Origin of the sequence: Acinetobacter sp. 12966 (genome assembly GCF_031196995.1) — a bacterium.
Lineage (GTDB): Bacteria > Pseudomonadota > Gammaproteobacteria > Pseudomonadales > Moraxellaceae > Acinetobacter > Acinetobacter geminorum.
Map to the genome: position 1 here is coordinate 1 of NZ_JAVIMC010000094.1, position 115,343 is coordinate 115,343.

Sequence of the window (115,343 nt, forward strand, 5' to 3'; positions counted from 1 at the left end):
TGGCTTATTACGTTCAAACTTGGCTTTAGCCATGATGATCTTCCTTTATAAACTACTCATGGAGGGTCACCCCATGAGCACTTGGTTTTTAACTAAGAAATTAGTTTGGGCTTATAGTAATCGAAAGATTACTCGTCGTCACCTTTTTTACCGCCAGCTTGGAATTTAGCGATGATGCCTTCAGCCACGTTACGTGGAGTTTCAGCATATTTAGCAAATTCCATAGAGTAAGTCGCACGACCTTGAGACATAGAACGCATTTGAGTCGCGTAACCAAACATCTCAGCAAGAGGAACTTCTGCACGAATTGCTTTTGTTCCACCAGGAAGATCGTCCATACCTTGAACCATACCACGACGACGGTTTAAGTCACCCATGATATCGCCCATGTAGTCTTCTGGAGTTTCTACTTCAACTTTCATGATAGGTTCAAGAAGGATAGGATCCGCTTTCATGAAACCATCACGGAAGGCATAAGAACCTGCCATTTTGAACGATAATTCGTCAGAGTCGACGTCATGGTAAGAACCGTCGAATAATGTCGCTTTAATACCAACAACAGGGTAACCAGCCAATACACCATTCTTCATACGTTCTTGAATACCTTTGTCAACCGCGCCAAAGAATTCTTTAGGTACTACACCACCAACAACTTCTTCAACGAATTGGTATTCTTTACCAGCTTCTTCAACATCAAGCGGTTCAAGACGTACATATACGTGACCAAACTTACCTTTACCACCAGTTTGACGTACGAACTTACCTTCTTGTTCAACAGACTTTTTGATCGTTTCACGGTAAGCAACCATTGGTTTACCAATGTTAGCTTCAACACCGAATTCACGCTTCATACGGTCAACAATGATGTCAAGGTGAAGTTCACCCATACCAGCAATAATTGTTTGACCAGATTCTTCGTCTGTACGAACACGGAACGATGGATCTTCTTTAGCCAAACGACCTAAAGCGATAGACATTTTTTCTTGGTCTGCTTTAGTTTTTGGTTCAACAGCCAATGAAATTACTGGCTCTGGGAATTCCATACGCTCAAGAGTAATGATGTTTTTCTCATCACATAATGTATCACCAGTTGTAACGTCTTTAAGACCTACACACGCTGCGATATCACCTGCACGGATTTCATCAAGATCTTGACGTTCGTTCGCATGCATTTGCACGATACGACCGATACGTTCACGCTTAGCTTTAACTGGGTTATAAACCGGATCACCTTGTTTAAGAACACCAGAGTAAACACGTACGAATGTTAAGTTACCTACGAATTTGTCGTTCATGATTTTGAACGCAAGCGCAGAGAACGGAGCTTCGTCAGATGCTTCACGAGACGCTTTAGTTTCGTCTTTGTCGTCAAGGATACCTTCGATCGCTTTAACTTCTGTAGGTGATGGTAAGAATTCAATTACAGCATCCAACATACGTTGAACACCTTTGTTCTTGAATGCAGAACCACAAAGCATTACTTGAATTTCAGAAGCTAATGTACGAGCACGTAAACCAGCGATGATGTCTTCTTTAGAAAGATCACCTTCTTCTAGGTACTTGTCCATTAATTCTTCAGAAGCTTCAGCCGCAGCTTCAACCATTTTTGTACGCCATTCGTTAGACGTATCAACTAGGTCAGCTGGGATATCAGCATATTCAAACTTCATACCTTGAGATGCTTCATCCCAGATAATCGCTTTCATTTCGATAAGGTCAACAACACCCTGGAATGTATCTTCAGCACCAATTGGCACAACGATAGGAACAGGATTACCACCTAAACGAGTTTTAACTTGCTCAACAGCACGGAAGAAGTTTGCACCAGTACGGTCCATCTTGTTCACGAATGCTAAACGAGGCACTTTATATTTGTTCGCTTGACGCCATACAGTTTCAGACTGAGGTTGTACACCACCTACAGCACAGTAAACCATGCACGCACCGTCAAGAACACGCATAGAACGTTCAACTTCGATTGTGAAGTCTACGTGTCCCGGGGTGTCAATTACGTTGATACGGTGTTGTTCGAATTGGTTACCCATACCAGACCAGAAACAAGTTGTAGCAGCAGAGGTAATTGTAATACCACGCTCTTGCTCTTGTTCCATCCAGTCCATTGTTGCTGCACCGTCGTGTACTTCACCAATTTTGTGAGATACACCTGTGTAGAACAAAATACGTTCAGTTGTAGTTGTTTTACCTGCGTCAATGTGCGCAGAAATACCGATGTTACGGTAACGAGTAATTGGGGTTTGGCGAGCCATGATGTCTACATTCCTAAATGTTATATTTAAAACAGGACGCACCAATTAAATTGATGCGCGCGAATATCCAAACAGGCAACTTAAATACCTGCAAAGCCCCCACTTTGATAGAGAGCGATGTTGAATCGAGCTGCTGTACGCATGAATATTCTCCTGAATAAGGCCTGTTTTATCCGCTTAGAAACGGTAGTGAGAGAAGGCTTTGTTAGCTTCAGCCATACGGTGCACATCTTCACGTTTTTTGATTGCTGCACCTTTACCTTCAGCTGCATCAAGCAACTCACCAGCAAGACGTAAAGCCATCGTTTTTTCAGAACGCTTAGCAGCAGCATCTACTAACCAACGCATAGCTAAGGCAGTACGACGGGATGGGCGTACTTCCATAGGTACTTGATAAGTAGCACCACCAACACGGCGTGCTTTTACTTCAACCATAGGACGAACTTTTTCAAGAGTAGTCTCGAAAAATTCAACTGGGTCTACTTTATTTTTTTCTTGAACGCGTTCTAAAGCACCGTAAACGATACTTTCTGCAATAGATTTTTTACCATCTTGCATTACGTGGTTCATGAATTTAGCGATTGTTTGGCTGCTAAATTTTGGATCTGGAAGGATCTCACGAGCAGCGACTACGCGACGTCTTGGCATTTTAATACACCTAATAATATGACACTTCAGGATGATCCAGCAGTTTGTACAAGTGTCATGTACACGACGCTGGCCTTACTATACGTCGCTTGAATTACAAATCTATGAAGAATTCAAACAAGCGAAACGCTAAAGGGCTTATTCGACTAGTTTCCTAGAATTACTTCTTAGGACGCTTAGTACCGTATTTAGAACGTGATTGATTACGATCTTTAACACCAGCACAGTCTAATGAACCACGAACGGTATGGTAACGTACACCCGGTAAGTCTTTAACACGACCACCACGGATAAGAACAACACTGTGCTCTTGTAAGTTATGGCCTTCACCACCGATGTAGCTAGATACTTCAAAACCTGAAGTTAAGCGAACACGGCAAACCTTACGCATAGCTGAGTTAGGTTTTTTAGGTGTAGTTGTATAAACACGTGTACAAACACCACGACGTTGTGGACAAGCCTTCAACGCAGGAACTTTGGATTTTTCAACCAAAGTCGTACGACCCTTACGGATCAACTGATTCGTTGTTGCCATATGGCAATTCTCCCGTTATTAAAAAACCTTAAAAAGAAAATACCTCTTTTTAAGGGCACATAATTGTAAGCCAAGATGCAAAAATGGTCAACACGGCAATACTTACCAAATGTTGACCATATCAATGTTTGATAGGACGATTTACAAATTTAAATAGAGTCTATTTTCAATTTTTAAACTTCTACTTTGTAAGTGTATTGTTAAGAGTATTTTTTATCTTCCAATATCTCGTCATCATCCTCTGGTGTTAAAGCAGGTTTTTGCTCAGTATGCTCATGTTCTGTCACATGTTTGTCAGCAAGTTGTTCTAAACCTTGATGAACATTTTCCTGAATTTTTTCTTCACTCTTTTCGCGTTCCGTAGGCTTTAACACAATAGAAACTTTTGAAATCACCTCATGATTTTCTACTTTATGATGATGAGCAGAATGAATATTACCATCTTCACCTATATTTAAAAGTCTTGGACTTGCTTTTTGAATGAGTGTAACCGCAGCATAATAGGCTTGCAGCGGAGATAAATGCTCGCTAGGGTGTTCATTTAAATAATGTCTTGCCGCTCCAAAAATTGCTTGAGCTTTATGCCCCACATCTTCTTGCAGCTTCCAACTATACACTGCGCTTAAAACCGCACCTGCAATTGGGGTAAATTTCCCAAAAGCTGAGAGTTTCGGAATACGATTCAACCATTCCCATTTGAACTCCCCATCTTCATCTACCAACCAGTTCTTTAGAGTCTCTATATCTGTGGTTGAACCTAGCACTTGCTGAAATTGATGAATATCTTGTGTTTCCAACATATTTCTTAATGTTTTTAAAGCCAACAACAGGGTTTGCTTCTCAGCAATCAGGCTAATATCAACTTCTTTAAAAATAAACTCGACAACATCTTGATCAGTAGCTTCCAATAAATCAAAGCCATGTGATCTTCCTGTCTGATAAATAGTTCTTAAAACCAAAACTAATGAAACTGGGATATCTACAGCCGCACCAACGACACCTGATACACCTGTAATTGCACCTTGTACAGTCGCAATGAGCTTGTTTTGTTCAATAAGTGCCTGACTTAAACGTTGAGAGCGTCCTGTGTCTTTAGTTAATTCAAATAAATCTTTAGCACCCGCTTCTTCTAGGATTTTTTCAGTTAAGGTACTTTTTGAACTAAAGTCATTTAACCAGTTAAATAAATGGCCTGAGATTTTTTCGTCCCAATCAGGTGAAAGAAATGTAGCAACGCCGTTTACTTTTTTGAAATGGCGCCCAAACACCTGACGTGTGACTTTTGGTAAATGCTCTCGTAGCATTTGTTGAGGACTTTCATATTGCTCAACTTCAAATGGGCTTTTTGTTCGTGATTTACCTTCAACAGTTTTACCAGTTGGGATTGGTTCAACAACCTTACTTACATCACCTGATTGGTTCTGTTGTAAAATACTCAATCCTGTAGAACTGAGCTTTTTAGCCACTCCGAAGACCTGAGAAAACAAATTGTCAGATTGATTATTATTAAATTTTGTCATCAAGTACCTCGATTTTTTAATTTATCTAATTAGAGATAAATACTAGGTGGAATGTGGATTTATCTCAACTTGAAAGTGTGTATTTTAGTTAACCCTACATGCAACATACTATGTATTTGGTTATTTTTTTTAAATGTAAAATTGTCATAAAGATTTGCCATAAGAAATAAAAATCCTTTCTGCTATCATGTTCACAACGAAAAACATTGGTCTCGTTTTCTTACAGCTATATTCTCCTATTCATTTTCATAGCTGTTGAACACGATAGACTCTTATATATCACCATAAAGGGACCTGTAGATGAAACGTGTTGTAATCACTGGTATGGGTATTAACTCATGTATCGGTAACTCTTTAGAAGCAGTTACTCACTCACTTCAAAATGGAATCTCCGGGACACGTTTTAACCCAACTTATGCTGAACTTAATTTCAAAAGTCATGTCAGCGCTGCTGCAGAACAAGACTTTGATAATATCGACCGTAAATTAAAACGCTTCATGGGCGTATGTGCGATGTATGCATACAACGCTGCTGTAGCTGCAGTTGAACATGCAGGACTTACTCCTGAACAACTTGCTGGTAATCCACGTTATGGTATTGCAGGTGGATCAGGTGGTGGCTCAACTGCTTCTGTTGTTGAAATGACAGAATTATTAGAGACTAAAGGCGCACGTAAAGTGGGTCCATTCTTTGTACCGCGTAATATGTCAAACACCATTACTGCTAACGTAGGTGTTGCATTTAAACTACAAGGTATTTCACATACTATTACAAGTGCTTGCGCAACTTCTGCAGATGCAATTGGTTATGCATACAACTTAATTCAACTTGGCAAGCAAGACCTTATGCTTGCTGGTGGCGGTGAAGAAGATCACTGGTCTCAAAGTTTATTGTTTGATGCAATGGGCGCACTTTGCTCGAAATATAACGACTCTCCAGAAACAGCATCTCGCCCATATTCAGCAGACCGTGACGGCTTCGTTATTGCTGGCGGTGGCGGTTTCGTAGTACTTGAATCACTTGAACACGCACAAGCTCGTGGTGCAAATATTTTAGCTGAAGTCGTTGGTTATGCTGCGAACAGTGATGGCGCAGACATGGTTGCTCCAAGCGGTGAAGGTGCTACACGTTGTGTATTAATGGCACTTGAAGAAGCTAAGCAACATGGCGTAGAAAAAATTGACTATGTAAATACACATGGTACTTCTACTCCAGCTGGTGACATTACAGAACTTAAAGCAATGGAGCGTGCATTTGGTGAAGGTAATGTACCTCCTCTTAGCTCGACCAAATCTATGACTGGCCATAGCTTGGGCGCCGCTGGTGTACAAGAAGCTATTTACTCTGTGCTAATGATGCAGAATGACTTTATTGCACCAAACATCAACGTAACTGAGCTTGATGAAGGCGCAAAACCTTTTGATATCGTACTTGAAAAACGTGATGCAAAATTGAATACTGTAATGAGTAACAGTTTTGGCTTTGGCGGTGTTAACGCTTGCCTTATTTTCAAGAAGTGGGATGCATAATCCCACCTAGGATTATCGATGGATGCACCTTCTGATGCTTTTTTGTGGGTAAAAGCATTACATATTATTGCCGTGGTTTGTTGGTTCGCAGCTTTGTTCTACTTACCACGTCTATATGTTTATCATGCTATGAGTGAAGATGCTGCAAGTCATCAACGCTTTGAGGTAATGGAACGCAAGTTGTATCGAGGAATTATGTGGCCTTCGATGATTGCTACATTAATTACCGCCCATTTCCTTGTAGAATGGGGTGATGCAACTCGACATTATCATCAAGCCACATGGTTTTACCTCAAAGTTGGATTAGTGGCTTTATTGGTGATTTATCATTTGGTATGTGGCTATTATCGTAAAAAGCTCATCGGAAATGCTCACTATAAATCACATAAGTTCTGGCGTTTTTTTAATGAAATGCCAACCTTAATTTTATTTGCTGTTGTGATTCTAGTTGTTGTAAAGCCTCAGTTCTAACTGGGGCTTTTGCTTTTCTTCTCTAAGAAGTCTTGTATTCACAATAATAAAAATATGAAATTCATTTAAAGTTTTATGAAAACAGAACTATAAAATTAATGAATAGCCATGGCTCTTTATTTAGCAACACATGATCTATACTATGCTAAACAAATAGATGAACTCATCTAATGGCAAAGCTATGCTAACTTTTAATGTGCTTAAACGCTTAATCCATACACCATTTATTCTTCTTACACTTTTTATTTTCCGTCACTTAAAAAACTACCCGATTAGGTATTTGACTCCTCAAGAAAAACTATTAGCTCAAATGGTCTTCGGCGATCTGCTCGATTGTGAACAACCTAAAATTATTGCTACTCGCTATCTCCCTTGGCAGTCTTGCGGTATTTTTATGGCCCCAAATGGTAATATTTATGTCAATCCTTCTGATTACAGCGAAAATTATGCTCTAGAGTCTAAGTTTATGCAGGGTATTTTTATCCATGAACTCACACACGTCATGCAATATCAAAAAGGTATTCATGTCCTACTTAAAGGTGCCTTACTACAATCAGCCTATTACCTCAGCCTTAAAAGTTACAACCCCTACAAATATACCTATCACCCTGACAAGGCATTTAGTACTTATAATATTGAACAGCAAGGCGAAATTGCTCGTGACATTTGCACAGGAAAAATCCCGAATATTATCTGTTCACCTCAGCTTCATTTGTAACTAAATAATCCATGTTGCTTTAAACGTAACATTTTTTGCCTGATGTAAATGAGAATTCTTATAAATCAGAAATACTTATCTAAACTATAAAATTACGCTTATTCAATTCAAATTATTGAAAAAAATAGAACAGCCTTATTCCAAATTAGCTTGTGATAAGGCAGTATACAAACAATAAAAATAATGAAGCGTGTTTCTATTCTACACAGAAAATCTCGTTATTTTTACGCAGAAAATATGGGATTGGTATATATTATTGATCTTGACATTTTTGTTTACTATTTTAATTGTTTACTATCGTACCATACACATCGTTGAAAAATTATATCCATAAAAATCAACGCTATGTGTATCTATATTCGTTATGATCTAGGATTAGGTTTGAATGAAAAGTTTTAAAGTTGCCCTTGCTCAGTTTTCTCCGCATATTGGCAATATTGACTCAAACACCCAAAAGATGATTGAGCAAGTAAATCAGGCGAAAAAACAAGACGCTGACCTGATTATTTTTCCCGAACTTTCTGTTATTGGTTATCCAGCTGAAGACTTATTGTTACGTCCAAATTTAAATAAACGTATGCAAAAGGCTTTTGCGCAACTTGCCGAAGTTAAAGATATTGTTATGGTTTTCGGATTTGTAAACCAGGCAGAAGATGGTCAACGTTATAATTCTGCTGCTGTCATGAAAGACGGTCAGGTTTTGGGTGTTTTTAACAAACACAATTTACCAAACTATGGCGTCTTTGATGAAAAACGCTATTTCCAAAAAGGCCATCAGCACTTAGTTTTTGAATATCTTGGGCATAAGTTTGGTGTATTAATTTGTGAAGATATCTGGTCAATTAATACTGTAAAACAGTTAAGCCAATTAAATGTTGATACTGCTCTTGTACTCAACTCATCACCATATGAAGTCGGCAAACCACAACACCGTATACAGACCTTAAGTGAACTTGCAAAACAACTTCATCTAAATATTGTTTATGTTAACCAAGTAGGTGGACAAGATGATTTAATTTTTGATGGCACAAGTTTTGTTAGCAATCAAAATGGTGAAATTGCCTTACAAGCACCGAGCTTTAAAGAAGACATTTATATTGCTGAATTTGATCGTGATACAAAGTTATATAAAGTCACTGAGTCTGCTCCTGCTTTAGAAACCTTTGCAGAAATCTATCAAGGTTTAGTCATGGCAACTCGTGACTATGTAGAGCGCTCAGGCTTTCCTGGTGTGATTTTGGGTCTTTCTGGTGGTATCGACTCTGCCCTTACACTTGCGATTGCTGTTGATGCAATCGGTGCAGAAAAAGTGCAAGCTGTAATGATGCCTTACACTTATACTTCTCAAATTAGTGTAGAAGATGCGGCTGAACAAGCTCGCCGTATGGGTGTGACTTTCGGTATTGCTGAAATTCACTCAATCGTAAATAGCTTCATGCAAACCTTGTATCCTTTCTTTGGTAATTCACCAGCTGACGCAACTGAAGAAAATTTACAAGCGCGTGCTCGTGGCACATTGCTTATGGGCTTATCAAACAAATTTGGTAATTTAGTCCTTGCTACAGGGAATAAATCTGAACTTTCAGTTGGCTACTGTACGCTTTATGGCGATATGGTTGGTGGCTTTGCTGTTCTAAAAGATGTTTATAAAACTATCGTATTTGAATTAGCAAAATACCGTAACAGCTTAAGCGAAACCCCTGTGATTCCTGAGCGTGTGATTACCCGCCCACCTTCTGCAGAACTTCGCCCAGATCAAAAAGACCAAGACTCTTTACCAGCTTATGATGTATTGGATGCCATCCTTTACGCATACATTGAAGAAGATTTAAGTCAGGCCGATATTATTGCCAAAGGTTTTGATAAAGAAGTTGTTGAAAAAGTCATCCGTTTAGTTGATCGTAATGAATACAAACGTCGTCAAGGTGCGATTGGCCCGAGAATTACCTCTCGTGCATTTAGTCGCGAACGACGTTATCCGATTGTCAACGGTTGGACAGCGAATGACTGAGCAGAAAAACTCATCAAAAACTACAGCACTTGCTCAAGCACTTTTGCTTGAGCAGGTGGAATTTTTCAAAAAACAATTATCTATAGAAAACTCACCTATTTATTTCCAGCAATTCATTCAGTTGTTTATGCAACATGCTGACGAAATCAAGCTTCATGAAGTTGTTGATTTAGAGCAACTACAAGCCGTTGTGAAACGCTATGCTTTTGAAATGCAGCTAGGTGCTGGTTTACTTGAGTTTATTGGGGAAATCGCGCAGCGTATTTATTTATCTGCGATGAAATCGCCAATTCAGTTACAAGATTTGGTCTCTGACCACCAATTTGAAATGTGGCTCTCCAAATTTTTGGAAATGGAACATATTCCTCATTATCTCAACCAGTTTTTAAGAACTAGCCCTTCTGTACAACAGCTTTGCCAATATATTGCAACCTCGACTCTAGAACAAAAATTACCAAAACTTCTAACTGCCTCTAGAGTGGATGACTATCATTTTGAATGGCAACATAAACTCAAAAAATTTTCCTTTTTGCAGCAGCAACGTCTTGAGCATAAACTTGAAACCTGGATTGCCAGTTTTATTCACGAGCAACTTACAGAATTAAGTCTTTTATCGAGTGAAGATTTAGAAAGTCTAGTGCGTCATGTTTGGGAAGATATCAGACATAAAAAAATGTATGAGTTTATGAAACAACTCACTCCTCTCGATGTTGAAGAGTTCTTTGTTTTAATATACGAATACTGGAAAGAATTACGTCAATCAGAATTTATGCAAGATCTTATTTTGTATGGCGTTGAAGTTTTTTATGATTTTTATAAAGACCAAAGTTTATTTGAAGTATTAAGTGAAATTGGTTTAACCGAAAGCGACTTACAAACAGAAGCTTTACGTTTTTATCCGAAGGTTATGGATGCCTTCAATGAGCACGGTATTTTAGAACCGTTACTTCAAGCACTACTAGCTCCTTTTTATCAAAGCTCAAAAACACTCGATATAATTGAAAAACATTTCAATGAGTAAGAAGTAGATAAAAAGAAACCACGCAGGAGCGTGGTTTTTAAAATGGTGGCTATGACGAGACTTGAACTTGTGACCCCCGCATTATGAGTGCGGTGCTCTAACCAACTGAGCTACATAGCCGTAAACTGTGTGCGCATTATCTATAGTTATATATAGCAGGTCAATAGGTAAAAACCCTTAATGTCCATCAATTGAACAAATAAGATTCAGATCATCATTATTTGTTCGTTTTTTAGCAAACTTATACTTTAAGCAATTGATCGTCCACAGAAATATATTAAAGATCTAATACCAGTTTCTTACCTTTAGCTCTTGATACACAAATCATCATGCTCTTTTGTGAAGCCTTTTCGGCATCACTTAAGTATTGATCGAAATGCTCTGCTTCGCCTTCTAAAATAGCAGTTTCACATGTACCACAAACCCCTTCTCGGCATAGACATTCCACATCAATATTTAATGTTTCGATGGCTTGTAAAATCGTCTGGTTACTTTGTACTTCAATTTCTTGATTAGACTTAGCAAGTACCACCGTAAATGCTTCACCATCTTCAGGAACTGTTGAGGCAAATTGTTCCCAGTGAATGTATTCATCGCGGTAACGATGCTTGTTACAACAATCAATCACAGCATCAATCATGGGTTTCGGCCCACAAACATAGACATGTGTGCCTTTAGGTTGTGATGAAAGCAGTTCATCCAGATTTAATGAGCAACCTTCTGAGTCAACATAACTAAACACATGTTCTGCATGTTTCTGCTTTAACTCATCTAACAAGGCCGCATGTTCAGGTGAGCGATAAGCATAATGTAGTTCATACTCAGCACCACGCGCTGCAAGCTCATCCATTTGAGGTAAGAATGGTGTAATGCCAATTCCACCTGCAATTAGAATATGTTTATTCCCTGTTTCAGCTAATGGAAATAAATTTTTTGGTTCTGAAATCTGGATTTCACAGCCTTCATTGCATTGATCATGCATAAAAACTGAACCGCCCTTACCTTCTACATCCTTACGAACACAGACTTGATAAGTCGATAAATCTTGCGTACAGCTCATTAGTGAATACGCATTTGAAAGTTGTTCATTCATTTTGACAATAATATGGCTTCCCCCACTAAATCGAGGAAAGTTCTGCCCATCTTGACGTTTGAACGTAAACCGTTTGATTAAAGGGGTTAGCTGTTCCACTTGAGTAACAACCGCTGGGAACATTTCATAATGATTAGCCATATTAGAATCCTTCTTTTACCGCATATTCTTGTTGTTAGGGCTTATCCTTAAAGCCCTAAACACATGTATTTAATGGTCATGAATTCTTCAAGACCATACTTTGAGCCTTCACGCCCAACACCTGATTGTTTCACACCGCCAAATGGTACAACTTCATTTGAAATTGCTGTAGCATTCATACCGACCATTCCATATTCAAGCTGTTCTGATACTCGCCATAAACGTGAGATATTTTCACTATAAACATAAGCAGCCAAACCAAAGATGGTGTCATTTGCTTGAGCAACAACATCAGCCTCATCAGTAAAGCGAATGAGGGGTGCAACTGGACCAAAAATTTCCTCTTGGACAATTTCCATCGTACGATCAACGTTAGTTAAAACAGATGGTTCATAAAAGGTTTGCCCTAAAGCATGCTGTTTGCCACCACAAGCGACTTTAGCGCCTTTACTAACTGCATCATCAATCAACTGCTGTGCTTTCAAAACAGCCTTTTCATTAATTAATGGGCCAATTTGCACGCCATCTTCAAGTCCATTACCGACTTTAAACTTTTGTACTTCTTGTACAAACTTCTCGGCAAAAGCTTGATAAATATTGTCGTGGACATAAATGCGGTTAGCACAAACACAGGTCTGGCCCGCATTACGGAACTTTGCAAAAATCGCACCTTGTACAGCTTTATCTAAATCGGCATCATCAAAGACAATCAGAGGAGCATTACCGCCTAACTCAAGCGCTAATTTTTTAATGGTGCTTGAACACTGCTGCATCAGTAGGCGACCTACTGGAGTTGAGCCAGTAAAGGTTAATTTTTTCACTTTTTCATGTGAAGTAAATACCGAACCAATTTCTTGAGATTTACCAGTAACAATATTAATCACACCAGCTGGAATACCTGCTTTTTCGGCAAGTTTCGCAATCGCTAAAGCACAGTAAGGCGTTTCATTCGCTGGCTTAATCACTATCGTACAACCCGCTGCTAAAGCTGGTGCTGCTTTACGCGTAATCATAGCAATTGGAAAATTCCACGGCGTAATTGCAGCCACCACACCAACAGGTTCTTTACTAATAATAAAACGCTGCTGGTTATTTACGGTTGGAATTACATCACCATAAATACGTTTGCCTTCTTCGGCAAACCATTGAATAAATGATGCAGCATAACGCACCTCACCTTTCGCTTCTGCCAAAGGTTTACCTTGTTCAATGGTCATGATTAAAGCAAGTTCATCGGTATGATCGAGAACCAGTTTGTACCAAGCTAATAAAATATCTGCACGGTTTTGGGCAGTTAAAGCTTTCCAACTTTGTAAAGCCGTATAAGCAGCCTCAACTGCTTGAGTCGCCTCAACCGCTCCCATATTTGGAATTGTGCCAATTTCTTCGCCTGTTGCAGGGTTACTCACCGGAACCGTTGCATTTGACTGTGCAGCTAGCCATTGCCCGTTAATATAGGCTTGTTGCTGAAATAATTCAGTACTTTGTAAACTCGACATATCATCTTCCTAACTGAAGAATCAGGTGTAAGTCATCTTTACACCTGAATAAATCCATTTGTTTTATTTGTGATGCTGCGCCACTAAATGCTGGAAGTAAGCAATACCATGCTCACTAATTCCAGAGCGTTGTTTATCCGTCATGATACGGCCCTGACCACGATAACCACGTGATTTCAAACCACGTTGTACGCTTTCGACCAAGTTCAAATCTTCAGGACGGAATACATTGCGATACCACTCAATCAAATCTTTTTGATCTTGAGTAAGTTCTTCGTTGGTGAAGTAAATATCGTAATGCTGCAAAGTCGTTTCTGCATCAACTGGGAACTCATAGATCACAGTCATGAAATTGCTGCCCGGTGGTACGTTGAACATGGTACAAGGCCAAGTCCAGAAACCATGAAATTCAGGATCTGTTACTGATGGATCAAGCTTGAATGATTTCTCTGATGAACGAGCAAAGCCATATTGCAATGTCCAGTTTTGATGTGTGGTATGCCAATATTTATCAACTTGTACCGAATCAGCAAAACCAGGATGTGCAGGCCCACAGTGGTAACATTCTAGATAGTTATCAACAATCACTTTCCAGTTTGCTGGAGTTTCTGTCACAAAACGTGCTGCCAGTTTTAAATCTTTAATTACACTACATGCTTGATTTAAACGTTCAGCAAATTCCGGAAGTTGGTCTTCTACGCATGTCGCATTTTCATCCATATTAATGAAAACAAAGCCTGCATATTCCTCGACTTTTAAAGGCACCATGCTTGAGTTTTCTTTATCGAAAGATTCAACATGATCACAATTACGTGCCAAAGCTAAGCTACCATCTAGCTTAAAAGTCCAAGCATGATATGGACAAGTAATTACATTTTTTGCTTTACCACTGCCACTTAAAAGTTCATGACCACGGTGCGGACATACATTATAAAACGCACGTAAAACGCTATCTTTACCACGAATGATGACAATATTTTCACCAATTACTTTACGGGTAATATAATCATTCGGTTGTGCCAATTCACTGCCATGTGCAACACAAATCCAGCTTTTAGCAAAGATTGCTTCTTTCTCATGCTCAAAAACTTGCGATGAAGTATAGAAAACTTTAGGAAAAGTCCATGCAACATCTGGGTTTGCACAAAAATCTTCAGGTAATTTTTCAACTGCACTCATGTTTTTACTCCATTAAATTCTTTTCGTCCAAATGACTCGATATTAAATTGATGTCTTTTCGACACTGCCAAACATGCGACGTATCGCACCAAGCATGTTTTGATATAACTGTTGAACTTCTGGGCAGTCACGCATGAGACGTAAACTGCCATGTAATAAACCTTTGCCTAAATGGAACTCGCTCGGGATACCTGCTTGTTGCAATTTTTGGGTAAGGAAATAACCGTCATCACTTAAAGGGTCATACTCTGCAACGGCTACAAAACTGGCAGGCATATCTGAAAAATCAGTTGCCAATAAAGGTGCTAGACGTAAATCCTGCCAATCTTGTGAATTCGGTGCATATTCCTTTAAATAAAAATGCATATCTTCAGCCGTTAACAACGGCGCATGGGCGTGCTTTTGCACGGCTGGGGTATCAAATGCTGTCGTTAAACATGGATAAACCAATGCCAGCCCTTGAGCTTGCAAACCACTATGCTGTAGATGCACTGCAAGGGCTGCTGCTAAATTACCCCCAGCGCTATCGCCTGCTAGAACGATATTTTCACTATCTATTTGCCAATCAAAACCATGCTGTTTAAGCCATTGATAGACTGCTAAACAATCTTCAAAAGCTACTGGAAAGCGGTGCTCTGGTGCCATGCGGTAATCCACACCAATGACAACTGCATTTAAGTCCTGACATAAATAACTGGTAATAAACTCATGTGAATCGAGCCCACCCACCATCCAACCACCACCATGTAAATACAACACACATGGCCAACCAGCTTCAGGTCCTTTAGTTTTTGGTGAATAGATGCGAATAGGTACTGAATGCTCTGCATTTGCAACAACTCGATCTTCGACTTCGATCTTGCCATCACGAGGCAAAGTATAGTGTCGACACATTGCGTCATATGCTGCACGAACTGAGTCAATACCTGCATCTGCTGGTGAATAAATGCTGCTCCAGTACACTAGACTTTGCATTTCTTCACTTAAGGCATAAGTAGTCTGTTCACGTGTCGTCATTACCGTTCCCTCTAGCTGGTTTTTCTGTCCAGTTTGATTGAGCTTGCAAGCTCAAGCTGCATCCGTTTTGCATGTTCATCTTGAGACTGGTTTAAACCAATTTCCGCATCATCATAACCTTGTTGCTCAATTAAATGCGATGGAACTTTGGCATAATCCTGAATCAGCCATTTCACTAAGCCATAGGTTTGAATCAGAATAATCACGATGAATGGTAAAGCTGTAACAATGGTTGCAGTTTTCATGGTGTCTAACGGTGCTTTACTAAAGATCATGGCAATTGGAACCAAAGTCAGCATGACACACCAGAACAAACGGGCATTTGGTGATGGATCTTGCCCTTCACTTAAACCTCGTGTACATGTTGCTGAAACCGCATATCCGACCGCATCCATATGTGCTGCCAAGAATACCACCATGATGCCTAGGAAAATCCACATCATGAGTTTTCCAGCAGGTAACAGGCTGAGCAATTGACCAATCGCAACCTCACCACCTTGTTGGCTTAAGATTTGTGGCACATTTACAGCCCCATGAATAAAGCTATAAACGCTGTAGTTTTCAAACACACCAAAGATGAACCAAAGACCAACACTACCGCCAATTACCATGGCAAAGATCACTTCTTTAATAGTACGGCCTTTAGAAACACGCGTTACGAACAGTGCCACACCGGGTGCATATGAAATCCACCACAACCAATAAAATACAGTCCATTCACGAGTAAACTTGCCATCGCCCATTGGGTCGGTAAACAAGCTCATGTCAACAAAGTTGGTTGCCATTAACCCAAAACTCATTAATGAATTATTCAAAATGAATTGAGTCGGACCAAAGCAAAGTACATAAATTGCAAACAGCACTACACCCAAGCACACCATGTGGCTTAAACGCTGCATGCCTTTATCCATACCTACATACGAACTAAGTGCAAACAGAACCGAAACACCCAAAATAATGATGACTTTGGTCATAAAGGTATTTGGAATACCCGTGAGCTGAGACAAAATATTGGTAAATGTCACGGCAGTGAGTACAAGCGAAATCGTTAATGCACCAAACATGCAAAGCAAGAACATTAAGTCGACTAAACGCCCAACCACACCGGTTGATTTAAAGCCTGTTACAGCCTCAATTACAGAAGCTAAACTTAAGCCTTTGTTTTTTCTCACATGGTAGCTGTAGCACAAAGAAATTGATGCCAAAGCATAAATTGCCCATGCACTTAAACCTGAGTGAAAAAATGAATAAGCCACGCTATATTTCAATGCTTCTGCTGACTCAGGCGGTAAGCTCAAACCCGGAGTTTGATAATAGTAGGCCCAGTCCAAAAAGCCCCAGTACAATGTAGAAGACCCAATACCAGACAAGATGAACATAAAAATCCATGACATCGTGGTGTATTGAGGTTTCCCTTCACCTAGTTTGATTTTGCCGTATTTACTAAAAGCTAGACCAAAAGTAAAAATAATGGCTAAAAAAGCAAACAGTAATACTGGAGTTGTAAATACCGATGTCGTCCACTGCATCCATGTTGCAGCAATCTTTATCGACTCTTGCGAATAAATCGCCAAACCAGCAACTGAAATAAATACAAACAGTAAACTGGTTACGGCAAGAACTTTATCCGTATAAATTTTTGTGTTTTGATTATCCATATCCATACATCCATTTTTGGATGGCGTTATTCCATAGCGAACACGTCCATTTTAATTTGGGCTACACACGATGCAATTGCATCTCCTACCTCATAAGTTTTTGCCTGACCACCAATATCGGCTGTCTTTGGCCCATTAATTAATACATGCTCAATCGCCTGCATAATGTCCTGACCTGCTTGGATGCAACGCTCGTCTTCTTCACCAAAGAACTCGAACATCATGGCACCCGACCAAATCGCAGCGATTGGGTTGGCAATTTGTTTACCGTAAATATCTGGTGCTGAACCATGGACCGGTTCAAACAATGATGGGAATTTCCTTTCTGGGTTTAAATTTGCCGAAGCCGCTAAACCTATAGTTCCCGTACATGCAGGTCCTAAATCGGAAAGAATGTCGCCGAATAAATTCGATGCTACAACCACATCAAAGCGTTCAGGTTGTAAAACAAAACGAGCTGCTAAAATATCAACGTGCTGTTTATCGGCCTGAATTTGTGGATATTGTTTTGCCATCGCATCAACACGCTCATCCCAGTACGGCATGCTAACGGCAATACCATTTGACTTGGTCGCTGCGGTAAGTTTTTTCGCATCACGCTGATTTGCAAACTCAAATGCATAACGCAAAATGCGATCTACGCCATGACGTGTAAATACAGCTTCTTGTAAAACAAACTCTCGATCTGTTCCTTCAAAAGCCTTACCACCAATAGCTGAATATTCACCTTCACTGTTTTCACGGACCACGTAAAAGTCGATGTCGCCCGGTTTTTTACCTACTAAGGGACATTTAACACCCGACATTAAGCGCACTGGACGTAAATTCACATATTGGTCAAAACCACGACGGAACTGGAGTAGCGACTCCCAAAGTGAAATATGGTCAGGTACTTTATCTGGCCAGCCTACAGCACCAAAATAAATTGCATCGTAGCCCTGCAAAGTTTCAAACCAGTCATCTGGCATCATTTTGCCGTGCTCAAGGTAGTAATCGCAGCTTGCCCATTCAAATGCATCTAACTGAAGCTCAATGCCGTACTTCTCTGCTGCTGCCTTTACAACCTTAATGCCTTCTGGTAGAACTTCTAAACCAATGCCATCGCCTGCAATCGTGGCAACTTTATATCTTTTTGCCATAAGCTTCCTTCACACCTTCGACTAATATCCTTGTATGGCTTAAACATGATGTTTTAAGCAAAAATGATCAACAACAGAACTATCACTCCAATGGACACGGATCGTGAATAATCTACCTAACCTATCGGATTTAAAGGTTTTTTGCACAGTCGCCAAACTAAAAAGTTTTGTCGAATCTGCTGAGGAACTCGGGACTTCGCCAGCTTTTATTAGCAAGCGAATTAATATTTTAGAAAACACGTTGAGCTGCAAACTTTTTCATCGCAGTACGCGTCACGTTAGTCTGACAGAAGATGGCAAACTCATCCTTGAAAGAGTTTCAAATATTCTTGAAGAATTTGATGAAGTATGCGAACTGGTGAATAACCCACTGAGTACACCTACGGGTCGTATGGATATTATTAGTAGCTTTGGTTTTGGCAGAAAACATATCGCACCGATTCTGTCTAAATTAATGATGCTCTATCCAAAGCTTCAAATTCATTTTGACACCATCGACAATACCAAAGACCTGATTCAACACAGTATTGATTTGGACATTAGAATTGGTAATGAAATCGCACCGAATATGATTGCGAAGAAGCTGGCGTCTAATTTTAGAATTTTGTGTGCGGCGCCAAGTTATTTACTTAAACACGGAGTACCGGACTGTATTGAAGACTTGCAGTCACATGATTGCTTAACGATTAGTGAACGCGATCAATCTTCAGTTTTATGGAAATTTAGGCATGCCTCTGAAGATGTCGCAGTACATATCAAACCACGCTTTGTTTCTAACAACGGCGAAATTATTCATCAGCTTGTTATAGAAGGTCATGGCATTATTTTCCGTTCAATTTGGGATGTAGCAGATGAATTAATTACAGGTCAACTCCAGCATATTTTGCCTGAATATTGGCAAGATGCAGATATATGGGCGGTTTATCCATCACGACTCAAAAGCTCATCTAAATTACAAACCTGTATTTTGTTTATTCAAAACGAATTGCTCAATCGTTTACAGCACATTCAAAACCTAACCCGAGGACAACTCATTTCTCCGGCAGTTAAACGAGAACCACCGCCAGAAAAAGTCCTCCTATAAAAAAAGCCCTAAGCGATGCCTGTTCACTTAGGGCAATAAATTGCTTTTAAATTTTAAAAATAGTACCCAATTGAAAGATAAAATAATTTATCCCAATCATTACTACTACCTTGTGCAAGGCCATCAGCCCCACCACCAACCATTGGATCGTTTTTACTCATAATATATTCCCCCTGAATACCAATGGCTTTGTAATTAAAATAAACCCCTGCTATTAAGCGTTCAGAATCTTTATAGCCATTCTCGTCTTTAAAAAAGCGGCTATGAGAAATATAAGGCTTAATATTTTCAAGTTTGTGGAATGGCTTAGCAAAGGTATAGTTAATTTCATTAACCAAATATTTACCTTTATTGGCAACTTGATATGGATAATCAAATGCTCCAATGGTTGAGCTATTTGGCAATAAATCATCCCCATTCGTCACATCTTGCTTACCAGCTAAAAACATCCATTGCCATGCCTGATATTGCGTTTGAGCAAAAATGTTCCATGATTTGCGATGACCGTCTTCATCAGTTCTTTTATTTTCTAAATCAGAGTACCAAACTGAACCACCTAACTCGGTCGAAAATTTTTGAGCTTTATCAAGTTCAAATTTTCTAGATCCTCGAGCAATCCACATATTCTTTTCTTCGATATTAGTACCTGTGGTTAAATCATCAGCTTCCACAAAGTTACCACTGTATCTGCTTGAGTCCTTTGAAGTTCCCTTATAATTTCCTCCATCAGCTGGATAGAAACCTAAGGTCAAATTATATTTATCATCTGCAAATTTATATTTAATCCCCAGATTATCGATATCTTCTAAACCAACGGTATTTAAAAGCGTTTCGTAATAGCTACTTCCCCAAAATTCGCCAAAGCCAAAATCAACGGGTTGCAAACCTGCCGTGATTCTCTGCTGATCAGATAATTTATAACCTACCCAAGCTTTTTTTAGAAAAATCACATCACACAAGCGATCATATTGATAACAACGGGCATCCGCACCTGCAATCCAATCTGGATTTTCATAACCTAATACTAATTTAATATCAGTTAACCGCCAATCATCATTTTGGGACCCTTCATTTGCATCAACCACATAATCTTTATGCAAATAACGAGAACGTACTGCGCCAGACACTTTAAATTGACCCGAATCTAAAGTTGGATCTCCCCAACTCAAATCAGCCGCTGAAGCCTCTACTCCCGCAGTTAAACTTAAAATTCCTAAAAATAATAATGACCTTTTCATGTCTTCAACATCCTTGTTAAGTGTTATAAGAACATGAAGAAATTGGTCTAGACAAACAATGCCACAACTATAAAGTCGGTCTTTACAAACTGTGTTTAATCAAAAAATGAGCATAAAAAAAGACCACGCAGGAGCGTGGTCTATAAAATGGTGGCTATGACGAGACTTGAACTTGTGACCCCCGCATTATGAGTGCGGTGCTCTAACCAACTGAGCTACATAGCCGAAAACTGTGCGCGCATTATCTTAACTTCTTTAACGCACGTCAAGAAAAATTTTAAATAAAATGAGGTGAAGTGAGCCTATAAGCCGGGTTCTGTCGAGGATGGTCATTCCTCTAGGCGTACAATCACTCATACGCTCAAGCGACCTACCCGAATCCAGTACGGGCCGTACCTCAGGATTCCTATTTGGTCTTGCTTCTGGTGGGGTTTACCATGCCGTGAACTGTTACCAGACACGCGGTGCGCTCTTACCGCACCCTTTCACCCTTACCTCACGAATGAGGCGGTCTACTCTCTGCTGCACTTTCCGTCGGCTTTCACCGCCCAGGCGTTACCTGGCACCCTGCCCTATGAAGCCCGGACTTTCCTCCCCTGCTTCAGTCACGAAGACCTCCACAGCAGCGACCATCCAGCTCACCTCAGGGGCGCATATTAACAAATTTATTTACTAATTGCTTGTGCTTTTTTGAGCAATTAATCTTTTATATTTGTCTAATAGCTGTTCTTCCGTTTCCACATGCTGCGGATCTTTAGGAATACAGTCTACTGGACAAAATAACTGACATTGCGGCTGGTCATGATGACCAACGCATTCAGTGCATAAATCTGGATGAATTTCGTAAATCACTTCACCCATGAAAATAGCTTCATTTGGGCAAACTGGTTCACAAACATCACAGTTTATGCATTCATCGGTGATATATAACGACACTTTACCAACCTTGTTGATGTTTACGTTCAAAGGCCTCAACCACAGCTTGCGGAACAAACTTGGTTACATCCCCTTTTAAACGAGCAATTTCCCGAATCAATGTCGAAGAAATAAATGAATACTGCTCAGATGGCGTTAAAAATACTGCTTCAAAATGTGGGTCAAGTTGACGGTTCATATTGGCAAGTTGAAATTCATATTCAAAATCAGAAACTGCTCTTAAACCACGAAGTACTGCTGTTGCCTTCTGCTCTTTGAAAAAATTAACTAGCAGCCCATCAAAGCCGACAAATTCAACATTTGATAAATGGCTTAATGAAGTTTGGGCCAGTTCAACTCTCTCTTCTAGACTAAACAAAGGGTTTTTATGATGTCCAATTGCAATTGCTACTACAACCTCATCAAACATTCTTGATGCTCTAGTAACTAAATCAACGTGTCCATTCGTGATGGGGTCAAATGTTCCAGGATAAATTACACGCGTTTTAGACATCCGCTAGTACTCTAATTGTATTGTGAACCTATTTTAGCAAAAGTTATACATCAGGCGAAATATTGATGTGCAGGAAAAACTTCACCTTAGCATCAGTTTACGGCACAATAGGCATAATTGTGGAAGTTTGAATTATGGCGAAAGCGACAGTAGTGAAAAAACATAATGGCGGAACCATCGCACAAAACAAACGTGCCCGCCATGATTATTTTATCGAAGAAAAATTTGAAGCTGGTATGTCTTTACTAGGTTGGGAAGTAAAGTCTTTACGTGCTGGTCGCATGAGTTTGACAGAAAGTTATGTCATTTTTAAGAATGGTGAAGCGTTTTTATTTGGTGCACAAATTCAACCGCTCCTTTCAGCATCTACTCATGTAGTACCTGAAGCTACACGTACACGTAAATTATTATTATCGCGCCGAGAACTAGAAAAGCTAACAGGTTCAGTTAACCAAAAAGGTTACTCATGTGTTCCTTTGGCATGTTACTGGAAAGGTCACTTGGTTAAACTTGAAATCGCGCTTGTGAAAGGTAAACAGCTTCACGACAAACGTGCGACTGAAAAAGATCGCGATTGGCAGCGTGATAAAGCTCGTATATTTCATAAGTAATTAAATAAAAAGCCTCTTGTTTTAGAGGCTTTTTTTACATTTTGAATTTTATTAATTTAATCTATATAAGAGTCCAGCAAGATATTCGCCAAACCATTTAGCCGTATCTAAATCGCCTTGTGGAGGAGTAATTTCAACAGGTGCATTATCTGACTGCGTCATTAAACCCAAACAACTCGATAATCGATTTAAATCTTTTTCACTATGACCTGTAGTCATCAAAGGTAACCCAGACCAAAGCATGCCATGTTGCATCGCAAAAATATTTAATTGTTGTAAAACCGCTAGTTTATCGCCACTCAACCCACCTGAATTTGCAAAGCCAGCTGCAAGCTTGCCTTGCCATAAACGATTTTTCCAACGTTTAGATGTACTGTCCATAAACTTTTTAAAGTCGGCCGTCATACTTCCCATATAGGTAGGTGAACCAAAAATAATACCATGCGATGCATCAAGTGCATCCCAATCAATATGTTCAATATTCATTAAATGTACTTTTACACCCATCACCTCTGCCCCAGCAGCAATAGCGGAAGCTACTTTCGCGGTATGACCATATGGACTGTGGTAGACAATAGAGAGATGTTTTTCAGGCAAAGACATAAGTTTAAAATTTTGAGCGATTTTTTCTATTTTATCATTTTATTAACGCTTGCTAAACCTTCATCTATAAATATGAAATATAAGGCTTTCACTACCGCATACTATAGAAATATTTTGGAGTTAAATAAAAAACTCTCTTATTTTTTAATGAATATAAAATAAGAGAGTCATTTAAGGCGGTGATCAAAACTTACATAAAAACAAACGTAGCCATACGCCCTGTCTTCGCATCACGACGATAAGAAAAATACTCTTCATCCTGTTGATAAGAGCATCGATCTCCGCCCAAAACTTGTTGCACACCTAGACTTTGCAAAATAAAGCGTGCAATAGCATATAAGTCTGCATGAAATTTATTTGGAGCCACGCCTTCAACAAAAGCTGTTTCCAACTCTGGATATTTATCACAAAAGGCAGCTTTTACTTCAGCCCCAATTTCAAAACAAGGTTGACTAATTGCAGCTCCTAACCATGCCCAAGTTGGAGGATTTTGCATAGCCGTCACTGTATTTTCAATAATGCCACCTGCTAAACCACGCCAACCGGCATGCAAATTAGCGACTTCGGTTCCTTCGGCATTTCCCAACACGACAGGTAAACAATCAGCCGTCATCATCATTAAAGCATGATCTTTTGTTTGGGTGACCAAACCATCGCCGATTAAAGCTTTAAAAGGAATTTGTTCATTTACAGTATGGCAAATCGTACTATGCGTTTGGGTCATCCATGTCATTTTTTTAACACCAAATTTCGCAAACTCATCCAACAATATCATTCGATGCTGTTGAACACGCTGTGGCTCATCTTTGACATGTAAAGCCAGATTAAAGCCAGATAACTCAACCTGACCTGTTGGTAATGCCAAAGGATGTTGAACACGTGTCTGCCCTACAAATACGCCTTGAGGTAAACCTTGAACAAATTCCATATGCACGTCCTTAATATGCAGCGTTTTCTGAACGTAACACATTCACTAAATGTGTGAAATCTTCAGGCCACGGCGCTTCAAATAGCATTTCTTCACCAGTACGAGGGTGTTTTAAGCCCAATTTAGCTGCATGCAATGCCTGACGTTTAAAACCACGTAAAGTTTCAATGAGCAGCTCAGATGCACCAGCTGGCACACGCACACGGTTCATATAAACCTGATCACCAATTAAGCCATAACCAATGTAACTAAAATGCACACGGATCTGATGTGTTCGTCCTGTTTCAAGGCGAGCTTGTACACGGGTAAAATCTTTAAAACGTTCTTTTACATTGTAGTGAGTTACCGCATCTCGCCCACCCGGTAAAATTGCCATTTTTACACGGTCTACTGGGTGACGTTTGATTGGTTCATCAATCGTACCGCCAGCAATAATATTTCCGTAAACAACCAAATCATATACACGGTAAACCGTTTTATTCGCCAACTGTTTACTTAAAGAAAATTGGGCCTCTAGAGTTTTAGCGACAACCAGTAAACCGCTGGTATCTTTATCAATACGGTGTACTAAACCAGCACGCGAAAGTTCTGCCAATTTTGGGAAGTGGTAAAGCAAAGCATTCACTAAAGTTCCAGAACTATTGCCGGCTCCTGGATGTACCACCATGCCTACCGGCTTATTAATAACTAAAATATCATCGTCTTCATAGACAATATTAAGTGGAATATTTTCAGGTTGACTCGTCGTCTGGGCTTCGAGCTCTACTTCGAGCGTAAGCAGCTCAGTTCCTTCACAACGGTGTTTAGGCTTGACAATGTTACCATTCACCAACAGATGGCCATCTTTCAACCATTGCTTGAGCTTTTCACGTGAAAACTCGCTCCATACCAAGGCTGCTACCTGATCGATACGTTGTCCCAGATAGGTTTCATCTAGCTGAACTTGCAACGATAAACGTGTTGCAGTTGTATCAGAAGTATGGTTATCTGCATCCTCAGAATCTTCAAGTAAATTGAAGTCGGTTTCAGAGAAGTTTGTGTTTGAAGATTGTGCTGAAGTCATTTGATCATTGAGATAAAAGTGGTTTAATAGCGCAATTGTAGCTCATTGCCCAACATAACAGAGGAGTTTTTATGTCGCTACCACGTTATAAAATTACGATGCTTGCCTTATCTTTAGGCGTAGCGTCTGCATTTGTGGGCTGTAGCAGCAATCCAAGTAAAAAAGAAGTGGTCGATACTGGCCCTCAATCTAGTGAACAAGCTTACTTCGAAAAGGCCCAAAAGTCGCTTGACCGTGGTCAATATCTTGATGCGACCAAGTCTTTAGAGGCAATCGATACTTATTATCCGACTGGACAATACGCTCAACAAGCACAACTTGAACTTCTATATTCGAAATTTAAACAAAAAGATTATGAAGGCACCATTGCCTTAGCAGAACGTTTTATTCGTTTAAATCCTCAACATCCAAATGTGGATTATGCTTATTATGTTCGTGCTGTTGCCAATATGGAGCAAAACTACGACAGCTTGCTGCGCTATACGTCTTTGCAACAGTCACATCGTGATGTGAGTTATTTAAAAGTTGCGTATCAAAACTTTGTTGATTTAATTCGTCGTTTCCCAAGTAGCCAATATTCTGTTGATGCTGCTCAGCGTATGAAATTCATTGGGCAAGAACTTGCCGAAAATGAAATGACTGCTGCCCGCTTCAACGTTAAACGTAAAGCTTGGATCGCCGCTGCAGAACGTTCGCAATGGGTGATTGAACACTATCCACAAACACCTCAAATTCCAGAAGCTTTAGCCACTTTGGCATATAGCTATGACAAGTTAGGTGATAAAGCTACGTCGCAACAATATATTGAAGTTTTAAAGCTTAATTACCCAAGCCTTGTGAAAAAAGACGGCACAGTTAACATGCGTGCTGCTCGTAAAGAAGGCAACTGGATCAACCGTGCAACTTTAGGTATTTTTGGTCGTGAATCGACTGCTGCAACGCCAGAGAGCACAACTGAAGCAGAAGCTCCAAAACGTGGTTTCCTCAACCGTGTTAGCTTTGGTTTAATTGGTAATTCAGATAAAGAAGAAACTGAAGCACCAGAACAAGCACCTGTTGAAGCTCCTAAGTCTGAACGTAGTTGGACAAACCGTTTAAGCTTCGGTTTATTAGACAAACCTGAACCACAAGCAGCAGAAAATACAACTGTTGCGCCAGCTGTCACCTCTACTGAAGCTTCAACCGATGTTCAATCAGATGAGGCAACACAAGGTGCGGATAACGCTGCTCAATAAGTTTAAGCTTTAAAAAAACATCAACAAACAGGCAAGTGATATCACTTGCCTGTTTGTTTTTATAAAATATTAAAATATTTATTGGGCATATCTCGATTCATCATGTCAGAATATTCTGACTCGCTGTCTCATCAAGTTTTAATACGGTTATCTGAATTATGGCAATTCCACAACATACGATTGATCAAATTCTAGATCGCACAGATATTGTCGATCTGATTGGTCAGCGTGTGAAATTGAAAAAAACCGGACGTACATATTCCGGCTGTTGCCCTTTTCATCAAGAAAAAACGCCATCATTCCATGTTTATCGCGACAAGCAGTATTATCACTGCTTTGGTTGTCAGGCTAACGGAAATGCAATCCGTTTTCTTATGGATATTGATAACCGAAACTTTATTGAGGTAATGAAAGAGTTATCGAGCAGTACCGGAATTGAATTACCTAAAGATAATACTGAAAATAAAAAACTATCTTATACCCGTCAGGTTACAAAGCCACCCGTTACTAAAACAAATGCGGCAGAGCCTGTAACTCCACAACAACCAAGTGATGAGAGCTACAACACGCTTGAACCAGTATTTTTTGATGACCCTTTTGCTCAGTTCGAACAGCCGTTTAGCTTTGATGAGCCAGTTCAAGAAGGTAATTTATATGACTTACTGGAAAATGTTGCGCAGTTCTATGAACAACAATTACCTCATAGTCAAAAAGCCAAAAATTACTTTAAACAGCGTGGACTAACCAATCAGACGATTCAGTTTTGGCGCTTAGGCTATGCTCCAGAAGACTGGCAACATCTAGAAAAAGCCTTTCCTTATGACATTGACGGCTTAAAACAACTTGGACTTATCCGCTCAAGCGATAATGGTCGTGATTTTGATTTATTACGTGATCGTGTCATTTTCCCAATTCGCGACCCTAAAGGCCGAGTAGTTGGTTTTGGTGGGCGCGCCTTAAATGACGAAATTAAACCTAAGTACATTAACTCGCCAGACTCAGAAGTCTTTCATAAAAATCAGCTACTTTATGGACTTTATGAAGGTAGAAAGCTTAAATCTAGCGATTGGTTAATGGTTGAAGGCTATATGGATGTCATTGCGCTTCAGCAATATGGCATTACTGGAGCTGTAGCAACGTTAGGGACTGCAAGTAATACTGAACACCTTAATATTTTATTTAAACAAAATAGTCGTATTACGATTGCTTTTGATGGCGATGCAGCAGGTCAAAAAGCTGCGCGCAGAACTTTAGAAATTGCTTTACCCCTTCTCAATGATGGTCGTGAACTCAAATTTTTTGTTCTACCGAATGATCACGATCCCGACTCTCTCATCCGTCGAGAAGGACTCGAAAATTTCCAAAAACTATTACAACAAGCCCCTCTTCTGTCCGATTTCGTGTTTGCTCACTTAACAGGTCAACACGATATCAGTACGCCTGAAGGGAAAAGTTTAGTCATGGGAGAACTCAGAGAACTAACTGAACTCTTACCTAAACAAGGTTCTTTCCGCTACTTGCTTACTCAATCTTTCCGTGAAAAACTCGGTTTAGGTAAGCGTTTTACCCCACAAATTAGTCACGATGCATCTTTATCTTTTAACATTCAAACCAAAGACGAAGATTTTGCGATTGCAATTTTAATGCATCATCCTTTTCTTTATATTCATTTCGAAGGATTACGGGCTTATATTCAGCAAGATGAATTATTGGCTAAAGTACTGGCAATCTTAAACCGTATTTTTGATGATTTACCGGATGATCAAGAGTTGGCAACTTATTATGTGCTTGGTGCTTGTAGTAGTTACTGTCATGAAATCGCCGATATTATGCAAAGAACAAATATTCAAGCATTAACACAGGCTCCTGAAGTAGCTGACAAGTTAGCTAAAGAATATTCATTAAGTCTGCAAGAAAGATATTTGCGTCAGAAGCTGAAATCACCGATTTCTTTAATTGAATCAAGAAATCTAAGACAACAACTGAATGAATTAACAAAACAAATTAGTTTAAAACTCTTGTCTTAATGTTTTGGCTTACGTTCATGATCAAATACATCCTGTAAATGCTGCTGTAACCATTCAAAATAATCAGGATTTTCTGCTTTAGCGGCTTCACGTAGTAATATTGATGTAGGATGTATAAGCTTTTGCGTCAAACGGTGTGCAAATTGCTGTAATACCTGTTCAGCATTCTCACCATGATGCAAAGCTTCTAGTGCATGTGTAAGCTCTTGTTGACTAATTTCTTCACTGTGCTGGCGGTAAGCATGAATTGTGCTACCCGCCTCTTTAACTTTTTGATGCGTAATAAGCTGAGTAGCTAATTGATTAACCATTACCTCTGCTTCAACAGCCGCCTGACGACGTTGGGCAAGGTTCTCATCAATCACACTCTGTAAATCATCAACACCATATAAATAGACCCCATCAAGTGCTTCAACTTTAGGATCTATATCACGTGGTACCGCTAAATCAACCATTAACATTTGTTGGTAGCGACGTTTCTTCAATGCGGCCTTAACATCAGAATAAGCAATAACTTGATATAAACTACCAGTACAGCTCGACACGACATCAGCACGATATAAATTTTCTGCTAATGCTGAAAACTCAATAATTTCAACTTCAACCTGATGTGCAATCTCCTGAGCCAGCTGGTCAGCACGCTCACGGCTACGATTACAAATAATAATCTTCGCGACACCCATTTCAGCCAAATGCTTAGCAACCAAGCTATTCATTTCACCTGCAGCAACAACCATTACGGTAAGCTTTTCAGGCTTACTAAAAACTTGTAAAGCAAGTTGTGCAACAGCATACCCCATCGAAACAGCATGACTACCGACCGCTGTTTCGGAACGTACACGTTTAGCTGCATAGAAAGCGTATTCAAAAACACTATTTAATTCAGGAGAGACCGTTTGAGCTTCTTTAGACAATGCTAAAGCACTTTTAACCTGCCCTAAAATTTGCGGCTCACCAAGCATGAGAGAATCTAGACCACTCGCCACTCGCATTAAATGTGTAATCGCCTGCGTATTCTCGTAACGATAAACATGATGAATTAACTGCTTTACATCAATATTATTGGCATCGGCTAACCACTTTAGAAGGCTTTCGGCGTTTTCTGCCATGGCATAAACTTCTGTACGGTTACAGGTCGAGACGACCACCAAATCCTTTAAGTTTTGGTGATGGCGTTGTTCGGCAAGCAAACGACTTAATCGCTCTGCATTGAAAGCAATTTGTTCGCGGAGTTCTACAGAAGCTGTTTGATGGTTGACACCCAATGCAAAGAAAGACATATCAGATCATCATTTCGCTAAATTTATGCTATTGTGCAACATCGGTGTCATAAAAAGCATTACTTTGGATCAATAAAAATTGCGTCAAATGAATAGCCGTATTAATTTTAACGGTGCTTCGATAAGACAGTATTCTACCACATTCTTGTTGTTAGGTAGCATGTCCTCGTATGTCTATGCACGTCCTGTGCAAGAGACCTATGCCGTGCATTCATTTGATCAGGCATTAGAGCAAACGATGGTCGCTGAATTTGCTCTAGCTTATGACGATATTCCAAACGCTTTGCATAATTACACAGTGCTCGCAATTAAAAGCAACTCTACATCAATTAAGCAGAGAGCTTTAGACGTTGCACTTGAATATAATGATTTACAAGCTGCTTTAAATATTGCTACTCATTGGGTAGCTCAAGAGCCTAAAGATGTACCAGCTTTATTTTATTTGTCACACATTGCTTTAAAAACGCACGAATATCAGCTTGCTGCTGAGACATTAGATAAAATTTTAAAGATAGATCCCACTGCCGATTTAGAACAAATTTTGGCTAGCATTGCTCCAGAAAATGCGCAGGATCGAGAAGTACTATTAACAGCTTTACGTTCTAGCGCAGAAAAAGACAATCCTTCTATTTTAGCACTCATCGCCAATTTAGAAGCTCAAAATGGTCAATTACAAACTGCACTAACCAACATTAACAAAGCATTACGTCGACGTCCTAAAGTAACGAGCTTTATTTTAATGAAAGCAAACTTACTTATTGCTCTCAGCGATCAAGAAGGTGCGCTTAAATGGTATGCAAAGTCGAGTCGTAAGAATAAGAAAAATTTAGATATTCGATTAGCGGAAATCCGCTATCTCATACAAATTAACCAATCTCAGCTTGCGTTAGAAAAACTTGAAAAAATTATAGAAACTAACCCTAAAGCTGAAGAAGCCTTATTCATTGCAGGCTTAACAAGTATTGATTTAAAGCAATATGACAAAGCAGAACAATATCTTGTTGACCTAAGAAACTCGGCTAAATACCAAAATGAAGCATATTACTACTTAGCCATTAACGCAGAGCGTAAACAGCATTATGAAACTGCAAAAGCTTACTATCGTTTAGTTGATGGCAGTTTATATGTGGTATCTAGACGAAACTTGATCGCAATATATGATAAACAAGAAAATTTACACGATGCTTTACGGTTCCTTACTCAAGAACGAGTAAATTATCCTCAACATGCAAGTTTCTTATATCAAGCCCAAGCTGAAATCTTAAAGAAAATGGGCAATAAAAAAGCTGCACTAAATCTATTAGATGAAGCAATTAAAAACTTACCCGACGATCCGGAACTGATTTATGCGGAAGTTTTATTACTTGATCCATATACGGACCGCGACAAACTCGACAAAACATTAAAACAATTATTACAACTTGAGCCTAACAGCCCAACGTATCTAAATGCATATGCTTATACACTAGCCCTGCAAAATCGTCGTTTAAAAGAAGCACGTCAGTATGCAGAGCAAGCATTAGAATATGCACCTGAACAAGCTTCAATCCTTGATACGCTAGGTTATATTGCATTTTTACAGAACGATTATGAAGCTGCGGCGGAAGCCTTAGGCAAAGCATATGAACTTAGCCATAATATAAATATTGGCGTTCGTTATGCTAAAGCTTTGTATATGCAAGGGTCACTCACGCAATTTAGCGCAGTGTTACAACAACTGAAACAAAAACATGCCAATGATCCACAATTACAACAGCTTGATGCGTTAATTTTACCTACATCTGCAAAAAAGAGTTAAATATATGAGCAAATTTGCCCAACTGTGCACAGCGATTTGTGGATCAAGTGCATTATTTCTAACCGGTTGTCAGCATTTTACTCAACCCAAGCCAGCGGTTACCCAACAAGTTCAAGATGAAAAGCACTTTAATTTGCAAGGTAAGATTGGAGTTCGTACACCACAACAAACCGGTAGTGCTTTTTTTACTTGGCTTCAACAGCAAGATAATTTTGATATCGAGTTAAGCGGCATTTTAGGCGTTGGAAAAACCCAAATTCAGGGTAAACCAGGCGAAGTAACTTTAAACAGTTCTAAAACAGGACTTATTAGCGCTGCCTCTCCAGAAGAACTTTTAGAACGTGCAACGGGTTGGCAAGCCCCTATTACACACTTAACGAGCTGGATTTTAGCAAAACCAGCAACGCTAAATGCTCAAATTACGAAAGACGCTGCAAATCGAGTGAGCCAACTCATTGAAGATGGCTGGACGGTTAATTTCAGTTACGATGGTGAACAAACTTTGCCAAACAAACTGGTTTTAAAGCAAGCTCTTGCTGAAGATAAAGAAAACCGTATTACAATGGTCATCCAAAACCGCTAAGTCTAATTATATAAATCTATGATTCGAGTTCCTTCCCCTGCTAAGCTCAACCTGTTTTTACATATTACAGGCCGACGCGAAAATGGTTACCATGAGCTACAAACCATTTTCCAACTTATTGATTTATATGACTGGATGACATTTACCCTGACTTCAAATGAAGAAATCAAAATTGATGGGTTAAGTGAAATTCGTCCTGAAGAAAATTTGATTTATCGGGCAGCGCAAATACTAAAGCCACATGCAAAAAAGTTTTGTGGTGTACACATCAAAATTGAAAAAAATATTCCAATGGGCGCAGGTCTAGGCGGTGGTTCTTCCAATGCCGCCACCACGCTTATTGTGTTAAATCAATTATGGGAATGTGGTCTGGAGCAAGAACAACTTGCGGACTACGGTGTTAAGCTCGGTGCTGATGTTCCTATTTTTATTTATGGTAAAAACGCATGGGCCGAAGGCATCGGTGAACATTTATCATTCATAGACTTAGATCAAAAACAGTTCATTATTTTAAAACCTGATTGTTTTATCAGCACTCAATTGCTTTTTTCACAAAAAACATTGACAAGAGACTCTAAGACCACTAAATTTTGCGCCTATCAGTTAGAGCCTTCTAATTTTGGAAATAACTTTGAGCCACTGGCTCGACAGTTATACCCTAAAGTAGAAGAAGCAATGCAATATTTAGATCAGTTTGGTCAAGCAAAGCTTACAGGTACAGGTGCTTGTGTTTTTACTGAAGTAACAAATGAAATGAATATTGACGAAATTCTTAACCATTCACCATGTAAATCTTACTTGGTAAATAGTTTAAAAGAATCTCCTCTTAATCATTTTAAAGTTACACGTTAGGGGCGTCGCCAAGTGGTAAGGCACCGGGTTTTGATCTCGGCATCCGTTGGTTCGAATCCAGCCGCCCCTGCCAACCTCACCTGTAATGATGATTATATTAGGGGCGTCGCCAAGTGGTAAGGCACCGGGTTTTGATCTCGGCATCCGTTGGTTCGAATCCAGCCGCCCCTGCCATCATATATATCATCGAATTTAGGGGCGTCGCCAAGTGGTAAGGCACCGGGTTTTGATCTCGGCATCCGTTGGTTCGAATCCAGCCGCCCCTGCCATTCTCTTATTTTAAAGACAGACTTAATTGCTATGCTTTTTGTTGATTAATCTTGACATTGCATTGCAAAAATATTAAAGTTCTGCCGCATTAGGGGCGTCGCCAAGTGGTAAGGCACCGGGTTTTGATCTCGGCATCCGTTGGTTCGAATCCAGCCGCCCCTGCCATCTATTTCATTACATACCAACCGCCAAGGGTGCTTCATGCCCAATCTTGTCGTTTTTAGTGGAAATGCTCATCCACAGTTCGCTCAAAAAGTCGTAAGTCACTTACATATCCCTCTAGGTGCTGCATCAGTCGGTCACTTTTCTGATGGAGAAATTTCAGTAGAAATTACTGAAAATGTTCGTGGTAAAGACGTATTTATCGTTCAGCCTACTTGTGCCCCTACCAATGATAACCTTATGGAAATCTTGGTTATGGCAGATGCTTTGCGTCGTGCAAGTGCTGGTCGTATTACCGCTGTTATCCCTTATTTTGGTTATGCTCGCCAAGACCGTCGTCCACGTTCTGCACGTGTGCCGATTACAGCTAAAGTTGTTGCAGACATGCTTACCACTGTTGGTATTGACCGTGTCGTGATGATCGACTTACATGCTGACCAAATTCAAGGTTTCTTCGATATTCCAGTCGATAACATCTACGGTACTCCTGCTTTGCTTGCTGACTTACGTCAACAACAACATGACAACCTTATGGTGGTTTCTCCTGACGTTGGTGGTGTAGTACGTGCTCGTGCTGTTGCCAAACAGATGGGTGACATCGATTTAGCAATTATTGATAAACGTCGTCAAAAAGCCAATGAGTCGCAAGTTATGCACTTAATTGGTGACGTAAAAGATCGTGATTGCGTTATCGTAGACGATATGGTTGATACTGCTGGTACATTGTGTAAAGCAGCTGATGCGCTTAAGCAATTTGGTGCACGTCGTGTAGTTGCATACGCAACTCACCCTGTACTATCAGGTAAGGCTATTGAAAACTTACGTAATTCAGTTATTGATGAACTGGTTGTGACTGATACCATTCCTCTTTCTGAAGAAGCATTGACCTTAGGCAAGATCCGTCAGGTTTCTGTTGCTAGCATGGTTGCTGAAACGATTCGTCGTATTAATAACGAAGAGTCTATCAGTGCAATGTTCGATAGTTTATAATATTGCAGCTTTTTATAAACCCTAGCCTTGGCTGGGGTTTTCTATCACTAAACTGGTCGCAAGTTTAGTCTTTTAAACTTTAATGAGGATTTACTCATGGCAAACTTCGTATTAAACGCTCAAGCGCGTGCTGAAGACAAACAAGGGAAAGGTGCGAGCCGCCGCCTTCGTCGCGAAGCTTTAATTCCAGCTATCATTTATGGTGGCAACGCTGAGCCTGTAACTGTTACTTTAGAACTTCGTGAGCTTGTAAAAGCTTTAGAAAGCAATGCTTTCTTTGAAGAAGTTGTAGAAATCAAAGTGGGTGACAAAGTTGAAAACGTTAAAATCCAAGCGTTACAACGTCACCCATCTAAAAACACTCCTATGCACGCTGACTTCAAACGCGCATAAGTGTTTAAAGGCGTAGATTAGTGTCAAATATTTCGCTAATTGTTGGTTTGGGCAATCCTGGTTCAGAATATGCCCAAACCCGCCATAATGCAGGTTTTTGGTTCATTGAACAGCTTGCTGATAAATATGGCATTACATTAAAAAATGATCCGAAATTTCACGGAATCAGTGGACGTGGTAATATAGAAGGACACGATGTCCGTCTACTTCTACCCACTACATTTATGAACCGTTCTGGACAAAGTGTAGTTCCATTTGCAAAATTTTATCAAATTGCTCCCGAAGCAATTTTGATTGCTCATGATGAACTTGATATGAACCCAGGTGTAATTCGTCTTAAAACAGGCGGTGGACACGGTGGTCATAACGGTTTACGTGACATTGTCCCTCATATTGGTCCAAATTTTCACCGTTTACGTATTGGTATCGGACATCCTGGCTCGAAAGAGAAAGTTTCAGGTCACGTACTTGGAAAGGCACCAAGTAGTGAACAAAGTCTGATGGATGCAGCAATTGATCATGCCCTTTCTAAAGTGAAGCTACTTGTTCAAGGACAAGTTCCACAGGCCATGAATCAAATTAATGCATATAAACCCACTTAAATTGTTGAACAATCATGCTTGCTATCTTGCTTTTTTAGGAGCAAAATGCGCATCAGCCACTTTGCCAACCGCAAAAGCTAAAGATTTCACCATAAGATCTACATCTTAGGTCTACTCAGGAGACGCTAGCCATGCTATCTCGTTTATTAAAATGCAAAATTCACCGTGCAGTTGTAACCCATGCTGAACTTCACTATGAAGGTTCTTGTGCAATTGATGGCGTATTGATGGACTTAGCTGGTATTCGTGAATATGAAGAAATTCATGTTTGGAATGTAACCAATGGCAAACGCTTCACAACTTATGCGATTCGTGGTGAAGATAACTCTGGAATTATTTCAGTAAACGGCGGTGCTGCACATCAAGCAGACGTTGGCGATTTAGTAATTATTGCTACATTTGGTGATTTTACTGAAGCTGAAGCAAATATTCATAAACCACGTTTGGTATATGCTAACCCAAATAATACAGTCAACCACACAGCGAATTGCATTCCTGTTCAAGTTGCCTAAATTATTCCAAGAATAAAAAAGCCCGCATTGACGGGCTTTTATCATTTTATAAATCCTAAATCGCTCCTTCCCACCAGTTCTTTTGTTTTTCACAATTTAATGGTTGAAGCTGTTCTCCTCGTAATTCGAACAGTATCGCCTCTCCTTTAGGATTTACCTTAAATTCAGCATATTTGGCTTTTTCATAACATTGAGCCAAGCCTTCTGCAAACAAGAAACTGCGAGAGGCAGGATATAAAGCCTGCAAACGATTTTCAGGATTTTTTAAAATTAACCTCTGTCCAGCCAATGAATTATTGATATCTAAAATGGTACGAACTACGCGATTTTGTGAATCCAAAATAACTTTTGCGGGAACGGAAGGACGATTAAAAATCACCTGTTCCAGAGCCTCACCTTCACTTCCAACAAGAGCTTTAAGAGATTGTAAATTTAATTCATAAGCCAATGCCATATAATCACCTTGTAAAATTGAACGAGGATCAACTGGCTTAAGCTCAATGAAAATACTTTTACTATGGTGCAAATGCCATTCATTTTTCGCCACTAAACCTGCAAAAAATAATAACGTGATCAAGGCAAGAATAAGAGAAAAATACTTTTTCATTCTTTCTCCCCCTTAACAATCTCATTTTTATTTTCATGTTGAAGTAACCATGACAGAACCAATAGAAGAACGCCAGTAATAAAAATTGATGCACTCTTAGCGAGGAAAGTTATTTGTAGGTTGTAATAGAGCTGCCAGAACACAAAAACGAATACAGTTAAGCTCACTCCATACACAATATAATCTTTCTTTTTTAATGCCCACGTTAAAATAATAAGCAGGATGAAAATTTCAAAATATCCCAACACAATAAGTAACACACCAAATATTAAAAAGGCGAAAAAAGTGAGTGCTTTAAGTTGTCGATATAAATGAAGAACACTAAAGCAAAGTAACCAGACAACAGGTAGCAAATATAAAACCCATAACTGCTGATCTATCGAATTTTCTGGTACCAACCCCATAAAAGTATTGAAAAAATAAGCTACAAGAATTACGACCAGCACGCATAAAAAAATACTACGCTCGTATAGGGCTATTGATTCTCTCTTAGGTAAGAGCACCAAACTAAAAACCAAGTAACTGAGCAAAGTTAAATTTAAATAAGTCTGAGTAGAATGTATTGACCACAATGAATGGTCCAGTTGTAGCAAATAGATAAAAGCTATGCCATACGTAGCAAGCATTTGAATTAAAATGAAGAACCAATGTGGTTTAAGAAAATAACTAATACATAGAATAATAATCTGTGCAATTAAAACCCATAGAATTTGATCTGTTTCTGAACCAAGATGAAACAAGAAAGCGGTCTGCCCACTGATAAACAAACAATAGGCAAATTGCCGAAAGAAATAGCTTTGTGATTTCTTTAAAAGAATAAACGCCAATCCAACAAAAACAACTCCAATAACTAAAGAAATAGCTTCCCAAAACACCAGCGTAAAAGCTGCAAGTGACAAGCCAGCAAGCCAAGCACCAATTGCCAATGGAATGACATAAAAGCGGCTTTGACGAAAAATTTTTATTAAAAGATAGCTGATCAGCGCAAACCAAATAAAAATAATGCCTGCAATCAATAAAAATATGAACTCATTAGAGTCTTTAAATAGGTTATTAATCCCATCTACAAGCCATATCGTTGCAGTCACACCAAGAACAGCTGCCATCAAACTAGCACATAGCTGATCATCTTTTTTGAAGAAATAATAAAAAACGACTATTCCGGAAAAGAAGGCAGAAATTAGATAAGGAATATTCTCATTCGATAAATATTGAATCATTCCAATAATCGAAATAACGGCGAACCAAGCGATAAAGACAAATCGTAAAGCACGATATTTCTTTATACACACCCAAAATTCAATAAGGCTTAATAAGTTCAGAGCAAATAGATATACATAAGGAAATTTTTCTGACCAAAAAGTCTGTTTAAAAAATAAAAAAAGTGTGAGTTGGCTGCTAATACAAATTAAAGCAAAGATTCCAATATTTGGTCGATATAACCACGGCAGTAAAAGCAATGTCCAAATTAAAAAAAGCAAATAACTGTCTGCACCAGTTTGATAAACTTGTCCAATTACAGCCAAGCTTAAACCTATCATCAAACCACAAACGCTATGTAAGGTCTGCCTAACCCCATCGCTTAAAGTATCTTTTGTGCTGAACCATGCTGTTACAACTAATATAACGGGCGGGATCGCGAGTTGAATACTGTCTGGAAGCATCAACCAGTTGGCAGCAATTAAATAAAGGATACTTACTGCCATAAATACATAACTGAAAATATGGAGATGCTGAATAAACGAGCTATTGGTCAGAGGATAATAGTCTCTTATCTGCATGAAACACCTATTTTATTTATAATTTTCTATAAAAAACATAGCATTCCATTTTCATATCAACAAGTAAGCTCTTGTTAAAAAGCCTATTTCGATTTATGAAAATGCTTATTCATAAAGAAACTTAGCATTCTATAAAAGCATCTAGCCAATTTTATCAAGCGCGCTATAATAAAACTCATCGCTTCAGGGCGGGGTGTAATTCCCCACCGGTGGTAAAGTTAATTTTTATAAATAGATTAACAAGCCCACGAGCTTAAATTGTGTAATTTGAGCAGATTTGGTGAAACTCCAAAGCCGACGGTATAGTCCGGATGAAAGAAGACGACGAACTGGGATAAATCCGTTTTATTTCAGTGCCAGCCTGTTTTTACATCAGTCCTGAAATGTTCAACCGTATTTTTACGAGAGCGTTTCATTATGTCTAGCTTAATTCAACCAGAACTTTTTTTCTCAGCCCTCTCTCCTGCTGAGCAACGCATTCAACAAGCATTAGAAGATATCCGTCAAGGCAAGCCTGTCTTGGTTATGGACGACTTTGATCGCGAAAATGAAGCAGATCTCATCGTTGCAGCCGAAACTTTAACGGTAGAAACAATGGCACGTATGATTCGTGATGGTTCAGGGATTGTATGTTTATGCCTTACAGAAGAGCTAGCAGACCATCTAGAACTCCCTCCAATGGTTTCTCAAAACTCAAGCCAGTTTCATACCGCTTTTACAGTGACCATTGAGGCAGCTCAAGGCGTTACCACTGGTGTTTCTGCTAAAGACCGTGTAACAACTATTCAAACTGCTATTAAAGATGGCGCTGTGGCAAGTGACTTAAATCGCCCGGGTCACGTTTTCCCATTACGTGCACGTAATGGTGGAGTCCTTACTCGTCGTGGTCATACTGAGGGAACAATTGATCTAGCAAGACTAGCTGGACTTAAACCAGCTGGCGTATTATGTGAATTAACCAATCCAGATGGCACGATGGCTTCAGGCATTCAGGTTTTAGCATATGCTCAAACTCATCACTTAACGGTGATTACGATTGAAGAACTTGTTCAATATCGCCAACAACACGGCATTTAAATAAAAAAGGTTTGGCTTTAGATCAAAGCCAAACCTTCAAATTAAAATTTAATAATATTTAAGAAACTTTCTTTTGTGCTGCCAGTTCTTCAACATAGTCCAAAAGCTCAGAAAATTGCGTAATCATTGCTTTTGGCTGTGCTTGAGCAAGTTCCTCTGCTGTTCCGTAACCATAAGTCACCGCTACCGCCTCAATACCATTATGACGAGCACCTAAAACGTCATATTGGCGATCACCGACCATTAAACACTCTTCTGGGTTTAATTGCTCATGCTCAAGAATATAATGAATGAGTTCAGCTTTATTAGTGCGCTCCCCCGTTAACTCACTCCCATAGATATGTACAAAATATTGGCTTAATTCAAAATGGTCCAAGATACGTTTGGCATAAATCGTTGGTTTAGCAGTTGCAACAAATAGCCGATATCCTTCTTTTTTTAATGCGCTAAGTGTTTTTGCAACAGATGGATATACTTCATTTTCAAACAGGCCAACCACCGAAAAACGCTCGCGATAAGCAAGTAAAGCTTGTTCAGCTAAAGTATCATCTTGAGTAGCCAATAATTTTGCTAGTGATGGCTTTAATGGTGGGCCAATTGTCCAGTCAATATTTAAATCGGCAGCCAATGGATAGCCTAATTTCTCCATTGCATAGCGAATTGAAGTATGGATTCCAACTTTTGGGTCTGTTAAGGTTCCGTCTAAATCAATCAAAATATGTTTTATAGCCATTCAATCACTAACCCAGTAAAGTATTTAATTCAATTGGTCGAGAGTTTAATCAAACTCTCTTATACTAACGTAAATTTAAATTGAAAAGGAAATAACCGTGCGTCCAACCGTACTTTGTTTCTCGGGTTTAGACCCTTCAGGTGGTGCAGGTTTACAAGCCGATATCGAAGCAATTGGACAAAGTGGAGCCCATGCAGCAATTGCATGTACTGCCCTCACCATTCAGAACTCACAACAAGTATTTGGCTTTGAAGCAACCTCAAAAGAACTTTTATTAGCACAAGCAAATGCAGTTGTAGGTGACTTACCCATTAAATGTGTTAAGTCTGGCATGCTAGGTACGACAGATAATATTGCTGCACTAGCTGAATTTTTACGTGCTCACCCTGACTATCAATATGTACTTGATCCTGTTTTAGTCGCAAACAGTGGCGGCTCTTTAGGTGATCAGGCAACTCTCGTTAAAGCTTTTGTTGAGCTTATTCCTCTAGCCACAATTATTACTCCAAATACCGTTGAATTAAGGGCTTTAACAGGTATTACTAATTTAGATCAAGCCACTCAAAAGCTCTTTGAAATGGGTGCTAAAGCTGTTCTAGTTAAAGGTGGACACGAAGATACTCCAGATCATATTAAAAATAGTTTGTATATTAATGGTGAGCTTGCAGCGAGTAGTAGCTGTCCTCGCCTTGAAGGTGAATATCATGGCTCAGGTTGTTCTTTAGCGAGCTTTATCGCAGGGCGCTTAGCTTTAGGTGATTCTTTAAAAATTGCTGTACAACATGCTGAAACATGGTTATTCGGTGTTTTAAAAAATGCAGAAGCCCCTGTACAAAATGGACAAAAGATTCCAAAGCGTTTTTAAAAACACAAAAAAGGCGCTTTAAGCGCCTTTTTTATTAACCGCAATTATTGAGGAATACGTAAAACTTGTCCTGGGAAAATCTCATCTGGATCTTTTAGCATTGGTTTATTTGCTTCAAAGATTTTTGGATACTGATTTGCATCACCGTAAAATTCTTTAGCAATTTTTGAAAGATTATCACCAGATTTCACAGTATAAAATTTGCTTTCTGGTTCAGGAGTTGCCACTGTCATCTGATCATCTACTTGCGCAACATGATCAATATTTCCAACAATAAGAATAATTTTCTCTTTATCTGCTTGGCTTTTTACCTGTCCTTTGATAATTGCGGTATCAGTAGTACCGTTATAGGTTACAGATAAGCCGTCTACCCCTAAGCCTAAACTCTTAATTAAACCTAATAATTTATTTGCAACTTCTTGTGCAGAAGGTTCTGCTGGTGTTGCCGGAGCTGGTTGTGGTTCTGCTGGTGCGGTATTTTTCTTGCCAATACCTTTTACAAAATCAAAAAGACCCATCTTTTAGTCCTCATATTATTGTTTATAGTAAAGTCATTAAACTGACCCTTATTGTTATACTTCAAAAAAGTTATGCCTCTGCTATCAATTGAGGTTGATCTTGTAAAATTATGTATCTCTTAAATTTTTTCTAAAATAAAAAAAGCCACCTTACGGTGGCCTTCTTTTTATTCAGCAATATGCGAATTAACCAAGTTTTTTAGTTACATAGTCAATTGCAGATTGAACTGTAGTGATTTCGTTAGAATCTTCATCAGGGATAGTGATGTCGAAGTCGTTTTCGAAAGACATAACAAGTTCAACTAAATCTAAAGAGTCAGCACCTAAGTCATCCATAAAAGATGCTTCGTTTTTAATCTCTTCAGCTTTAAGACCAAGTTGTTCTGCAACCGCTTGTTTAACGCGTTGTTCGATATCGCTCACAGGAATTCTCCTCATTGCTTGTGGCGTTTAATTTGCCACTAGTTTAATTGAATATAAAAATTTTTAAAAGTTTATACATCGGCGTTAGGCCATGTATAAACCACCATTTACATGTAATACCGTACCGGTAATGTAACCTGCTTTATCACTTGCAAGGAAACTCACCGCATTTGCGATATCTTGTGGCTCACCTAAACGATTTAAAGCCACTTGATCACTCATTTTTTTGCGAATGTCTTCACTAAGTGCATCTGTCATTTCTGTTGCAATAAAACCTGGCGCCACACTATTTACAGTAATTTGGCGGCTACCCATCTCTTTTGCAAGGCTACGGCTGAATGCTTCAATACCTGCTTTAGCAGCAGAATAGTTCGCTTGGCCTGGGTTTGCAAAATGAGCTACAACAGAACTGATATTAATAATTCGACCAAAACGTGCCTTCGTCATACCCTTAAGCACACGTTTAGATAAACGATAAACTGCTTTAAGGTGAATGTTGAGAATGTCATCCCAATCATCTTCAGACATACGAAGCAACAAATTGTCTTTCGTAATACCTGCATTGTTCACTAGAACAAGTACAGGACCATAGTTCTGTTCAATATGAGAAACGACTGCTTCAATCTCGTCGAGATTACGCACGTCGAGCGCCAAACCTGCACCTTGTTCACCAAAGCTATCACTTAACTTTTGTGCACCAGATTCAGAAGTCGCAGTACCTACAACAAAATAACCGTCTTGAATAAGTTGCTGGGCAATGGCAGCGCCAATACCCCGACTCGCGCCCGTTACTAATGCAACTTTGCGTTCTTGTGTCATGCAATTTTTCCTTCTGCCACTAAAACAGCATTTAGGGCATCTTCCATTTTGCTCTTACTATCAATAGAAAAAGCTTTTTCAATATTTGGTAAACGCTTTGCGAGGTTACTCAATACTGTACCTGGACCACATTCAACAATGTATTGAATACCTTGGTCTTGTAGAGACTGCATGGTACGTGTCCATTGTACTGATTGGTACAATTGTGCAGTTAATGCCTGACGCAATTGAGCAACATCGGTAGCTATTCCCGCGTTGACATTTTGTATTACAGGAATGGTAGGTAGCTCAATGGCAGTTTGTTCCAAAGCTTCTGCAAATTTCTCAGCGGCAGGTTTCATCAACGAACAATGAGAAGGAACTGACACTGGTAAAGCAATTGCTTTAGCTGACTGCTCTTTTGCCAAAGCCATGACTTCTTGTACAGAAGCTGTACTTCCTGCAATCACAACTTGACCTTGTGAATTATAGTTTGCAGCTTCTACAGAACCTTCACCTGACGCACTCACGGTTTGACAAAGTTCAACCACTTTTTCATCAGCCAAACCAAGGATTGCAGCCATAGCCCCTTGACCTTGAGGTACAGCACTTTGCATGAGTTTGCCACGCAAGTTAACCAATTTAACTGCATCCGCCAAGCTCATAGAGCCTGCAGCTACCAATGCACTGTATTCACCTAGTGAATGTCCTGCAAGGAATTTAGGTGCCAGACCACCTAAATCAAGCCATACACGCCATAAAGCGATACTGGCAGTTAATAACACAGGTTGGGTATTTTCTGTTTGGTCAAGACCTTCGCCACTTTGCGCAATATGCCAAAGATCAAATCCAAGAGCATCTGAAGCTTCTGCAAAAGTTTGCCCGACCCCACTAAACTGTTCTGCTAGTTCAGCAAGCATACCGACTTTTTGTGAACCTTGACCAGGAAACACAAACGCAGTTTTTGTGGCTAAAGCTACTTGTTCAAGACGTTTAGCAGACATAAGAAATCCTTTTTTGGGTTTTCACTCATTTCTGGAGCGGAAATTTAACATGTTATTTATATATTTATAATTGCGAAAAACAACAAAAAAAGGGAGCTTTCGCTCCCATTTTTTCTATACTTAAGCATCACGCTTAATGCATATCATGCAATTATTCAGCATCAGCTGCTTTAGCGAATAATTGACGACCACGGTAGAAACCGTCTTTAGTCACGTGGTGACGACGATGAGTTTCACCAGTTGCTTGGTCTACTGTTAATGCATTCTCGGTTAAAGCGTCATGTGAACGGCGCATGTCACGGCGAGAGCGACTTTTACGGTTTTGCTGAACGGCCATGATGGCTCCTTACAAAGATCGAAAAAATGGATCAGAACAAATTCAGTTGTCTTATCTCACAATTATAACACAAATTATGAGTTAAGTTTACCCTTCAAACCTGCCAAAACATCAAACGGATTATCCCGTTTTTCTTCGACAACATTCTGAATGGTAGGTTGATGTTTATGTTCACAAGCATCATGCTTGGGAGATAAAGGCATCAACAATAACAGTTCATCTTCTAGTAATGCGAGTAAGTTAATCGAGGCAGGCGTATCATAATCGCCTTTCGTCGAAGACTCACTTTCACCTAAAACGATGAAATCAGCATCCTCATCCAAGCGCTCTATCAGTGACTCATCATCCACTAATGCAATATGGAAGTCTAAGACAAGAGGCATTTCAACAGGTTCCAAACAACGTTGGCACTCCATTGGAACTTTCGTGTCCATGTGACCGTCCATCCACACAATGCGATGATATGCATCCATTGATAGCTTACAGTCTATGTTGATCAATTGGTTATCAATTGATCCAACAGCTTCACGAGCGATACGAGCAAAGCGAGACAAGGGCAGTTGACCTGACCATGTAAAGCCTTGTTCAGCCCATTTAAACGGCTCAATCTGTGCCGGAAAGGTATTTGCTGACATAATTAAGGCGGCAATTCTACAAATTCATCGGTACTCTGTCAAAGATTAAGATACAATTTTGCACTTCTTTAGACAGAACTCGGGGTAAATTAAGCAATGCACCTGTTGCAGCCGCAACCTGAAGTTAACACTTCATTACTCGTTTGCACCCATTCAACTCATCAGAACACTCTTGTACCTGACCTAGTGCAACTCTCACCATGGTCAAGCTCAAAATCGGAGTCTGAGCAAGTTGATTGGCTTATTTTACACTTTAATCACTGGTTTTCCCACCATAATGTGACATTAGTTCGTGGTGATTTTGAACCTGAATATTTCCCAGCGACAAATAAAGAACCAGCCAAGATCCAATTTGCTCACGGTTTCTTTAATAGTGCTTTGCATGAAATTAGTCATTGGTCTATTGCAGGCGAAAAAAGACGTCTATTACCAGATTTAGGTTATTGGTATGCACCTGATGGTCGCACCCAAGAACAGCAAATTTTATTTGAACAAGTAGAAATTAAGCCTCAAGCAATTGAATGGTTATTTGCACAATCTTTTGGTCGAAAATTTAGAGTTTCACTCGATAACCTTACAGGTGATAGCGGTGATGGCAAACTATTTAAAGATAACGTTTATGCTCAAGTGCAACGTTACTTTTCGGGTGAAGCCAAGTTGCCACGTGATGCATCAGCATTTATTGGTTTTATTTGCCAATGTACACGTTCGGGAACATCTTTACAATTAAATGAATTTAAACGTGAACTCCTTGATTAATTGACAAAAAAGCTACGTTAATTACTTGCCTAGGCCATTTAAAAAGCCTAATAATTATTTTTAACACTGGCGTGATGGAGTCTCTAAAATATGATGCATTTACATGTACATCCTGAAAATCCACAGCAACGCCTCATTGCCCAAGCGGTTGAACGTATCCGAGCAGGAGATGTTGTGGTCTACCCTACCGATGCTGCCTATGCGATTGGGTGTCAAATCGGTAATAAAAATGCCATGGAACGTATTGCACAGATTCGTGGTTTAGGGCCTAAACATCAATACGCCATTATGTGCTGTGACTTATCTGATATTGCAACTTATGCAAAAGTTGATAATGCGACATATCGTTTATTGAAAGCGAATACACCGGCTATTACTACGTTCATTTTACCTGCAACAAGTGAAGTTCCTCGTAGATTGATGCACCCTAAAAAGAAAACAATTGGCTTACGTATTCCGAGTAACCCAATTTGTCAGGCTTTATTAAAAGAACTTGGTGAACCTCTACTTACCAGTACATTAATTTTACCAGGTCAAGAAGATCCTCTAGATGACCCTTACGATATTGAAAATCAGTTAGATAAACGAATTGATGTATTTATTGATGGAGGTTTCGGAACTCTAACAAGTACAAGTATTGTTGATTTATCGGGTGAACATCCTGAAATTATCCGTCGTGGTGTTGGCAACGTAAGTGCTTTTGAATAAGCACTTACATTTTTTACCAATAGTTTTAAAAAAAGTATTATCACTCAAAAAAATACTCTTTATTTATTTTGGATTTTTTTTACACTTTAGTCGTTAAGTAATTTATTAAAAGACACAATTCATTTAGAATGATTTTCACTATCTGCTGTTCTTCTACTTACAGCTGTCTAGGACTTGAATAACAAGTCTCATGCTTTTGAAAATTCGCGTGGCTTATAATCGTAATGAATCAATCACTTCATCAATCCATGGAAGACGCTCCACACATCCGTGTTTTAGATGAGTGGCATGACAAAATTCCAGAAGATCTCTATATACCTCCAGCTGCATTTGAGATTTTACTCGAGCGGTTTGAAGGTCCATTAGATTTTTTAATTTATCTGATTCAGAAAAACGGTTTCGATTTAATTCAACTCGATATTGCTCCTATAGCGACTCAATATTTGGCCTATATGGATAGCATGAAATCTTTAAATATCGAGTTGACAGCAGATTATATGGTGATGGCTGCTTTATTGGCTGACTTGAAGTCTCGCCTACTTTTACCAAAACCTACAATTATAAGCATTGAAAAAGACCCTAAGCAGGAGCTTATTGATCGTCTTGAAACCTATCTACGCATTAAGCAAGCAGCTGAGCGTTTAGGGCAAATGCCAATTCTTGAGCGCGATACATTTAGTGCCAATGTAAGCTTAGGACATATCTCTCCTGTTTATGAAGGTTACGATATCTCAGCGCTACATGATGCGTTGTTCTGTGTATTTAATCGCCCTGAACCTATTACCCATGTTGTCGCTCAAGAACCTGTTTTGCTCGAAGAACGTATTGCATATATTGAAGAGAAATTAGAGTCTGGTGATGTGTTAAGTTTTAAAGAATTACTCAATCCCCAGCAAGGTCGTATGGGAATGGTTGTTACATTTATGGCAGTTTTAGAATTGACTCGCCAACAGAAAATTAAAATTATTGCCACTGGTATTGAAGCCCCGTTAGCAATTCAAGGATCTTCAATATGAGTAGTTTTGAACAAAATAATAATGATTTGTCATTAGCTGACATTCATCATGAAGTCTTATTACAACTTGAAGCAATTATCTTTGCCAGTGAAGCACCTGTTTCAATTGCCCGCTTAAAAGAAGCATTTAACAATCAATATAATAAACAACAGCTTCGTCAGCTTTTGCAGCAGCTCGCGCTATTACAACATGGTCGGTCTATTGAGCTGATTGAAACAGCACAAGGGTTTCGCTTTCAGGTAAGATCTAAATATCGTAGTATTATTGCGCAAATTTGGCCAGAGCGACCAACAAAACTGTCGCCTTCATTACTAGAAACCCTGGCTGTCATTGCTTATCATCAACCGGTTACCCGAGCTGATATTGAACAAATTCGTGGTGTATCTAATAATAGTCAGATTCTTAGAACACTATTTGACTGGAACTGGATTAAAGAAGCCGGTTTTAGAGATTTACCCGGAAGACCTGCGTTGCTAATTACAACGCCTCAGTTTCTGAATGCTTTTGGTCTAGCCTCTCTAGGCCAATTGCCTCCCCTACAGAACGCCAAGGAAGCCTTTATGGCTCTCGATGCAAATGCACCGAAATCATAAAGAGGTGGACTGTTGATCATTATGTCTAAGGTTGTGCTGTCATGAGTGAAAAATTGCAAAAAGTATTAGCGAGAATCGGATTAGGTTCCCGCCGATATATGGAAGAGGTTATTGCCGCAGGACGCGTGAGTGTAAACGGTCGTGTTGCCCAAGTGGGTGAGCGCATTGAACCAGGCGATGAGTTACGCATTGATGGCCGTAAAGTTCAGTTTCAGATTGAAGACGAAATTCGTCGTCGCGTACTGATTTATTATAAGCCTGAGGGTGAAATCTGTTCACGTAATGATCCTGAAAAACGCCCAACCGTATTTGATCATTTACCACAAATTGCCAATGACCGCTGGGTAATGGTAGGTCGTCTGGATATTAACAGTACTGGTTTATTACTATTCACAAATGATGGCGAACTTGCTAACCGCTTAATGCACCCATCTAATGAAATCGAACGTGAATACGCTGTTCGAGTAATGGGTGAGGTAACGCCAAAACTACGCCAAAACATGGTTAACGGAGTAGAGCTCGAAGATGGTCCTGCCAAATTCGAATCATTCTCTGAAATTGGTGGTGAAGGTATTAACCGCTGGTACCAAGTTGTAGTAAAAGAAGGTCGTAACCGCGAAGTACGTCGTATTTTCGAATCGCAAGATCTTAAAGTAAGCCGTTTATTACGTACACGCTACGGTACAGTTATTTTACCGCGCGAATTACGTACTGGTCGTTGGATGGAACTCGACAAAACTGACATCGATAACTTAGCCAAATCGGTTGAGTTAAAGCCACGCCAAGGTACAGGTCTATTTGGTATGGCAAAACGCCGTACTGATCGTATGACTGAAAAACCAATGGCAGCACGTCGTGGCGGTTACTTACGTCAACAACGTCGTGATGATGAAAAAGAAGCTCCTGTTAACACAGGGAACCAACGTAAAGCGACTGGTTTTAACCGCGGTTCGAAGAAATTCTAAAATATTCATAAGATGTAAAAAAACCGCTCAAATTTGAGCGGTTTTTTATAGCCGTTTGACTTAATTCATTTTTGCCAGCTCAATCCATTCAGCTTCGGGGAAATGAATTGTTAAATAGTCTTTCAAGTAATTTGAAGTATCTTGAGAAATTAATGGATCTTTTGATTCATCTTTTAGGTTATATACCAAGGCTTGTAATTTCAACCCACGAGACTTAAGTGCTTCAAGACTAAGCAAAGTATGGTTAATACTTCCCAAACGACCCGATGTTACTAAAATAACGGGAAACTGGTGCTGAGCAACATAATCAATGGTCAGCAGACTGGTGGTTAATGGCACCATTAAGCCTCCCGCACCTTCCAACAATACAATTTCAAAACGCTCCGCCAATGTTTGGGTCGCATCTTCAATTTTTTGAAAATCAATTTCTCGGTTATCAAGACGTGTTGCAAGATGAGGTGAAGCAGGATAACTGAAGATTTCAGGCATGGTTAGCTTGTCATGATCTTCTTGAAACCAGCCCTGCCCCATAATTTCACGATGCTTTTCAATATCCTCAGAAATATCAGCGTTACCTGTTTGAATGAGTTTTTGGGTAATCACTTTTTTACCCTGCTCAGTCCATAATTTTGCTAAGAAACCTGTCGCGTAGGTTTTACCAATTTCGGTATCAATCCCACTCACAAAATAGATCTGGCCACTCATTTACTTCATTCTCCGGGCAATACAATAAATCGGATGATATGTTAGGGAATATCCCTCGACACACTTAAACCGATCATAATCTTGATAAAACTGTTGTAAAGTTTGCTTAGTCCAACGATGCTGCGCCGTTGCTGTTACACCTGTTGCTTTTAAATGTTGCAATACGGCTTTAGGTGAATCGAAATAGAGTTGAGTTTCTGATTCTGACAAATGCAAAATCTCAAAACCAGCCTGAATTAAGACACTATTCCAATTTTCAACTGACCAATAACTTAAACCTTGTCCTGTTAATTCTTTAATCTCTAATAAATTTTTAGATCCAAAGGTTGAAAAGCACAACCAACCTCGCTCAGTTAAAGCCTCATTACAACGTTTGAGTAAGTGCGGTAAATCTTGCATCCACTGTAAAGCTGAACCTGAAACAATCATATCGAGCTGCTGGGGAAAGTCTAAAGTTTCAACATCCCCAATCAACCATTTTAAATTTTCTTGATGACTAAAGTGCTGCTGCACATCTGCATATAGATCATTCAAAATTAACTCTTCAAACTGAAAAGATGTAGCAAGAAGACGAGTTAAATTGCCAGAACCACAACCAATTTCAAAAACACGCGACATCATACGCGGGCAGAACTGCTGAACTAAACCTGTTAAATTTTGGCAAATCTGCTTTTGAACAATTGCATGCTCTGAATAGGTTTGTCCTGCTTTGGCAAAACGCTGGGCAACTAAGTTTTTATTCAAACTCACAGAAAACCCACCAATGCTTCAAGTTCATGTTGCTCAACCATTGATGTTAAGGAAATACGCAAACGCGAACTATTTTTAGGTACTGTTGGTGGACGTACAGGCATGGCATAAAAACCGCTTTCCTGAACCTGTTTCGCCTTATCGATAGCAGCCTGACTTTCTCCCACAATCACTGGAATAATATGGCTGGTCGATGGACTCACATACCCCTTTTGCACCACTGCTTGTTGAAGATATTGGCTAATATTTTTTAAATGTTCACGTTGAGATTGAGCGTTTAATACTTTTTGAAAAATAAAATTTGCCCAAGCCATAACAATCGGAGGTTGAGCAGTACTAAAAATAAGCGGGCGCATTTTATTAATGAGATAATCTTTAATAATTGGATGGCAAATAATATAACCACCGACTGCTGCTAGCGCTTTACCCAAGGTACCAACTAGAAAATCAATTTCCTGAATTACATTATATTGTTCGGCACACCCTAAACCTTGCTGTCCACGTACGCCAATTGAATGCGCTTCATCGACATATAACATGGTTTTAGAAAAGCGTTTTTTAAGCTGGACTAAAGCGGTTAAATCTGTTTCATCGCCATCCATACTAAAAATACTTTCCGTGACCACAATGATTCGTTCAATCTGGTCATCATCATGATACTTTTGTAGAAGTTGCTCTAAATGCTGCAAATCATTATGTCGATAGCGCACATACTGGGCACCAGACAAACGGATCCCATCAATCATACTGGCATGAACTAACTTATCCGCCAATATTAAAGTTTTACTATCAGCAATAGCTGGCAAAATACCAATATTCATATGGTAGCCACTATTAAATAATAGTGCCGCTCGACCGCTAAATGCTTGGCTTAGGCTATTTTCTAATTGTTCATATTCGTCAAAATTTCCCGTTAATAGACGTGAAGATGAAGAACTAAAATAGCTACGCTCAATTGGAAAGCTATCTAAAAACTCGTGACGAAGATTGATATCAGCAGCCAACCCAAGATAGTCATTTGAAGCTAAGTTGAGCATCGTTTTATTTTGAATTGTAATAAAACGTCCGTGCTGCACATTTGGGGTAAATTGTCTAAAGTTACCTTGTTGCTTTAACTCATCTAATTCGGCAGAAAAATGATCAAGCAATGACATCTTAATTCGCTCCCTGCATCGTTTGAACAACTTCAACCAACTGTTCGAGCAAATAGCTTAACTCTTGATGCGTGATGACATACGGTGGCATCACATAAACCAATTTTCCAAAAGGACGGATCCAGATTCCGCGGTCTACAAATTGTTGCTGTAAGGTTTTCATATCAACATTAAAGGTGAGTTCTACTACACCAATTGCACCCAGCACTCGCACATCGGCAACATAATCAAGCTGACTTAAAGGCGTTAAATATTGGCTAAGCTGTTGTTCAATTCGCTCAATATTAGCCTGCCAATCTTGCTCAATTAACAATTGCGTACTTTTCAAGGCAACGGCACAGGCAAGTGGATTGGCCATAAAGGTTGGGCCATGCATAAACACCCCAGCCTCACCGCGACTAATGGTTTCTGCAACCTGCTTTGTCGTTAAGGTAGCAGATAACGTCATGTAGCCGCCTGTTAGCCCTTTACCTATGCACATAATGTCTGGCTCAACTTGTGCATGTTCCCAAGCAAAAAGCTTACCCGTGCGACCAAAACCAGTCGCAATTTCATCGAAAATTAATAACAGATTATATTGTTCACAAAGTGCTTTCGCCTGACGTAAATATTCAGGATGATAAAAACGCATACCCCCTGCACCTTGTACAATCGGCTCAATAATCAGTGCAGCAAGGTTTTCATGATTTTGCTGAATAGCTTGTTCTAGGTCAGCAATATCTTCTTGATTCCACTCTTCATGAAATTTGGTTTGCGGTGCTGCTACAAAAAGACGGTTCGGTAAACTTGTACCAAAAATCTGATGCATGCCTGTCACTGGATCACAAACAGACATCGCATTCCATGTATCACCGTGGTAACCAGAACGCGTAGTAATAAAATTTGTTTTTTGTGGTTGGCCTTGTGCTGTCCAGAATTGCACAGCCATTTTCAAAGCAACTTCAACGGCAACCGAACCTGAATCTGCATAGAAAATTTTATCGAGATTCGGTGGAGTAATTTTTAAAAGAATTTTTCCAAGTTCAATGGCAGGATCATGAGTTAAACCACCAAACATGATATGCGACATGTTCTGTAATTGATCCGTCACTGCCTGATTGAGTTCAGGGTGGTTATAGCCGTGAATTGCACACCACCATGACGACATACCATCAATTAAAGTTGTACCATCATCTAGTTCAATCGTTGCCCCATAGGCACGTTTAACTTTAAATGTTGGTAAAGGTTGGGTCATTGAGGTATATGGATGCCAAATATGTTCCAAATCAAAATTATCGGTCATCCTCTATACCCTTTTACAGCAATTAAATCTTTCATTTAGCACATGTTAAACCTGTTAAGAATGAAAGAAAATTGCGAGATCCACCAAAGCTTATTAACTTTGCTGATGAATTGTTAAAAATTGGCAGATTTCTTCAATTGTTCGGTCCATTTCTAGATATGGAAAAGCATGAGTAGCGCCTTCTAGCACTTTATAATTCATGTTTTCTGTTGTGATATTCTTGAAATTTTCAATAATTTTGCAAGGAACAACATTATCTTGCTCGGCAAACACATGAAGCTGCGGACCTGGGTAGCTTTTTATGTTATCTACCAAATTTAGTTGTTCAAGCATTTTCAAACCCACTGATAGCAATTCACTTGAAGGAGGATTTGCTATGTTTTGTATGCTTACCCAATCTTGTTTGGCCTGAGATGAACCGAGTGTAATTAAATAATAAAAACGCTTTAAAGTGACTTGCGGGTTTTGAAAAAAAGAAGCTTTAAATTGACTAAACACATCAGTAGGCATTGCAGTTTGCCAATCAGGGTGTGCAACAAAACAAGGATTTGAAGCAAGTGTAATTAACGTTTTAGTTTGCCCTGTTCGTTGATAAAAGTTGTCAACCAGTTGAGTTGCTAACTGTCCACCTAAAGACCAACCTATTACTACATCAACCTCAGACACTAAATCAAGCTGTGCTTGAAAGTTACTATCTAAAATATTAAAAATATTAATAAGTTGTGTCTCAAAACCCATTTTTTCCAAATGCAATTTAAGGGATTGCAAAGGTTCGACACCTACTCCCCAACCTGTAATTAATAAAATTTTATTTTGTAACTTCATATGCCTGCTCAAAGCCGATTTTATAAGGATTATATAATAATATCGATTTAAAATATCTTTTAAAATCAACATAAAAATTAGATTTCAAAAAGTAAAATCAACTATTTATGAGTATTTAATATTCTGAAATATATTGATAAACAAGACCTGCATTATTCATAGTAAACATACAAAAATTTAATTATCTAAACATTGAAGCCAATCAAAAAACAACATACTCCACACTTCACCTATAAATCCATTATGCAATGTAATTAATGTTAATACTTATGTTTTTTTATTAAAAGAAATGACTCATCAATTCATTTTAATGCTAGAAGATTAATTATTGATCAAAAAGTATTAGGAAGGCTAATATGAACAGTCAAAACACAATATTTGATGGGAGAGAAAAAAATACATCTTTTGTTACACCCAACGATATTATAAATAACTTATCTTTCGATAAAAATTACTGCTTATTTTTGGATATTGATGGCACATTAGCACCCTTTCAAATTAATCCTGAGCATAGTTTTATTCCACAGACTACATTAGAAGTTATAAAAAAAATTACTAAATTAAATATACCTGTTATTGCTGTAACAGGTCGTGATGTAGATACTGCAAGAAAACTACTACATCCTATTGAAGTTCCAATTGCTGGTTTACATGGTTTAGATATTTATTTTGATTCAGGAAATTATATTCGACCAGATTTAAGCAGTATTAATTTCAAAAAATTAAAACAAGATATTCTCAAAAATTGTGATAAACACCCCGAATTATTAATCGAAGACAAAGGATATTCTATTGCCTTACATTATCGTAAAAATCCTAATTTAGAAAATAATGCTATTAATATTATGCAGCAAATTAATCTCAATTATCCCCACTTAAAAATAAATAGAGGAAAATTTGTTATTGAATTAATTCCAAACCAAGCTGATAAAGGTAGAGCAATTGAGACTATATTAAATCACCTTAATTTACCCTGTGTATTACCTATTTTTATAGGTGATGATTTAACAGATGAATCTGGTTTCACTTACATTAATCAGCAAGCTGGCCTTAGTATTAAAGTAGGTCCAGGCGAAACACAAGCTAAATATAGATTAAAAGATATCGATAGTGTCGCGGATTTTCTTCTTTTATTTCAAAACAAAATAAAAAGCTTATATGTCAAAAATAGCCAAAATCAGAATGGAGAAAAATTATGTCTAAATTAATCGTATTATCGAACAGAATAAGTATGCCATCGGGTAAAGCTTCGGCAGGTGGTCTTGCTGTAGCTGTACAAGATGCACTAAATGATAGTAACGGCATCTGGTTAGGCTGGAATGGGCAGCAAATTACCGATAGCGAAGCGCCAGAATTTGAGCAGGCTTATTCTCAAGGAATTGACTACATTACCTGTCCCCTCACTCATCAGCAATATGCCCAATATTATTGTGGTTTTGCTAACAAAGTTTTGTGGCCAGCAATGCATCATAGAGATGATCTAATTGAATATGATGCAGAAGAATATAAGACGTATCAAAAGGTTAATCGCTTATTTGCTCAAAAGCTAAAAGAGCTTGCTCAGCCTGAAGATCTTATTTGGGTGCACGATTACCACTTTTTTAGTGTGGCTCGCTATTGCCGTGAATTAGGCATGCAAAACAAAATTGGTTTCTTCTTACATATTCCTTTTGCCAGTCTAAATATTTGGCACAAAATTCCGGTAGCCCGTGAGTTAATTCAAGACTTGAGTCAATATGATGTTATTGGCTTACAAACTCAGATTGACCAAAATGCCTGCATGCAGACTTGTCTGAATTTACTCGAAGCTCAAAAAATTCAAAGCAACAGTATTAGCTACAAAAAACGTCAAATATTAATTAAATCGTACCCAATTGGTGTTCAGCCTGAACTTATACAAAACCAAGCCCAACAAGATTTGGCAACCTCTTCGGTGTTTAATTTTGAAGAAATACCACGTCAAAAGACAATTATTGGAGTTGATCGCATTGATTATTCAAAAGGTTTACTTGAAAGATTTAATACCTTTGCAACCTTTTTGGAAACCAGCCCCGAATATCATGGCTTAGTTCGACATCTTCAAGTGGCAATTCCTTCTCGTACCGATATTCCAGCTTATCAACGCTTATACCAACGTTTTAAAACCAAGCTAGAGTTAATTAACGAAGAGTTTGCACATGAAGACTGGAGACCTGTAGATTGCTGCTATGATACGGTACAACACCATAATCTCATGCACATTTATCGTCATTCAGATATTTGCTGGATCAGTTCACTACGTGATGGTATGAATCTAGTCGCTAAAGAGTATATTGCGGCACAAGACCCAGAAAATCCAGGTGTGCTCATTTTATCTAAATATGCTGGTGCTGCTGAACAGATGTCTCAAGCATTGATTGTTGATCCGCAAGATAGAGCCGCAATGATGGATACTTTAAAAATGGCTTTAGAAATGTCTAAAACTGAGCGTATTAATCGTTATCAACAATTGATAGAGGGATTAACATCATCTGATCTTACCAATTGGCGAAACAATTTCTTGGATGATTTAGAAAAGACACCAACTTTACTAATGAAGCCTCAGCGCTTATTACAAGATAATTATCAATCTATTTATCAGGTTCTATAAATCTAAATAAAAGAACCTCGAGAAATTAAATTTCTCGAGGTTCGCTATTTGGTGATTATTATTTATAAATTAATTTGTCTTTACTAATGTAAAACGGTTAAGTAAAGCAATAATAAATAGTAATACAGCTACTCCTGTTAAAACCGTACTTAAACCAGTCCATTCTCCAATTAAACCGATTAAAGCTGGCCCACTTAATGAACCTGTATAGGCAATTGTTGATACTAAAGAAAGTGCTGCTGCTTTAGGCATATTGTTTTGTCGACCAACACGAGAAAACATCACGGGTACAATATTAGAACAGCCTAGTCCTAATAATGCATAGCCCAATACAACCACTTGCCATACGGGTGCCGTTACAATAACAGCCATACCAATAGCGGCTCCAATTGCACTATAAGTCACAATATTTTTTTCACCCCATTGCTTAAGCAAGATATGACCTGCAAAACGACCAGTCGTCATACTAAGCGCAAAGAAAGTGTAAGCTAGACCAGCAAAAGCAGGATTAAGCTGATATTTACTTGTTAAATAAATACCCCCCCAGTCCATTGCTGCACCTTCTGATAAAAAGGCAATAAAGCACATCATACCAATAAGCAGAATAATGCCATCAGGACGATAAAATTTTTTCGGTGCTTGAGTTGTATCTTCATGTGGCTTTTCATCCTGTTCAAAAGACGTTAAACAAGAAGGAATAGCAACGCCACCAATAACAAGCAAAATCATAACAACTGATAAAGTGCTCATTAGAGGAGAAAGGCCTACGGCTAATAGTGCTGTCACAAGCATAGCGCCTGTTAAGCCACCAAGACTGCACATTCCATGGAAGCTCGACATGAGAGCTCGCACACTATGTTTTTCAACAACTACTGCTTGTAAGTTGATAGCTACTCCAAGACATCCTGCTGCCGATCCAAAGATAAACAACGCTACAGCCATGGTCACAATGCTGCTCCATATCGTAAGGCTAGGCAATAAGACCATTAACAACATCAATGCCAAAGCAATTAACGGACGACATCCCCAGCGCTTTACTAAAGCACCAGTCGCAGGCATAGCAATCATTGAGCCAATACCCATACACAGCAAAAGTAAACCAAAATCGGCATGATTTAGGTTTAAACGCTGCTGTGCAAAAGGAATAAGAGGTGCCCAAGCTGCAGTCGCAAAACCTAAGCTAAAAAAGCTTAGTCGTGTTGCAAGACGCTGTGTGCTTAGGAGAGTAGCTGTATCTAAAACAGCAGGTTTGGTAAATAACATATTTCGCGAACTCACCATAAAATCATTGGCGATCCATACCAACCGATTTTCCATAGAAAAACCCTTGCCTCATTAAATTTCTAGGCAAGGGTTTTATTGGCGAAATTATATACAATTTCATAAAAAAAACAGGGGGTATGATACAATTTTTCTGACTTTTTTGTAACTGCTAAAGCCTTATATAGTAAGGCTTTGAATATGTTCAATTTGACAAAATTAACATCCAAGTTAAGACTTCATTTTATTAAAATGAGTCAATAAAAAACCCAGCCTTAGCTGGGTCTTTTTATTAAATTTGAGATTGAATATAGTTTTGTAAGCCAATCAACTCAATTAAACGTAATTGCTTTTCTAACCAGTATGTATGGTCTTCTTCAGTATCTGATAATTGTTGACGCAACATATCACGACTAATGTAATCGCCCTTCTCCTCACAAAGTTTGATACCTGTCGCTAACTTTTCGCGAACATGATATTCAAGCGCCAAATCAGCTTTTAAACAAGATACAACGTCTGTACCAACATTAATATCTTCACGATGCATATTTGGTTTAGCACCTAAAAACAATACACGGCGAATGATCGCATCAGCATGAGAAGCTTCTTCTTGCATCTCATGATCAATACGTTCATAAATTTTATTTAAACCCCAATCTTCATACATACGAGAATGGATCAAATATTGATCACGGGCAGCCAATTCTCCGCCAATGAGCATATTTAAATAGTCTATGACTTCTGGATTGCCACGCATAATAAATCTCCTATCGTATAAAGACTATTATGGGCAATCTTAAAAGTGATTGCAAAATAAAAAATAGTTAAGTTTATGATTTTTATCAAATTAAAATGAGAAACATACGCATTTACAGTTTAAGTTATTTAAATTTCCTCTGCAAAAAGAAACGCTTGTCCAATTTATAAGTTCAGACAAGCGTTAAAATATGGCTCAAACCATCAATTTATAAATTTGTAACTAAAATCAATGGTTCTTATTTCGGTAGGTCTATTCGCTTAAAGTCTGCCCATAGCTTGCCATAAGTGATAAGAAATCAGTCTCATTCATAACAGCAATACCTAGTTTTGCTGCTTTTTCTAATTTCGAACCAGCCTTCTCGCCCGCAACAACACATTTGGTTTTACTCGATACACTACCGCTTACACGCGCACCTAATGCTTGTAGCATTTGAGTAGCCTGATCACGCGTCATTTGCTCTAATGTGCCCGTTAACACCCAGCTTTCGCCATTTAATGGCTGGCGTGTTGGAGCAGTCGGTGCATCCCAATGAATACCTGCTGCAATTAAGCGATCAAGCACTTCAATGTTGTGCGGTGCCAAGAAAAAGTCAGCAATCCACTCTGCAGTAATATCACCAACATCTGGTGTTTTCTTTAAAGCTTCAACATCAGCAGATTTAAGCGCTTCTAAAGTTTGGAAAGTATTGGCTAACATCCTAGCTGTTGTTTCACCTACACCACGAATTCCTAAAGCATAAATAAAACGTGCTAGAGTCGTCTTCTTACTAGCTTCAATAGCATCAATCAGATTTTGTACCGATTTCTCGCCCATTTTTTCAATCCCGAGTAAAGTTTCTCGGTGTTCGTGCAAATGGTAAATATCGGCAACATCTTTGAGCAAATCGAGGTGTAATAAAGACTCTACCCAACGATCACCTAAACCTTCAATATCCAGAGCTTTACGTGATACGAAGTGACGAATCGCTTCAATACGCTGTGCAGCACAGTACAGTCCACCAGAACAACGTGCTAAAGCTTCCCCTTCAGGCATTACAACTGGTGAAGCACAAACAGGGCAGCTTTCAGGTAAATGTACAACTTCTGCATCAACAGGACGAAACTCTGGCCAGACTTTTTCTACTTTAGGAATAACATCGCCTGTACGATAAACACTCACCGTGTCACCAACACGTACATCAAGACGATGGATTTCACCAATATTGTGTAAAGTTACATTGGAAACCGTAACCCCCCCCACAAATACAGGGTTTAAACGCGCTACTGGAGTCAAAGTACCGGTACGCCCTACTTGCCAATCAATCTGATCAACCGTAGTTAATGCAGCTTGTGCAGGGAATTTATAAGCAGTTGCCCAACGTGGTTCACGACTTAAAAAACCAAGTTGTTGCTGTTGCTTTAAGTCATCAACCTTTACAACCATCCCGTCAATTTCAACTTGTAGATCTGAACGTTCTTGCTGAATTTGCTCATAACGTTGCTGTACTTCTTGAATCGAATTACACAGATATTGACGTTCAGCAATTTCAAATCCAAGTTTTGTGAGCCATTGCAAACTGTCATGCATGGTAGTTAAGCCATGATTAGGTTCACATTGAGCGATGCCGTAAGCATAAAATGCTAAAGGTCGAGCCGCAGCAATATTAGGATCAAGTTGTCTTAAACTACCGGCTGCTGCATTACGCGGATTCGCAAATGTTTTATCGCCTTTGGCTTCCTGTTCGGCATTGAGTTTTTCAAAACCGGACTTTGGCATAAGTACTTCACCACGAACTTCCAGCAAACGTGGAATTTCAAAGTGATCTGAATGTAACACTTTAGGCAAATTACGAATCGTTTTAACGTTCTGGGTAATGTCTTCCCCAGTTTCTCCGTCACCACGTGTAACGCCACGTATTAACACACCATTTTCATACCAGAGAGAAATCGCAAGACCATCAAGTTTTAGTTCGACTTCGTATTGTACTTTTTGATTAGGCAAACGCTCTTCAACACGACGTGCAAATGCAAACAAGTCTTCCTGATTAAAAACGTTCCCCAAAGAAAGCATCGGAACTACATGAGTCACACTTTGAAATTTAGAGAGTGCTTGTCCACCTACTTTTGTAGTTGGTGAATCTGATTGAACAAGATCAGGATATTGCTCTTCTAAAGCTTTTAACTGGTGAAATAAATGATCATATTCACTGTCCGAGATTGTCGGCTGATCCATGACATAGTAGGCATGGTTATGCTTTGCAATCAGTTGAATAAGCTGACGCATCTGTTCGATCACGGAAGTTGTTGCCATTATGTTATTCACCATAAAAAAGGGTGGAAATTTCTCCACCCTGAGCTGCGACTAGATATGTTGCAATTATCGCAACGAACGTAAAAAATTAAAACTAGGCAGTCGCCTGTGCCGGACGATAATCAATCACATGATGACGCCAGTGCTCTTTTAACTGTGGCGTAAATTCAAGATTATTCTCATCGTAAACTTTGCCATCAATTTCGCGAGCAATTAAACCTGCAATACTCGCCATCATGTCAAAACCAGTCACGGCTTTACTGTTTGGAAGGGCAAGGAAAAATGCTAACCCTTGAACTTGTTCAGTAGATAGCGTTTCAAGATCAAACCCAGCTGGTCCATTGTCTGTCATACGCAATACAGAGAACATGAGTACACTCGGCTCATCGGTATTTTCATAACGATGGAAGCACGACATTTCACCGTAGCGTAAACCATATTTTAACAGCACTTTAAGCGCTTTATCACCAGACAATGCACGACGAGGGTTTGGATAAACATTTAGCGCAATAATCTGTTCAGCCATCGCTAATGCACTTTCATCATCATAACGTTGCTGTTCATGTAAATGCACATCCAGAATATTACTCTCGCCTTCAAACTCAGCAATTTCGGCAGTTTCAATATTCGGGTTTAAACTCAACTCAGGCTCAGTTTTTTCGCTTTCAGCTTCCAGATTTTCTTTTGCTAAAGCTTCAGCTTCCGGTTTAACAGAAACTGTATCAACCAACTCAACTGAACCATCTTTATGAATGGTAGAACTTGGTACTGTTTCTTGAGATTTAATTTCTTCTACAGAAGCGTTTTCAACAACTGCTTGAGTTTGTTCAGTTTGAATTGCTTTAGCGGGTTCTACGGTCTCAATTTCTGTCTGTTTTGTTTCAGGTACTTGTAACGGCGCAGCTTCGCTTAAAGTTGGTTCTACTCGCTCTGCACTAGTCACCGCTACAGATTCAGTTTTCTCAAGCTGATCTCTCACGTGCCTAGGTATAACCGGTTGATTACTATCAGGATTAATATGCAAATCACTGTCTAATGAGGGTTCAGCATGGTTTGGCTTTTTTAAAATCATTTTTAAGCCAATTAGCATAATTATAATGGCAACAACGATGCCAATAATCGTATTGATTTCCATTCTATGACTCCGAAACTAACCCGTATTCTTTTGCCTGTTCTAGATCGACAGTGACTAATTTTGATGTACCCGGTTCAGGCATGGTCACACCCAACAAATCAGTTGCCATGGTCATCGCCAGCTTATTATGTGTAATGTAAATGAATTGTACATGTTCAGAAAGCTCTTTTACCAAATTACAATATCTCTGAACATTCGCATCATCAAGTGGTGCGTCCACTTCATCTAATACGCAAAACGGTGCCGGATTTAATCTAAAAATCGCAAATACTAATGCTAACGCTGTTAAAGCCTTTTCTCCACCGGAAAGTAATGCTAGAGAACTATTTTTCTTACCCGGCGGCCTTGCCATCAGTTTAACACCAGATTGCCAGTCATCTTCAAGACTTAAACTCGCCTCACCACCATTAAAAACCTTTGGAAACAGATTTTGCAACTCCTGATTGATCTGATCAAAAGTTGTCATAAACAGCTTACGAGTTTCTTGGTCAATGCTTTTCATCGCATCTTTTAATTGAGTTACCGTATTTTCCAAATCTTGAATCTGGTGACTCAGCTCATCAAAACGTTGAGAAACTTCTTCAAACTCTTGCGAAGCGGCAAGATTAACCGCACCGATTTTTTCAAACTGTTTCTGTACTTTTTCCAGTTTTTGCTGGTGCTCGGCTAAATCTATTTGTAAGCCTTTTTGGAGTTCGGCATTTAGCTCTTTAAGCTGCTCTTGATAATGCTCACGATCTGATTTGGCTGCTTGCCATGCCAACCGTTTCGCTTCAAGTTGTTCTCTGAGCTGCTCATCTTTTTGTTGATATTGATGACGCTGATCGGTCAAAGTCTGCTGTTTTTCCTGCACACTATTGAGTTCAAGCTGCCATTCATTCCAGTTCTTTTGCAACTTTTCAGTTTGAGCAAATTGTTGCTGAAACTCTGACTCAAGATTCGGTAGCTCTAATTGAATAGGGTCAACAAACTTTTTCGCTTGCTCCATTTGAGCTGCAATTTGCTGATATTGACTTTGCAAGAACGAGATATCTTTTTCAAGCAACTCAACCTGTTGAGTAGTCTGAGTACTATTACGGCGTAAAACTTCACGTTCTTGTTGTTGATGTTGCAAGGCTTGTTGCTGTTCTTCTAGCTGCTCTGTTAATTCTTCTACCCGAAATTGCAAAGTTTTATAGTCAGGTAAAATGGTTTCGAGCTTGATTGCTAATGCATGCAAATCAATTTCAAGATCATCTTTTTGCATTGCATCTTCTTCAAGCTGCATATCCAACTGACCAAGTTGATCTTTTAATTGCTGTTTTTGCAGTAAAAATGCTTGTGCCGCGGTTTGTTGCTTAGCAATTTGTACATCAAGCTGTTGTAAGTCTTTTTGCTTTTGTTTCACAACTTGCTGTTTGTGCTGCACACTTGACTGTAAGTGCGCTAACTCATCTTTTTGCTGAACTACGATTTGATCTAATGTTTGTAATTCAGGTTGTTGCTTTTCAAGAGCTTGTTCAATTTCGTCTAGACGAATACGGTGGCTCAGCATACCTTGTGCACTTTGACTTTCGTCATCATACATAAGGGCAATCACCCAATCCTGCCCGACATGATAGCCATCTAAAGTCAAAACAGACTGACCATGTTGCAATTGCTTTTGCTCATTTAAAGCTTGAGTCAAATCTTGTGCAATCGCTACATTTGAAAAGATTGATAGTTGTGGCGATGCAATCCACTCATTTAAACAAGCCAAGTTCCCTTTAAATTTACTTGTTTGCTCTGAAGGTTTTAACTGGCGGGCAACTCCTTCTTGAAAGACTTGTTCGGTCTCAAGAATATGAGCTTGTAACCATTTTGCTAAAAACTTCTCAACAATCTGCGCATGCGGTTTGCCCTGCTCTGTTAACTCTAGAGCTTGCATTAAACGTAACGTATCTTGGTTTTGCTTTGGACTTTGTTTAGCAACAAGCTGGCTTAAGTTTTTCTGCTCTGATAATAAAACTTGGATTTCTGTTTTCAGTGTTTGCTGCTGGTTTTTATTTACCTGATGCGCTTGTTGAGCTTGTTCAATATGCTGCACATATTGCTCAATTTCAGTTTCAAGCGTCGAAATTTCACTACGCAACTGTTGTTGCAGTTGCTCAAGCTCACCCTGCTCACCTTCATGAACATGCGATTGAATTTGGTTTGCTTGATGTTGCAAAGTTTCTTTTTGCTGCTCAATGCGCTGAACATTTTTACCTAACTGTTCAATTTGAGCTGACATCTGCATTTTTTGCTGCTGTTGTTTTTCAACCTGAGCTTTTATTTGTTCAAACTGTTGTTGTGCTTGTTTTTGCTGAGATTGTAAATCAGCAAAGTTTTGTTCAGCCTCCGTCGCTGTATGCTCGACTCCAGTTAAAGCTTCTGTTTGTTCTTCTAGCTGATTATTCAGTGTTTCAAGTTGCAATTCAGAAAGCTGTAAACGTTCTTTAGTTTGGGCTTTTTGCTGCTCTAATTGAACGAGAGTCGTACTATTTTGCTGGTATAGACTCTGTTTTTGTTCGAGAGTCATTTTCAGCTCAGATAGTTTCTTTTCAGCTTGTTGCCATTCTTGTTGTAGCGGTGAAGATTGCTGAATAAGTCGCTGAAACAAAGCACTGGTTGCTTCTAAATCATGTTCAATCGTGCTTAATTCCGAGCGAACCAATTTAAAGGTTTCACCCAATTCATTCATTTGAACGGTATATTCTTCTTGTAGGCGTACACTTTTCTCTGCCTGAAAAGACAAAATTTCAATTTTGAGCGTACGAATCTGGCTTTCTAAATTTTTATATTGAACCGCTGCTTCTGACTGACGCTTAAGTGTTTTAAGCTGCGATTTTAACTCTAGTACAATATCGTCTAAGCGCGAAAGATTTTGCTCTGTTTGCTCAAGATGCTGTAAAGTTTCACGGCGACGGGCCTGATAACGAGAAACACCCGCGGCTTCCTCAATGAACACACGCATTTCTTCAGGCTTGGCATCAACCAAACGATTAATCATGCCTTGCTCAATGACTGCATAAGAGCGTGGGCCTAAGCCTGTCCCCAAGAAAATATCGGTAATATCACGGCGGCGACAACGTGTACCATTTAAGAAATATTCTGACTTACCTTCACGCGTGACCTGACGGCGAACGGCTAACTCATTATAAGCATTATACGATCCACCCAACTTTCCATAAGTATTATCAAAGCGTAGCTCAACACTGGCCACACCAACGGGCTTACGTTTGGAAGTCCCCGTAAAAATAACATCTTGCATGCTACCACCACGGAGCTGACGAGCATTTGACTCCCCCATCACCCAGCGGATTGCATCGATTACATTGGATTTGCCACAACCATTTGGACCAACCACTGCTGTGCGGTTAGCCTTAAAATTTAAGGTTGTACTATCTGCAAAAGATTTAAAGCCGGAAAGTTTTAAACTGCTTAAACGCATAATGCCCTAACTAGCGGCGTGAGCGTCTTGCCCAAGCCAATTCAATCTGTTTCATTCGTGTCAGCGATTCCAACACAAGGTTACGTAAGTGTCGACAAAAATCTTCCATAAATAAAGCGGCTTGTTGTGATTTTCGGATTAAAATTGCATCAGTCACGAGTTTAAATAATGCAAATGCTTCTTGTAGTTCCCGCTTAGAGGTATTTAAGGTCAAAAAATAACTACGACGTAATGAAGGTAATAACTCTTTATAAAATTTCATTAGATAAGGATTACCCACCATATCTTGCTGTTCAGCTAAATATTGGAAGACCCCATCATAAAATTTTTCGATATCACCTGCTTTGACATGCTCAAGAAGTTGCTCTAATAGCAACTGTAATTGATCTGCTTCATGCGCACGCCATGTTTCGCTCATTCGTTGTACAATATGCCCCAATAACATCATATTTGTATCAAACAACGCTTTAACTTGTTGTGCAGACATTTCTGAGACAATTGCCCCACGGCGTGGAAATATCTCAATTAAATGAGTACGCTCTAATAATAACAATGCTTCACGAACTGATCCTCGACTAACGTCAAGTTCTTTGGCAATACGTAGCTCTTGAATACGTTCGCCTTCTACCAGCTCGCCACTAATGATCTGTTCGCTAATATATTTGACAATTTGCTCAGAAAGACTTTCTGTCTCTTCGAGATTCATAAATCACCCGCTACTTTTTATATGCATTAATCCATGCTTTTCTTTCGCATCCTTGTTTTTAACTGATCCCATCGATTAAAAACTATGTCATTGTCTGACAATTTCATTGCATTTTAAGCCAACTCATTTAAAAACAACACCAAAATCAGATGAATAAAAGCTTAGAACACTCTTATATTTTATGAATAAAAAAAGCTCGAATTTCTAAAAATTCAAGCTTTTACATCACAGTCTTATAAATTTAAGATTTTAGTCTCTAGTGCATAATGCCTTTATAAATAAAATAACTGCCTACCACCACTAACAGGCAAGCAAAGCATTTTTTTAACATCTGCGGCGATAACGCATGAGCAACCTTTGCTCCAAACTTCGCCGTGACAAAACTCATGACACTAATGCCAATAAAAGCATAGATATGCACATAACCAATCGTGTTAGGCACTGAAATTTGTTCTTTCGCACCAAACCACATAAATCCAATCGCTCCAGCAACTGCAATTGGTAAACCACAAGCGGCAGAAGTCGCGACTGCTTTTTGCATGACCACGCCATGACGGTTTAAATATGGAACGGTTAAACTTCCTCCCCCAATTCCAAAAATTGCAGAGGCAATACCAATGCCTCCACCCGCCATGAATTGCATAGGGGTTGAAGGAATCTGACGCGTTGGATCAACAACTACATGTGCTCCTTTAAACATCCGATAGGCCATCACAACTGCAAAAATACCAATAAGAAGTTGCAAATGCTGACCAGACATCAGGTCGGCAATACCCGCCCCTAAAAATGAACCTAATACTAACCCTGGTGCTAAATTACGAAAAACCGGCCAAAGTACAGCACCCTTTTTATGATGAGCTGAAACAGAACTAAAAGACGTCACAATAATGGTTGCAAGCGATGTTCCGACTGCAATATGCATGATTACTGCGGGGTCGTAGTGCAATTGGGTAAAAACCACATAGAGGATTGGTACAATAATTAGTCCACCACCAACTCCAAACAATCCGGCAGTAAAACCAGCAATTGCGCCAATGAGTAAATATATGATTAACTCCATAAATGTTTTACCACTCTGCTCATATTCAATGGATTTAGAGACTCGCCAACTACAACAACTTTTAAGCGCAAAAAACCAGCTTCCAGAAGTGGTTTTATTAAAAGCAACCACAACTTCGACCAATGATGATATTCGTGAAATTGCCCAAAAAGGCATTACAACGGGCTTGGTTTGCAGTGCTCAACAAACTCAAGGGCGAGGTCAACATCAACGGCAATGGATTTCACCTGAAGGAAACATTTATTTAAGCACATTGGTGCAAACTCGAACACCCTTAGATGGTCGCTTAGCACTTGAAGTTGCTCTGAATATTTTGCAAATCCCCCAGTTACAAGCTCTGAATTTGCAAGTGAAATGGCCAAACGATTTATATAGCGCTCAGGGTAAATGGGGTGGAATTTTAGTCGAACCACTGTCTCAGCATCAGGCTATTGTGGGTGTAGGTATTAATTTAAAAACACCACCAGTGACTGATAGTGATCAACCAATTACCTCTTTAGAAGATTTGGGCCTAGAGCAAATGGGTCGTCTTGAGTTAATTTCAGAACTTTATATTGCGATTCAAAATGCTGCTCGCTGGTTTGATCATGGCTGCTACAATTTAGCGGGACGTTTTAACCACCATGCAGCATGGTTAAATCAATTAGTTCAGTTTGAACATAGCCAAGGACTGGTACATGGCCGTTTCGTTGGAATCTCTAATGAAGGTGCAGTAATTCTTGAAACACCAGAACCACAGCAGTTTTATCAAGGTCGTTTAAGACCACAGACAACTCAGTAAATAGGTGTTTTCCCAATGAAAAGTTTATGGCTTGATATCGGAAACACCCGCTTAAAATACTGGATTACTGAAAATCAGCAAACTATTGAGCATGCAGCCGAGCTACATTTACAGTCTCCTGCCGATTTATTACTTGGGTTAATTCAACACTTTAAGCATCAAGGTCTGCATCGAATCGGGATTTCTTCGGTACTCGATACTGAGAATAATCAACGCATTCAGCAGATTTTAAAATGGCTTGAAATTCCAGTAGTTTTTGCGAAAGTTCACTCTGAATATGCAGGCTTACAGTGTGGTTATGAAGTTCCGAGTCAGCTCGGGATTGACCGCTGGTTACAAGTGCTAGCTGTAGCTCAAGCAGATGAAAACTATTGCATTATTGGTTGCGGAACAGCGCTCACAATTGACCTAACTCAAGGTAAACAGCATTTAGGAGGTTACATCCTGCCTAATTTGTATTTGCAGCGAGATGCTCTTATTCAAAATACCAAGGGTATTAAAATTCCAGACTCAGCTTTTGATAACCTAAATCCGGGCAATAACACTGTAGATGCAGTACATCACGGTATTTTATTAGGCCTCATTAGTACCATTGAAAATATTATGCAGCAATCTCCCAAAAAGCTACTGCTAACTGGTGGCGATGCAACACTATTTGCCAAGTTCTTACAAAAATATGAGCCTGCTGTGGAAACCGATCTTTTACTCAAAGGACTACAGCAATATATTGCTCATTATCCTAAAGACTAAAATACACAACAAAATAAAAGGCGCTATATGCGCCTTTTATTTTATGGATTTATTTCTTTTGGTCGTTGTTACCAAACAGTGGACCCATTCCGCCACCGCCGCCGCCAAATTGCTTTTGCATATTGCCTAATGAACGCATCATTTTGCTCATACCAGATGGATTGGCAAACTTCTTCATCATTTTGGCCATTTGTGCTTGTTGCTTGATAAGTTTATTCACTTCAGCAACATCCATACCACAACCTGCCGCAATACGTTTTTTACGACTTGGGTTCATCAAGTCTGGATTACGGCGCTCTTTAACAGTCATTGACTGGATAATCGCTTCCATCTTCTTGACTTGTTTTTCAGGGTTCGCTTGCTCAATCGCTTGCTGAATTCCTGCACCGCTCATGCCAGGCAACTTGTCTAAGAAGCCCATCATGCCGCCCATTTTTTTCATTTGCTCAAATTGCATCAGCATATCTTCAAAGTTGAAGCTACCGCCTTTCTGCAATTTTTTCGCCATTTTTTCGGCTTTTTCTTTGTCGATTTTACGTTCAACTTCTTCGACTAAAGAAAGTACGTCACCCATGCCTAAAATACGTTGAGCAACACGGTCTGGATGGAATGGTTCTAAAGCATCAAGCTTCTCACCCATACCCAAGAACTTGATTGGCTTACCAGTAATGGCACGCACAGAAAGCGCTGCACCACCACGTGCATCACCATCAGTTTTAGTAAGAATCACACCGGTAAGTGCTAAAGCATCATTAAATGCTTTTGCTGTATTTGCAGCATCCTGACCTGTCATGGCATCAACCACAAACAAAGTTTCAGTCGGCTTAACTGCTGCATGCAATTCTTTAATTTCATCCATCATGTCTGCATCGACATGTAGACGACCTGCCGTATCGACAATCAATACATCAGCAAACTGGATTTTTGCCTGTTCAATGGCACGATTAACAATATCAATTGGCTTTTCAGAAGGATCTGAAGGAATAAAGCCTGCACCAACTTCGTTTGAAACAGTTTCTAACTGTTTAATTGCTGCCGGACGGTAAACGTCGGCAGAAACAGTCATTACTTTTTTCTTTTGACGTTCTTTTAAGAAACGTGCCAGCTTGGCAGCAGTTGTGGTTTTACCTGCACCTTGTAAACCAGCAAGTAATACTACAACAGGAGGTTTCGCACTTAAATCAAGTGTTTCATTCGCCTCACCCATCATCTTGGTGAGTTCGTCATAGACAATTTTTACAAATGCCTGGCCTGGTGATAACTGAGTCATCACTTCTTGGCCCAATGCCTCTTCCTTAACTTTCGCGATAAATTCACGAGTTACAGGTAACGCGACATCGGCTTCAAGAAGTGCCATACGTACTTCACGTAAGGTATCTTTAATATTGTCTTCGGTCAGCTGCCCTGAGCCAGTAACATTTCTTAAACTCTGTGTGAGTCGTTCTGTTAAGGTATCAAACATTGCAAAATCCGCTTAAAATGGCTAGTTGCAAAAAAATCTTTCTCGAAATAGAAAATTTATGCATAGAATGCTATAGGATACTTTAGTTCGCAGCGAATTTATATCTTATATAGATGAATTAATCCTGAAAAAGGTTTGACATGATTAGCCTCCCCTTGGTTTACACAATTTTGGCACTCATCGCATATACCACTTCTTTCTGGTATCTGTTTATTCGTTTAATGTCAAAACGTGAACCAAACTCATGGTTATTTGCTTTTGTTACTATCTTGGCACTACTGTTGCACGGTACAGTTTTATGCGATGCCATGCTGACACCAGCCGGAATTAACTACGATGTATTTAACCTGATGTCTTTCACATCGGGACTTATGCTATTGTTAAGCTTAATTTTTAGTACTTTCCGCCCTATTCTACCGTTAAACTTGTTAGGCATTCCTGTCGCAGCTATTGGTCTTATTTTAGGTTTTGCATTTAGTCGACCAGACCAATTTATTGAGCAGCATTCGCTAGGTCTTGATACTCATATTATTCTTTCACTTTCTGCCTATGCAGTTTTACTGATGGCAACCATACATGCAATCTTAATATGGTTCCAAAATCGTGAACTCAAAAAGAAACAAAAAAAACGTTTTTGGGTCAACTTACTCCCGCCAATTCAAGCGATGGAATCTTTGTTATTTGACCTAATCATTACTGGTTTCATTTTATTAACGATTGCGCTTACATTTGGTTTTTTAACCATTGATAACTTCTTTGCTCAGCATCTTGCTCATAAAACCGTATTTAGTATTATCTCTTGGTTTATCTATGGCTCATTACTGATCGGCCATTACAAGCTTGGTTGGAGAGGTCAAAAAGCAATTCGTTTTACCTTAATAGGTTTTGTACTTTTAGCGATTGGATTTATCGGTAGTAAATTTGTGCTTGAGATGATCTTAGGGCGCTAGGAAAATTAAAATTTAATCGATACTAGACAGCGTTATGCATATCCCGTATAACGCTGTTTTTCGTTTTACTCAGGTGACACAGACTGTGAAACTCATACTCGCTCCAATGGAAGGTTTAACTGACCCGATCATGCGGGATACACTCACATCTGTTGGTGATTTCGACTGGTGTGTGACCGAGTTTATTCGCGTTACAGACAGTATTTTGCCAGACCACATCTATTATAGTTTTTGTCCTGAACTAAAAAATGATGGTAAAACAGCAGCAGGTACGCCTGTTCATGTTCAGTTTCTAGGTAATAACCCAGATATGCTGGCAGCAAATGCAGCAAAAGTTGTTGAATTGGGTGCACCTGCAATCGATCTTAATTTCGGTTGTCCTGCAAAAACCGTTAATCGACATCGTGGTGGTTCAGTACTTCTCGATGAACCAGACGTGGTACATCTGCTGATTAAAGCAGTAAGAGATGCGGTACCTGAACATATTCCTGTTTCAGCAAAAATGCGTTTAGGTTATCTCGATGAAAACCATACGATGGAAAATGCCCATGCTGTTGAAGATGCGGGTGCAAGCTGGTTAACTGTACACGCTCGAACTAAAGCAGATGGCTATACGCCACCAGCTTATTGGGAAAAAATTCTACCCATTAAAGAAGCTTTAAAAATTAATGTGATTGCTAACGGTGAAATCTGGACCAATGCTGATGCTAGAGCCTGTCAGCAACAATCTGGTTGTGAAGACTTAATGATTGGCCGTGGTGCGGTGACAACTCCTGATTTAACCCAATGCATTCGCCAAAATATGGATGAAGCGTTATTTAGTTGGGAACAACTCGTTGACTTACAAATTCGCTTTTTAAACGGTCAAGCAAAAACAGAAATTGGGATGGTTGGACGTTATAAGCAATGGTTAGGCATGATGACCAAAGCCTACCCTCAAGCGAAAGAATTATGGGATCAAGTCAAACGAATTAAAGCTTTAGATGAGATTGTTCAACAATTAGAACACACCAGATCAGATACTATTTAACTCGCTATAACCTTAAAAAAAGAGGGCGATTGTTTTCACAGCCGCCCTCTTTCGTATTTCAGGTTAAGCTATTATTCTTTTTTAAAAGCCGCTTACTTTCATTTTAAAGTCAGTTACAGAAACGCCAGTGACACCAAAATTCCCCATAGAGCCATTAGGTAAATTATTAAACGTTGTTGTACTTTGAGTACCCATATTTCCTAAAGTGACATTATTAAGTGAAGCATCAAATTTACTAGATGCACCTATATTCCCAAAAGTTAATCCAGTTGGTTCAACACCTGCATAAAAACCATCTAACACAAAACCAGTTGAAGTATTTGTTCCTGTAAACTTAAACCCAAATGTAGCACCTGTATTATCGGACACTAAAGTAATTGGACAACCCGTAGCAGCAGAACAAATAGATTGAATTGCTCCACCAAATTTAACCATGACGGACTGGGCAGCATGACCCAGTTGAATATTTAAACGGGGTTTATTGGTTTGTACAAAGTTAATATCTAGATTTCCAGTAGAACGAATAATTTCTTTTACACCCGCATTTACTGTCGTTCCCGAACTAAAAATTGATTTGGGTGCATAACTTGTCAATGCATAATCGGATGGACTAGATAAGGATGTACTTGGGGCTAAATAAACTGAAAAAGGTAGAAGTCGAATACCGTTTACATCATTCCCCATAGATATAGCTAAATTTAAAAAAGGATTTCCACCCCCAGCATCGGTATCCATTGCAATATTAAAAGAAGGATTACCCGATACAGCGGCTTTAATAAACTCTATACCAGGAACTGGGTTAGTAGAGTTTCCAGCAATGACAAAACCAGCCTTACTGTTATAAGAAGTTGAAGCAATACCGTTAGTATCAATGAGTGCGATCTGGTTAAATTTAACTTTATCGGCCTGAACTCCTAAAGTTAAGCCATTTTGGCCCGTCGCTGCTGCAAGGCTTTGATCATCCAAAGGCTGCATTGCAAAAACACTTGAACTACTGGCAAGTAGCAGCCAGAACCCTATATTTTTATTCTTCATGTCGCTCTAATCCTTAAGAGACAAACGCTTATTATTTGTTCAGACTATCAGAATAATATTCAAGTACAAAGCAATTATCTCTATAACCCGACGAATGCAAATCCAATCACACTAAAATAAAATTTATATAAAAAAGTGACGATAATCGTCACTTTTATTCATTAGTTAAAGGCGCCATTTCTAGGCACAATACTAAAGCTACTATTTAAGCGTCCACCAGTAATTGCAAGCTCACCTAAACGTGCTCCAGCTCCTGTTGAAGGCGGATAGAAATTAATATCTTTTACACGTAATGCGCCGTCAATACTCTTATCAGGGTTAAAATAAACCGCCGTATTTACGCCAACTTTACCTAAACCACTTGTTGTATCTTTACCCACAACCAAAGCGGTATTAAACGCTAGCTTTCCTGCAATATTGTCAAAACCAATTGCAGAACCATCGATCGGATCACTAATTTGAACCGTATTTCCAGTTGCTGTGGCAGGCACTGTGAAATCGCCGAGTACAGTTAAAGTACTACCATCTGCAATTGAACTGTTTGGCACAATTGATAAGTTAAGATCGCCACCTAAACGGAGTTTTAGACCAAATAAGACATCATTATTTTTGGCAAAATTATCGATAGGTGAAGTACATGAGCCCGTCGCTGGACAAGTTTTATATTTAGCCCCTGGTAAATAACCAGCTGCAATTTCTGTTGATAAAGCCAGTAGCATCTCTTTTAAACTAATATTAAGACTGCCATTTTCTAAACCAATACTTCCATTGCCTTTGAGGAACATATCGATATTACGTAAGCCCATGTAATAATCAGTAGGACTACCACCATTATTAGCATTTGGAGAACCATCAATTAATAAAATTGAGGTTGTTTTGGTTCCAGTCGCATCACGTCCCGTAGTTCCAGCAGCAATACCAAAACCTAAACGCGAAGTTGTTCCGGATGTAGCCACAGCATTTCGAATAGGCTTACCATTTGCATCTTTTGTGTAGTAATAAGCACTATTTGCCGGTGCATCTAAACCATATACAGCAGCGTTAGCATTTAAATTATAAAAAGGTAATGCTAAGCCCCACTGGTTATTTGCACCATTATCGGCAAACTGATTGGCAGCAGCAACATTCGCACTTGTCGTAAAACGACCGCGTCTTGAAAATGCTTGAAACTCTGCTCCACGCATCGCAAGAATTAAGCTAAACGGATTAGAGACCGTATCACGGTGAATATTATGCTGATAATCAGCAGCTGTCGTTAAAGTACCTGCCCCTAAACGAATTGCATTTAAAGTAGCATTGTTTGGCATTAATAATGTTTTGGTATCGGCAAGATTTAAATAAATATTTCCGCTGTCAAAATAACCACGCGTAGCTGAGTTAAGGCCTGTTAAATTACCAAATTCGAAACCATAAGCATTCAGACCTGCTCCACCAATTTCTAAAGTGGTTGCTTTGCCATCTGAACCTAGCATTGAGTCATTGTCTTTAGTGAATTCACCTTTCATACGAAAGGCAATCCCGGAATTACCTAAAATGCTATTACTTGAGCCCGTACCTGTGGCGGTATTTGCTGTACCTAATATTGTTGTATCTGACGTACCATCCATACCACGGACTTGTAAATAGCTATTTACCATACGTCCGCTAGCACCTAAACGAATTAAACCTTTCGCATTTTGGGGACTATTAGTTGCATCTAAAGCATAAGGGTTAGTTTTATCGACATTCGAACTGAGCATCACCTCAATATTCAAGCCTGAATTGGTTACTTTGCCACTACTGTCAACATAAGTACCCGCAGTTAAACCAGAAGCTGAATCTGCTACACGGTTAAAATCAACATAGCCATAAGTAGTATTCGGAGTTTGCCCTACACCAGCAACATTAGTTCCAGTATTTGTCTGTAAAACTAAGCCACGAGTTGGGTCAATCAACATGGCCCCTTTACCAACAAAATTAAAGTTAAAGTTTCTTAAAATTAACTGATTTAACTGGCTGCGAGCATCCAATTGTCCTAAATAAATATTGGCATTATTAATACCAAGCGTCATGCTTGACTGGCTATTTGCATTAAATAAGCCATCTTGAGTTGTAAGTGCCAAATTTAAAGGAGAGGTCGTTTGAATAGCCAACTGCCCTAAAGTTGGCGAGCATGTAGCTGAACTATTACAAACTTTAACGCTATTTACGGTAACAAGTGATGGACTACTTTGCATAGAAAAGTCGAGTCCAGTTTTACCCGTAGTTGGGTTACTCCCTACATCTAAACGGTAATTAGTGCTTAAAGTTTGGCTAGATGCATTACTTTTTTGAACTTTTATCCCGCTCGCTTGAGCTCTTAAGACCTGATCTGCACCACTAGGTGTACCTGCATGATCATCCCAGTAGGCATTATCAATATTGATTTCATTAAACGTCGTTTGAATCGAAATCCCATCTTGTCCATTAATCGCACTCAAGTCAGCATCTGTTAAAGCTTCTAACGCAAAAGCATGTCCGCTCACTAACAACATGCTGGTTGTTAATGCATTTAAAATAAACTTTGAGCTGTGATTTTCTTTATTTTTTTTCATCACTTCAGTTCCTTTGAAATCTACATTAACCCTTAACAACGAGGATGGCTTCCATCACAGCTAAAGACCATGACTTTTCCTTGGATAGCCAAGTTTCCGTTCATCATTAAACCCATAAAACCAGTTTCGCGCCCATGGTCATACGCTGATGGTGTGGCAGTAGCCACTTGTTGGTTCGCACTGTTAGCAGTCGCTGCATATGTCGTTTTTTTGAAATATGCATAATCATACATATTTGCACTCGAGCCTTGTGCTGTTGTTGAGCTGGTAAAGTTATCTTGCTCAATTGATAAAGCATTAAAACCGAAGTTACGAATTAAAATTGGCTGTGCTGCACTAAAACTAAGCTGAATAGCCGGTTTAATCATTTCAGTATTGTTTTTGTCCAAATACTTTAAATCAGCGCCATCCAAACCCATTTTTTGGATATTTAGAGTACCTTGTACACCTTTAAATACGAGCCAAAGTTTATTACCACTATCACTATTTTCAGCCCAACCACTTGGTTTCGTCGCATCTGCCTGTACAAAACGTTTGTTAATTGCCAAACCAATATGACAGAACTCTAGGTTCTCACAGACACCACCACTACCATTGTCAAATACACCATTAGCTGTCTGGTTTAAATTAAGCATTAAAGATAAATCAGCACCAGCCTGACCATTTATCGCCTGTAATGCTTCATTATCTAAAGTTTGTAGCTCTGCATGAGTCACCGTTGCACAAAGAGCAAGGAGTAAAGCAGTTATTTTTTTCATCGCGTTACCCTCCTCTTATAGACCTTTAGTTGTCAGTTTCAAGTGCTGGATTAAAACACCGTCAATTGAAGCGGATCCCAAATTATTTAAAGGACTAATGTTAGACAAAGCTGGAGCTTGATTAGCTGTAGGAATAACGTATCCAGTTGTGCCATTACTACTACCAATTAAATCGTTGACCACAGCATTTCTTGAAGTCAACCATGGAATAGCAGAGTTAGTCCAATCACGATTCGAAGTCGCTCCATACATTGGCGTCGAACCCGATGTACTCGTACATCCTAAAGCACCAGAACAAGTTGTTGCATCGGCTGGTTTAGTAGTTGGATTCGTGATAACCCACGCACCAGTTCCTTTGTTATATTCCCACTGATATAAATATCCTAATGTTTTATAACCACAGTTAGAATTAAACAAACCACAACTATATTCTTGTTTCCATGTCTGGGTATTCTGTTGTCTTTGTTTAAAACGGACCTCTGTCATCGTAGCTGAAGTGGTACCAGATACTGAATTAGTCATTGAGACCAAACTACCAGCAGAAGTTCCAGAAACTTGCGTACCTGTTGAAATTAAACGACCAAAGGAAACTCCAATTGAACCTTCGCCGGTATTTGCTAATAAGGTTTTTCCATTATCAGGACTATATACGGTACCAATAGTGATACTACTATGCGTAGGATTAACACACGAGTAAACGTTACATGTAGAACCCTTATAAGTCGTGTCAGCACCAGTGTAATCAGTATAAATCTGTTTATATATTTCTGGTTTATTTGCAATTCGTGCAATTTCAATACTAAAGTTTTTGCCGTCGGAACCTAAAATAAGCGGTTGATATAAGTTACCTAATACCAAGTTAATATTTGGGTTATAGAGATATAAGCCTTCACTATCAGCAAACTTCGGTGCTACGGCACCTGCAGAGTCAAATGCAGGTGTATATAAATTGTTTGATGCATTTGGTGAATCTGAAGTTTCTCGTGTACTAAATCGCAATACCTTACTTGTATCATTAAAAGCAATTCGTGTTTTATTCGATGTTTTTGTATCTGTTCTAGTTCGATTTTCTACATAGTAACGGCATCCACGAGAGGTACTAAAACTCCCTGTTCCACTGTTACCACAATCTCCAGTACTACTTGCACTTAAAGTTGAGTTTGCACCAGCATGTACTGTTTTCCACCCGTTATTAGTACTTGTGGCGTATGTCTGCGTTTGACTCGTAACATTTTCAGTCACAATACTAGTATTTTTGCTATCACCCGTATTTAAGCGAACTAAGCCAGACATCCCTAAAGTATTATTATAAAAAGGACTCATTCCTCCAGCCGTAGTTGCACCACCTAATGTTTGAAACATACTAATCTGGCTACCATTTAAACTAAAGCCATTTAGAATGCCTTGCAAACGTAAACGATTAGCACGAGTTGTATCAATACTGGTACCAATTAACCCGTTACTATTACCATATTGAAATTGGGCTAAAGAACCATTCGTTGTAGCGACAACATTGGGATTACGTACAAATGCATCAGCCCATAGCCCTAATTTTAAATTATATGCATCAGCTCCTTCTGCCCCATCAATTAATGGTTGATATAGAGGAGCTTCTAAAGATAAATACGTTACTGGGTAAATACCACTATCTGTTGTACTAAAATTAGGAACATTAGTCGCAGTTTTTACTTTAAATATCCATGGATTGGCTCCTGTGCCCCAACTTGAAATCGCTGCTGCAGCTGAGCTGTTAGCAATACGCGAATTTGCATCGCCATCTGACTTAGATAATGCCAATCCATAAAGAAATATATCTGCTTTACCTACTGCGCGGTCTTCTGGCCCAACAATACCATTGCCACTGGTATCAGCTGCAGCAACACTCAAAGGCCCCACAGGTACATAGTTAATATAACCAGTATCCTTACTACGATCGGTAATAATTTGATTTACAGATTCATTTGGACCAGCGCCACGAAATACCATAAATGCATTTTGCGGTAATATCGCAATACCTTCACCTGTAGTTTCACTTAAACCAGCATCAGAAAGTTCTTCAAGAGCAAAACTTGACTGACTTAAAAAAAGTCCAATTAAACTTGCTAACACGGTTTTTTGAAACCTTACCGTATAATTAAGTGTAGTCATCGTGACCTTCCTGTTTTATACGATGCCGCGCACCATATTTCTTTTTCTTTAACAGTCCTTGATGTGAGATGAGATTATTTCCTTTTTCATCTCACAAGGGGCAAACTTTAAAAATTGCCAACCTTTCCACATTTCCATTATGCTGAATATTTACTCAAATGCAAAATTAAATAAACAAAAACTCATTTTTCCGATAAACGAGAAATAAGAGATGTATTTAACAGAATTTTAAAGAACCATAACAGTTAGCTGAGAAGTTTTGTTTTTGTAACACTACATTAGTTAAAGACATAGAAGCTGGCGTTTTTCCTGTTAAATCAACTGTTCCAATAGGAAGATTACCTGCTAAGCAGCTTAATGCTAATGGACCACATGGAACAGGATTCGTTTCTAGATAAGAACTAACTTGTCCTAAGGCATCAGTAATTGTAGCTAAAGCAATATCGACATTCCCCGTAGGAGTAATTTGTCCAATATCAATTGGGTTTGTAAGCTCTAGCCACCATCCTGTTTGTGCCGTTGAGGCCGCCTCTGGCCATAATATATTTACGCCCTGTACAGAGAGATAACCAGCAGAGCCATTCAGTTGAGCAGCATGAAAATAACCCAGACTTTGTTTAATTGTCACATTTACATCAAGATTATTTACTGTTCCAGTTACATCACCCGAAATCGGAACAGGAATACCCAGCACTGAAGCAGTTGCATCTAAAGTCCCTGTAACCGCAATCCCTCCAACCCTTGCTGTTGCATTCAAATTAGCTGTATTAATACGCTTACCCGTAATTATCTGCTGTCCCATAGACAATGTACCACTACCTGCACCTAAATTTAGATTATAGGCCGTAGATGTAAATGGGAGTGTTGCTATGCTACCTATAAATTCTGCCCGTCCTGTAATAGCTCTCCCTGTTTCATCTTGGGTAATACCATAGTAAGGATTCGTAGTTACAGTACCCCCAGTTGGTTTAGTGACCATATATCCACTCAGTGAGTTAATACCACTCGCAGCATCACCATTTTCTAAACCAAAAGTAAGTAAACCCGAAAGTGACTTAGCACTTAATCGAAAACCCTGAATTTCACGAGTGGAAGCCGAGTCTGGGTTTTTAACAGCAAATTCTAAAAATGGATTGGTAATAATAGCGGACGAAGAGGCTCGCTCAGTACTAGTACTATCTACTGTGCCCCCACTTAAACTCAGATAATCAATGTCAATGTCGCAGGCACCTGCTCCATTTACGCCCCCACAACCTAACTGTAATTTTTTAATATTGGCATTAATTTCTAATTGAGCATCTAACGCAAGTCGATAAAACCCCATATTTCCATTTGAACTTGAGTTACTTGCAGAATCTGTAGGCGCAATATAAGACATACCCATTAAAGCTTGGCCGCGGGTCGCTGATAATTCAGCATCTGACATAGGGACTAGTGTAGAAGCAGCATAGGCTGAGGAAAAGCATAAGCTTCCGAGTGTCAAAAGTGCTACTCGAAGAGACGTAAACTGTCGCATGGCCGACCTCCGTATCCGTGGGGGCATAATCCTGTTTAATTTCTTTTTATTTGGCCTATCTGCATTCGATAAATATTTAACTAAACATTATCAAAGAGAGCCTATATCTACTCTATTTGCTTTTAAATTCTGTGATACAGAGCAAAAAACAAATCAATCATTAATCATTTTATATCATTTTTTACAAAAGGAAACTGTCGTTTATCATAATTCCGATAAACGCTTCTGATAAAAATTCTATGTATAAAATTGGGCCACCTAAGTGACCCGTTATTTTTAAAATCTTTTCATCGAGGAATCATTAAGTTTTAGGAAGTGTAACACCTGTTTGACCTTGGTATTTACCACCACGGTCTTTATAAGAGGTTTCACATACTTCATCACTTTCAAAGAATAGCATTTGTGCTACGCCTTCCCCAGCATAAATACGTGCAGGTAAATTTGTCGTATTTGAAAATTCTAACGTAACGTGACCTTCCCATTCAGGTTCTAATGGAGTCACATTTACAATAATACCGCAACGAGCGTAGGTCGATTTACCTAAGCACACTGTTAACACATTGCGAGGAATACGGAAATATTCAATTGTACGCGCTAGAGCAAATGAGTTTGGCGGAATAATACAAACATCAGACTCAATATCGATAAAACTTTTGTCATCAAAATTCTTTGGATCGACAATTGCAGAATGTACGTTTGTAAAAACCTTGAATTCACGGGCACAGCGTACATCATAACCATAGCTAGAGACCCCGTAGGAAATCAACTTTTCACCATTTTCATCAAAACGGACTTGATTCTCTGCATAAGGTTCAATCATGCCGTGTTTTTCGCTCATTTCGCGAATCCAACGATCAGACTTAATGGCCATGTATTTTCTATCCAAAAGGTAAATTCATTGATTTCGACGTACTTTAACTTAAAAAACCAATTATGAAAACAACACAGAGCTACTCAAATAAATAAGAATAGCTCAGCGGTACATTTAAAGGTTCAGTAAAGCAGAATAACTAATTGGAATTGAAAAGCTGACTAAAACAAGTGAAGCCGTTTTTTGCAAATTAGTTTGATTTAACCAACCCACTTTCTTAGAAGCTAAAACCGATCCCAAGAAAATCCAGAACAACGCAATTGGTGTAATAAGCGCTAAATAAGCCATCATGTGAATTAAATAAATATGAAAATTACTCCATGCAGCTACTGGGAAAATTGCTGAGGCAAATAATAATGCTTTTGGGTTTAATAGAGTGGCGCAGAATAACTCACGAGCACGAATCGTTGGCTGATTTAATTCAATTTCTTGATTTGCCGTATGCCATAACTTGATGGCTAAGAAAATAATATAACAAGCGCTCAATAGCTTTAGAATAGGCGGCAGCATTGGTAGTGTGCTAGACACTTTTCCAATCAGCATTCCCCATGCAGAAATAGAGATTACATAACCCAAAACTTCTGCTGGAATAAGTTTTACTGACTTCCTTAAACCCACTTGTACTCCTGAAGAAGCGAGCAGAGTATTGGTTGGACCAGGCGTAAGTAAAATTGTGGCTACTAAGCCAATAAAAAGCCATGAAATCATTGAATGACCTCACAATATAGTCATCTCAGATTAATAGATATCCTGTCACAAGGCAAAAGGTAATTGTAAGACAAAGTATTTCAAATTATTTTCAAAATAAAAATAAAGTATATAAAAACAAATATTTATAAAATTGTCACATAAAGTCGAGAAGAAAACTTTACGGTCAGTTGTTATACTTTCCAAATAGATTCTGAGTTAAGTAACATAACTATTTTTATTTTAAGTCTATTTTTCCATCAAAAGTCTTTATAATAAAAAATATATAGCAATGGTAAGTTTAAATTTTAAGCTTTTAATAAGTTTCAATTCATATATTGTTTCTGATTTTTTTATATAGAGCATCGCGCTTTACTACCCTTAATGATTATGGCAAAGCATTTTTTTCAATCTTGGCTTCCCTCCCCCGAGAAAGTTTCAAATATGAAATTTCTAAGGATTTTTGGTAAAAAGACCCTTAATCCTGTGCTTTGGTATGTCAATCGAAAATCAATTACCCGAGCTGTTTTTGTCGGAACTTTTTTTGGTTTACTGCCTATTCCTTTTCACAGCGTATTTATTGTGATGGCTGTATTACTATTCGAAGTAAATTTACCAATTAGCTTGATGCTCGCTTGGTTAAGTAACCCGCTTACATTAGTTCCTATTCTATATATTGGTTTTTGGTTCGGTGCACACATTTTTCATGTACATATGATTAATAAAGAAATGTTGCTGGGTGTATTGCATCAGATTTCTCGTTGGATTACTCATTTCGGCCATGGCCACATTGATTTTAGTCTTGCGAAAATCTTGATGACAGGTCTAGTCGTAGAAGCTTTTGTATTTGCCGTTATTTTATATATATGCACAGAAATTTTCTGGCGCTGGATGGTCGTTAAAAACTGGAAAAGTAGACATCGTCAAAAGAAGCAAGAAGAGGGTTTATAAAAGCTCCACTCTTCTTGCATAAGTTTAAATCATTATTTTGGCAGTTTTGATTTCATATATTCTTCGGCCACATTAAGCACATATTCTTGACAAGCCTCTCCTGTACCAGGGTCATAAGCTCCGTTATTGGTAATATTATTAGATAAGATTCGAATGCCTAAGAAAGGAACGTTAAATTGACTTGCGATTTGTGCAACAGATGCTGCTTCCATTTCTTCAACAGAAGTACCATAACGTTGATGGAAAAATTGAATACGATCTAGCTCATTATTCCAGACATCTGCTGAACCAATCGTTCCTTCAACCACCTCACCTTTATCATAACGGACTTTATGTGCCGCCATTAACAACTCTTGGTCACCTTCAAATTTACGAATTGCAATCGGTTCTGGGTCAGATTCATCTGTTGGCAACACATCAAAAGCCTCAACCCATGTGAGTGAGTTTGAACCACCGCCTAAAGGCTGTTTAGGAGTTCTAAATGCACCAATATTGGTTGTATATTTTCCTAAAACAATATCGTAAACGTGCAAATCAGGATCATGTCCACCTGAGGTGCCCTGATTAATGATCGCAATCGGTTTATAACGTTCAATCGCTAGAGCAGTTGCTGCGGCAGAGTTACTCATACCCATGCGGGTTTTAGAAATAATCATTGGATAACCGTTATAGGTACCCTTCCAGAATTTCCACCCACCAATTTCTTCAATAGTCTTATTCTCTAATTTTGAAGCCATTTTTTCCGATTCTACTGGCAAAGCACCCTGAATAATGATCGGCTGTAACTTCTGTTTTTGTTCCTGAACTGTTGGTGTTTGAGAAACAGATGAGTTGTCATCATTACATCCAACTAAAAATAAAGCGCTACACAAACTGATAACGCCAAAAGTAGATTTGAATCGCATTTTTTAACCTTTCTTTTTAAAAAGTGTAAAGTAGCAATCTACATGCCAATTTCAAGTTCAGCTTTGTTATTTGGATTCAATAATTTAAATTTTTATTTTAACCAGACAATAAAAAACCCGACTTAAAGCCGGGTTTTAATCAATTAGAAAATACGCTTATCATCACGTGTGCGCTGAGGGATTTTTTCAATCTGCTGCCAGACTGATTTAGCAATCTCAATATAACTATCAGCCGCATCATCCATTGCCACAACACTCGGTTTACCCTGATCAGCATGTTCACGTATTTGAGCATTTAGAGGCAAACGACCTAACAATGGAATATGGTATTGCTCGGAAAGCTTATCACCACCACCAATACCAAAAATTTGCTCTTCATGACCACAGTTTGAACAAATATGAGTCGACATGTTTTCGACGACACCTAATACTGGAATACCAACTTTATTAAATAACTCAATTCCTTTGGTGGCATCAAGCAAGGCAACATTTTGTGGAGTAGTCACAATGATTGAGCCTGTAACAGGAATACGCTGTGCAAGCGTAAGCTGAATATCACCAGTACCTGGTGGCATATCAATCATGAGTACATCTAAATCAGGCCAAAGTGTTTGATTAAACAATTGCATTAGAGCACCCGTTGCCTTTGGTCCACGCCATGCAACAGGTGTGTTGTTATCACCGGTTAAATGTCCAATAGAAAGCACAGCCATACCATAAGCATCTAAAGGTACAAAATTTTCACTTTCAATAAGTGGAGTTTTGCCCGCATTACCTAGCATTGTCGGAATACTTGGTCCATAGATGTCAGCATCTAACACCCCAACCTTAAGTCCCATTTTTTGTAAGGCAAGCGCTAAATTGACCGTAGTTGTCGATTTACCTACGCCTCCCTTTCCAGATGAAACTAAAATAACATTCTTAATGCGAGGGTGAAGCGGAACATCTCTTTGTTGCGGAGCTGCTTTTTGAATTGGTGGATTATTTGGATCGGGTTCTGATTTAGGTGAAGCATCAAATACAGGAGGTAAATTCGAACTTACTTGTGCAGGGCGCTTTTGTTGAACCACGTGTAAATTAAGTTCTTCAATACCGCACTTTTCTAATGCACTAGCTAAATCATCATGAATTTGCTGCAAATGCTCTTTTTCGTCTGGGAAAGTATTAATGGTGAGTTGTAAAACTCGTCCCTGAACTTGGAGCTGACTTATACGCTCTTTTAATGCATCTTTTGAATGTGGTAGTAAGTAATTTTGGAGTACGGTTTGGATTTCATCTTCTTTCACTTCTTGTGCCGGTGAAAAAACAGACTTTAATGAAGAAAGCCAAGACATATTGTTTACTCCAAAAACAGATCATTACAGCTTAATGGAGATAGTGTAACAGTATTGCTCCGCACTCGCTCACCTTAGGATGAATAATTACTCACTTCATATCTCATCTTTTAGGTAAGGAGTACGGATTTTAGTTTAAATCAGCTTATTCAGCAGAATCATGATTCTTTAATTTATTTAATTTATCAGTTGCAGTTTTCTTTAGCTCATCAAACTTTGCTGTTGCTTGAGTTTTCAACTCATCAAATTTTATAGCAGCCTCTTCCTTTAATTCTGCAGCTTTGGCTTTAGCATCATCAAGTTTATGTGCCGCTTCAGTACGCAAGTGATCAAATTTATCTTGCAGACTATGCTGAGCATCCTCAAGTTTGCCTTTTAAATCACTGGCTTTATCTTCAACAGCGTCTTTGCCAGCAGCTTCTTTCTCTTTTACATTTTCCTTTAAATCATCCAAAGCTTTTTCGCCTTGTACTTTTGCATCGGCCGCTTTTGCCTTTAATTGGTCTACTTTATCTTCAATTGCTTCTTTACCCGCAGCTTGCTTCTCTTTTACATTTTCCTTTAAATCATCCAAAGCTTTTTCGCTTTGTACTTTTACATCTGCCGCTTTTGCCTTTAAATCATCTAATTTATTTTCAGTAGTCATAGTTGTTATCCTCATAGTTAATTAAAAAATTACCTGAATAAGTTATTAGTTATACATCGTTATGGCTTATTTTCTGACCGTAACTGCAATTTGAAACAAAGACAATACAGGAAGATTCAAATATTTTTCGATATGTTTATCTGTTCTAAAGGAAACCACCTCTAGCCAAAATCCATTTTAATAGAAATCGCTTATGCCAAGCAGAAGATTATTAATCTTTGCTTATCTCCCTGCATCAGTTAAAATCTTCCACCTTATAAATACGAATGAGAGAATGAAATCCGTGCGTAAAATTTTAGTCACTAATGCCCTCCCTTATGCTAATGGTCCAATTCATATGGGTCATTTACTCGGTTACATCCAGGCAGATATCTGGGTTCGTGCCATGCGAGCAATGGGTCATGATGTGACTTATGTATGTGCGGATGATGCTCACGGTACAGCAATTATGCTACGTGCCGAAGCAAATGGTATTAGCCCAGAAGAGCAAATTGCGAATGTTCAAAAAGAACACATCCGTGATTTTGACGGTTTTGGCGTACATTTCGATCATTACGATTCAACGCATAGCGATGCAAACAAAGCACGTTCAACAGATATTTATATTAAAAACCGTGAAGCTGGAAATATTGCAGTTCGTCCTGTAACTCAATTATTTGACCCAGAAAAAGGGATGTTCTTGTCTGACCGTTTCATTAAAGGTACATGCCCAAAATGTAAATCAGAAGATCAATACGGCGACTCATGTGAAGTGTGTGGTACAACTTATAATGCAACCGAGTTACTTAATCCACGTTCAACTTTAAGTGGTGCAACACCAGTTGAAAAATCATCAGATCACTATTTCTTCAAGCTTCCAAACTTCTCTGAATATTTACAAAAATGGACGCGCGATGAAGGTCGTTTACCTCTTTCGATTGCCAACAAGTTAGACGAATGGTTTGAAGCTGGTTTAGCAGATTGGGATATTTCTCGCGACGCGCCATACTTTGGTTTCGAAATTCCCGATGCTCCAAATAAATACTTCTATGTTTGGGTAGATGCCCCAATCGGTTATATGTCTAGTTTTGAAAACTATATCAAAGCTAAACGTCCAGATTTAAACTTTGATGATTTCTGGAAAAAAGATAGCCAAAATGATGTTTATCATTTTATTGGTAAAGATATTGTTTACTTCCATGCTTTATTCTGGCCAGCAATGCTTGAAGGTGCAAACTATCGCACCCCAACAGGCTTGTTTGTAAACGGTTTCTTGACTGTAAATGGGCAAAAAATGTCTAAGTCTCGTGGTACTTTCATTAAAGCCGAGACTTACTTACAACATCTAAACCCAGAATATCTACGTTACTACTTTGCATCTAAACTTTCAGATAAAGTTGAAGACTCTGACTTGAACCTTGATGACTTTGTTCAAAAAGTAAATTCAGACTTAGTTGGTAAAGTCGTTAATATTGCTAGCCGTTGTGCGAAATTCATTAACAGCAGCTTTAACAATACTTTATCTGCTCAATGTGCAGAATCTGAGCTGGTACAAAGTTTTATTGATGCAGGTGATTCAATCGCTGCTGCATATGAAGCACGTGAATTCTCTACAGCTATTCGTGAAATCATGGCGCTAGCTGATCGTGCAAACCAATATATTGACGAGAAAAAACCTTGGGCTCTTGCTAAACAAGAAGGTCAAGAGCAACAAGTTCTTGATGTATGTTCTGTGGGTATCAACTTATTCCGTCAACTAGCGGTGTACTTGGCTCCAGTTTTACCAACTTTAGCTCAGCAAGTTCAAGATTTCTTAAAACTTGAAAGCTTCGATTTCGAGTCACGCAAACAAATTCTTGTAAGCCATGAGATTGCGCAGTTCCAACCGCTTATGCAGCGTGTTGATCCAAAAGCTGTTGCAGCTATGGTTGATGCTTCTAAAGAGTCTTTAGGTGCTCCTGCTCCAGAAGCAACAAAAGCGGCAGCAAAAAAAGAGAAATCTGCCGAGAAAAAAGCAGCGCCTACTCCAGCAGTTGGTGAAGCTGAAATTATCGGTATTGAAGATTTCTTAAAGGTTGATTTACGTGTTGCTCAAGTACTTGAAGCAGGCACTGTTGAAGGTTCAGATAAGTTGCTTCAACTGACGTTAGACGTTGGTGAAGCTGAACCACGTAATGTATTTAGTGGCATTCGTAGCCAATACGCGCCAGAGGACCTAAAAGGTAAATTGGTTGTTATGGTGGCGAACCTTGCACCACGTAAAATGCGTTTTGGTATTTCAAACGGAATGGTACTTGCTGCTGGAAATGGTGAAGGTATTTTCATTATTTCTCCAGATAGCGGTGCAAAACCAGGCGATAAGGTTTCTTAATTTGTAGTTAAAAAAAAGCTCCCTAAATTGGGAGCTTTTTTTTAACTACAAATTTTAAAGTAATATAGATACGAAAATTTAAATTAGGACCACGGCCACCCTTCGCAAGGGTTATTAAATAAAACGTGTATATTTCCCAACTCTTCATTTGTTAAATAGCCATTCTTATTTTCATCTAAATAATGAAATAGCTCTGTCTGCTTGTTTTCACCTTGAAAACGCTTATCACTCGGCCAGTTATAAGGATAAAAGTCTTCAACCCGTTGAAATTCTTTTTGGCTATACATGCCATCATGATTTAAATCATATTTTTCCTGAAAAAGCTCCCAATCTAAAGAAGCAGGCTCACATGCACTTACCATATTCAAAACACAGTAAGTTGCACATCCAGCAAGTAACCTAATAGTTAGATTGCTCATGATTATTCACTTGTATATCGGAAATTTTATAATCCTTTTCATGAACCGGAGTACCCACAATACTCATGGTCCGCTCATTTGCTGATTGTTGTTTACTCGTCGTTCTCATCTCACATCCTGTAGTTAAGATGAGAAAAACTACAGAAATGCTCACCATTAGTTTTTTCATAACGTGCTCCTCATTTCTTTTTGTTTTATTTATTAAGTTACCACTTTTAAAGTATTTAAGTGCTAAAAAAGATATTTCAATTTGTATGTATTTTACGCAAAAAATAAAGCCAGACTATAAGTAGCTGGCTTTGGATTTTGTAGATATTTTAATTAAAGAATAATCATTTGAAGAAAATTAATTTTAAACCCAATAAAGTCACAATACTTCCAGCAACTCGATCCACCCCTGTTTTTGCTTTTAAGTACATTTTTCGAGGCTTCTCTGAAGATAACAGCATCGCAACACATGAATACCAACCAGCATCAATCATAAAACAAATCACTGGCAATGCGACATAGTAATAATTTGGGATTTCTTTTGGCAGCAAAGCAGTAAACACACTTGCTAGTACGACTGCAATTTTCGGGTTACTTAACTGCGTAATAAGGCCATAACGATATGCTTGTTTATAGGTCATTTTTGATTTGCCATCATTCTCCATGGCAATTGGTTCTTTGGCATGTTTAATAATTTTAAAAGCCAGCCAAAGCAAATATAGCCCACCGCCAATTTTTAAAATTAAATAAGCAGAAGGTACTGCTAATAAAACTGCTTGTAATCCCATAACAGCTAATAGCCCAAAAAGCGCTGCGCCCGTCCCTGTTCCCAATGCTGTAAACAAACCGTGTTTACGTGATTTAGAAATTGAATTTTGCGCTACATAAATAAAGCTTGGCCCAGGGCTTATTGCTCCAAGCATCAATGCCATCGCAATTGAAAAAAGAGGAATAAGGGACTCAAACATTGTATTGACCTAGCATCACGCAATTGCGCGGTATTCTAACAGCTTTTTATGACGCATATAAAAATGCAGAAAATTTATATGATAAAAATTGAATTTTCATGTTTTTACAATTTATATCTTCAAAACGGACAAAAATGTCCGTTAAATATATAACCTTTAGAACTCCCCAACCGATGATATGAGTAAACGTCAAAAAATTGCTGCTCATAATCGAGATGAATTACTCAATGCAGCCGAAGAATGTTTTCGTATTCATGGCATTAATGTCCCCTTACAAGTTGTGATTGACCATGCTGATGTAGGCAGAGCAACGTTCTACCGTAACTTTTGCGACCGCAAAGCTTTAATTAGTGCGCTTTTAGAACGTGCGATTACACAGCTAGAGCAAAAAGCTGCTCATTTTCAACAATTCGAGGATGGTTTATTTCGTTTGATTGAGGGACATATTGCACAACTTCCTAAACTTGCAATTTTGCAAGATTTTTGGAGAGTAATTGATCGACAAGATCCAATTATGTTAAAAATTTATGAACGGCGAAATAATGCACTTAACCCACTGATTGAAAATGCGATAGAACAAAAACTGTGCCGAGCTGATTTCACTGCCAATGACTATGCAATGGTCACTGCAATGTTAGGTTCTTCATTTCAAGGACATGAGCCAGAAGAACAGACTCGCTTAGCAAAACGAGCAATTGAATTACTATTTCATGGTATTCAAATACAAAAAATTCGAGGGATAGAATGAGTAAAACGCCTCGTTATTTGGAAACACCACCCGACTGGACGCCAGAAGAGCAACCGACTCTACCTGGTTCACCAGCAGCTATTGCTCACTCTGTACCTAAACGATTTATTTACTTTTTTATTGGTTTATTTATCGCTCTTTCGGCAAGCTTAAGTAATGGTTTTATTACGGCAAATTTACCTTTAATTCAAGGTGAGTATGGACTAACCCCTTCCGAAGCTGCTTGGCTACCTGCTGCATATGTCATGGCAAATGTCAGCTCAAACTTAATTTTATTTAAGGCCCGTCAACAGTATGGCTTGAGAGTATTTTCAGAAATAGGGCTAGTGATTTTTATTGCGGTTCTTGTTTTGCATATTTTTGTACATACCTATGAAATGGCCCTATTTGCGCGGGTTGTAGCTGGTTTAGCTGGTGCGCCATTAAGCTCACTAGGTATGTATTACACCATGCAAGCTTTTAAAAAAGCAGATATGGCAAAAGGAATATATATTGCGTTTGGTTTTCAGCAATTAGGTGTTCCCCTCGCCTGGATTATTTCTCCATTTCTTGTAAATACAGACAGTTGGTCTGTTCTATATACGTTTGAGCTCGGCTTAGCACTTTGTTGTTTAGCCATGGTTGTTTCATTGAAATTACCACGTAGCTTAAGAATTTATGTTTTTGAGAAGCAAGATTTCTTTACCTTTGCCTTATTGGCCCCAGGTTTTGCCTGTTTATGTATTGTGCTCACGCAAGGCCCAATTCTCTGGTGGTTTAATAGTGAATGGCTTGCTTACGTCTTAATTGCAGGTTTTAGCTTAGTTGTTTTGGGTTTGCTCTATGAGCACTATCGCGCCAATCCATTAATTATGACACGCTGGTTGGGTGCCGCTTCGACCCTACGCTTCATTTTTGGTGCCTTTGCCATTCGTCTTTTAATGTCAGAACAAAGCTATGCAGCTGTTAATTTCCTAAAAACTATGGGAATGGGGCCTGATCAGTTTGTTCCACTCTATGTTGTCATATTGGTGGGGATTTTAAGCGGAACACTATTTAGTGCTCTAACTTTCTCACGCGAACGAATTATCTTCCACTTACTTTTTGCAGAATTTTTAATTCTGGTCGCTTGTGGTCTAGATTATCACTTAACTAGTGATGTTCGACCTATGAACTTCTTTGCAAGTCAGTTCTTAGTCGGTTTCGCAGGGGGATTATTTATTGGGCCGTTACTGCTTATTGGCTTTGCACAAACTTTAGCAAAAGGTCCTTCCTATGTAGTGACTTTTATTGTCTTGTTCTCTGCAACCCAAACCTTCGGTGGTCTTGTCGGGTCTTCATTCTTCTCGACCTATCAACAACACCGCACTCAAAACTATCAAGTCGAGATCATAAAAGATTTAGAACAAGCCGACCCGTTGGTTGCTCAAAGGCTTTCTACCTATCAGCGTAGTGCAGCCATCACAACAAATGACCCAGCATTACAAACAGCTCAATCCATGCGTTCACTTAATCAAGTGGTCACTCGTGAAGCCCAAGTACGTGCCTACAATGATGTGATTGCATTAAACGGTATTTTTGCCGTCGCCTTACTCTTGTGGGGGGGATTTAATATTGCACGTAGTAAATATCTACAGCGTAGAGGAATTAGCCGTCCTTAATGGCTTTCGTTTTTGGTGAAATAGAAATTGAGATTAATATATGTCAGATGATCAAAATAAACCGGACCAAACGCCTGTTCAGGCACCTGCCAACGAGCCTGCACCTGCAAGTAAACTAATTCCCACAAAACGCTCAACTCTATTCTGGATGTTAGGTGTTCTTATTATCGGTATTTTAGTAATTTTATGGGCATGGAGAATCGGACCTTTCGCAACGAATGTTCAGCAAACTGACAATAGTTATGTTAAAGGTAAAACAACGATTTTATCGTCACAAATAAATGGCTACGTGAAAGATGTATTAGTTAAGGACTTTGACCACGTAAAAAAGGGCCAAGTGTTAATGCATATCGATGCAACTACTTACGACCAAAAAGTAGCTCAAGCAGCTTCTGGAGTTGAACAAGCTAAAAATACTTTAGCCAATCAAACTCAGTCTATTGCTCAAAAACAAGCTGATATTGTGGCTGCACAAGCAAAAGTTGAACAAGTTAAAGCTCAATATGAACTTTCTTTAGCACAGCTTAGACGCTATCAACAGTTAGGAAATAGTGGAGCAGCTTCTAAAGCTGAGCAAGATAAAGCCGCAGCAGATGCTGAAAATAACCTTGCAGCACTGAAGCAGGCAGAAGCCAATGTTCTAGTTGCCAAAGAAGCACTTAAAACAGCACAAGTGGCAGAAGCAGGTTTAGAAGCACAAGTTTCCAGTGCTAAAGCACAACTAGATCAGGCACAAACTACCAAAGACTATAGCGTTATTGTTGCTCCAATGGATGGGCAACTTGGCGAGGTGAACCCTCGTGTTGGGCAATACGTGGCAGCAGGGTCACAATTACTCTATCTGATTCCACAACAAACTTGGGTGATTGCCAACTTTAAAGAAACCCAAATTGCCAATATGCGAATTGGCCAGAAAGCATGGTTCACAGTCGATGCCATGAAACATAAAAAATTTACAGGACATGTTGAACAGATTTCGCCTGCTGCGGGTTCTGAGTTCAGTGTGTTAAAACCTGACAATGCAACAGGAAACTTTACCAAAGTGGTTCAAAGAATTGCCGTACGCATTACCATTGATCCAAATCAGGAAGGAATGGAACACTTACGCCCTGGCATGTCAGTAATTACTTCTGTCGATACAAATTCGTAAACAGCTTTTTAAAGCTCTATTTAAAAAGCTACAATGTGATCAATCATTATTTTTCTCAATTTCTAATGTTTGATCACATTGCCCAACCTGTTTCCTATCAGCACATTGAACTCCCCTCTTTAGTTCATCTCGACATTAAGCGTTTAGATTTAGTTCATCCTCAAATTTCGGGCAATAAGTTTTATAAATTAAAATACAATTTGCTTGCCGCAAAACAACAAGGTTTATCGAGCATTTTGACTTTTGGTGGCGCTTATTCCAACCATATTGCCGCGACTGCCTATGCCGCTCATCTTTTTGGCTTAAAAAGTATAGGAATTATTCGTGGTGAAGAGTTAGCTGACAAACCTCTGAATCCAACCCTAGCAAAAGCTCAAAGCTTAGGAATGCATCTACTTTTTGTCTCACGCAATGAATATCGCTTACGAGATGATGCAAACTATCTTCAACAATTAGATCATCAATTTCCTAAAACTTTCATTATTCCCGAAGGCGGAACCAATGAATTGGCTGTTCAAGGTTGTCAGGAAATTCTCAGCCAAAGCGATTTAAATCAATATGATGTGATTTGCTGTGCAGTTGGAACGGGTGGAACGATTTCGGGTCTTATTGAAAGGAGTTCAGCCGATCAGAAAGTCTTAGGATTTTCAGCATTAAAAGGCAACTTTCTACAACAAGATATTCAGCAATGGACCAAAAAACAGAATTGGTCGCTGACAGATTCATACTGCTGTGGCGGATATGCGAAAACTTCACCTGATTTATTGGCATTTATAGAAAATTTTGAAGAGCAACATACCGTACCACTTGAACCGATCTATACGGGAAAGATGATGTTCGGTCTGTTTGATCTTATAAAGAATAATTACTTTCCTGAAGGAACTCGCATTCTGGCAATTCATTCTGGTGGTTTACAGGCAGATATAAGAAATAAATCACATTAATAACTGACTATCTTTTAGGTCGTATTGTTCACTACCGTGGTAAATGTCTTTAGCATGACTAAGGCTCGGCATGGTAGTATATGCCCCTTTTTAAATTTTCACGATTAATCGAGAATCTCTTATGTCTAACAGTCATGTTGATGTCATTGTCTTAGGTGCAGGTGCTTCTGGACTCATGTTGGCTGCACATGCTGCTAAACGCGGACGCTCGGTTTTAATTTTAGAAAAAGCCAATAAAATTGGTAAAAAGATTTTAATGTCAGGTGGAGGTAAGTGTAACTTTACCAACCTATATATAGAGCCTGACAACTATATTTCTCATAATCCACACTTCGTCATTTCTGCTCTATCACGTTATAGCAACTGGGACTTTATTGGACTGGTATGTGATTATGGCATTGCCTATGAAGAACGAAAACACGGGCAATTATTCACGCTAAACGGCGCTAAAGAAATTTTAGAGATGCTAGTGAGTGAATGTGATAAAACTAATAACGTTAATATCCAAACTCAATGTGAAGCTGTACAAATTGATCCATTAGAAAAAGGCGGTTTTACTGTACACACAAATCAAGGCCGATTTAGCTGTGAGTCATTAGTGGTTGCTACAGGTGGTTTATCCATTCCAACTTTGGGTGGTTCTGGATTTGGCTATGAACTGGCACAAAAGTTTGGACATCAGGTTTTACCAACTCGTGCAGGGTTAGTCCCATTTACCTTTTCAGATCATATTAAAGAAGTCACTACACGCCTAAGTGGCAATGCTTTAGATGTGACTCTAAGTAACTCGAAAAATAGTTTTACTGAAGCATTATTGTTTACGCATCGCGGCTTGAGTGGACCAAGTTCCCTACAGCTTTCAAACTATTGGAATACTGGTGAAAGTTTTAAAATTAACTTTTTCCCAAGCCAAGATTTAGCAACTTATTTAAAAGATAAAAAGAAAGCACAACCTAAAGTTCTATTACGCACCCTTCTTAGTGAGTTTACTGCGAAAAGTATTATCCAAGAGCTACAACAACTTATATGGTCAGAGCAGAGCGAAACAGCGATTGGTAATATCAGTGATGTACAGCTAGATCATATTGCCGAACAGTTACACGGCTTTACTGTCAAACCATCAGGTACAGAAGGATATCGTACTGCCGAAGTTACTTTAGGTGGAATTGATACAACCGAAGTATCTTCCAAAACCATGGAAAGTAAAAAGCAAAAAGGATTGTTTTTTATTGGCGAAGTACTTGATGTAACTGGCCATTTAGGAGGCTATAACTTCCAATGGGCTTGGTCTTCCGCTTATGCAGCAGCACAATACGTTTAAATGATGAATAAGCTAATTTGACGCTTTCGAATCATTTGACGATTTTTCAGAATTACGCGTATGAGTTGTTGCCTGTTTTGATGAATTAGATTTGTTAAATACAAACTTATAAGCACTTGCTAAAAAACCTACGGTAATTCCCGCAATGACAATCGGTGCTAAAAAACGACCTGGTTTCTTCATCGTATTTTCCTCACTTATTTCTTTTTATAATGGCCCAAAAAAAGTTCGACCACTCAATATAGAGTGGTCGAACTTATCACAAAAATCAAAGATTTTTTGTACGGTTTATCTGAAAATTAGTTTTACTTACTAAATTTCGTCATTTTCTCCAGTAGATCCAAACGGCTTGTTTACTGGTGGTTCTGTTGGATTTACTTGTGCAGAATCAGCAGGTTTCGCATCAGATGAAACTGTTGACGGTGACGTTGTAGTCGTTGGTGCAACTGTAGATGTTGACGAACTAGTAGTCGCAGATGGACTAGCCGTAGTAGAAGGTGGTTGGTACAGAGGATTTGGTTCATTCGCTTCTTTTTTAGCTTTATCTAACAAATCACTCAACAGTCTTTCTGCTGGTTGGCGACCACCTAAACCAAATGCAAGAGCGAAAGCAACTGCAACTGCGCCTAGAGTCAAACCAAATGCAAGATTAACGATTGAATCTGCAATACCCATCGCTCTTAAACCAAGTGCAAGTACGAGACCAATAATTAACACACGAACTAAACTACCTAACCAACGCGAGCTATTATATTCGCCACGTTGAACCACGTTCGCCACAACATTGGCAAGCCAGAAACCAATAACCAAGATTACAGCGCCCAATAGAATGTTTGCACCGAAATGGATAAACATTGCGATTAGACCACTAATTTGATCGAAACCAAGACGATCCGCAGCTTCAGAAACTGCAAATAGCATAGTAAAGAATACAATTAGCCAGCCAACTGCATTAGAAACTTTAGTTTGACCTAAAAAGCGTTGTACATCTAACTTTGCAGGAATTTCATCAACACCTGTACCTGCAATTAATTCAGCAACTAAGCGGCCAACAAAACGAGAAACAATATAAGCAACCAGTAGAATTAAACCAGCAGCAATAATGTTTGGAATCGCCTGCAAGATTTCATTAAGCATTGCTGTTGCTGGCTGAGAAATTGTCTCAATGCCTAAAGCTTCAAACGCTACAATCAATGTTGTAATAATGATGATTGCGAAAACAAATGAACCTAAGAATTTGCCTACGTTAGAACTCTTAAAAAGACCAATTTTTTCAGCTTGAGCCTGAACACCTAAGCTATTTACTAAACCTTCAACAATACCGCGTACAATTTTTGCCAAGATATAACCAACAAAAACGATAACGCCAGCAATAAAGATATTAGGTAAGAAGGCTACTGCTTCATTTACCATATTCTGAACTGGAATCAGTAAGCCTGTTAATCCTAATATTGAAAGAACAATTGGAAGGAAAAGTAACAATACAAGCCAGTAAAGAATCTCACCGATATTTTGGCTAATTCCACCTACACCAACTTCTGTACTGAGCTTATCGTCAAGTTGGGTTCTGGATAAAACATTGGTAACCCCTGCTCGCACCAGTCGAGCAACGATCCAACCAATAAAACCCACCACCACAGCAGCAATAATATTTGGAATATAGACGAGTACCTGATTCACCATATTGCTGAACGGGCCACTTACTCCACTAATGTTAAGTACATTAAGAGCTGCGACAACCGCTAAGATTAAAATAAACCAGAATATGACTTTTGAAATCAGGCCTTCTATATTTGGGGCTCGACCAGTGGCTGAAGATAGTTTGGCATTGGTATTTACTTTTTGTAGAAGCTTTTTCACACCTGCCGCTACTAATAAAGCAATTATCCAACCCACTAATAAGATCACTATTGCAGCCAGAATTGGATGAAACTGATCCCAGTAATACATTGCATCAAATTGAGCGCCGCGAGGCCCATCAAAAAATTCATTCATATTGTTATGTCCTCAATTGTTCTGTTCTTTTCAGTGTTATCTCTAGGAAACACCATTCGTTGTAAAAAATGACGATGAATGCGGTCTATCTCACATTATGTTTTGAATATTTTCTAATCAACACACTTCTGCATAAATACAACAAATTGATGCAAAAGGTTGCAAAAAAGCCTTCAGGTCTTCACCTAAAGGCTTGATATCAAGATATACTGGTTAAATTATTACCTCGTTTTAACCTATATAGGTCTTTAAATTAGAGGCATTTGAAATGACATGTGGCACAGGCTCATGTTGCATAGCTCCTTCTTGTTTAGGCACGTTGCTATGATCAGCTATCATATAAACTACAAGGGCAAGAAGAAAAAGCCCAACAATAATTAAGATATAAACTGGCAATCTTCTTTTTTTCGCAGTTTCTTCAGGACTCGTCACATGAGGTGGTTTTGAAAAATCATGCATCTTCTTTCCCCTCTTCTATTATCATTAACTTATACTCATCATAGCAATTTGCTTTGTTGCATTGTGTGAAAAAGCATTATGCGAAGGTGTCTGTGATTGCAAAACTCTACTTTTAAAATAATAAAAATAGTATAAAATTTAGGCAAAAATATTTAGCCATTTAAAAATAATGACGAGTTATGCTCGAGCTTCTTTAATGTTCTATTTGTAATACAATATGTTTTAGCGCTTACTTTTTATAAAATAGGCTATAATAAGCCCCCTTGTTTTAAAGCTGCTCTATTTTATGATGTATCGTCAGCAAAACGTAACACTTGATCTCGACACTGACGTCACACATCAATGTTATATACATCAGACGAGAGACGAACATCTCATTGGTATTATTGAATTTAATAAGCCAAGTTATGAACTCAAATGGGGTGATTTAGAGTATTTTCGTCGTCGTACTGAAGAATTTTCCGTCATGCCATTTCCTGACTGCATTAATGCCATGATTGTTGATATTCGTAATATCAACATTTTTCTGGACAATGATGTTCCGATTTTACCTTGGCGCTTACTAGAAGAAGACTGTCCTGTTCGCTTAGTCGTTCCACAAGATCGTTTGGAACATTATGCAGGTCTTTTTGAACCAACTTGGCTTTCAACCGATGTAGATAGCGCAATTTCAGAAATTCGCGAATTTATGGATATGTTTGTCCACTAATAAACATATCCATAAAATTAATTTCAAAGTACTTTCAAAATAAGATTTATTACCAGTAATTTTCTACCGCAATATTTCCCTCACCTCGACGATTCATCGTTAATTTACGGCGTTTTAAAGCTTCTTTCGTGTCATCAACCATTTGCGGATTACCGCAAAGCATGACATGGCTTGTAGCAGGGTTCAGTTCTATACCAGCAAATTTTTCTAGTTCGCCGTTTTCAATCAGAATCGGTAAACGCTCATGTAGTGGTGCAGATGGATCACGCGTAATAATTGGAATAAATTTAAAACCGACGTGCCCTTCCCCAAAAGTTTCAGCAGCCTCTTGAATACGGTCGACATAAGCTAACTCAACTGCGGTACGGACACTGTAGACCAAATTAATTTTTTGATATTTAGACCATGTATCGAAGTCTTGTAACATTGATAAAAATGGAGCTAATCCTGTACCCGTTGCCAATAACCATAAATCATGGGGTAAAGGTTGTTGATAACGAGCTAAAGTCAAATAACCATAAGGTATTTTTTCTAAATAAAGCTCGTCTCCGACCTTTAAATGTTGAAGATTTGACGTAAATGCACCGTCTGGTACCACAATCGAAAAAAACTCAAGCGTTTCATCAAATGGTGATGAGACTACCGAATAAGCACGAACAACGAGTTCCTCTCCAACTTTTAGCCCAATACGTGCGAATTGCCCAGCAGTAAATTTAAAATGTGCAGGGCGAGTCATGGTGAAACTAAAAAGAGTTGGAGTCCAGCGGTGTACAGATAAAACTTTTTCTACGCTAAATTTTTCAATTGACATGATTTCAACGTGGCATGAAATAGTGCGCTCATGTTAGCATGACAGCCGAAATAATGAATACTTTTAAACGTTAAGGCTTTTTAAACATGCGCATGACATTACGCCAGTTGGCTGTTTTTGTAGCAGTCGCTCAAGAAGGAACTGTCACCAAAGCCAGCGATGCGGTCAGACTGACGCAAAGTGCAGCAAGTATGGCTTTAGCTGATTTAGAGGATGGCCTTGGTGCTCCTCTCTTTGATCGTTTAGGTAAACGATTACAACTTAATGATTTAGGTCGTTTTCTATTGCCACAAGCCTTAGAGATATTAGGTCGCTGTGAAGCTTTTGAGCAAGCTGCAAAAGGTGAATTGCAAAGTATTGATTTACGTATTGGGGCCACTTTAACGATTAGTGATTACCTCATGCCAGATTTAATGGCAAACTTTTTACAGCATCATCCTAAAGCACATTTGCAATTACAAGTGGGCAATACACGCCAAATGATTGAAGCAGTCAATCAATTCCAACTTGATTTAGCTTTAATTGAGGGATCATGTCATTTACCTCAACTCCAATGTATTCATTGGCGTGATGATGAGCTTGCAGTTTGCTGTGCCCCAAATCACCCGTTAGCACGTTTAAATAGACCTCTAACAGCGCATGATTTTATTCAAGTCGAATGGATTTTACGTGAAGAAGGCTCAGGGACTCGTGAAGTATTTGATAATGCGATATTGCAAGATCTGCCAGACGCGAATATTCGCTTAACCCTAGGTCACAATGAAGCAATTTTAAAAATCGTTGCTGGTGGTTTAGGTATGTCATGTATTTCTAAACTTGCCATTGAACCTTTAATTGAAAAGGAACAATTAGTAATTTTAGATACACCATTCTGGCAGCTTACGCGTCCGCTTTATATGCTGGTACACCGTCAAAAGTATCAAGGTCCAGGCCTCAAAGCATTCTTACAATTCTGTGAAGATCAGGTTTAAAACCTGATTTTCTAATGCCATCGTGAGTCATTTTCACACGGCTCACCGTCATGATTACCATCCATTTTAGTGTTCGGGCAATTTCTTACAAACCAACGTGCCTCTTCTAAAGAATGCATTTGCGTACAATACTCACGCCCATCACAATGAAAAGATGTTGTTTTATCATTTACTCGTTCTGGGGCTGTTTGAGAAGCAACTGTTTGAGGAGTAAATGCTAAAGCCTTTTTCGTTTTCTCAGAAAGTTGAATATCTGGCAATTTACCCAAAGCTGCGCGCTGTTCCTTAATAATCTGCTTCTGTTGCTGTATTAATAATTGCACCTTTTCATGTGATGCACGCTGCTGAGCCTGTTGACGATAGTGCAATACTATAAAAGTCACACACGCAACAATAACCAAGATGCCAACAATAAATATACTGATGTACTCACGTGAACTCAGCTTGAATTTACTGCGTTTAATTTTTCCCCTTTGAACCATATTTCCCCATTCTTGATCTTATTATTCATTTTTAAGAAAATTAAGGGAAATTAATATCTCCCTTAATTCTAAATCACTTAATCTTTCTGAACGCATCAAAACATTTGTCTGATACATACATTACTTAATGTGTTTTTAATGTATTACATTTAGCTCATTATTAACGTCGAAAATTTGACAACAACTCTGTTGTAATCGCTTTATTGTGATCCGCAATTTTATTTTTCTTGGTTTTCGCAGGATTCGGGTCAACACGCTCAATTTTGATCGCTTTAAATTTACCCTGATTATCTGCGGCAAGAAATCTCACTTTTTCATTTCTTTTCGGTTCGCCCTCTGACGCAGGGAAATCAGAAATATGAAAGAAAATATCTCCTTCAGTGGTCTCAATAAAACCAAACCCTTTATCAGCGTTATATTGTTTTACCCTTCCAGTATAAAACTCTTGCTTCATGATCTTTCCCCTACTTTTCCAATCCAGTCGTTGCAATAAATAAAAAAGAGACTCACGATCCCGTTTTTAAAATTATACGGTTGAATGAAGTCTCTTTTTAATGCTATTTCAAAAAATTAATCTTTTTGTACACTACCAAAAATTTTATCGCCAGCATCACCCAAGCCAGGAACAATATAACCTTGTTCATTTAAGCCATTATCAATAGATGCCGTATAAATTTGCACATCCGGATGAGCTGCTTCAACTTTAGCAACACCTTCAGGAGCAGCAACCAACACCATAACACGGATATCTTTACAACCACTTGCCTTTAACACATCAATAGCAGCAACTAACGAATTACCGGTTGCTAGCATTGGGTCAATAATCATCGCAAGACGATTAGCTACATCTGGAACTAATTTTTTGTAATAGGTGCGAACTTCTAATGTTTCTTCATTACGCTCAAGACCTAAAACACTCACTTTTGCGCTTGGAATTAGATTAAGTACGCCATCTAACATACCAATTCCAGCACGTAAAATCGGTACAATCGTTATTTTTTTACCAGCAATACGCTGAGTAGTAACAGTTCCAGCCCATCCATCAATTTCACAATCCACAACTGGCAAATCTTTTGTTGCTTCATACGTCAATAACATAGTCACTTCCTGAGCAAGCTCACGGAAGTTCTTAGTACTGATATCAGCACGACGTAACAAACCTAATTTATGACGAATAAGTGGGTGACGAATTTCTTGAATGGCCACAGATGTTACCTAAAAATATAAAAACGTATTTATTATAATCTTTTTTTAACGCTCAATAAAAAAAAGCCTCCAGATTTGGAGGCTTTTTTGTACACCAGAATTACTGTTGTGAAAGCATGAAATGTAATGGAGATAAAATTTCTGCTTTTAATGCCAAATTAATCATTGGATCTGGGTAAACACCCAAAATAATAACTAATGCAGCAGCAGCTAATACCATTAAACCACCCACTTTTTGTCCCCAATGAGCATCTGCATCAATACGAGGAGTTTCCGGTGGTGTCATGTACATTACAACCATCACACGTAAGTAATAGTACAAACCGATACCACTACCCACAATAATCATTGCAGCTAAGAACCAGTGTTGAGTTGTTACAGCAGCCATTACCACCAAGAACTTACCAATGAAGCCTGCTGTTAATGGAATACCAGCCAAAGACAACATCATGACTGTTAAAGTTGCTGTAAGTACTGGACGACGCCAGAATAAACCACGGTAGTCTGCAAGGCTTTGTGCTTCATCTACGTTGTTATATGGGCTAGACATTAACGCTACTGCACCAAAGGCACCAATAGTTGTTAATACATAAGACACCACATATACAGTTACGCTACCCAGGCTCGCATAAGTCATGCTAATTAAAGCAATTAACAAATAACCAAAGTGAGCAATAGATGAATAACCAAGAATACGTTTTAAGTTAACTTGACGAACAGCGAGTAAGTTACCAACTAAAATCGACAATACAGCAATGATCGTCAAAATAGTTACTAACGAGTTCACCATCATTGCGCCTGAAGCAAGCATATAGCGCACGAACAAACCAATTGTTGCAACTTTAGCAGCAGTCGCTAAGAAAGTTGCCATTGGTGCTGGTGCACCTGCATATACATCCGGTGTCCATTTATGGAACGGCGCAAGCGACAATTTAAATGCAACAGCAAAGATAATAAGTGCTAAACCTAATAACACCATTGGCTGTTTGATTGCTTCAAATAATGCTTGTACAGAATCATAGAATGAAAGCGAACCTGTATATGCATAGATATATGCCATACCCATCAACAACATTGCAGAAGCTGTCGCTGAAAGTACAAGGTATTTAATACCCGCTTCAAGTGAGTTACTACGTTGATAAGTATAAGCAAGTAAGCCATATACAGGAATCGACATTAACTCAAGGCTAATGAAGAACGATGCATAGTGAGAGCTTGCAACCATCAACATTGCACCTGCTACTGAAGCAAGTAACAAAAGATATAACTCTTCGCGGTTGTCTTTATAAGTTTCGATGTAAGCATGAGACAAAGTACAACATGCCAATGCCGCAATCAAAATCATAAATTGATAGAACATGGTAAATGGATCAACCATAAACATGCCCATCACATTTGCCGGTACAAACTTACCGCCAAATACTGCAAATAAAATGTAAAGTGCAGCAAGGTTTAAACCGACAACAGAAGCTGTTGCGATTAAATTATGATTACGCTTAATTGAAATTAACAGCATAACGACGATTGTTGTCAAAGCAACAATCATCACTGGAGCTAAAGGCATAAGCGTAGAAAATGATACTGTGAAGTTCATGATTATTGGATCTCCACATGGTCAAGTTGAGTAGCTGTTTGCTGAACAGTTTCAACGACTTCTTGTACTGGCACATAACTATTGACCAACCACTGCATGCTTGAATGAGATACATCCAAGAATGTTTGTGGGTAGATACCAAGCCAAACGAGACCAATCGCACAAATCATCAAAATACCAACTTCACGAGCAGATAAGTCTTTCAATGGACTAGTGTAATGTTGCTTTTGTTCAGGATTTGGTTCACCAAATAAAGCACGGTGAATCAAGATCAAGCCATATAAACCTGCAAATACAAGGCTGATAGAAGCAAGAATCGTGAAGACAGGATATTTATTAAATGAACCCATCAAAATCAGGAATTCACCAATAAAGTTACCTAAACCTGGTACACCTACAAGAGCAGCAACGAAGAACATCAAGAAAAATGGCAAGTACTGAAGCTGGCCACGAAGACCACCCATTAAACGTAAATCACGTGTATGTAAACGTTCGTAGATTTGACCAGACATAATGAACAATGCAGCTGATGACAAACCATGTGCCAACATCATGATCATTAGACCTTGGAAGGTCAGAATATTACCTGCATAGATTGCAAGTAAGATAAAGCCCATGTGTGAAATCGACGTATACGCAAGTAAACGTTTCATGTCAGTTTGCTGGTAAGCACACCATGCGCCGTAGAAAATACCAATCAAACCGAAAATAATCGCAATGTCTGCAAACTGTGCAGAAGCTGTCGGGAAGAAAGGAATAACAAAACGAAGCAAGCCATACGCAGCTGTTTTAATCAAGATACCCGCTAAGTCTACAGAACCCGCTGTAGGTGCTTGAGCATGCGCATCTGGTAACCAACCGTGTAATGGGAATACTGGTAACTTCACCGCAAAACCGATGAAGAAACAGATCATGAAACCGTACGCTAAGCCTGCAGGTAAATGGTTAGCTACAGCTAATAAATAGTTGTAATCAAAACCGATCATGCCCGTCATCATGTAGCCATAAACTACAAGACCTAGGATACCGATTAACATCACCAGACCAGCAATCTGTGTGTAAAGGAAAAACTTAGTAGCAGCGTAAACACGTGAACGACCGTTTGAACCTTTATGACCCCATAACGCAATCAAGAAGTAGATTGGTACAAGCATCATCTCCCAGAAGAAGAAGAACAAGAACAAGTCAATCGCTAAGAATACACCGATAACGCCACCTAAACTCCATAATAGGTTTAAGTGGAAGAAACCAACGTTCTTTTGAATCTCGCCCCATGAACAACCAACAGCAAGTACACCAAGTAACGCTGTTAATAACACCATGAGTAAAGATAAGCCATCCACAGCTAAGTGAATGCCAATACCGAGTGATTGAATCCACGGTAGATAGAACTCAGCAGACCAAGTTGGGATTTTAGAACCCAACTCGTAGCTATAAGTTCCACTTTGCCAAAGCGCAAGACCTAAGCCCAAAGTAATGAGCATACCAATTAAGGCAATCCAGCGTGGCAAAGTTTTGTCGAGCTTATCGACTAACCAACAAATAAAACCGGCAATGAACGGAACAAGGATCAGCGCGGGTAAAATTAAATTGTTTTCCATTTTATTTCCCCACTACCTGAATAACGATCAAGATCATCAATAACACCACTACACCGAGTGACATGCTTGATGCGTATTCACGCAATGAACCTGTTTGACGTGAGCTTGTAAAACTGTTTCCGCCTTTCACGAGTGCAGGAAGAACTAACCACAAACCGTCAATCGGATCACGGCCAAAGATTTTGGCGAAGAATAAATAAGGTTTAACAAAAACGATGTCATACAATGCATCAAAACCAAAAGCGGTACGGCAAATATGTGCCAAACCTGAACCCAAACTTGTTTGAGCGAATGATTTCACTGCACCGTAAGCAAATGTAAATAATGCTATACCAACAACTAGACCAACTAGTGCAATACCTACTGCTAAGTGCTCTGCCCCATGCATGCCTTCTACAAATTGTTCAGCGACATGGAATTCAGGGATTTTTGCAGTATTCAGAATACCTGCTACCGGCGCCTTTAATACCGCGCCAACAAAAGTAGACAATACAGCTAAAATACCCAACGGAGCCCAGTAAGTGGCACCTTTAATCTCATGGTAAGGCGTGTTTTCTTGACCAAAGAATACAACCCAGATTAAACGGAATGTATAGATTGAAGTCAGGAATGCACCTGCTACACCCACCCAATATAAGGTGTGGTATAAAGCAATTGATTGACCTTGTACCCAAACTTCACCAAGAATCGCATCTTTAGAGAAGAAGCCAATTGTTAAGAATGGAATCGCTGCTAATGCACCGCCACCAATCGCGAAACAAGCAAACAGGAATTTGTTACGTTTGAACAAACCACCCATTTTGAAAATGTTTTGCTCGTGGTGATAAGCCAGAATAACCGCACCAGAAGACAAGAATAATAATGCCTTAAAGAATGCGTGAGCCAACATGTGGAACAAGCCAGCTTGATAAGCTTCCGCACCTACAGCCATAAACATATAACCCAACTGACTCATTGTTGAGTAAGCCAAGATACGTTTGATGTCTGTTTGTACAAGTGCAGCAAAACCTGCAACTAACAAAGTTACCGCACCAGTTACTGAAATGAATTGCATCACTTCAGGAGCAAGTTCAAATACGCTGAATAGACGGCAGCATAAGTACACACCAGCCGTTACCATTGTTGCAGCATGGATTAATGCAGAAACAGGTGTTGGACCTGCCATCGCATCTGCCAACCATGTTTGCAATGGAATTTGAGCAGACTTACCAGCAGCACCCAAGAACAACATTAATGCAGTCCAAATTGTAAGTGACGAACTCTTCGTCATTACTTCAGCTGCGTGTTCAACGATGTATTGAGTATTAAGCGTACCAAATTGTTGGTAAAGCAAGAATAAAGCAATAAGCAAGAATACGTCACCAACGCGGGTCACTGTAAACGCTTTGATCGCTGCCCAACCATTTGCAGGGTTTGCATAATAGAAACCGATCAGCAAGTAAGAGCAAAGACCTACACCTTCCCAACCCAAGAATAACAACGCCAAGTTGTCACCCAATACAAGCACAAGCATGCTTGCAACAAACAGGTTGAAGTAAGAGAAGAAACGCGCATAGCCCTCTTCACCACGCATGTACCATGAAGCAAAGATGTGGATTAAGAAACCAACACCCGTGATCATGCCCATCATGAGTAAAGATAAGCCATCTAAATGTAAGCTAATGCCCGGCGCAAAACCGCCAACATTGAACCATGTCCACAAGTTTTGAACAAAAACTTGTTGACCACTTGTGGTAAATGCCATTCCAGCAATGAGTGCAAATAATGCAGATAAACCTACAGAACCCACGCCAATAACTGCTGCAACATTTTCAGAGAGTTTGTCTCGTCCTGCCGCCAATAAAATAAAACCGATTAGCGGAAATAATACTGTTAGATATAAATAACTCATCCGCGCATCTCACTAGCAGCATCCACATCCAAATGATGGAAGCGATGATAGAACTGAAGGACAATCGCAAGACCGATACATGCCTCTGCTGCTGCAAGGGTCAAAATCAAGATGAACATCACTTGTCCATCTGGTTGTGCCCATACGCTACCCGCAAGAACAAATGCCAATGCTGCAGCATTCATCATGATCTCAAGGCTCATTAACATAAATAATAGGTTGCGTCGCACCATTACACCGTAAAAACCGAGTGCAAAAAGGATGGTTGCAACAATCAAACCATGTTCTAAAGGAATCTGGCCCATTATTCTTTTTCCTCTTCTGCACCGGGTTCACGTTTACCTAAGTGGTATGCTGCAACAAGGGCTGCTAGCAATAACATCGCGGCAACTTCAACCAATAATAAATAGTGAGTAAAGAGTGCTTGACCAACTACTTTTGGTCCAATCACTTGTGCCCCAAGCGGTGCTGAAATAGTGGTGTATTCACCACCAAGCATCCAAACTAAAAGCAAGCCGAGCAAGAAACTCATGAGTGCTGGATATGCCCAAGCATCTGAAGAAAGCCATTTACGTTCTTGTTCAACGGTGTGTTGACCTAAGTTAAGCATCATCACCACGAAGACAAACAGAACCATAATTGCTCCGGCATAAACGATGATTTCAAGAGCACCTGCAAAAGGTGCCCCCACGATCATGAAAATACCAGCAACAGCAAGCAATGAAACAATTAGACTAAGTAGAGCGTGTACAGGGTTCGTGTTAGTCACTACACGAACCGTAGAAACAATGGCCACGAGTGCCATCAAATAAAACGGCCACATCATGGTAATAGACTCCGTACATCGATTGGTGCACTTTCTTTTTGTGCTTGACCTTTCTCTTTACCGTTAATTGCCATACCCGTTACACGGTAGAAGTTGTAGTCTGGGTATTTGCCTGGACCTGAAATGAGTAAGTTTTCTTTCTCATAAACAAGGTCTTGACGTACATATTCGCCTAACTCGAAGTCTGGTGTGAGCTGAATCGCAGTTGTTGGACAAGCTTCTTCACACATACCGCAGAAAATACAACGCGAGAAGTTGATACGGAAAAACTCTGGGTACCAACGACCATCTTCTGTTTCTGCTTTTTGTAGTGAGATACAGCCAACCGGACATGCAACCGCACATAGGTTACATGCTACGCAACGCTCTTCACCATCAGGGTCACGCGTTAATACGATACGACCACGAAAGCGTGGCGGCACAATCTGTTCAGCCGGAACTTCTGGATATAAAATCGTGTCACGTTTACGCGTTGCATGGCTAAACACCATGAGTAACGTACGTACAATTGATCCGAATCCAGCTAGAAATTTATACATTTTGTACTCCCTGCTGTCCTAGGCCTGATTCATCAGAATCACAGCACCAGTCACTAACAAGTTGACCAACGCCAATGGCAAACAAATTTTCCAACCAAAGTTCATGACTTGGTCATAACGTGGACGCATTAAAGAACCACGTGCCAATACGAACATCATTACAAAGAATGCTGTTTTAATCACAAACCAGAATACTGGTGGAACAAATGGAATTTCTAAATTGAATGGCGCTAACCAGCCACCAAAGAATAAAGTCACGATCAATGCAGAGATCAGTACTACGTTGACATATTCAGCAACGAAGAACATCCCCCATTTCATACCGCCATATTCAACATGGTAACCTTCTGCCAATTCTTGTTCTGCTTCTGGTTGGTCAAATGGATGACGGTGAGTTACCGCAACACCAGCAACCACGAAAATCAAGAAACCTAAGAATTGTGGAATGACAAACCAAACATCACGTTGTGCTTCAACAATTTCACGAAGGTTAAATGAGCCTGCAATTGCAACCACACCCATCAATGAAATACCCAAGAACACTTCATAAGAAATAGTTTGAGCTGCTGAACGTAAACCACCAAGCAATGAGTATTTGTTATTTGAGGCCCAGCCACCAAATAAAACTGCATAAACTGCAATACCAGCCATTGCCATGAAGAACAACAAACCGATACTCATGTCGGCAACACCCAGTGAAGGACTCACTGGGATCACCATGAACGAAAGAACCGCTGTTGCCATTGCAACAGCTGGTGCTAAACGGAATGTAAGTTTGTCAGCAAATTTTGGGGTCCAGTCTTCTTTGAACATGATCTTGAGCATGTCGGCAACGATCTGGAACATACCACCAGGACCAACACGGTTTGGACCATAACGGTCTTGCCACCAAGCAAGTAAACGACGCTCAATAAAAGACATCAACGCAGCAACTAAAACCACAACAAGCAAAATCACAACTGCTTGAACGACAGCATAGGCAATCGGCCAGTTCTCAGCCCAAAGTGGCGTTTGACGTATAATTTCTTGATTCATGAATTACACTCCTAAAGCCACTGAAACAGGCTCAGCTAGTGACACCATTGGTGCTAAACCAACTGGGTAACCAATATAACCTGTAGGTAAATATTCAATTACTTGTACAGGCAAGCTTACAGTTGTTTCGCCTGCTTTTACTGTAATGCGTTGACCTTCTTGAAGGTTCAAACGAGTTGCATCTTGTTCGCCCACTGCAAACACAGCTTCAGGAATACGAGTTTCCATTGCAGGTGTTTTAATGGTGAATTCGCCAGAACCGAAAATATGATGCATTGGTACTAAGCGGAAACTTTCAGGGTTTGCAACTACTGACACTGGAGCAACGTAGCTACGTGCAGGACGTTTTGCCAAGCGATCGAATAAACGAACACCAGAATCACCACCTTTTAAGTGACCACCGACTTCATCTTGGTATTTATTCCAAGATTGTGGAGAGTTCCAACCCGGAGCCCATGCAAATGGTACTAATGATGATGCTTTTTGCGGACCGACATAACCTTCCATTGAGAATGTTAATGCTGAATCTGGATCAGTAGGCTGTTTAGGTTCATGAACCGATAACGGCGCACGCATTGCTGTACGACCTGAATAACGACGTGGTTCACGCGCGATTTTCAAGCCATGTACACGGTAACCTGCATCAGGCGCAACATCTTGGATAGCTTCAAGTACTGGTACATTTTTCACAATGCTTTCAATTACATCGTCAAGCAATGTCCAATCTACAGCCTTACCTTTAATGCCAGTTTCAATGGCATGTAACCAACGCCATGATTCTTTAATTGCGTATTCAGGTTTGTAATAGCTTGGATCGTAAACTTGATAGAAGCGCTGTGCACGACCTTCTTGGCTTACAACAGTACCGTCACCCTCTGCAAAGCTTGCTGCTGAAAGAACGATATCAGCCTGTTTCACAGTTTCAGTTTCACTGTGATCAAGCACGATTACTGTTTCAGCTTTATCTAATGCAGCTTGTACTTGGGCAGCTGGTAAGCGACGGAACAAGTCATTTTCAACAATAACAAGTGTGTCGTAATCTTGAGCAAATGCTTGTTCAAGGCTTAAACCACCGAACAATGCTAAGCCCATAGAGTTCACTTCAGGAACTACAAGACTTAAACCAGCTTTAGAACCTAGGTTCTGAGTCAACTGTGCTGCAGCTTCCATAATAGAAGCGTCTTGCAAACTCGTACCCGCAATAATTAATGGTTTGTTTGCTGCTTTTAGAGTGTCAGCAATGGTTTGAGCAAATGCTTTTGCATCTTCATCTAAACCACTTACAACTTCACCATTCACTGCCGCGGCAACTGCAAAGCCTAAACGTGCGATGTCATTTGGCGAAGCAACTACTTCACCAGTTGCAACATCAGCAAGACGAGTTTGAGTTGCAGCTAAAATGTAAACCGGAGATTTTGCTTCTTGACCAATACGTTGTACAGGTTCAGCTAACCAATCTGGTGTACGTGTTTTCGCAGCCATTTCGCGTGCTTTGTTTTTCGCAGCTTGACGAACAGACAATGCCATGCGAGGTGCAGTTTGAGTTAAGTCTTCACCTAAGATCAGAACAGCATCGTAGCTTTCAATTTCACGCATATTGGGGTTATAAATACCCTCGGTTTGCATGATAGATGCAGCAAGTTCAACAAGCTTTTGCTCTTTTTGTGCAATACCAGTTGAGTAATTTGCCTGACCGACAAGCTCACGTAATGCGTAGTTCGATTCCAAGCTTGCGCGAGGAGAACCAATACCCAAAACTTTTTTGCCTTGAAGCTTAGCAATCGCTTGATCGAGAGCTTGATCGACAGAAACAGTTGCAACAGTTTCACCATTACGGAACTGAGGCTGACGTGGACGGTCTGCACGGTTTACATAACCTGTGCCAAAACGACCTTTGTCACAAAGGAAGTACTGGTTAACCGAACCATTAAAACGGTTTTCGACACGACGAATTTCACCATAGCGTTCACCCGGAGAAATGTTACAGCCTGAAGAGCAGCCTTGGCACACGCTTGGTGCATACTGCATATCCCACTTACGGTTATAACGCTCTGAATGAGTCTTATCAGTGAATACACCTGTTGGACATACTTCAGTCAAGTTACCAGAGAATTCAGACTCTAAAGTACCTGATTCCGGACGACCAAAGTAAACACGAGATGCATTGGCATATACGCCAAAATCTGTACCGCCCGCATAGTCTTTGTAGTAACGAACACAACGGTAACAAGCAATACAGCGGTTCATTTCATGCGCAATGAATGAGCCAAGTTCTTGGTTGTAATGCGTACGTTTTGTAAAACGATAGCGACGACGGTCATGACCTGTCATTACAGTCATATCTTGTAAATGACAGTGACCACCCTCTTCACAAACTGGACAGTCGTGTGGGTGGTTGGTCATCAAAAATTCAACAATAGATGCACGGAAATCCGTTGCTTCTTTGTCTTCAATTGAGATATAGGTATTGTCAGATGCTGGTGTCATGCAAGACATGACTAAACGACCACGCGTATCTTCTGGATTCGCATATTGCGTAACAGCACATTGACGGCAAGAACCAACCGAACCTAAGGATGGATGCCAACAAAAATATGGGATGTCGATGCCCAGACTCAAACATGCTTGTAGCAAGTTTTCCGAGCCGTTGACTTCATACGATTTTCCATCGACATGAATTGTAGCCATAGTCGAATTCCTTAAGCTTGTTCTACGTTGCTGGTTTGCACGACAGGACGATTCGTCACTTTCGCTTCAAACTCACCACGGAAATGTTTGAGTGCGCCCATAAGCGGCTCCATCGCACCTGGTGCGTGGGCACAGAAAGTTTTACCGATCCATAATTTACGAGTTAGTTCTTGTAAATGGTCGATATCTTCTTTCTTACCTTCGCCTGATTCAAGTGCTTTAAGCGCTTTAACAGCCCATGGCAAACCATCACGACATGGTGTACAGAAACCACATGATTCACGCGCAAAGAACTCTTCTAAGTTACGAGTGAGCGATACCATACATTGAGTTTCATCTACCACCATTAACAAACATGTTCCCAAACGAGAACCTGCTTTCATAATCGTGTCTGCATCCATTGGTAAATCAATGGTATCTGCTGGTAAAAAGTCAGTTGAAGCACCACCTGGTAACCATGCTTTGAGCTTTAAGCCCTCACGCATACCACCGGCATGATCTTCAATCACTTCACGCGCAGTTGTACCAAATGGCAATTCCCAAAGACCCGGGAATTTAACTTTACCCGATGCACCATAAATTTTAGTGCCTGGATCTTTTGATTTACCAGCTGATAAACCGATATACCACTCTGGTCCACGAAGCATGATTGCTGGCAAGTTGTTATAAGTTTCAACGTTGTTCACAATCGTCGGACGGCCCCATGCTCCTGCAACTTGCGGGAACGGTGGCTTAGTACGTGGATTAGCACGACGGCCTTCAAGCGAGTTAATCAATGCAGTTTCTTCACCACAGATATAACGCCCTGCACCCGTATGTACATGCAGATCAAAATTCCAGCCAGAACCTAAGATATTTTCGCCTAAATAACCTTTAGCACGAATCTGTTCTAACGCTTCATTTAGATATTGAGCAGCTTCGATGTATTCACCACGGATAAAGATATAACCTTGAGTTGCTTCTAAGGTATAACCCGCAATTAACATCCCTTCGATCAATTGATGTGGAAGTTTTTCCATCAACAAACGGTCTTTAAAGGTACCCGGTTCCATTTCGTCGGCATTACAAATCAAATAACGTGGACCACCATCATTTGGTGCCATCAATGACCATTTAATACCTGCTGGGAAACCCGCACCACCACGACCTTTTACAGTTGCAGCTTTAATGACGTCTAACACTTCAGCAGGTTTCATGCCCAGTGCTTTTTTAAAGCCAGCATAACCTTCAAGTGCTTCGTAATCATCAGCACTACGTACCGCTTCTTGTTTACTTAAACGCCAAGTAAGCGGATGAGTTTCTGGATTACCGTCGCCATAAATTGGTTTTGGTTCAGTATTCATACATACTTCTCCAATAACTGTTTAATTGATGTCACTTCGACTAAACCGTGAGTATCTTCATCAATCATTAAAGTTGGGCCTTTGTCGCAGTTGCCTAGGCAGCAAATTGGAAGCAGTGTAAAACGACCATCTGGTGTCGTTTGACCATACTGAATTCCTAATTCACGCTGGAATGCTTCAGCAAGTGTTTCTGCACCCATTAAGAAGCAAGCAATTGAGTCGCAAAGCAAAATTACGTGACGACCTACCGGATGGCGATAGATACGGTTGTAAAATGTTGCAACACCTTCCAAATCAGCAACACTCATCGACAACAACTGTGCGATGGCATTCATTTGAGCGTCATCTACCCAACCATTACGGCGCTGTACACACTTCAATGCATCCAAAGAGGCTGCACGAGGGTATGGATAGTGACCAATGTGATGTTCGATTTCGTGAATTTCTTCCGCAGTCAAAATCCCTTCAACATTCACACGTGGTTTTTTATCAGTCAAAATCATCATTATGTGTTACCTCTTAGCGATCCACGTCAGCCATAACCACGTCAATGGTCGCCAGATAAATGATTAAGTCAGATACTAAACTTCCGTTAATCACTGAAGGCATTTGCTGTAAGTGAGTAAACGTCGGTGTACGAATACGAGTACGATAACTCATGGTCGCTTTATCTGAAGTCAAGTAGTAAGTACTTGCGCCTTTAACCACCTCAGTCATAAATGATGACTCGCCCGCTGGCATGACAGGACCCCATGAAACGCTCAAGAAGTGCGTAATCAAGGTTTCAATATCTTGTAATGTCTTATCTTTCGGTGGTGGAACAGCCAATGGATGATCCGCTTTGTATGGACCAGAAGGCATGTTATCCAAGCACTGTTGAATAATTTTTAGCGACTCGGTAATTTCACGGAAGTGAACAAGCACACGTGCGTATGCATCGCCTTCATACTCAACCGGCACATCAAAATCGAAGTTTTCATAGCCGCTGTATGGACGATATTTACGAACGTCAAAATCGATACCTGTTGCACGTAAACCAGTACCAGTTACACCCCATGCGAGTGCAGATTTGGCATCGTATTGTGCAACATTACGCGTACGACCAATAAACACAGAGTTTTTCAATGCAGCGGTGTAGTATTCGTTTAAGCGTTTAGGCATCCACTCTAGCAATTCTTTAACAAGCTTTTGCCAGTTGTTTGGAAGATCGTGTGCTGTACCACCAATACGGAACCATGCTGGATGCATACGGTAACCCGTGATTGCTTCAACAATGTCGTAAACTTTTTGACGGTCCGCGAACATATAGAATACTGGTGTCATACCACCGGCATCCTGAATTGCCGTACCACAGAATAACAAGTGGTTATTAATACGGAACAATTCGTTCAACATGACACGAATAACTTGTGCACGCTCAGGAACTTTAATGCCTGCCATTTGCTCTACAGCCATCACATACGGCATGTTTTGAGCACAACCACCTAAGTAGTCAACACGGTCAGTATAAGGAATGAAAGAATGCCATGTTTGACGTTCAGCCATCTTTTCCACACCACGGTGGTGATAACCGATATCAGGTACACAGTCCTTCACTTCTTCGCCATCTAACTGCAATACAACACGGAACGCACCATGTGCAGATGGGTGGTTAGGACCCAAGTTCAGGAACATGAAGTCTTCATCAGCGTTACCACGCTTAAGACCCCAGTCTTCCGGCACAAAACGTAAGTGCTCTTGTTCAAAGTCTTGTTTCGCTTTGTCTTGCATATACGGCGTATATTCTGTCGCACGTGCTGAATATTCTTTACGAAGCGGATGACCTTCCCAATAGGTTGGCAGCAAAATACGACGGAGCATTGGATGCCCTTCGAAATTGATACCGAACATATCGTAAGCTTCACGTTCATACCAGTTGGCATTTGGCCAGATATTTGTCGCTGTCGGAATGTTTAGATCATTTTCGTTCAAGGCAACCTTGATACGAATGTCACTATTACGCTCAAGCGATAATAAATGATAGAACACAGTGAAGTCAGATGCTGGTAAACCATCACGATGAACACGTAAACGCTCATCCATCGCAGATAAGTCAAACAGCATTACATACGGACGTTCCACTTTACGCAGGAACATAAGGACTTCTTGCACGCGTGCGCGCTCGACCCAGACTGTTGGAAACTCTTCAAAAGTCGCCTGCACGTAAAAGTTCTCACCAAATTTGGTTTTGAGCTCTTCTACAATTGCAAATGCTGGGCGTGAATCAACTGCTGTTGACTCTGGCATAGCAATGTCAGTTTCAGCCATTGGCTTGGCTTCCTATTTAATACAAATTC

Annotated in this window: 108 protein-coding genes, 6 tRNA genes, 1 other RNA gene and 1 riboswitch; of the genes, 42 read left to right on the forward strand and 73 right to left on the reverse strand. The window is 39.4% G+C overall.

All coding sequences use genetic code 11. The features are described 5' to 3' along the window. Window positions 1-128: 128 nt before the first annotated feature. The 4 genes from fusA to RFW85_RS14390 all read right to left on the reverse strand — a co-directional run bounded on the left by fusA (window position 129) and on the right by RFW85_RS14390 (window position 4,970). Window positions 129-2,267 (reverse strand): elongation factor G, encoded by a 2,139-nt coding sequence (gene fusA, locus RFW85_RS14375; protein WP_002120436.1) that lies wholly within the window; start codon window positions 2,265-2,267, stop codon window positions 129-131. A 177-nt stretch (window positions 2,268-2,444) separates the two neighbouring features. Next, entirely contained in the window at window positions 2,445-2,915 is a 471-nt protein-coding gene (gene rpsG, locus RFW85_RS14380) for a 30S ribosomal protein S7 (RefSeq protein ID WP_001138055.1), read from the reverse strand. Window positions 2,916-3,075: 160 nt separating this feature from the next. Next, window positions 3,076-3,450 carry a 30S ribosomal protein S12 gene (rpsL, locus tag RFW85_RS14385; RefSeq protein WP_002050319.1) on the reverse strand — a complete coding sequence of 125 codons (375 nt, stop codon included), beginning with the start codon at window positions 3,448-3,450 and terminating at the stop codon, window positions 3,076-3,078. 200 nt (window positions 3,451-3,650) lie between these two features. After that, the gene (locus tag RFW85_RS14390) at window positions 3,651-4,970 is read right to left on the reverse strand and encodes an EcsC family protein (protein WP_171545246.1); all 1,320 of its coding nucleotides are present in this window, start codon (window positions 4,968-4,970) and stop codon (window positions 3,651-3,653) included. A gap of 300 nt (window positions 4,971-5,270) precedes the next feature. Here RFW85_RS14390 and RFW85_RS14395 point away from each other — a divergent pair, with 300 nt between their 5' ends. The 5 genes from RFW85_RS14395 (at window position 5,271) to RFW85_RS14415 (ending at window position 10,721) form a co-directional block, all read left to right on the forward strand. Next, window positions 5,271-6,500, forward strand: a complete 1,230-nt coding sequence (locus RFW85_RS14395) for a beta-ketoacyl synthase N-terminal-like domain-containing protein (RefSeq protein WP_002120440.1) — start codon at window positions 5,271-5,273, stop codon at window positions 6,498-6,500. A gap of 18 nt (window positions 6,501-6,518) precedes the next feature. Further along, on the forward strand, window positions 6,519-6,971 hold the full coding sequence (gene hemJ, locus RFW85_RS14400; protein WP_002120291.1) for a protoporphyrinogen oxidase HemJ: 453 nt from the start codon (window positions 6,519-6,521) through the stop codon (window positions 6,969-6,971). Between the two features lie 157 nt (window positions 6,972-7,128). Beyond that, window positions 7,129-7,689: a hypothetical protein gene (locus tag RFW85_RS14405; RefSeq protein WP_170248367.1), complete on the forward strand. Its 561-nt coding sequence runs from the start codon at window positions 7,129-7,131 to the stop codon at window positions 7,687-7,689. 385 nt (window positions 7,690-8,074) lie between these two features. Then, entirely contained in the window at window positions 8,075-9,700 is a 1,626-nt protein-coding gene (locus tag RFW85_RS14410; protein WP_170248368.1) for an NAD+ synthase, read from the forward strand. Then, complete coding sequence (locus RFW85_RS14415; protein WP_086266018.1) at window positions 9,693-10,721, forward strand: hypothetical protein; 1,029 nt, start codon at window positions 9,693-9,695, stop codon at window positions 10,719-10,721. The genes RFW85_RS14410 and RFW85_RS14415 overlap by 8 nt, the downstream gene beginning before the upstream one ends. A gap of 43 nt (window positions 10,722-10,764) precedes the next feature. Here RFW85_RS14415 and RFW85_RS14420 read toward each other — a convergent pair. The 7 genes from RFW85_RS14420 to RFW85_RS14450 all read right to left on the reverse strand — a co-directional run bounded on the left by RFW85_RS14420 (window position 10,765) and on the right by RFW85_RS14450 (window position 18,447). Then, window positions 10,765-10,841, reverse strand: a tRNA-Met gene (locus tag RFW85_RS14420). A 157-nt stretch (window positions 10,842-10,998) separates the two neighbouring features. Further along, window positions 10,999-11,955: a carnitine monooxygenase, reductase subunit CntB gene (cntB, locus tag RFW85_RS14425; protein WP_171545247.1), complete on the reverse strand. Its 957-nt coding sequence runs from the start codon at window positions 11,953-11,955 to the stop codon at window positions 10,999-11,001. A 47-nt stretch (window positions 11,956-12,002) separates the two neighbouring features. After that, on the reverse strand, window positions 12,003-13,454 hold the full coding sequence (locus RFW85_RS14430) for an NAD-dependent succinate-semialdehyde dehydrogenase (RefSeq protein WP_170248369.1): 1,452 nt from the start codon (window positions 13,452-13,454) through the stop codon (window positions 12,003-12,005). Window positions 13,455-13,517: 63 nt separating this feature from the next. Further along, window positions 13,518-14,633, reverse strand: a complete 1,116-nt coding sequence (cntA, locus tag RFW85_RS14435; RefSeq protein ID WP_002120432.1) for a carnitine monooxygenase subunit alpha — start codon at window positions 14,631-14,633, stop codon at window positions 13,518-13,520. Between the two features lie 42 nt (window positions 14,634-14,675). Then, complete coding sequence (locus RFW85_RS14440; protein ID WP_170248370.1) at window positions 14,676-15,650, reverse strand: alpha/beta hydrolase; 975 nt, start codon at window positions 15,648-15,650, stop codon at window positions 14,676-14,678. 11 nt (window positions 15,651-15,661) lie between these two features. Further along, a complete protein-coding gene (locus tag RFW85_RS14445) occupies window positions 15,662-17,314 on the reverse strand; it encodes a BCCT family carnitine transporter (RefSeq protein ID WP_080631146.1) in 1,653 nt (550 codons plus the stop codon). Between the two features lie 20 nt (window positions 17,315-17,334). Next, window positions 17,335-18,447: a tartrate dehydrogenase gene (locus tag RFW85_RS14450; protein ID WP_170248371.1), complete on the reverse strand. Its 1,113-nt coding sequence runs from the start codon at window positions 18,445-18,447 to the stop codon at window positions 17,335-17,337. 103 nt (window positions 18,448-18,550) lie between these two features. Between RFW85_RS14450 and RFW85_RS14455 the strand changes: the two genes are divergently transcribed. After that, window positions 18,551-19,531, forward strand: coding sequence for a LysR family transcriptional regulator (locus RFW85_RS14455; RefSeq protein ID WP_309171631.1), 981 nt, complete (start codon window positions 18,551-18,553; stop codon window positions 19,529-19,531). 53 nt (window positions 19,532-19,584) lie between these two features. Here RFW85_RS14455 and RFW85_RS14460 read toward each other — a convergent pair whose 3' ends face one another. From RFW85_RS14460 to coaD, 5 genes are all read right to left on the reverse strand, one after another. Further along, window positions 19,585-20,769, reverse strand: coding sequence for a porin (locus RFW85_RS14460; RefSeq protein ID WP_309171632.1), 1,185 nt, complete (start codon window positions 20,767-20,769; stop codon window positions 19,585-19,587). Between the two features lie 148 nt (window positions 20,770-20,917). After that, a tRNA-Met gene (locus RFW85_RS14465) sits at window positions 20,918-20,994 on the reverse strand. Window positions 20,995-21,058: 64 nt separating this feature from the next. Further along, an RNA gene (gene rnpB / locus RFW85_RS14470) (RNase P RNA component class A) lies at window positions 21,059-21,414 on the reverse strand. Window positions 21,415-21,441: 27 nt separating this feature from the next. Next, window positions 21,442-21,705 (reverse strand): YfhL family 4Fe-4S dicluster ferredoxin, encoded by a 264-nt coding sequence (locus RFW85_RS14475; protein ID WP_086266024.1) that lies wholly within the window; start codon window positions 21,703-21,705, stop codon window positions 21,442-21,444. Between the two features lies 1 nt (window position 21,706). Then, complete coding sequence (gene coaD, locus RFW85_RS14480) at window positions 21,707-22,198, reverse strand: pantetheine-phosphate adenylyltransferase (protein ID WP_005070938.1); 492 nt, start codon at window positions 22,196-22,198, stop codon at window positions 21,707-21,709. 134 nt (window positions 22,199-22,332) lie between these two features. Here coaD and smpB point away from each other — a divergent pair, with 134 nt between their 5' ends. Then, window positions 22,333-22,809, forward strand: coding sequence for an SsrA-binding protein SmpB (gene smpB / locus RFW85_RS14485; RefSeq protein WP_002120348.1), 477 nt, complete (start codon window positions 22,333-22,335; stop codon window positions 22,807-22,809). A 51-nt stretch (window positions 22,810-22,860) separates the two neighbouring features. Here smpB and RFW85_RS14490 read toward each other — a convergent pair whose 3' ends face one another. From RFW85_RS14490 to rluD, 3 genes are all read right to left on the reverse strand, one after another. Then, on the reverse strand, window positions 22,861-23,412 hold the full coding sequence (locus RFW85_RS14490; protein WP_199978221.1) for a flavodoxin family protein: 552 nt from the start codon (window positions 23,410-23,412) through the stop codon (window positions 22,861-22,863). Window positions 23,413-23,602: 190 nt separating this feature from the next. After that, window positions 23,603-24,340 (reverse strand): peptidoglycan editing factor PgeF, encoded by a 738-nt coding sequence (pgeF, locus tag RFW85_RS14495; protein WP_309171633.1) that lies wholly within the window; start codon window positions 24,338-24,340, stop codon window positions 23,603-23,605. Between the two features lie 10 nt (window positions 24,341-24,350). After that, window positions 24,351-25,403 carry a 23S rRNA pseudouridine(1911/1915/1917) synthase RluD gene (rluD, locus tag RFW85_RS14500; RefSeq protein ID WP_032038599.1) on the reverse strand — a complete coding sequence of 351 codons (1,053 nt, stop codon included), beginning with the start codon at window positions 25,401-25,403 and terminating at the stop codon, window positions 24,351-24,353. 71 nt (window positions 25,404-25,474) lie between these two features. On the opposite strand from rluD, the gene RFW85_RS14505 reads away from it, so the two are divergent. Both RFW85_RS14505 and RFW85_RS14510 read left to right on the forward strand, forming a co-directional pair. Next, window positions 25,475-26,638 (forward strand): outer membrane protein assembly factor BamD, encoded by a 1,164-nt coding sequence (locus tag RFW85_RS14505; protein WP_170248376.1) that lies wholly within the window; start codon window positions 25,475-25,477, stop codon window positions 26,636-26,638. 158 nt (window positions 26,639-26,796) lie between these two features. Then, window positions 26,797-28,665, forward strand: a complete 1,869-nt coding sequence (locus tag RFW85_RS14510; RefSeq protein ID WP_063098223.1) for a DNA primase — start codon at window positions 26,797-26,799, stop codon at window positions 28,663-28,665. Here the strand turns inward: RFW85_RS14510 and hemA are convergent. Next, a complete protein-coding gene (gene hemA / locus RFW85_RS14515) occupies window positions 28,662-29,945 on the reverse strand; it encodes a glutamyl-tRNA reductase (RefSeq protein WP_005075265.1) in 1,284 nt (427 codons plus the stop codon). The two genes, RFW85_RS14510 and hemA, sit on opposite strands and share 4 nt — an antisense overlap. An 88-nt stretch (window positions 29,946-30,033) precedes the next feature. On the opposite strand from hemA, the gene RFW85_RS14520 reads away from it, so the two are divergent. From RFW85_RS14520 to panD, 11 genes are all read left to right on the forward strand, one after another. Further along, complete coding sequence (locus tag RFW85_RS14520) at window positions 30,034-31,743, forward strand: tetratricopeptide repeat protein (protein WP_005070953.1); 1,710 nt, start codon at window positions 30,034-30,036, stop codon at window positions 31,741-31,743. Between the two features lie 4 nt (window positions 31,744-31,747). Continuing rightward, window positions 31,748-32,326, forward strand: coding sequence for a lipoprotein insertase outer membrane protein LolB (lolB, locus tag RFW85_RS14525; protein ID WP_032056900.1), 579 nt, complete (start codon window positions 31,748-31,750; stop codon window positions 32,324-32,326). 18 nt (window positions 32,327-32,344) lie between these two features. After that, window positions 32,345-33,178: a 4-(cytidine 5'-diphospho)-2-C-methyl-D-erythritol kinase gene (ispE, locus tag RFW85_RS14530; protein WP_032056901.1), complete on the forward strand. Its 834-nt coding sequence runs from the start codon at window positions 32,345-32,347 to the stop codon at window positions 33,176-33,178. Next, window positions 33,177-33,251 (forward strand) — tRNA-Gln (locus RFW85_RS14535). The genes ispE and RFW85_RS14535 overlap by 2 nt, the downstream gene beginning before the upstream one ends. Window positions 33,252-33,277: 26 nt before the next feature. After that, a tRNA-Gln gene (locus RFW85_RS14540) sits at window positions 33,278-33,352 on the forward strand. A 20-nt stretch (window positions 33,353-33,372) separates the two neighbouring features. Then, window positions 33,373-33,447, forward strand: a tRNA-Gln gene (locus RFW85_RS14545). Between the two features lie 91 nt (window positions 33,448-33,538). Further along, a tRNA-Gln gene (locus RFW85_RS14550) sits at window positions 33,539-33,613 on the forward strand. Between the two features lie 36 nt (window positions 33,614-33,649). Next, window positions 33,650-34,600 (forward strand): ribose-phosphate pyrophosphokinase, encoded by a 951-nt coding sequence (locus RFW85_RS14555; protein WP_002120445.1) that lies wholly within the window; start codon window positions 33,650-33,652, stop codon window positions 34,598-34,600. A 96-nt stretch (window positions 34,601-34,696) separates the two neighbouring features. Continuing rightward, complete coding sequence (rplY, locus tag RFW85_RS14560) at window positions 34,697-34,993, forward strand: 50S ribosomal protein L25 (protein ID WP_002120443.1); 297 nt, start codon at window positions 34,697-34,699, stop codon at window positions 34,991-34,993. A 20-nt stretch (window positions 34,994-35,013) separates the two neighbouring features. After that, a complete protein-coding gene (gene pth, locus RFW85_RS14565) occupies window positions 35,014-35,595 on the forward strand; it encodes an aminoacyl-tRNA hydrolase (protein ID WP_002120328.1) in 582 nt (193 codons plus the stop codon). A 131-nt stretch (window positions 35,596-35,726) separates the two neighbouring features. Next, a complete protein-coding gene (gene panD / locus RFW85_RS14570; RefSeq protein ID WP_002120296.1) occupies window positions 35,727-36,107 on the forward strand; it encodes an aspartate 1-decarboxylase in 381 nt (126 codons plus the stop codon). A 55-nt stretch (window positions 36,108-36,162) separates the two neighbouring features. Here panD and RFW85_RS14575 read toward each other — a convergent pair whose 3' ends face one another. Then, complete coding sequence (locus RFW85_RS14575) at window positions 36,163-36,714, reverse strand: GDYXXLXY domain-containing protein (RefSeq protein WP_170248378.1); 552 nt, start codon at window positions 36,712-36,714, stop codon at window positions 36,163-36,165. Then, window positions 36,711-38,495, reverse strand: coding sequence for a DUF2157 domain-containing protein (locus RFW85_RS14580; RefSeq protein WP_309171634.1), 1,785 nt, complete (start codon window positions 38,493-38,495; stop codon window positions 36,711-36,713). The genes RFW85_RS14575 and RFW85_RS14580 overlap by 4 nt, the downstream gene beginning before the upstream one ends. 176 nt (window positions 38,496-38,671) lie before the next feature. Continuing rightward, window positions 38,672-38,822: riboswitch (FMN riboswitch) on the forward strand. 90 nt (window positions 38,823-38,912) lie between these two features. Between RFW85_RS14580 and ribB the strand changes: the two genes are divergently transcribed. After that, a complete protein-coding gene (gene ribB / locus RFW85_RS14585) occupies window positions 38,913-39,572 on the forward strand; it encodes a 3,4-dihydroxy-2-butanone-4-phosphate synthase (protein WP_005070969.1) in 660 nt (219 codons plus the stop codon). 58 nt (window positions 39,573-39,630) lie between these two features. On the opposite strand, the gene RFW85_RS14590 is transcribed toward ribB, so the two are convergent. Beyond that, entirely contained in the window at window positions 39,631-40,305 is a 675-nt protein-coding gene (locus RFW85_RS14590) for an HAD-IA family hydrolase (RefSeq protein WP_309171635.1), read from the reverse strand. Between the two features lie 97 nt (window positions 40,306-40,402). On the opposite strand from RFW85_RS14590, the gene RFW85_RS14595 reads away from it, so the two are divergent. After that, window positions 40,403-41,170 carry a hydroxymethylpyrimidine/phosphomethylpyrimidine kinase gene (locus tag RFW85_RS14595; RefSeq protein WP_309171636.1) on the forward strand — a complete coding sequence of 256 codons (768 nt, stop codon included), beginning with the start codon at window positions 40,403-40,405 and terminating at the stop codon, window positions 41,168-41,170. A gap of 44 nt (window positions 41,171-41,214) precedes the next feature. On the opposite strand, the gene lysM is transcribed toward RFW85_RS14595, so the two are convergent. From lysM to RFW85_RS14625, 6 genes are all read right to left on the reverse strand, one after another. Continuing rightward, window positions 41,215-41,688, reverse strand: coding sequence for a peptidoglycan-binding protein LysM (gene lysM / locus RFW85_RS14600; protein WP_086266037.1), 474 nt, complete (start codon window positions 41,686-41,688; stop codon window positions 41,215-41,217). 186 nt (window positions 41,689-41,874) lie between these two features. Then, entirely contained in the window at window positions 41,875-42,111 is a 237-nt protein-coding gene (acpP, locus tag RFW85_RS14605; protein WP_001279871.1) for an acyl carrier protein, read from the reverse strand. Between the two features lie 84 nt (window positions 42,112-42,195). After that, window positions 42,196-42,930: a 3-oxoacyl-ACP reductase FabG gene (gene fabG, locus RFW85_RS14610; RefSeq protein ID WP_002120395.1), complete on the reverse strand. Its 735-nt coding sequence runs from the start codon at window positions 42,928-42,930 to the stop codon at window positions 42,196-42,198. Beyond that, complete coding sequence (gene fabD / locus RFW85_RS14615) at window positions 42,927-43,913, reverse strand: ACP S-malonyltransferase (protein WP_170248382.1); 987 nt, start codon at window positions 43,911-43,913, stop codon at window positions 42,927-42,929. Before fabD ends, fabG begins: the two co-directional genes overlap by 4 nt. Window positions 43,914-44,064: 151 nt before the next feature. Beyond that, the gene (rpmF, locus tag RFW85_RS14620; RefSeq protein ID WP_000290730.1) at window positions 44,065-44,250 is read right to left on the reverse strand and encodes a 50S ribosomal protein L32; all 186 of its coding nucleotides are present in this window, start codon (window positions 44,248-44,250) and stop codon (window positions 44,065-44,067) included. Window positions 44,251-44,324: 74 nt separating this feature from the next. Beyond that, a complete protein-coding gene (locus RFW85_RS14625) occupies window positions 44,325-44,885 on the reverse strand; it encodes a DUF177 domain-containing protein (protein WP_002120393.1) in 561 nt (186 codons plus the stop codon). Between the two features lie 96 nt (window positions 44,886-44,981). Between RFW85_RS14625 and RFW85_RS14630 the strand changes: the two genes are divergently transcribed. The 5 genes from RFW85_RS14630 (at window position 44,982) to rluB (ending at window position 48,926) form a co-directional block, all read left to right on the forward strand. Then, window positions 44,982-45,644 (forward strand): elongation factor P hydroxylase, encoded by a 663-nt coding sequence (locus RFW85_RS14630; RefSeq protein ID WP_171545249.1) that lies wholly within the window; start codon window positions 44,982-44,984, stop codon window positions 45,642-45,644. Between the two features lie 90 nt (window positions 45,645-45,734). Further along, window positions 45,735-46,352: an L-threonylcarbamoyladenylate synthase gene (locus RFW85_RS14635; RefSeq protein ID WP_170248383.1), complete on the forward strand. Its 618-nt coding sequence runs from the start codon at window positions 45,735-45,737 to the stop codon at window positions 46,350-46,352. 224 nt (window positions 46,353-46,576) lie between these two features. Beyond that, complete coding sequence (locus RFW85_RS14640) at window positions 46,577-47,368, forward strand: ScpA family protein (protein ID WP_017387236.1); 792 nt, start codon at window positions 46,577-46,579, stop codon at window positions 47,366-47,368. Continuing rightward, window positions 47,365-47,961, forward strand: coding sequence for an SMC-Scp complex subunit ScpB (gene scpB / locus RFW85_RS14645; RefSeq protein ID WP_086266038.1), 597 nt, complete (start codon window positions 47,365-47,367; stop codon window positions 47,959-47,961). Before RFW85_RS14640 ends, scpB begins: the two co-directional genes overlap by 4 nt. A 41-nt stretch (window positions 47,962-48,002) precedes the next feature. Further along, complete coding sequence (rluB, locus tag RFW85_RS14650; protein ID WP_016142048.1) at window positions 48,003-48,926, forward strand: 23S rRNA pseudouridine(2605) synthase RluB; 924 nt, start codon at window positions 48,003-48,005, stop codon at window positions 48,924-48,926. Between the two features lie 60 nt (window positions 48,927-48,986). Here rluB and bioD read toward each other — a convergent pair whose 3' ends face one another. The 5 genes from bioD to RFW85_RS14675 all read right to left on the reverse strand — a co-directional run bounded on the left by bioD (window position 48,987) and on the right by RFW85_RS14675 (window position 53,642). Next, window positions 48,987-49,631, reverse strand: a complete 645-nt coding sequence (bioD, locus tag RFW85_RS14655) for a dethiobiotin synthase (protein WP_170248384.1) — start codon at window positions 49,629-49,631, stop codon at window positions 48,987-48,989. Next, on the reverse strand, window positions 49,632-50,381 hold the full coding sequence (gene bioC / locus RFW85_RS14660) for a malonyl-ACP O-methyltransferase BioC (RefSeq protein WP_170248385.1): 750 nt from the start codon (window positions 50,379-50,381) through the stop codon (window positions 49,632-49,634). Then, window positions 50,378-51,535, reverse strand: a complete 1,158-nt coding sequence (locus tag RFW85_RS14665; RefSeq protein WP_170248386.1) for an 8-amino-7-oxononanoate synthase — start codon at window positions 51,533-51,535, stop codon at window positions 50,378-50,380. The genes bioC and RFW85_RS14665 overlap by 4 nt, the downstream gene beginning before the upstream one ends. A gap of 1 nt (window position 51,536) precedes the next feature. Beyond that, a complete protein-coding gene (gene bioA, locus RFW85_RS14670; RefSeq protein WP_170248387.1) occupies window positions 51,537-52,817 on the reverse strand; it encodes an adenosylmethionine--8-amino-7-oxononanoate transaminase in 1,281 nt (426 codons plus the stop codon). 93 nt (window positions 52,818-52,910) lie between these two features. Beyond that, entirely contained in the window at window positions 52,911-53,642 is a 732-nt protein-coding gene (locus tag RFW85_RS14675) for an alpha/beta fold hydrolase (RefSeq protein ID WP_170248475.1), read from the reverse strand. Window positions 53,643-53,998: 356 nt separating this feature from the next. Here RFW85_RS14675 and otsB point away from each other — a divergent pair, with 356 nt between their 5' ends. Beyond that, on the forward strand, window positions 53,999-54,850 hold the full coding sequence (gene otsB / locus RFW85_RS14680) for a trehalose-phosphatase (protein WP_309171637.1): 852 nt from the start codon (window positions 53,999-54,001) through the stop codon (window positions 54,848-54,850). Beyond that, window positions 54,838-56,271 carry a trehalose-6-phosphate synthase gene (locus RFW85_RS14685; protein ID WP_216076529.1) on the forward strand — a complete coding sequence of 478 codons (1,434 nt, stop codon included), beginning with the start codon at window positions 54,838-54,840 and terminating at the stop codon, window positions 56,269-56,271. Before otsB ends, RFW85_RS14685 begins: the two co-directional genes overlap by 13 nt. A gap of 69 nt (window positions 56,272-56,340) precedes the next feature. Here RFW85_RS14685 and RFW85_RS14690 read toward each other — a convergent pair whose 3' ends face one another. The 7 genes from RFW85_RS14690 to RFW85_RS14720 all read right to left on the reverse strand — a co-directional run bounded on the left by RFW85_RS14690 (window position 56,341) and on the right by RFW85_RS14720 (window position 66,932). Then, on the reverse strand, window positions 56,341-57,534 hold the full coding sequence (locus tag RFW85_RS14690; protein WP_119685059.1) for an MFS transporter: 1,194 nt from the start codon (window positions 57,532-57,534) through the stop codon (window positions 56,341-56,343). A 289-nt stretch (window positions 57,535-57,823) separates the two neighbouring features. Next, window positions 57,824-58,288, reverse strand: a complete 465-nt coding sequence (gene bfr, locus RFW85_RS14695) for a bacterioferritin (protein ID WP_001214863.1) — start codon at window positions 58,286-58,288, stop codon at window positions 57,824-57,826. A gap of 252 nt (window positions 58,289-58,540) precedes the next feature. Next, window positions 58,541-60,580: an NAD-dependent DNA ligase LigA gene (ligA, locus tag RFW85_RS14700; RefSeq protein WP_170248389.1), complete on the reverse strand. Its 2,040-nt coding sequence runs from the start codon at window positions 60,578-60,580 to the stop codon at window positions 58,541-58,543. 94 nt (window positions 60,581-60,674) lie between these two features. Further along, window positions 60,675-61,715, reverse strand: coding sequence for a cell division protein ZipA C-terminal FtsZ-binding domain-containing protein (locus RFW85_RS14705; protein ID WP_170248390.1), 1,041 nt, complete (start codon window positions 61,713-61,715; stop codon window positions 60,675-60,677). 1 nt (window position 61,716) lies between these two features. Further along, window positions 61,717-65,166 (reverse strand): chromosome segregation protein SMC, encoded by a 3,450-nt coding sequence (gene smc, locus RFW85_RS14710; protein ID WP_170248391.1) that lies wholly within the window; start codon window positions 65,164-65,166, stop codon window positions 61,717-61,719. A gap of 10 nt (window positions 65,167-65,176) precedes the next feature. Continuing rightward, window positions 65,177-65,872 carry a GntR family transcriptional regulator gene (locus tag RFW85_RS14715; RefSeq protein WP_016144478.1) on the reverse strand — a complete coding sequence of 232 codons (696 nt, stop codon included), beginning with the start codon at window positions 65,870-65,872 and terminating at the stop codon, window positions 65,177-65,179. Between the two features lie 256 nt (window positions 65,873-66,128). Continuing rightward, entirely contained in the window at window positions 66,129-66,932 is an 804-nt protein-coding gene (locus RFW85_RS14720; protein ID WP_170248392.1) for a sulfite exporter TauE/SafE family protein, read from the reverse strand. A 28-nt stretch (window positions 66,933-66,960) separates the two neighbouring features. Between RFW85_RS14720 and RFW85_RS14725 the strand changes: the two genes are divergently transcribed. Both RFW85_RS14725 and RFW85_RS14730 read left to right on the forward strand, forming a co-directional pair. Next, window positions 66,961-67,713, forward strand: a complete 753-nt coding sequence (locus tag RFW85_RS14725; RefSeq protein WP_170248477.1) for a biotin--[acetyl-CoA-carboxylase] ligase — start codon at window positions 66,961-66,963, stop codon at window positions 67,711-67,713. A 15-nt stretch (window positions 67,714-67,728) separates the two neighbouring features. Further along, window positions 67,729-68,463 carry a pantothenate kinase gene (locus RFW85_RS14730; RefSeq protein WP_170248393.1) on the forward strand — a complete coding sequence of 245 codons (735 nt, stop codon included), beginning with the start codon at window positions 67,729-67,731 and terminating at the stop codon, window positions 68,461-68,463. A gap of 49 nt (window positions 68,464-68,512) precedes the next feature. On the opposite strand, the gene ffh is transcribed toward RFW85_RS14730, so the two are convergent. Continuing rightward, window positions 68,513-69,925, reverse strand: a complete 1,413-nt coding sequence (gene ffh, locus RFW85_RS14735; protein WP_002120334.1) for a signal recognition particle protein — start codon at window positions 69,923-69,925, stop codon at window positions 68,513-68,515. A 140-nt stretch (window positions 69,926-70,065) separates the two neighbouring features. Here ffh and RFW85_RS14740 point away from each other — a divergent pair, with 140 nt between their 5' ends. Both RFW85_RS14740 and RFW85_RS14745 read left to right on the forward strand, forming a co-directional pair. Then, a complete protein-coding gene (locus RFW85_RS14740; RefSeq protein WP_170248394.1) occupies window positions 70,066-70,875 on the forward strand; it encodes an inner membrane protein YpjD in 810 nt (269 codons plus the stop codon). Window positions 70,876-70,960: 85 nt separating this feature from the next. Next, on the forward strand, window positions 70,961-71,905 hold the full coding sequence (locus RFW85_RS14745; RefSeq protein WP_068613151.1) for a tRNA-dihydrouridine synthase: 945 nt from the start codon (window positions 70,961-70,963) through the stop codon (window positions 71,903-71,905). Window positions 71,906-71,986: 81 nt separating this feature from the next. On the opposite strand, the gene RFW85_RS14750 is transcribed toward RFW85_RS14745, so the two are convergent. The 7 genes from RFW85_RS14750 to RFW85_RS14780 form a co-directional block, all read right to left on the reverse strand. Continuing rightward, a complete protein-coding gene (locus RFW85_RS14750) occupies window positions 71,987-72,940 on the reverse strand; it encodes a DUF6160 family protein (protein WP_170248395.1) in 954 nt (317 codons plus the stop codon). Between the two features lie 161 nt (window positions 72,941-73,101). After that, window positions 73,102-75,513 carry a DUF6160 family protein gene (locus RFW85_RS14755; protein ID WP_216076530.1) on the reverse strand — a complete coding sequence of 804 codons (2,412 nt, stop codon included), beginning with the start codon at window positions 75,511-75,513 and terminating at the stop codon, window positions 73,102-73,104. A 32-nt stretch (window positions 75,514-75,545) separates the two neighbouring features. After that, window positions 75,546-76,271, reverse strand: a complete 726-nt coding sequence (locus RFW85_RS14760; RefSeq protein ID WP_170248397.1) for a DUF6160 family protein — start codon at window positions 76,269-76,271, stop codon at window positions 75,546-75,548. Between the two features lie 15 nt (window positions 76,272-76,286). After that, a complete protein-coding gene (locus RFW85_RS14765; protein ID WP_170248398.1) occupies window positions 76,287-78,419 on the reverse strand; it encodes a hypothetical protein in 2,133 nt (710 codons plus the stop codon). A gap of 217 nt (window positions 78,420-78,636) precedes the next feature. Continuing rightward, complete coding sequence (locus tag RFW85_RS14770; RefSeq protein ID WP_170248399.1) at window positions 78,637-79,935, reverse strand: hypothetical protein; 1,299 nt, start codon at window positions 79,933-79,935, stop codon at window positions 78,637-78,639. Between the two features lie 301 nt (window positions 79,936-80,236). Then, a complete protein-coding gene (gene dcd / locus RFW85_RS14775) occupies window positions 80,237-80,806 on the reverse strand; it encodes a dCTP deaminase (RefSeq protein ID WP_003653416.1) in 570 nt (189 codons plus the stop codon). A 114-nt stretch (window positions 80,807-80,920) separates the two neighbouring features. Continuing rightward, window positions 80,921-81,514: a LysE family translocator gene (locus tag RFW85_RS14780; RefSeq protein ID WP_170248400.1), complete on the reverse strand. Its 594-nt coding sequence runs from the start codon at window positions 81,512-81,514 to the stop codon at window positions 80,921-80,923. A 363-nt stretch (window positions 81,515-81,877) separates the two neighbouring features. Here RFW85_RS14780 and RFW85_RS14785 point away from each other — a divergent pair, with 363 nt between their 5' ends. Then, window positions 81,878-82,444, forward strand: a complete 567-nt coding sequence (locus RFW85_RS14785) for a DUF2062 domain-containing protein (protein WP_170248401.1) — start codon at window positions 81,878-81,880, stop codon at window positions 82,442-82,444. A gap of 32 nt (window positions 82,445-82,476) precedes the next feature. Here the strand turns inward: RFW85_RS14785 and RFW85_RS14790 are convergent, their stop codons facing one another. The 3 genes from RFW85_RS14790 to RFW85_RS14800 form a co-directional block, all read right to left on the reverse strand. Continuing rightward, complete coding sequence (locus tag RFW85_RS14790; RefSeq protein WP_170248402.1) at window positions 82,477-83,349, reverse strand: 5'-methylthioadenosine/S-adenosylhomocysteine nucleosidase; 873 nt, start codon at window positions 83,347-83,349, stop codon at window positions 82,477-82,479. 143 nt (window positions 83,350-83,492) lie between these two features. Beyond that, on the reverse strand, window positions 83,493-84,683 hold the full coding sequence (gene apbC / locus RFW85_RS14795; protein WP_170248403.1) for an iron-sulfur cluster carrier protein ApbC: 1,191 nt from the start codon (window positions 84,681-84,683) through the stop codon (window positions 83,493-83,495). A 145-nt stretch (window positions 84,684-84,828) separates the two neighbouring features. Then, window positions 84,829-85,329 carry a hypothetical protein gene (locus RFW85_RS14800; protein ID WP_170248404.1) on the reverse strand — a complete coding sequence of 167 codons (501 nt, stop codon included), beginning with the start codon at window positions 85,327-85,329 and terminating at the stop codon, window positions 84,829-84,831. A 283-nt stretch (window positions 85,330-85,612) separates the two neighbouring features. Here RFW85_RS14800 and metG point away from each other — a divergent pair, with 283 nt between their 5' ends. Beyond that, entirely contained in the window at window positions 85,613-87,679 is a 2,067-nt protein-coding gene (gene metG, locus RFW85_RS14805; protein WP_170248478.1) for a methionine--tRNA ligase, read from the forward strand. A gap of 83 nt (window positions 87,680-87,762) precedes the next feature. On the opposite strand, the gene RFW85_RS14810 is transcribed toward metG, so the two are convergent. From RFW85_RS14810 to RFW85_RS14820, 3 genes are all read right to left on the reverse strand, one after another. Further along, window positions 87,763-88,098 (reverse strand): EF-hand domain protein, encoded by a 336-nt coding sequence (locus tag RFW85_RS14810; protein ID WP_032004288.1) that lies wholly within the window; start codon window positions 88,096-88,098, stop codon window positions 87,763-87,765. Further along, a complete protein-coding gene (locus tag RFW85_RS14815; protein ID WP_039756269.1) occupies window positions 88,079-88,267 on the reverse strand; it encodes an NF038215 family lipoprotein in 189 nt (62 codons plus the stop codon). The genes RFW85_RS14810 and RFW85_RS14815 overlap by 20 nt, the downstream gene beginning before the upstream one ends. A 163-nt stretch (window positions 88,268-88,430) precedes the next feature. Continuing rightward, a complete protein-coding gene (locus tag RFW85_RS14820) occupies window positions 88,431-89,054 on the reverse strand; it encodes a LysE family translocator (protein ID WP_002120398.1) in 624 nt (207 codons plus the stop codon). Between the two features lie 178 nt (window positions 89,055-89,232). Between RFW85_RS14820 and RFW85_RS14825 the strand changes: the two genes are divergently transcribed. The 5 genes from RFW85_RS14825 (at window position 89,233) to RFW85_RS14845 (ending at window position 94,857) form a co-directional block, all read left to right on the forward strand. Then, the gene (locus RFW85_RS14825; protein ID WP_170248405.1) at window positions 89,233-89,802 is read left to right on the forward strand and encodes a TetR/AcrR family transcriptional regulator; all 570 of its coding nucleotides are present in this window, start codon (window positions 89,233-89,235) and stop codon (window positions 89,800-89,802) included. Further along, window positions 89,799-91,442, forward strand: a complete 1,644-nt coding sequence (locus RFW85_RS14830; RefSeq protein WP_170248406.1) for an MFS transporter — start codon at window positions 89,799-89,801, stop codon at window positions 91,440-91,442. Before RFW85_RS14825 ends, RFW85_RS14830 begins: the two co-directional genes overlap by 4 nt. 40 nt (window positions 91,443-91,482) lie before the next feature. Further along, entirely contained in the window at window positions 91,483-92,592 is a 1,110-nt protein-coding gene (locus RFW85_RS14835) for an HlyD family secretion protein (RefSeq protein ID WP_170248407.1), read from the forward strand. A 65-nt stretch (window positions 92,593-92,657) separates the two neighbouring features. Then, a complete protein-coding gene (locus RFW85_RS14840) occupies window positions 92,658-93,536 on the forward strand; it encodes a 1-aminocyclopropane-1-carboxylate deaminase/D-cysteine desulfhydrase (protein ID WP_170248408.1) in 879 nt (292 codons plus the stop codon). A 121-nt stretch (window positions 93,537-93,657) separates the two neighbouring features. After that, window positions 93,658-94,857, forward strand: a complete 1,200-nt coding sequence (locus RFW85_RS14845; protein ID WP_170248409.1) for an NAD(P)/FAD-dependent oxidoreductase — start codon at window positions 93,658-93,660, stop codon at window positions 94,855-94,857. Between the two features lie 12 nt (window positions 94,858-94,869). Here RFW85_RS14845 and RFW85_RS14850 read toward each other — a convergent pair whose 3' ends face one another. The 3 genes from RFW85_RS14850 to RFW85_RS14860 form a co-directional block, all read right to left on the reverse strand. Beyond that, the gene (locus RFW85_RS14850; RefSeq protein ID WP_002120038.1) at window positions 94,870-95,040 is read right to left on the reverse strand and encodes a hypothetical protein; all 171 of its coding nucleotides are present in this window, start codon (window positions 95,038-95,040) and stop codon (window positions 94,870-94,872) included. A gap of 129 nt (window positions 95,041-95,169) precedes the next feature. Then, window positions 95,170-96,852: a mechanosensitive ion channel gene (locus RFW85_RS14855; protein WP_170248410.1), complete on the reverse strand. Its 1,683-nt coding sequence runs from the start codon at window positions 96,850-96,852 to the stop codon at window positions 95,170-95,172. A 231-nt stretch (window positions 96,853-97,083) separates the two neighbouring features. Next, window positions 97,084-97,311, reverse strand: a complete 228-nt coding sequence (locus RFW85_RS14860; protein WP_170248411.1) for a hypothetical protein — start codon at window positions 97,309-97,311, stop codon at window positions 97,084-97,086. Between the two features lie 289 nt (window positions 97,312-97,600). On the opposite strand from RFW85_RS14860, the gene RFW85_RS14865 reads away from it, so the two are divergent. Continuing rightward, entirely contained in the window at window positions 97,601-98,020 is a 420-nt protein-coding gene (locus RFW85_RS14865) for a hypothetical protein (RefSeq protein ID WP_014205905.1), read from the forward strand. A gap of 49 nt (window positions 98,021-98,069) precedes the next feature. On the opposite strand, the gene RFW85_RS14870 is transcribed toward RFW85_RS14865, so the two are convergent. Then, the gene (locus RFW85_RS14870; protein WP_170248412.1) at window positions 98,070-98,831 is read right to left on the reverse strand and encodes a ferredoxin--NADP reductase; all 762 of its coding nucleotides are present in this window, start codon (window positions 98,829-98,831) and stop codon (window positions 98,070-98,072) included. An 86-nt stretch (window positions 98,832-98,917) separates the two neighbouring features. Between RFW85_RS14870 and gigC the strand changes: the two genes are divergently transcribed. Next, a complete protein-coding gene (gene gigC / locus RFW85_RS14875; RefSeq protein WP_309171638.1) occupies window positions 98,918-99,802 on the forward strand; it encodes a LysR family transcriptional regulator GigC in 885 nt (294 codons plus the stop codon). A gap of 11 nt (window positions 99,803-99,813) precedes the next feature. Here the strand turns inward: gigC and RFW85_RS14880 are convergent, their stop codons facing one another. The 14 genes from RFW85_RS14880 to nuoC all read right to left on the reverse strand — a co-directional run bounded on the left by RFW85_RS14880 (window position 99,814) and on the right by nuoC (window position 115,314). Beyond that, window positions 99,814-100,284, reverse strand: coding sequence for an excalibur calcium-binding domain-containing protein (locus RFW85_RS14880; protein WP_171545251.1), 471 nt, complete (start codon window positions 100,282-100,284; stop codon window positions 99,814-99,816). A gap of 160 nt (window positions 100,285-100,444) precedes the next feature. Next, window positions 100,445-100,738, reverse strand: coding sequence for a cold shock domain-containing protein (locus RFW85_RS14885; RefSeq protein ID WP_170248414.1), 294 nt, complete (start codon window positions 100,736-100,738; stop codon window positions 100,445-100,447). A gap of 116 nt (window positions 100,739-100,854) precedes the next feature. Continuing rightward, on the reverse strand, window positions 100,855-101,490 hold the full coding sequence (gene upp, locus RFW85_RS14890; RefSeq protein ID WP_002120045.1) for a uracil phosphoribosyltransferase: 636 nt from the start codon (window positions 101,488-101,490) through the stop codon (window positions 100,855-100,857). A gap of 100 nt (window positions 101,491-101,590) precedes the next feature. Further along, window positions 101,591-103,084 (reverse strand): NADH-quinone oxidoreductase subunit NuoN, encoded by a 1,494-nt coding sequence (gene nuoN, locus RFW85_RS14895; RefSeq protein ID WP_002120035.1) that lies wholly within the window; start codon window positions 103,082-103,084, stop codon window positions 101,591-101,593. A 2-nt stretch (window positions 103,085-103,086) separates the two neighbouring features. Continuing rightward, window positions 103,087-104,685 carry an NADH-quinone oxidoreductase subunit M gene (nuoM, locus tag RFW85_RS14900; RefSeq protein ID WP_002120006.1) on the reverse strand — a complete coding sequence of 533 codons (1,599 nt, stop codon included), beginning with the start codon at window positions 104,683-104,685 and terminating at the stop codon, window positions 103,087-103,089. A 1-nt stretch (window position 104,686) separates the two neighbouring features. Further along, entirely contained in the window at window positions 104,687-106,576 is a 1,890-nt protein-coding gene (nuoL, locus tag RFW85_RS14905; RefSeq protein WP_309171639.1) for an NADH-quinone oxidoreductase subunit L, read from the reverse strand. Next, window positions 106,573-106,881, reverse strand: a complete 309-nt coding sequence (gene nuoK / locus RFW85_RS14910; RefSeq protein WP_000529822.1) for an NADH-quinone oxidoreductase subunit NuoK — start codon at window positions 106,879-106,881, stop codon at window positions 106,573-106,575. The genes nuoL and nuoK overlap by 4 nt, the downstream gene beginning before the upstream one ends. Beyond that, window positions 106,881-107,399: an NADH-quinone oxidoreductase subunit J gene (nuoJ, locus tag RFW85_RS14915; protein WP_014205902.1), complete on the reverse strand. Its 519-nt coding sequence runs from the start codon at window positions 107,397-107,399 to the stop codon at window positions 106,881-106,883. The genes nuoK and nuoJ overlap by 1 nt, the downstream gene beginning before the upstream one ends. Beyond that, the gene (gene nuoI / locus RFW85_RS14920) at window positions 107,399-107,941 is read right to left on the reverse strand and encodes an NADH-quinone oxidoreductase subunit NuoI (RefSeq protein ID WP_002120012.1); all 543 of its coding nucleotides are present in this window, start codon (window positions 107,939-107,941) and stop codon (window positions 107,399-107,401) included. Before nuoI ends, nuoJ begins: the two co-directional genes overlap by 1 nt. An 18-nt stretch (window positions 107,942-107,959) precedes the next feature. Further along, window positions 107,960-108,976, reverse strand: coding sequence for an NADH-quinone oxidoreductase subunit NuoH (nuoH, locus tag RFW85_RS14925; RefSeq protein ID WP_004703499.1), 1,017 nt, complete (start codon window positions 108,974-108,976; stop codon window positions 107,960-107,962). A 3-nt stretch (window positions 108,977-108,979) separates the two neighbouring features. Next, the gene (gene nuoG / locus RFW85_RS14930) at window positions 108,980-111,664 is read right to left on the reverse strand and encodes an NADH-quinone oxidoreductase subunit NuoG (protein ID WP_309171640.1); all 2,685 of its coding nucleotides are present in this window, start codon (window positions 111,662-111,664) and stop codon (window positions 108,980-108,982) included. A gap of 11 nt (window positions 111,665-111,675) precedes the next feature. Beyond that, a complete protein-coding gene (gene nuoF / locus RFW85_RS14935) occupies window positions 111,676-113,007 on the reverse strand; it encodes an NADH-quinone oxidoreductase subunit NuoF (protein WP_170248418.1) in 1,332 nt (443 codons plus the stop codon). Next, a complete protein-coding gene (gene nuoE / locus RFW85_RS14940; protein WP_002120040.1) occupies window positions 113,004-113,513 on the reverse strand; it encodes an NADH-quinone oxidoreductase subunit NuoE in 510 nt (169 codons plus the stop codon). Before nuoE ends, nuoF begins: the two co-directional genes overlap by 4 nt. Before the next feature lie 13 nt (window positions 113,514-113,526). After that, the gene (gene nuoC / locus RFW85_RS14945; RefSeq protein ID WP_002120052.1) at window positions 113,527-115,314 is read right to left on the reverse strand and encodes an NADH-quinone oxidoreductase subunit C/D; all 1,788 of its coding nucleotides are present in this window, start codon (window positions 115,312-115,314) and stop codon (window positions 113,527-113,529) included. Window positions 115,315-115,343: the final 29 nt, after the last annotated feature.

Coding starts and splice junctions, on each gene's coding strand:
- fusA (WP_002120436.1), bottom strand. CDS start 2,267: ATGGCTCGCCAAACCCCAATTACTCGTTACCGTAACATCGGTATTTCT.
- rpsG (WP_001138055.1), bottom strand. CDS start 2,915: ATGCCAAGACGTCGCGTAGTCGCTGCTCGTGAGATCCTTCCAGATCCA.
- rpsL (WP_002050319.1), bottom strand. CDS start 3,450: ATGGCAACAACGAATCAGTTGATCCGTAAGGGTCGTACGACTTTGGTT.
- RFW85_RS14390 (WP_171545246.1), bottom strand. CDS start 4,970: ATGACAAAATTTAATAATAATCAATCTGACAATTTGTTTTCTCAGGTC.
- RFW85_RS14395 (WP_002120440.1), top strand. CDS start 5,271: ATGAAACGTGTTGTAATCACTGGTATGGGTATTAACTCATGTATCGGT.
- hemJ (WP_002120291.1), top strand. CDS start 6,519: ATGGATGCACCTTCTGATGCTTTTTTGTGGGTAAAAGCATTACATATT.
- RFW85_RS14405 (WP_170248367.1), top strand. CDS start 7,129: ATGAACTCATCTAATGGCAAAGCTATGCTAACTTTTAATGTGCTTAAA.
- RFW85_RS14410 (WP_170248368.1), top strand. CDS start 8,075: ATGAAAAGTTTTAAAGTTGCCCTTGCTCAGTTTTCTCCGCATATTGGC.
- RFW85_RS14415 (WP_086266018.1), top strand. CDS start 9,693: ATGACTGAGCAGAAAAACTCATCAAAAACTACAGCACTTGCTCAAGCA.
- cntB (WP_171545247.1), bottom strand. CDS start 11,955: ATGGCTAATCATTATGAAATGTTCCCAGCGGTTGTTACTCAAGTGGAA.
- RFW85_RS14430 (WP_170248369.1), bottom strand. CDS start 13,454: ATGTCGAGTTTACAAAGTACTGAATTATTTCAGCAACAAGCCTATATT.
- cntA (WP_002120432.1), bottom strand. CDS start 14,633: ATGAGTGCAGTTGAAAAATTACCTGAAGATTTTTGTGCAAACCCAGAT.
- RFW85_RS14440 (WP_170248370.1), bottom strand. CDS start 15,650: ATGACGACACGTGAACAGACTACTTATGCCTTAAGTGAAGAAATGCAA.
- RFW85_RS14445 (WP_080631146.1), bottom strand. CDS start 17,314: ATGGATATGGATAATCAAAACACAAAAATTTATACGGATAAAGTTCTT.
- RFW85_RS14450 (WP_170248371.1), bottom strand. CDS start 18,447: ATGGCAAAAAGATATAAAGTTGCCACGATTGCAGGCGATGGCATTGGT.
- RFW85_RS14460 (WP_309171632.1), bottom strand. CDS start 20,769: ATGAAAAGGTCATTATTATTTTTAGGAATTTTAAGTTTAACTGCGGGA.
- coaD (WP_005070938.1), bottom strand. CDS start 22,198: ATGTCTAAAACGCGTGTAATTTATCCTGGAACATTTGACCCCATCACG.
- smpB (WP_002120348.1), top strand. CDS start 22,333: ATGGCGAAAGCGACAGTAGTGAAAAAACATAATGGCGGAACCATCGCA.
- RFW85_RS14490 (WP_199978221.1), bottom strand. CDS start 23,412: ATGTCTTTGCCTGAAAAACATCTCTCTATTGTCTACCACAGTCCATAT.
- pgeF (WP_309171633.1), bottom strand. CDS start 24,340: ATGGAATTTGTTCAAGGTTTACCTCAAGGCGTATTTGTAGGGCAGACA.
- rluD (WP_032038599.1), bottom strand. CDS start 25,403: ATGACTTCAGCACAATCTTCAAACACAAACTTCTCTGAAACCGACTTC.
- RFW85_RS14505 (WP_170248376.1), top strand. CDS start 25,475: ATGTCGCTACCACGTTATAAAATTACGATGCTTGCCTTATCTTTAGGC.
- RFW85_RS14510 (WP_063098223.1), top strand. CDS start 26,797: ATGGCAATTCCACAACATACGATTGATCAAATTCTAGATCGCACAGAT.
- hemA (WP_005075265.1), bottom strand. CDS start 29,945: ATGTCTTTCTTTGCATTGGGTGTCAACCATCAAACAGCTTCTGTAGAA.
- RFW85_RS14520 (WP_005070953.1), top strand. CDS start 30,034: ATGAATAGCCGTATTAATTTTAACGGTGCTTCGATAAGACAGTATTCT.
- lolB (WP_032056900.1), top strand. CDS start 31,748: ATGAGCAAATTTGCCCAACTGTGCACAGCGATTTGTGGATCAAGTGCA.
- ispE (WP_032056901.1), top strand. CDS start 32,345: ATGATTCGAGTTCCTTCCCCTGCTAAGCTCAACCTGTTTTTACATATT.
- RFW85_RS14555 (WP_002120445.1), top strand. CDS start 33,650: ATGCCCAATCTTGTCGTTTTTAGTGGAAATGCTCATCCACAGTTCGCT.
- rplY (WP_002120443.1), top strand. CDS start 34,697: ATGGCAAACTTCGTATTAAACGCTCAAGCGCGTGCTGAAGACAAACAA.
- panD (WP_002120296.1), top strand. CDS start 35,727: ATGCTATCTCGTTTATTAAAATGCAAAATTCACCGTGCAGTTGTAACC.
- RFW85_RS14575 (WP_170248378.1), bottom strand. CDS start 36,714: ATGAAAAAGTATTTTTCTCTTATTCTTGCCTTGATCACGTTATTATTT.
- RFW85_RS14580 (WP_309171634.1), bottom strand. CDS start 38,495: ATGCAGATAAGAGACTATTATCCTCTGACCAATAGCTCGTTTATTCAG.
- ribB (WP_005070969.1), top strand. CDS start 38,913: ATGTCTAGCTTAATTCAACCAGAACTTTTTTTCTCAGCCCTCTCTCCT.
- RFW85_RS14590 (WP_309171635.1), bottom strand. CDS start 40,305: ATGGCTATAAAACATATTTTGATTGATTTAGACGGAACCTTAACAGAC.
- lysM (WP_086266037.1), bottom strand. CDS start 41,688: ATGGGTCTTTTTGATTTTGTAAAAGGTATTGGCAAGAAAAATACCGCA.
- fabG (WP_002120395.1), bottom strand. CDS start 42,930: ATGACACAAGAACGCAAAGTTGCATTAGTAACGGGCGCGAGTCGGGGT.
- fabD (WP_170248382.1), bottom strand. CDS start 43,913: ATGTCTGCTAAACGTCTTGAACAAGTAGCTTTAGCCACAAAAACTGCG.
- rpmF (WP_000290730.1), bottom strand. CDS start 44,250: ATGGCCGTTCAGCAAAACCGTAAAAGTCGCTCTCGCCGTGACATGCGC.
- RFW85_RS14625 (WP_002120393.1), bottom strand. CDS start 44,885: ATGTCAGCAAATACCTTTCCGGCACAGATTGAGCCGTTTAAATGGGCT.
- RFW85_RS14630 (WP_171545249.1), top strand. CDS start 44,982: ATGCACCTGTTGCAGCCGCAACCTGAAGTTAACACTTCATTACTCGTT.
- RFW85_RS14635 (WP_170248383.1), top strand. CDS start 45,735: ATGATGCATTTACATGTACATCCTGAAAATCCACAGCAACGCCTCATT.
- RFW85_RS14640 (WP_017387236.1), top strand. CDS start 46,577: ATGAATCAATCACTTCATCAATCCATGGAAGACGCTCCACACATCCGT.
- scpB (WP_086266038.1), top strand. CDS start 47,365: ATGAGTAGTTTTGAACAAAATAATAATGATTTGTCATTAGCTGACATT.
- rluB (WP_016142048.1), top strand. CDS start 48,003: ATGAGTGAAAAATTGCAAAAAGTATTAGCGAGAATCGGATTAGGTTCC.
- bioD (WP_170248384.1), bottom strand. CDS start 49,631: ATGAGTGGCCAGATCTATTTTGTGAGTGGGATTGATACCGAAATTGGT.
- RFW85_RS14665 (WP_170248386.1), bottom strand. CDS start 51,535: ATGTCATTGCTTGATCATTTTTCTGCCGAATTAGATGAGTTAAAGCAA.
- bioA (WP_170248387.1), bottom strand. CDS start 52,817: ATGACCGATAATTTTGATTTGGAACATATTTGGCATCCATATACCTCA.
- RFW85_RS14675 (WP_170248475.1), bottom strand. CDS start 53,642: ATGAAGTTACAAAATAAAATTTTATTAATTACAGGTTGGGGAGTAGGT.
- otsB (WP_309171637.1), top strand. CDS start 53,999: ATGAACAGTCAAAACACAATATTTGATGGGAGAGAAAAAAATACATCT.
- RFW85_RS14685 (WP_216076529.1), top strand. CDS start 54,838: ATGTCTAAATTAATCGTATTATCGAACAGAATAAGTATGCCATCGGGT.
- RFW85_RS14690 (WP_119685059.1), bottom strand. CDS start 57,534: ATGTTATTTACCAAACCTGCTGTTTTAGATACAGCTACTCTCCTAAGC.
- bfr (WP_001214863.1), bottom strand. CDS start 58,288: ATGCGTGGCAATCCAGAAGTCATAGACTATTTAAATATGCTCATTGGC.
- ligA (WP_170248389.1), bottom strand. CDS start 60,580: ATGGCAACAACTTCCGTGATCGAACAGATGCGTCAGCTTATTCAACTG.
- RFW85_RS14705 (WP_170248390.1), bottom strand. CDS start 61,715: ATGGAAATCAATACGATTATTGGCATCGTTGTTGCCATTATAATTATG.
- smc (WP_170248391.1), bottom strand. CDS start 65,166: ATGCGTTTAAGCAGTTTAAAACTTTCCGGCTTTAAATCTTTTGCAGAT.
- RFW85_RS14715 (WP_016144478.1), bottom strand. CDS start 65,872: ATGAATCTCGAAGAGACAGAAAGTCTTTCTGAGCAAATTGTCAAATAT.
- RFW85_RS14720 (WP_170248392.1), bottom strand. CDS start 66,932: ATGGAGTTAATCATATATTTACTCATTGGCGCAATTGCTGGTTTTACT.
- RFW85_RS14725 (WP_170248477.1), top strand. CDS start 66,961: ATGGATTTAGAGACTCGCCAACTACAACAACTTTTAAGCGCAAAAAAC.
- RFW85_RS14730 (WP_170248393.1), top strand. CDS start 67,729: ATGAAAAGTTTATGGCTTGATATCGGAAACACCCGCTTAAAATACTGG.
- ffh (WP_002120334.1), bottom strand. CDS start 69,925: ATGTTTGATACCTTAACAGAACGACTCACACAGAGTTTAAGAAATGTT.
- RFW85_RS14740 (WP_170248394.1), top strand. CDS start 70,066: ATGATTAGCCTCCCCTTGGTTTACACAATTTTGGCACTCATCGCATAT.
- RFW85_RS14750 (WP_170248395.1), bottom strand. CDS start 72,940: ATGAAGAATAAAAATATAGGGTTCTGGCTGCTACTTGCCAGTAGTTCA.
- RFW85_RS14755 (WP_216076530.1), bottom strand. CDS start 75,513: ATGAAAAAAAATAAAGAAAATCACAGCTCAAAGTTTATTTTAAATGCA.
- RFW85_RS14760 (WP_170248397.1), bottom strand. CDS start 76,271: ATGAAAAAAATAACTGCTTTACTCCTTGCTCTTTGTGCAACGGTGACT.
- RFW85_RS14765 (WP_170248398.1), bottom strand. CDS start 78,419: ATGACTACACTTAATTATACGGTAAGGTTTCAAAAAACCGTGTTAGCA.
- RFW85_RS14770 (WP_170248399.1), bottom strand. CDS start 79,935: ATGCGACAGTTTACGTCTCTTCGAGTAGCACTTTTGACACTCGGAAGC.
- dcd (WP_003653416.1), bottom strand. CDS start 80,806: ATGGCCATTAAGTCTGATCGTTGGATTCGCGAAATGAGCGAAAAACAC.
- RFW85_RS14780 (WP_170248400.1), bottom strand. CDS start 81,514: ATGATTTCATGGCTTTTTATTGGCTTAGTAGCCACAATTTTACTTACG.
- RFW85_RS14785 (WP_170248401.1), top strand. CDS start 81,878: ATGATTATGGCAAAGCATTTTTTTCAATCTTGGCTTCCCTCCCCCGAG.
- RFW85_RS14790 (WP_170248402.1), bottom strand. CDS start 83,349: ATGCGATTCAAATCTACTTTTGGCGTTATCAGTTTGTGTAGCGCTTTA.
- apbC (WP_170248403.1), bottom strand. CDS start 84,683: ATGTCTTGGCTTTCTTCATTAAAGTCTGTTTTTTCACCGGCACAAGAA.
- RFW85_RS14800 (WP_170248404.1), bottom strand. CDS start 85,329: ATGACTACTGAAAATAAATTAGATGATTTAAAGGCAAAAGCGGCAGAT.
- RFW85_RS14810 (WP_032004288.1), bottom strand. CDS start 88,098: ATGAGCAATCTAACTATTAGGTTACTTGCTGGATGTGCAACTTACTGT.
- RFW85_RS14815 (WP_039756269.1), bottom strand. CDS start 88,267: ATGAAAAAACTAATGGTGAGCATTTCTGTAGTTTTTCTCATCTTAACT.
- RFW85_RS14820 (WP_002120398.1), bottom strand. CDS start 89,054: ATGTTTGAGTCCCTTATTCCTCTTTTTTCAATTGCGATGGCATTGATG.
- RFW85_RS14825 (WP_170248405.1), top strand. CDS start 89,233: ATGAGTAAACGTCAAAAAATTGCTGCTCATAATCGAGATGAATTACTC.
- RFW85_RS14830 (WP_170248406.1), top strand. CDS start 89,799: ATGAGTAAAACGCCTCGTTATTTGGAAACACCACCCGACTGGACGCCA.
- RFW85_RS14835 (WP_170248407.1), top strand. CDS start 91,483: ATGTCAGATGATCAAAATAAACCGGACCAAACGCCTGTTCAGGCACCT.
- RFW85_RS14840 (WP_170248408.1), top strand. CDS start 92,658: ATGTTTGATCACATTGCCCAACCTGTTTCCTATCAGCACATTGAACTC.
- RFW85_RS14845 (WP_170248409.1), top strand. CDS start 93,658: ATGTCTAACAGTCATGTTGATGTCATTGTCTTAGGTGCAGGTGCTTCT.
- RFW85_RS14850 (WP_002120038.1), bottom strand. CDS start 95,040: ATGAAGAAACCAGGTCGTTTTTTAGCACCGATTGTCATTGCGGGAATT.
- RFW85_RS14855 (WP_170248410.1), bottom strand. CDS start 96,852: ATGAATGAATTTTTTGATGGGCCTCGCGGCGCTCAATTTGATGCAATG.
- RFW85_RS14860 (WP_170248411.1), bottom strand. CDS start 97,311: ATGCATGATTTTTCAAAACCACCTCATGTGACGAGTCCTGAAGAAACT.
- RFW85_RS14865 (WP_014205905.1), top strand. CDS start 97,601: ATGTATCGTCAGCAAAACGTAACACTTGATCTCGACACTGACGTCACA.
- RFW85_RS14870 (WP_170248412.1), bottom strand. CDS start 98,831: ATGTCAATTGAAAAATTTAGCGTAGAAAAAGTTTTATCTGTACACCGC.
- gigC (WP_309171638.1), top strand. CDS start 98,918: ATGCGCATGACATTACGCCAGTTGGCTGTTTTTGTAGCAGTCGCTCAA.
- RFW85_RS14880 (WP_171545251.1), bottom strand. CDS start 100,284: ATGGTTCAAAGGGGAAAAATTAAACGCAGTAAATTCAAGCTGAGTTCA.
- RFW85_RS14885 (WP_170248414.1), bottom strand. CDS start 100,738: ATGAAGCAAGAGTTTTATACTGGAAGGGTAAAACAATATAACGCTGAT.
- nuoN (WP_002120035.1), bottom strand. CDS start 103,084: ATGAACTTCACAGTATCATTTTCTACGCTTATGCCTTTAGCTCCAGTG.
- nuoM (WP_002120006.1), bottom strand. CDS start 104,685: ATGGAAAACAATTTAATTTTACCCGCGCTGATCCTTGTTCCGTTCATT.
- nuoL (WP_309171639.1), bottom strand. CDS start 106,576: ATGAGTTATTTATATCTAACAGTATTATTTCCGCTAATCGGTTTTATT.
- nuoK (WP_000529822.1), bottom strand. CDS start 106,881: ATGGGCCAGATTCCTTTAGAACATGGTTTGATTGTTGCAACCATCCTT.
- nuoJ (WP_014205902.1), bottom strand. CDS start 107,399: ATGTGGCCGTTTTATTTGATGGCACTCGTGGCCATTGTTTCTACGGTT.
- nuoI (WP_002120012.1), bottom strand. CDS start 107,941: ATGTATAAATTTCTAGCTGGATTCGGATCAATTGTACGTACGTTACTC.
- nuoH (WP_004703499.1), bottom strand. CDS start 108,976: ATGAATCAAGAAATTATACGTCAAACGCCACTTTGGGCTGAGAACTGG.
- nuoG (WP_309171640.1), bottom strand. CDS start 111,664: ATGGCTACAATTCATGTCGATGGAAAATCGTATGAAGTCAACGGCTCG.
- nuoF (WP_170248418.1), bottom strand. CDS start 113,007: ATGAATACTGAACCAAAACCAATTTATGGCGACGGTAATCCAGAAACT.
- nuoE (WP_002120040.1), bottom strand. CDS start 113,513: ATGATGATTTTGACTGATAAAAAACCACGTGTGAATGTTGAAGGGATT.
- nuoC (WP_002120052.1), bottom strand. CDS start 115,314: ATGGCTGAAACTGACATTGCTATGCCAGAGTCAACAGCAGTTGATTCA.